The sequence below is a fragment of the Serratia sp. CoH_122_TC_1 genome, from assembly GCF_058191755.1.
This window is the reverse complement of record NZ_JBXWLA010000017.1, coordinates 56317-153279: the sequence shown is the minus strand read 5'-3', so window position 1 is coordinate 153279 and position 96963 is coordinate 56317. Positions and strand designations below refer to the sequence as shown.

Genomic DNA, 96963 nt, shown 5'->3' with positions numbered 1-96963 from the left:
AAGTTAGATGATGAAGCTCCAGACGCTGAATGTGAGTCGGTAAAGGATGTTAGCCCCCTCTACTCGCAAGAGTACGTATCCGCCCTGCTACACGACATCTCAACTCTGGAACAGGTTCTGCGGCACATCCACGGTGCAGCGCTCGACATAACCGTCCACAGAGCGGCAATAGCCAAAGCCGCTTAATACGCTACCAAGAAGGAGAATCGCAATGGATAAATTCAGCGAACCCAATGACAACCTAGCAGATGCGATGAATTCACTAAGAGGATGGAAGCAAATAGCCCACGCAGCAGAGAAGCGAATATCCGCCCTGCTGGCAGAGCTGGAAGCGTCAAAGCAGTACGCGAAAGAGCGTGATGCCGAGAATGAAAGTCTCGCGCTAACGGTAGGCCGGTTACGCGTTGAGCTACATAACGAGGGCGCTGCAAATGCCCACGCTTATGAACGCATTCGTGAACTGGAAAAGCGGCTGGCTACGCCGGTGCGGTTGCCGAACAAGAACGATGATGAATTTTGGTTCGATGGCGTGTTCCAGGTAGCGAAGTTTGACCGTGCAGTTGAACGAGCCATCAGCGCGGCAGGATTCAAGTTTGCGGGGGATGAGTAGCCATGGTCATGAATATGATGGATGGATTGAAATTCGTGAAGTACCCAGAGCATGCGGTTCTGGCTGACGGCACGCCATGCGTGTTTTGCAATACTCGCAAGCCAGATAGCCAAACAATTGGCGGCCCGGGTAGCGTGAGAATCTGTCGCGAGTGCGTGTCTCTATGCAATGACATTTTTGCAGATAGAGATAAAGATGCCCAGCAAAAGACTATCGCAGCCCTTGCTGAAATTGAGCAAAGCATGCCGGATGGATATCAGCCGCAAGAACTGATCTCGGCGATTTACCAGGCTGTCAATGATGGGAAGGTTAGCGGATTGGAGGTTGTTTCATGACACAGAAACTAATGACAGAAGAACTACGCCAAATCGTAGAAACTGACCACGTACAGTGCGGCGATGCTGCTGCAATGGCCCGCGAACTCCTGGTTAATCGGGAAGCGCAGCCAATAGTCAGCATCGGTGAGGACGAACTCAATGCTGCATTGCAACTGCATCGCCTGAAGGTCGAAGGACACAGCCAGCTTTCTGACGCGTTCAGAGCCGGGTTTAAATATGCTCGTCGTACCGCCCCGCCAGCGCCAGCAGTGCCGGATTGCTTCCTAGAACTGCTGAAACATGCCAGCGGCATGGCAATGGGTACTGACTGGAATAACGGCACAGCCGCCAAGCATCACCGCGAAAAGCTGCGCGAAGCGGTCAATGCCTGCCGCGCCGCAATGCTGGCTCAACCTGTAAGTCGCGGTTACAAGTTGGTGCCGGTTGAGCCGACACCAAAGCAGTGGGCTGCAGGCGTAAAGGCCATGGATGCCGGGATGGATAAGGTCACGCTCGTCTATAAAGCAATGCTGGCAACAGCACCGGAGGGCGACAATGAAAAGTGAAGACCAGCGCCGGGCCGACGCCAGAGACCGGAAGCGCGCACAGCGCCAGCGCGAAAGAGAAGCGGCGAGCAGCGTCGCTGCAAGCGGTCGGCACCGGATTACGTTCGAGGTTAGCGATCACATCTTCGAGCAGATCCAGGCCAACTGCGTGGCACGGCGTCCAGGCAAAGAGCCGTACAGCGTCGATGAATATTTCGAACTGCTGGCGGTGCAGGACATCAACCAGCTAAAGCGACAGCTTGCAGAACTGGCAAGCCACAAATGCCAGTGCGGTGAGTCGATGCCAGGCCCGGCGGGTGGGTGTTTCCGCAATGGCGAAGCGGCCTGCGGTCAAACGCAGATTTGGCGTGACCTGATGTTAAAGACGCTGTGACGTGTCACATGATAACGCGTGACGAGTCACAACAAGTCACACAGCACAACGCCCGCCGCTTGGCGGTTTTTCACTGCGTGTTATGATGTTACCAAGGAGGTAATTATTATGGCTAAAGACGGTAAACTTAACGCGCAGATGGAACGTTTCTGCCAAGAGTACATCAAGACCCCGAACAACCAGACGGCGGCGGCTGCCGCTGCCGGCTATAAGAATGCGGCCGTATCCGCATCGCGCAACATGGATAGCCCAAAGGTGCAGGAACGCATTGCAGAACTGATGCAGCACCGGAACAAACGTACCAAGATCGACGCCGACTACGTGCTTAAACGCCTGGTTGAAATCGACCAGATGGATGTGTTGGACATCCTGAAAGATGACGGCGGCCTGAAGCCGATAAGCGAATGGCCGAAGGTTTGGCGCACGACGTTAAGCGGGCTGGACATTTCCACGACCATCACCAATTTCGATGAAACCACGCTTGAGAACATACTGAAGAAGATCAAGTGGCCGAACAAAGTGAAGAACCTCGAGCTGATCGGTAAGCACGTCGATGTGCAGGCATTCAAAGAACGGATGGACGTCAACGTTAACGTGGCCCTGGCTGATCGCATGGCCAACGCCCGCCGGCGCGCATTGGAGAAAAACACCAAGTGAGTGACGACGAAGAACAGCTCGAGCAGCAACTGGTTGAGGATATCGCCAGCTTCACGCATGACCCGCACGGATACGCGCTATACGCTTTCCCTTGGGGCGAGGAAGGCACCGAGCTTCACGACTCTGCCGGGCCGCGACACTGGCAGGGCGAAGCATTCGATGAGATCGGCGCTCACCTTAAAAACCCGGAGACTCGGCACCAGCCGTTACTGATTTCCCGGGCATCTGGCCACGGCATCGGTAAATCTGCCTGGATCTCTATGCTGGTGAAGTGGGGCATGGATACCTGCGAAGACTGCAAGGTAGTAGTTACCGCCAACACCGAGAACCAATTACGCACCAAGACCTGGCCGGAGATCGCCAAGTGGCAGCGCTTATCCATCACCAAAGACTGGTTTAACTGCACGGCAACCGCTATCTATGCCAATGACCCAGCGCATGCCAAATCTTGGCGCGCCGACGCCGTTCCGTGGTCGGAGAACAACACCGAGGCATTCGCCGGGCTTCACAACAAAGGTAAGCGCATCATCCTGATTTTCGATGAGGCATCCAACATTGCCGATCTGGTGTGGGAAGTTGCCGAGGGCGCGCTGACCGATGAAGGGACAGAGATTATCTGGGTAGCGTTCGGGAACCCGACGCGCAACATGGGCCGGTTCCGCGAGTGTTTCCGCAAGTACCGGCACCGCTGGAAGGGTAAACAGATAGATAGCCGTACAGTGGAAGGCACCAACAAAGAGCAGATCGCCAAGTGGGAGCAGGACAACGGCGAGGATAGCGACTTCTTCAAGGTTCGCGTGCGTGGTGTTTTCCCTGATGCTTCAGAGACGCAGTTCATCCCAACGGGCCTGACCGATGCAGCACTGGCGCGGGTGGTTACCGAGCGCGACGTGGCCCATGCCCCGACCATCATCGGTGTTGACCCGGCATACTCCGGCACGGATGACGCAGTGATCTACATGCGGCGCGGGCTGCATGCGAAACTGCTCTGGCGCGGTAGCAAGACAACCGACGAGCTGATCATGGCCAAGCGAATTGCCGATTACGAGGACCAGTACCAGGCAGACGCGGTGCATATCGATTTCGGATATGGCACAGGCATCCACTCGATCGGTGCGGGGTGGGGGCGCTCATGGACTCTGGTGCCATTTGGTAGCGCCTCGAGTGATCCACAGATGCTGAATAAGCGCGGTGAGATGTACAACAATGCCAAGGCATGGCTTAAGCTCGGCGGCGCACTGGACGAACGCGAGACGGCGGAGGATTTATCAGCGGCTGAGTACAAGGTGAGGGTAGACGGGAAAATCGTGCTTGAAGAGAAGGCCGACATTAAGAAGCGGTTAGGGCGGTCACCCGGCTGCGGTGATGCCTTTGTGCTGACGTTCGCTTATCCAGTGACGAAACGCCAGCATGCTCTACCCGGTGAGAAGCGCGGGGCCGCCGTTACCGACTACGATCCGTATGCATAAAAAAGCCCGCGGATGCGGGCTGTTACTTCAATGCTTGGCATCATCTGATATCAATATCAGGAACAATTACTGAAGGCTTGAAGGTGACGCGGTAGAAATATTTGCTTGCCTTAACGCCGTCAATTTGTTCCATGAACCATGTAACGTTATCGCTAAGTCCGAGCATGTGCTTTTTGTACTGGTTCGGGCCAACCATGCAGATGACGCCAAGCGTTGTTGCTGTGCTGGTATTATCTTTCGAGCAAAGCCCCTCAATGGTAAGGACGTAGTCACCAGTTATGCCGTTATAAAAAACAAACCGGCGATTAACTTCGAAGTTGTCAGATGCTGTGCTCAGGTTCTTTGATACAACATCAGCATCGTTAACATCGCAGGCAGATAGCGCCAGAACTGCCAGCAGCATTAATAATTTTTTCATCACATCTACCTCACAGTTTAATTTTGTCGAATGCGGCACTGATGTTTTCGGCGATCGCTTCCAGGTCTTGTTTGCTTTCACAGGCGCCGCGGTCGATCAGTACGCTGCGCAAAGCATCAAGCTTGGCGTGGTATCGAGCCATAGCCTCTTGTTGCTTGTCGTGGTGGTCTGGGGTGAATTCGATTAATGCTTTAGTCATGGCGGGGCCTCGTTAAAAAAATGCCCGCGCAAGGCGGGCGAAGTGGTACACACAGCTTTAGGGTGTTAACGGTCTCAGCTATCGCGAAGCCACATCCACCAAGTACCGACATACTCCCCAGCAATAGGCACCTGTTTAAGTTCGGATGAAGCTTCGCGATAGATCATCGAGAGCACCGATACCAGTTTTATACTGTGTAAAGTGATAGAGGCTGGCTCGGCTTACGCTCTCAATGATTACCATAAAGGTAATTTGTTTTGATTATAACGTCAACAAAATAGTCAAAATAAGCATCATATGGTTTAATTGGTAATTATTTGGGAGGGTTACGCGCATGTGCATGAGTTCGCCAAAGGTTTCATCAGCTCCACAGGTACAGGCTGCGCCACAGTCGCAGGACGCCGCTGTCGTTGATGCCGCCGACAAGGACAAAGCTCGCCGCCGCGCCGCTGCCGGTCAGCAGTCCACGATCCTCACTGGTGCGCAAGGCGCAACCGGGCAGGCCAGCACCACCGGCAAAACTCTGTTGGGTGGCTAATCATGGCTGAACAGGAAACCCGCAAGCAGTTTCTGCAGAATCAGTTATCGCAGCTTATTACTGCGCGTTCGTCTTATGACTCGCACTGGAAAGAGCTGAGTGATTTCATCCTGCCTAACTGTGGGCGCTTCCTGACTACAGATGCCGGACGCAACAAACGCAACACCAAGGTTGTTGACCCTACCGGCGGCCTTGCTTCACGCACTCTCGAATCAGGCATGCTGTCCGGCATCACAAGCCCGACACGGCCATGGTTCTCACTGAACACGCCGAACAAACAGTTGATGGATAGCTGGCCGGTCAAGATGTGGCTTTCTCAGGTCGTTGAACTTATGAACGACGTGATGAACAAATCGAACTGGTACCAGTCGCTGACCGTTCTCTATCGCTACCTGGGCACGTTTGCCACTGGAGCGATTTCCATACTGGAAGATGACGAAGACGTGATCCGCACGCATGTGCTGCCGATCGGGAGTTACTACATCTCGAACAGCGACCGCCTGCAGGTTGATACCGTGTTCCGCAAGTTTTCCATGACCTGCCGCCAACTGGTGGCAAAGTTCGGTCTGGAGAATGTCAGCGATAGCGTTAAATCCGCATGGGATACCGGCGCATATGAAACGTGGTTTGAAGTGGTGCATGCAGTATTGCCGAACACCAACCGCGACACCGGGAAGCTGAATTCGAAGAACAAGCGATACAGCTCCGTTTACTACGAGCCGGGCGGTTCTGGCGACAAGTTGCTGAGTGAGTCCGGTTTCGATGAAATGCCAATCCTTGTGCCGCGCTGGGACATCAACGGTGAGGATGCTTACGGCTCATCCTGCCCTGGCATTCTGGCTTTGGGTGGTGTTAAGGCGCTGCAGCTTCAGCAGAAGCGCAAAGACCAGGCGATCGACAAGCTGGTTAACCCGCCGATGATGGCCCCAAGCTCGATGAAGAATGAGCGCCTTTCCCTGCTTCCAGGGGACGTCACATATTACAACGGTGCCGGAGATACCCAGGGATTTAAGCCTGTATACGAAATTAACCCACGCATTAGCGAATTACTGGAAAGCATTCAGGACGGGCGCCAGCTCACCAACGAATGCTACTTCGTTCCGCTGTTCAACATGTTCAGCAACATCAACACCCGCAGCATGCCGATCGAAGCCGTCAACGAGATGCGCGACGAGAAGATGCTGCAGATCGGGCCGGTACTCGACCGCCTGAATGATGAGCTGCTCGACCCTGCCATCGATCGAATCTTCAACATCATGAACCGTCGCGGCATGTTGCCGCCTCCGCCAGAAGAATTACAGGGCCAGCCGCTGCGCGTGGAATATACCAGCGTGATGGCTCAGGCCCAGAAAGCCGTTGGCATTGGTTCTATCGAGCGGTTCGTTGGCTTTATCGGGAATATGACCGCCGCCGGGTTCCAGCAGGCTGCTGACAAACTCGATGTAGATCAGGCGATCGATGAATACGGGGACATGCTTGGCGTGCCGACGACTATCACCAAATCTGATGAACAGGTACAGGCAGAACGTGAACAGCGTGCACAGCAGCAGCAGGCAGCGCAGAGCCTACAGATGGGATCTGGTGCCGCTGACATTGCGAAGACGCTAAGCCAGGCAGGAACCGGCGATCCTAACTTACTGACCAGCATTCAACAGGCCATGCAGCAAGGTCAAGGGGCGCAGCAATGATGACTCGCGAACAATTGCAGCAGCGCCACGCGGAAGACGTGAAGCAGGTGATGGGCACTGAAATTGGTCGCCGATTTATCTGGGGATTGTTGACTCAGGCTGGTGTCTTTCAAACCACGTTCCGCACTGACACGAATACCACGATGTTTCTGGAAGGCAATCGCAACGCGGGCCTGGCTTTATTCAATGACGTGTTCGGCAGTTGCCCGGACTTGTATTTAAAAATGGCCGCCGAGGCCGAGAAAGACAGAGAGGCTAATCATGGCAACACAACGCCAGAAAGTGATCCGGAATGACGGCGCCGTGCAAGTCGTTGAGGTTTTAAGTGGTGGCGGATCGTCCGTGGCATGGGATGACATCACTGGGAAGCCGAACACGTTCGCGCCGGTAGCTGCAACTGCATCGGTTGTTGGTGGTGTAAAGCAGGGGGCAGCAGTGGCTAATGCCGAAGCAGCACCTACCCAAGCAGAATATAACGCATTGCTGACAGCCCTGCGCAATGCCGGAATTATCGCAACGAGTTAAGAGGCGCACATGAATTTGCTCGAACGTTTAATACATCACCGCCTGTGCAGTGAAACGCCAGCCGACGGTGGTGAAGGTGGTGGCGGGACAACTCCAGCAGCTGCTGTTGGTACTCCGGCAGATGGGACTGCTTCTGGTGATGCTGCCAATGGTGATAATCCGGCTGGCGAAGAGAAGCTGGCCACCGAGAAAACAGCCGAAGAACTCGCAGCGGAAAAAGACGCGAAAGAGAAAGCCGATAAGGAAGCAGCGGAAAAAGCTGAAAAGGAAAAGAAACCTGCCGCGCCGGAGAAATACGAGTTCACTCCGCCAGAAGGCCAAGAGCTTGATGCCAATGCGCTATCTGTTTTCGAGCCGATCGCCAAAGAATTGGGCCTGACCCAAGAACAGGCGCAAAAGCTGGTCGACATCTACCCGCAGATCCAGCAGCAACAGGCCGAAGCCTGGAGCAAGCAGGTTGCCGAGTGGGGCGAGCAGGTCAAGGCCGACAAAGAGATTGGCGGCGACAAGTTCAACGCCAGCGTAGGACTGGCGCAGCGTGCTCTGGATCAGTTTGGCAACCCTGAGTTGCGTGAATACCTGAATGCGAGCGGGCTGGGGAATCACCCGGCACTGGTTCGCTTCTGTGCAAAAGTCGGCAAGTCGATGGCTGAAGACAGCTTCGTCGTGCCAAATCAAGGCGGTCAGCGTAGCGCGGCCGACATTCTATACGGCAATAAGGAGTAATACCGAATGGCTATTAAAGGCACTAACGCGCTGACGCTAGCTGACTGGGCAAAGCGCACCGATCCCGATGGTAAAGTACCAACCATCGTAGAGCTGCTTTCGCAGACAAACCCTGTCTTAACCGACATGCTGTTTGTTGAAGGCAACTTGCCTACTGGTCACCGCACAACTGTGCGCACTGGCCTGCCAGCAGCAACATGGCGCCTGTTGAACTACGGCGTGCCATCGAGCAAATCAACCACTGCCCAGGTAACTGACAGCACCGGCATGCTGGAAACATATGCTGAGATTGACAAGTCTCTGGCCGATCTGAATGGTAACTCTGCCGAGTTCCGTCTGTCAGAAGACAACGCCTTCCTGGAAGCGATGAACCAGGCAATGGCTGAAACCATCTTCTACGGCGACACTCGCGTAAGCCCACAGCGGTTCACCGGCTTATCGGCTCGTTATAACGACAAGTCTGCAAAGAACGCGCAGAACATCGTTGATGCAGGTGGCACCGGTTCGAACCTGACTTCTGTCTGGTTGGTGGTGTGGGGCAGCAATACCGTACACGGCATTTTCCCGAAGGGACAGAAGGCTGGATTGAGCCATAACGACCTTGGCGAGCAAACCCTGAAAGATGCCAATGGCGGCCAGTATCAAGGTTATCGTACCCACTACAAGTGGGATAACGGCCTGACCGTTCGTGACTGGCGTTATGCCGTGCGCATCGCCAACATCGACACAACCAAGCTTGGTGCAGACGACGGCCCTAACTTGGCCAAGCTAATGGTTCAGGCGCTTCATCGCATTCCTAACCTGCAGATGGGTAAAGCGGTGTTCTATATGAACCGAGATGCGGCTGAGTACCTGGACATCCAGGCGACTGAAAAATCCTCACTGGCGGTCACCGTGAAAGAAACCGAGGGTATCTTCTGGACCTCGTTCCGTGGCGTGCCAGTGCGTACCTGCGATGCTCTGCTGAGCACTGAATCACAGGTTTCTTAATCCCGGCTGAGCCGCCGGGTGCGGCTCTCCTTTCTCATTGATGGAGAGACAAAATGATCCTCGATTATCTCAATATGTTCTCGCAGGCGCAGGCTGTTACGGCAACCGCGCCGTCTACCGACGTTATCGACCTCGGCCCGTTATATGCCGGTAACGATGTTCGTGATATCGGTCCTGGCTACCCAGTGGAATTCTTCGCCCAAGTGGCAACCAATGGCGCGGCTGGCGGTTCGGCTACCGTGACAATCAGTCTGCAAACTTCAAAGACCAGCGATTTCGCCAGCGCTACCACGTTGCTACAAACCGGTGCGATTGCCGTTGCTGACCTTAAGGTGGGTTATCGCTACGTCGGTACTGTGCCGCACGGTGTGCAGCGCTACCTGCGCGTCAACTATACAGTTGCGTCTGGCCCGCTTACTGCTGGTGCTTTCACTGCTGGCCTGCTGCTGGATGCTGACGCACAACGCAGCTATGCAAGCGCCTTCCAAATCACCGTTTAATGGGGCGTGACATGTCACAAACGAAAATGTACCGCGTCACACGTAAGTCATTCATCAACGGCCACCTGCTGGAAGAGGGCGATACCATCGAATACGACGGCAAGGCTGGCGACAATCTTCAACTGATCGATGGCGAAGGCCACCTGCTGGAAGAGGGCGGTGGTGATGGTGGCGGTGACGACAGCACTAACCTGGAAAAGCTTCGTCAGCAGTATGAAGAGTTGTTCAACGAGAAACCACACTTCAACACCGGCGCGGCTAAGTTGCAGGCTGCTATCGATGAAAAGCGTAAAGAGTTAGGCGTTTAATCTCATAGGGGCTTCGGCCCCTCTATTCCCTGGAGTCCTCGCATGAAAACCGTAAACCTCAAAATCGGCACCGACACATACGAAAGCGAAGGTGGAAAGCCTGAAACGCGTGACGAATATCCGTGGGGGCTTCGCTTTACTCTGAACAACGACACGCTGGAAAAGCTGGGGATCCAACTTCCAAAGGTTGGCGAGATGCTTACGGTTGGTGGTATGGCAAAGGTTTTATCTGTCTCAACCCGTACTGAAGGCGATAAAGCCGAAAGCAGTGTTGATCTGCAGTTCACCGACATTGGCATTGAGCCAGCAGCCGCACCGCAGCGTTCTGCTGCCGATACTCTTTATGGCGAAGCAGGGGGCGAGTAATGGCATCCGTTATCCAGATCTGCAACGTTGCGCTTAGCCGACTTGGCAACAGCCGGGTGATCGCTAGCCTCACCGAAAAGAGCAAAGAAGCCGCTGCATGTAACCTTTTCTATGAGGATTGCCGGGATGCTGTGCTTGCTGATTTCCCATGGCGTTTTGCTACCAAGCGTGTTGCTCTTGCCGATCTGGGTATCGAACAACCTGATTGGCAGTACAGCTACCGCTACCCAACTGACTGCATGCGCATTGTCGCGATAGTCTCTCCGGACGGGGAGCGATTCGTTACGCCGGAACAACGCGTTCCGTATGAGGTTGGTTCTGATGAAAACGGTACTGGGCGCTTGATACTTACAGATCTGCCGAAAGCATGGCTGCGCTATGTATCAAAAGTGACCGACCCCAATATGTTTGACGCGGAATTCCGCGACGCGCTTGCCTGGCGCCTGGCCGCCGAAGTCAACATGCAGATCACTGGCGATGCAAACCTTGGCAACCGTGCCGAGCAGAAGTACCAGCTAACAATTTCTTCGGCTTCCACATTGAGCATGAATGAAACCCAGGAGCCGCCGGCGCCGTGGTCTGAGGTTTCCGACGCGAGGGCATCATAATGACAACCAGCCTCATCCAGCCATCCTTTGCCGGCGGCGAGGTATCGCCAAGCCTTTACGGCCGTGTTGACCTGGAGAAGTACCAGACATCGCTGCGCCGCTGCCGTAACTTCATCGTCCGCCAATATGGTGGCGTAGAGAATCGCCCTGGTACACGTTACGTGGCGCCAGCCAAATATCCCGATCGAAAGTGCCGGCTGATCCCGTTCCAGTTCAACACTGAGCAAACCTATGTGCTAGAAGTCGGTGACCACTATTTCCGCGTGTTCATGGATGGTGCTCAGGTTGTTTACTCATCTGGTGCCAGCGTTGGCCAACCGGTAGATGTGGCAACGCCATGGGCTGCTGGCGATATCGATCTGCTGAAGTACACGCAAAGCGCGGACGTGATGACGGTATGCCATCCCAATTACCCGCCGATGGAGATCCAACGATACGCACATGATGATTGGCGTACCGCAGCGGTGGTTACGGTCAGCGGCCCATTCGCCAACGTCAATATTGATGAGGCGATCACCGTCTACGCCAGCGCAACGAGCGGCACCGTAACGTTGACGGCCAGTGCTTCAATATTCAAAAGCTGGCACGTTGGCGGCCTGTTCTACATGGAGCAGAAAAACGTTGATACGGTAGGCCGATGGGTTACCGGTGAGCAAGTCGCCGTTGGAAATCTATGCCGCTACCAGGAGAATTATTATCGCTGTGTAGATGCAGGAGAGCGTAGCCATACCGGTCCTGTTGCTCCTTCTCATACCACGGGCGATAGTTGGGACGGCTGGGCAGTTGCCGGTTCTGATGCCTATGGTGTCAAGTGGCGCTATTTGCATTCTGGTCGCGGTATTTGCCGCATCACTGCCGTTAGTGGTGATGGTCTGACTGCTACCGCCGACGTGGTGATCCGCAAGGATGGCGATATTGAACTTCCCGGGCAGGTGGTTGGTGAATCCTCAGCAACATACAAATGGGCGCATTATGCCTGGAATGGTGATGCTGGCTACCCTGGTACCGTCGTTTATTTCCAGCAACGGCTGATGTTTGCCGGATCCCGCAGCCAGCCGCAAACAATATGGACTAGCCGCAGCGGTGACTATAAAGACTTTGGCACATCAAACCCAACCGTTGACGATGACGCGATCACCTACACCTACGCCGGGCGGCAACTTAATCAGATCCGCCACCTGATTGATGTAGGTTCACTCGTTGCCCTTACCAGCGGCGGGGAATACAAGGTAAACGGAAACCAGCAGGGCACGTTAACACCATCAGCCTTCCAATTTGCCAGCCAGGGACAGAACGGAGCCAGCCATGTACAGCCGATAGCTATCAGCAACGTCGCGCTATTCATCCAGCAGAAGGGCGGCGCAGTGCGCGATCTGGCTTACTCGTTCGACGTTGATGGCTTCCAAGGTTCTGACCTGACCATTCTTGCCAACCATTTCTTTACCGGATTCCAGATCACTGATTGGGCTTTCTCAATTACACCGATGTCTGTTGTCTGGTGTGTACGTAATGACGGATCGCTTCTCGGCCTCACATACATGCGGGATCAGCAGGTTGCAGCGTGGCACCTACACCCGGGTGCTGGCCGATATGAATCCCTATGCAGCATTGCCGAAGATACCGAGGATGCTCTCTATTGCGTCGTGGAGCGAACCATTAACGGGCAGCAGCGGCGTTACATCGAACGTATGCAAACCCGTCTATACACTGACATGGATGATGCCTTTTTCGTTGACTGTGGGCTGACATACGACGGCAGGAACCGCGATGCCAGTAAAACTATGAAGCTTACCGGGGGAACCGGGAACTGGCCATACGACGAAGAGATAACGCTTTCCGTGTCCGGCGCCAGTTACTTCACGTCCGGTGATGTTGGCAGCGAAATTCACATGCCGTATTTCGAAGACGACGAAAACAAAATCCTTAAGCTGCTGATCCGCGCCGTGGTGAGCGGCAACCAGGCGACCGTAACCAGCAACCGTGATGTTCCTGAGCAATTTCGTGGTGAGGCTGTCGGTAACTGGAGCATGGCGCGCATGACCTTTTCCGGGCTTGAGCATATCGAAGGGCAAGCGGTGAGCATCCTTTCCGACGCCAACGTTGAACCGCAGAAAGTTGTCACCGGCGGCAGCATAACCCTGGAGAAAGCTGGTGCCGTTGTGCATGCAGGCCTGCCGATCGCAGCGGTCATTGAAACACTCGACGTCAACCTGAACGGTAACGAAACCTTACTCGACAAGAAGAAGCTCTTCACAAGCGCCTCTCTGTTGGTCAACGAATCACGCGGCGTATTTGCGGCGACACCTGGTTGCAAGTTCTACGAGTACGCCCAGCGTGATGATGAATTTTATGATGAACCGGTCGATCCGAAGACGGGAACCATTGAATTACAATTGGATGCTAACTGGGGCAAGAATGGCCGACTGATTGTAGAACAGAACGATCCGCTGCCGATGACCATTCTGGCCGTTATCCCGCGAGTAACTGTAGGGGGCTTTTAGTGCGTAAGGTTGAAGTTGTCGAGGCCACATTGGAACACGTAGCGGCATTACTGCCGCACGTTAGACAGGCTGACGTGGACGAATTCGAAGCGATGAGCGGAAAGACACCGGCGCAGGTTCTGGAGTTGGCCCTGCGCACTTCGGCTTTTTCCTTCGCTGGTCTGATCAACGGCCAGGTGGTGACCATCTTTGGCGTGGCTCCGCGTTCCATTATCACCGGTTCCGGCGTTCCTTGGCTTGTTGGTTCTGATCTGCTGGAACGTTATCAGGCAACTTTCCTCCGACGGTGCCGGCCGGTGTTGCAGTTATTCCTGCAGCATTACCCGGTGCTGGAAAACTACGTTGATGCCCGCAACACTGCGGCTAAAAGTTGGCTGCACTGGATGGGATTCACCATCCATGAAGCGCAACCGGTCGGCCGTGCTGGCCTTCCATTCCACAGATTCGATATGAGACGAGGTGACCATGTGTGAGCCAACAACCATCGTTGCAGTTGGTGCCCTGGTAGTTGGTGCCATCAGTGCATACGGTCAGCAGCAGCAAGGTAAAAATGCCCAGAAAGTTGCTAATGCCAACGCTGACGCACAAGAGATAGCCGCCAAGGACGCGATAAATACCGGTAATGCTCAGGCTGACCAGCAACGGCAGCAGACGCGGCAACTGCAGGGCCAGCAGGCGGCGGCATTCGGTGCGGCCGGTACCGACATGACCAGCGGCAGCGCGCTTAATATCTTCGGTAATACTGCCCAGGGCGGGCAGCTCGACTCGCTGACGACAATCAACAACGCCGAACGGCAGGGGGCCGGGCTTAACTTCCAGGCAGGGGTTAGCCGCGCGCAGGGCCAGATGGATCGCAGTGCTGCTAACCTCGGGGCCACAACTACCATCCTGAACTCAGCATTAACGGCATATGGCTCCTACCAATCCTCGGGCGCGCTGAATAAGCCGGCTGCTTCAGGCGGTGGATCATCAAGCAATAACATGTTCAACAACGCCCGCGGCAGCCGTTACGGCTCCAACGCATACACATTCTAAGGGGGAGCGATGCCAACAGTACCGGTGTACCAGCGCCAGTCACAATCCGAGATGGCGCCAGTCAATACGCAAAACCTCCGCATCCCCCAGGGCAACGGATTAACAGCGTTGGCTGATGTTGGAGCTAATGCTCTTGGCGTTTACCAGCAGCAGCGAGAGCGCGAGGATCTGGCATTCGCTCAGAATGCACTGCTGCAGTTCAACCAGCAGGCCGATGACCTGATTAATAACCCGCAGACCGGTCTGATTACCAAGCAGGGCGCAAATGCCATTGGGCAGGGTGAGCAGGTAGCAGGGCAGCTTAGCCAGATGGCTGGATCGGCTTTCGACTCAATTCCAGACGGTCCCGTAAAAGAGAAATTCCGTAACCAATTCGCGGCCGCCGGGCAGCCGATCGCAAATCGTGCGCGGCAATATGAAGTTGGCCAGCGCCAGCAATTTGAAGTCGGTCAGCAGCAAGGGCTATTGGCGAACCTGCAAACACAGGCCGAAAACAGCTTCGATGATAACGAAGGGTTCGTTAACACCAACTTGCTGGCCAGAGAGCAAATCATGGCATTCGGTCAGGCTCACGGCCAAAGCCCGGAAGAGATCGAGGCCAATTGGGTTAACTTCCGTGAGAATTCAGCGAAGGCTGCCTTAAATGCTCAGCTTGCCGCTGGACGTTTCGATCAGTTTTTGGCGCGCAACGGGGAGCCGTCTGATGTTGGCGGAATGCCTCGAGTCACTGCACATGGTAATTCTTCTGCTGCGCGTGGGCTGCGAAATAATAACCCTGGAAACATCGAAGCCAGCTCTGAAAATCCATGGGAAGGGCAAGCCGGAAGTGACGGGCGATTTGCAAAATTTGAAACGCCCGAGCATGGGATCCGTGCGCTGGGAAAAAACCTGCTTTCTTACCAGAGACAGGGTTATGACACGGTATCCGAGATCGTTAATCGCTGGGCGCCGGCCTCTGATGGCAATGACACTGATTCCTATATCAAAGCTTTGTGTGGAGCACTGGGCATTGGAGCCAATGATCAGGTAGACATGAGCAACCCACGAACCCTGGCCGCGCTGTGCGCCGGTATCGTGAAGCATGAGAACGGAAGCCAGCCATATACTACTGAACAGCTTGGGGCTGGCGTTAGCGCAGCGCTAGGCCTATCCGCGCTGGAGTCATCGAAACGTCGCACCGGTAACGCAGCCTTTGATGCCGCCAGTCCGGCGACGCAGGGAACCTATCTCCGCCAGGCTCAGGCAATGCAGAACGAGCAGCGCGCGCTTTATGCCCAGCAACTTGGCACATCGTTGAAGGATGCATATTCAGCCTTTGATGAAGGCCTGCAGCCTGGTCAATTGCCAACGCAGGCAGATTTGATAAACGCCTACGGCCCGGCCAAAGGACTTCGCCAGTGGCAGGACCTGCAGGATCAACAGAGCTATGGCGGGGTAATTGGAGCAGCAAAAGATATGTCGCCAGCCGGCCGCCAAGACTTGCTCGAGCGCCTGCGCCCATCAGACCCTAATGCAGCTAACTTCGCAGCAAATCAGCAGCGATGGGACAAGATGCAGGCCAAGTTTAAGCAGCTCGATACGGAATGGGAAAAGAATCAAGGCAGCAGCAGATTTGAATCATCACTGCAGAACAACTTTCCACTGGACCCAAATGATAAAAACAACCAGGCGGCTGCTGACCATTATTTTGATCGTCAGGTCGCGCCTGGCTTCAATATCAACAACGCCGACAGCATGAACCAGGTCGCTGAGATAACCACAAAATCCGGCATGCTGCCAACACAGATCAAGACGATGCTCACTGCAGGGGCTACATCCCGCGATCCTGCCGTCGTTGTCCCAATGGCCAAGATGTACGGGCATATTTTCGATAACAATCCGGCGGCGGCCACTGGTGTTGATAAGGGGGCCATGGCGTTCTATTCGAAAGTTTACGCCTATGACCGTGCTGGTGTGCCTGCCGAGAAAGCTGTTGATATGGCCTACAACCAGGTCTATCAGCAGGACGATCGCTTGAAGCAGATGATTAGCCAACAGGTCAGGGATAAAGACTACATCAAGGCCAGATCCACCGCAGCGCAGGACAATATCAATAGCCTTTCGCCGTCGTGGACAAGATTCGGATCGCCAAACATCACCAGTTCAGGCCAGGCGAACCAGTTGTACCAGCGGGACTACCAGACCATTTACGATGCTAACTTTGCCCAGACCGGCGGAGATGCTGATCAGGCTAAGGCCATGACCAATGCCATGATTAAAAAGGTATGGGCGGTATCGACCATTAACGGGAAAGAAGAGGTGATGAAATATGCGCCGGAAGCAGTGTATGGCGTTACAAACGGTTCTGGTAACTGGATCCAAGGCCAATGGGAAGAAGAAAAACGGGCATTGAAATGGGCATCGTTCGGCGGAGCGCGCGATGATACAGATTTGGTATTGGTGCCGGACGCGGTGACACCGCGAGATCAGAGCTATAGCGTTATGCTCCGCCAGAAAAATGCTGAAGGTTACGACGATGTTCGCCCATATTACGGCGAAAATGGCATGCCTCTGCGATTTAAGCCTGAGCAACAAACGTCGCCAATGTACAAGCAAACAATGGGAGTTCAGCAACAGAGAGTCGAAGCAGCGCGCGCGGCGCGACTGGAAGAACAGCAGCCAGCATTTACCAATCAACAGGGTTATGTTCCACCTGATCTAACTAAACCATTTGGCACCGGCATTGCTAACCAGTTGCCGAGCAATATCACAGCAGGGGGCCAATAATGCCAACGTATGAAATGAAACCTGATGATCTGCTTTCTGCTGATGTCCAGACCATTCCACAGCCTGATGATAGTTCGGCATATCTTGAAACACCGTCATTACTTTCGGCAATCAATCCATTCACCGACAACCAGCAGGTGCAGCGCGGACGTGACGCGGCTTTCCGGTTGGATAACTCCCTTGGTAGCTTCATCGCAACTGCGCCATTTAGCCAGTTTGACAAAGTTGATGGGTATAACCCTTTCGACAACGACGCAGCAGACCTAAAGGGATATGAGGATTATGCTGATTCATTTATTGATGCTGGTTCCCCTGATGAGATGCGAGCTATAAAGAGCCGTATCGATCGACAGATGCAAGACCGGCAATACCTTGCGGAGACCGGCGGGGCTGGAACAATCTCCAGCTTGGCTATGGGCCTTATTGATCCGATAAACCTGGCATCAATGTTTGTCCCTGCCGGTGCCGTAGTGCGCGGTGGTGAGGTTGCAGCTACTGCTGGCAGATTTGCCCTGGCCAATGCCGTTGGCGGTGTAGCGTCAGAGGCAGCACTGAGCGCCACTCAGGAAACCCGCACATTGGAAGAGAGCGCGGCAAACGTGGCCGTTGACGCGATGGTCGGCGGCATCCTTGGAGCCGGTGCCCAGTTACTTGCCGGTGCCGGGCAACGCGCCGCAGTATCTGAAGCGGTGGCCAGTAATCTGCGAGGCAATGACTCGCCACAAAGCATCGGTGCAGCTCAGGTTTTCAACACAACACTGGATCAGGAGCAGTTGGCTGGTCTTGGTTTGATTAACAAAACCCTGAGCGTTAACCCAGGCGGCCGCCTGGCGCAGTCACCATCGCGTGCGTCTCGAGCCATTAACCAACAATTGGCAGAAAACAACTATTACTTTGCCAAGAACGACGAAGGGCTGGCCACATTCACCGCGGCGGAAACCAAGATAAAGCAATACGATGCAATGCTCTACAAACAGATGGAGTCCACTAAAGACGCCTACCAGGCTTACAGCAAGAGCATTCGTTCTGCAGGTGGGCAGCGGATGAATTTCGTTGATTTCAATGAAGCTGTTGGAATGGCAATGCGCCGCGGGGATCAGAGTGAAATTCCAGAAGTGGCTCAGGCAGCAGCGCAGATCCGCCCGATGTTTGAGGCGACCAAAGTCCGCATGCAAGAACTCGGCATTTTGCCGGAAGACGTTGACGTTTCTACAGCGCAAAGCTACCTACCACGCATTTACAAATTCGATAAAATTTTGTCTGACCGCACAGAGTTCCGTGGGCGCATTGCTAATTGGATCCAGGGTATCAGCAGCAAAGGTGCCGATGCGGCTGGCACACGGATAGAGAAAATTGACTCCGGTCTTACTGCTGCGGCAGAAGCACAACCACGCGCCAAGGTGCTTGCCGACGAGATCGCAGCGGCGGAGTCATGGTCTGGACGTAAAACTGAACTCATGGATGAGGTGGGTAACCGGACTAAACTTGTTGGCCAAGAGCAGGACTTAACCGCCAGGCTTGAAAAGCAACAGTCTCAACTGGCCACGGCCAAAAATCAGAAGCTGATCACCCGTCTTAATAAAGAGGTATCCGACCTGCGCACCAAGCTGGATGATGTCGCCAGGGCTAAGGAAGAACTGCCAACCCTGCAGCGTCATCTGGATCTGTTGGATAACCCGCGTAAGCATCGCTCAGAACTGCGCAAGTTGCAGAAGAAGGCCAACTCCACGACCAGACTTAACGCAAGCCGTGAGCGTGCACTGAAGGCGATGGAGCCACTTTCCAGAGAAGAGGCAGAGGATGCCGCTGATGAGATCGTCAATAAGATAATTGGCGCACCTTCCGGCCTGGTACCGGCTCAGCTTTTGCCTGAAAAAATAATTGGCCGAGCAGGCTTCACGAAAAGCCGTAGCCTGCTTATCCCAGACGAACGAATTGAGGACTTTCTGGAATCTGATATCAACCATGTAATGGAGAGTTATCTGCGCCAAGTCGGGCCGGAAATCGAGCTAACCGCGCAATTTGGCAGCAAGGATATGGGCGAGCAAATCCGCCAGGTTTCAGAGGAGTACACACAATTAATCAAGGATGCCAAGACACCGAAGGAACGTGGAAGGCTTGAGAAGCAGCGTGATGCTGATCTGCGAGACATAGAGGCAATGCGAGATAGGCTGATCGGCACGTATGGAGCACCGAAAGACCCGCGCAGTTTCTTTGTCCGTGCTGGACGTGTAGCGCGAAATATCAACTTCCTACGCCTGCTTGGCGGCATGACCATTTCGGCGGCTACTGACTTGATGCGCCCGGTGATGCAGCATGGACTCAGTAAATCGCTGCGTCCAATGGGCGCAATGCTCCGCAACATGTCAGCCGTGAAAGTGGCCACAAAAGACCTGCGAGAAATGGCGGTTGGCCTTGATTACGTGCTGTCTACCAGGACAAAGGCTATTGCCGACCTGACCGATCCATACAGCCGACGCTCGGCTTTTGAGCGCGGGCTTAACTGGGGAACGCAGAAGTTCGGCAATTGGACGCTGATGAACCAGTGGAACAGCGCTCTTAAGTCGTGGTCAGGGCTGATTGTGCAGTCGCGCATCCTGGACAATGCACAACTGCTGGCAGCCGGGAAAGAAGTGCCACAGAAGGAGATCAGAAAGCTGGCGCAAATCGGCATCGATCAGAGCATGTTGCGGCGCATCAGCGATCAGTTTTCCAAGCATGGCGAAGATATGGATGGGCTTTTGACTGGCCACAGCCACCTATGGGACGACCGTGCGGTGCGTGAGGCTTTCCAGTCAGCAGTGCTGAAAGACGTTGACTCAACCGTAGTGACACCAGGTGTCGGCGATACCCCGTTGATGATGAGTAATGAAGTCGGCAAGATGATCCTGCAGTTCAAGACCTTTATTTTTGCGCAGCATAACCGGGTGGTCGCCTCCGGAATCCAGCAGGGTGATGCATCGTTCTACCTTGGGGCGATGGGCACGATAGCGCTCGGCGCAATGGTCTACGTCATGAAGCAAAAACTTAGCGGCCGCGATATCGACTACAGCCCTAACAACCTGGTGAAAGAGGGTATCGACCGCGCTGGCATGATTGGCTGGCTGTCAGAACCACTGAACGCTGTGGAGAATATCAGCGGCGGCCGGTTCGGACTTGGCGCCATGTTCGGTGCTCCGCCGGTGTCACGCTTCCAGAGCCGTAACGCCATCGGTGCCCTGATGGGCCCAACGTTTGATATGGCTGGAGATGGGGCGGTGATCGCAAATGGTGTGCTTAACGGAGAATTTGACGACAAGCAAACACATGCGGTCAGGAAGTTGCTACCATATCAGAACCTGTTTTATATCTCCCCGCTGCTTAATCGGGTGGAAGAACAACTTAAATAGAACAGTCTTTTTCTGAAACGGTGAAAGAGAATAATGGAACTTCAGTAGCCGCTTCAAAATGATAGTTTAAGGTTGTTTTCCTTTGTCTGAAAGTATCAAAAAATAAATTTCCATCACCAAAAGGTGCACAGTATGTGTTCACTATGCTTCTCTTGGTATGCGTTATGATTCCTTGGTCAGGGATCATTGATTCGCCTTTTGGCTTGTTTGTGTCTACTGCTCCAATTTTTACCATGATAGTTATATCTTTATCGGTTGCCTCTAAAAAGGTGACTCTTACGCTCCTGTTAACCTGCTCAGGGGCACCAACAATAATCGGCTTCAAGTTGTTGGCCATTTCTCCATCCAGAGGGATACTAACCGGTATATCATCAGCTATTGAACAAAATGACGGTAAAAGTAACGCTGCGGCGAATATTGTTGATTTCATTTTTAATAATCCATTAGCGAAATAAATGGGGACTACATGCAAGCGATAGGTTTTATTATCTACATGTGCATTGGCATTGTCCAATTAGCAGCAGTTATGGCAGGGCTTGAGTCATGGTGGGGGCTTAGCGGATTCTTCTCGTTTATTCTTGCAGCGATCATAGCCTACATCCCTGTTCTTGGCACGGTGGTTGGCATGGCCGGTGCGATGAAAGCATGGCATTGGGAGTGGTGGCAGGCTGGCGGGTTATTCTTCGGTGCGCTTATCTTGACCTTCGCCTTGGGCGGCATTGCAGGCTTGGCCGAATGGTTCAGTAACAGAAAACGGGCATGAACAAATAACCCCACCAAGCCCCGATCAGCACCCAACAAAAAGCCCGCCTAGCGGGCTTATGTCTTTGTTAGTTATTGTTCCAGCTGGTGTGTAATAAATTTCGAATGGGTTCTAATTTCTTCCTTCATTTTTTCATTTTGTGTGACGTAGTTCACCAAAGCATTCAGTTCCAGCATAGCGCCGCCGATCTCTGAGCCGTCTGCATCCAGCTCTTTAAGCAGCCTTTCCAGTAGTGAAGCCTTAGCTAATCCCGCGATCCCTTCGCGCGTGTTGATGTTTTTCTCCAGCATCCTGCTGGCCGGGTAGCTGTACTTCTTCATCGCGTGTTGCACCTCGCTCAGCTCGTAACTACTGTATAAATAACCATATATAAAAATGATTAGTTTAGCAATATGCGCAATGTAATTACCATTTAGGTAACAAAATTTATAATAACACACAATTAAATTCATGTATGGATTGTCAGCCGCTAGAATGCTCTTTAAGTGAGCAAATGGGGCAAATGAAATGACCGTATCAACTGAGATAAGCCGAGAGGAATACACCGGCAACGGGGTGACGACAGACTTCGACTACCGCTTTCGTGTGTTCTCTGCGGATGAATTGGTTGTATCTGTCGCTGACACAACAGAAAACATCAGTACGCTGGTGCTCAACACCGACTATACGGTGACCGGGTCCGGCAGCCGGACCGGCGGGAAGGTGAAGTTGGTCAACCCGCTGGCGAACGCTTGGCGTATCAGCATCGAGCGCGACCTACCGGTAACTCAGGAAACGGATGTTCGCAACCAGGGTAACTTTTTCCCAGAGGTCCATGAGGATGCATGGGACAAGTTGACCATGCTGATCCAGCAGGCGATTGGTGGCCTTGGCCTTGCGCTGCGTAAACCTAACTGGCTGGCAAAGTATTACGATGCTAAAGGCAATCGTATCGCTAATCTTGGCACCCCAATTAATCCTCAGGATGCAACAACAAAAGGCTATGTTGACTCTGCCGTGGCAGGGTCAACATCGCATACCGATGATCTGTTCAAACGCACGCTGAGAGTTCCAGAGGCATCGGTTAATGTGATGGCTTCAGTCGCCGGAAGGCGCAATAAGGTTTTGGCGTTCGATAACACAGGTAATCCAATAGCGGTATTGCCCGGTAGTGGAACCGCAACCGAAGTGATGATCGAGCTGGCGCAGCCAGATGGTGCAAAATATATCGGGCGTTGCCCTGACGTTGCCACATTGCGTACGATTGAACCATCCGTAGTTAATCAGCGTATTGATCTAGTCCGTTATGGCGTTGGTTACGCTGGCGGCGGCAGTGATATCTATTACGACCCTAACGACACAACCACACCTGACGACGGTGTTATGACATTCGTCACCCCTGGTGGAGCGCGCTGGAAACGCCCTAATACAGGTGAAATTCCGCTCGAATGGGCTGGCTATAGTCCATCATCTAGCAACGCATCATCTGCGCTGCAGAAAATTATTAACCTGATTGTATCGATTGCTGTTAACACAAGCAGTTTTGCAGACCTGCCAATGATTGTTATTAAAAAGGGCAGGTACACAATGCGAGAAACAATAAAGCATGCACCGTTCATCACAATTAAAAGCCGTGGAAACGTTACTTTTAGTTTTGCAGGTGGTGATATTATTGGTTTTAACGTAACCAACGTATGGGACGGACTGAAAAATAATGATGTTTCATTCAACGCATCTTCCGGAGCTTACTTCTTAGATGGCAGCGGCGGGATGATAAGTATCATCGGAATTGGTTCTGCCTCAAGTAATCAGGCTGGTGTTCAACTCGGGAATACTGCAACCGGATACCCAAACTTCCGCGAAGCTAAAATACGTAACATTTTTGTTACTGGGTTTATTTCTGGCACTCGCTGGCGGTCGGTAGATACATACCTTTGCACCATATATGACAGCCGATTTGAACGCAACCGACATGGTCTTCTTGTTGATGACACAACAGCTCGCAATAGCGGAGAGAAATCAACTTTTATAAAGTGTGTATTTGGTGATAGCTCAAACAATGCCATAAACCACAACGCTAGTGGCATGTCTTTTGATTTTGTCAGTTGCAGCTTTGATTTTACTCCTGATCACATCTTGGCGTTTAAGCCGTCGGGAGCATACTCAGATTTGACGTTTATCGGCGGTCACATAGAAGCATTTGGCGGTGCACTTGTACGTCAAGATGCACAGATTGCAGGGGCTGGTCCAAACAGAGTTTTGTTCAATGGAACAACAATTTTACCCCGCAAGAATGTTCCGGGTTACAACGCATTGCGCCAGATATTCAGTGCTGACTCACCTGTTTACGTTAACATGACTGATCATCATTTAATATTTGAAAAAACAAACAATGCTTATTACGGTGCGCTGGTGTCAAGTGGTGACGGTAATTCAACAAACAACGTAAGGCTAAAAACCCGGTCGCATACTGATAAGCCGGAGTATCTGACAACGTATAGCGCTGCGATAAATAATTGGATATTGCTAGGCGCATCAGGAACTGACATTACGGCCACGGGTGATAACAGCGTTGGGCTTACATTCATAATTAGGAATGGCGCCGCAACTGTAAAATATATGGATGTTGACTCCAATGGTGAAATCTCGCTGGAAATATCAACCGCCAATACCGCTACTGAGATTGATATTAATTTTAACGGCCCTCAGTCGATCACGCGGAGAGACACGTTTTATGCGATGTGCTCTGTTAGACCAGGAGGGATAACGGGTGCTCTCAATGTTTCTGGTATTTTGCGAAACATGGCTCAGCGCACTCTCAATGCATCGGGAACTGCATTAGTTGAGAACCTGATAAATATTAGTGCCGACACCAGCATTAACATGCTTCCGTATTTCAATGCCCCAGGAATGCCAAACCCTGGGACTTTTCAATTCATTTCTACACCGCCGCTTTCATGTAAGTCAGATCGCAAGGCGGATTACTGCTACCCAGGGCTGCGAGTATCTGGGTTTGTCGGAGTAATACACGTGAAGCTACCGGCGTGGTGGCTTAAGTCTGCATAGGAGTGGGTATGAAAACAACAGTAATGGTATACGGAGAGCAGGGGCAAGAGCTGGCTAGCTATGGGATGGATGATGAGCGGTTTGACGAAATGAATGCTGCGCAGATCGTTAATGAGTCGCTTAAAAATGCCGCAATGCATGCGCAGTCCAGCGTTGATGATGGCGCTACGGGTTAATTAAACCGCGTCAGCGGGGTAGGACTATGAAAATGGAAAAAATTACTACCGGTTTATCTTATGGTGCCTCAGGCGGTGGCGCCGCTTTCTGGTTCACTCGTTTACTTGACGGCTATACACCAGAACAGTGGGCTGCAATCGGAGTGCTGGGCGGCCTATGTTTTGCGTTCCTAACCTGGCTGATGAACCTTTATTTCAAAATCCGTGAAGATCGTCGAAAGGAAAGAATGGGGAGACTTGTAGATGAGCAAGCTGAATAAAGCAGGTGCCGCCGGTGCAGTCTGTTCGGTGATGGTGATCATCGGCTTGGTACTGTCGAGCGGAGAGGTGAAAACCAGCCAGGCCGGTCTTGAGTTAATCGGAAACGCAGAGGGCTGTCGTCGTGATCCGTATAAATGCCCGGCTGATGTGTGGACTGATGGCGTTGGCAATACACACGGCGTTAACCCGGGCGTGCGAAAAACTGATCAGCAGATCGCCGCGGATTGGAAAAAGAACATCATCGCTGCTGAGCAATGTGTTGTGCGCAATGCAGCAGGCGATAAGCTGCGGCAGGGGGCCTTTGATGCGGCTGTCAGCCTGACGTTTCGTGTTGGTTGTGGTGCCGCCCAGAAATCAACGCTTTTCATGTTGTCGCGCCAGGGGAAAGTAGATGAGGCATGTGAACAGTACCCGCGCTGGGTTTATGCTGCTGGCAAAGTTTTACCCGGACTGGTGACGAGAGCAGGCAAGGAGCGCGCACTATGCCTGGAAAAATGATTGCCTACATTGTGGTGATTCTGCTGGCGCTGGCGGCAATTGTCAGTGCTGGCGCCTGGCTGGCTGGCCGTCATTACCAGCCGACGATTGACCGGCTCAACGATACGCTGACGAAGTGCAAGGATACCGGGCGACAGCAGGAAGCAGTTATCACCAGCCAGAATGCTGGCATTGAGGCACTGCGTAGCGCAGATGCCGAGAGAGCAGCTAAGGTTAAAGCAGAGCAGGAGAAAGCACGTCGCGATGCGCAGGACGATTACGGAAAGGCTAACACCGTTCTGTCGGAACGCACCACTGGTGAAGTATGCGCGGCAGCATCCGCTGCTTTTGACGACGAACTGCGACGGGAGCGTGCAAAGTGAATAAGCTGATCGTTATCGCTTCGCTGGCTATGGCCGGTTGCACCACTGCGCCGCCAGCACCGTCTTACGTTGAGGTCAAAGTCCCGGTGGCGGTACCGTGCAGAACTGCTGACATTGCGCGCCCGGCGTTCGCTGTTGACCAGTTGCCGATCGGTGCTACTATCGACGTCCAGATGCGAGCGCTACGCGCCGAGCGTCACCAGCGGATAGGTTATGAAAGAGAGCTGAACGCCGCTAACGAAGCGTGCAAAAACTGAGCTTCTTTTTCTGGTGACGGTATAAAAGACGGTATCTGATTCCGCTATCTACGATAACACCATATAAAATCAGTTGGTTACATTCACTGTAAATAATTGAGTGGGAATGATTTAACGTCTGGCAATAGCCTGCACGTAAAAGCAATAAAGTACCTCTAAGCCCGCGTAACTGCGGGCTTTTTTGTTTTTGTGTCTGGCACTTTCTGGCAGCTGTTAGCAACGGGAAGCACGGTTTTTTCAATGGGATTTTTGATGGTACTCTCTGGTTTTGAATTCAGATTTGAAAAAGTACCATGTGATAAATCTCGGTTGAGTTATGGTATTTGTTTTTTATAAATCGATTAAAAACATATAGTTAAATGACTTTTCTGAATTTTTTACAACATGGTATTTTTTGATAAAGGAAAACAATAAACCATGTTAACTGACACCAGGCTGCGTCACCTTAAACCGAAGGAGAAGCTCTATAAAGTTAATGACCGTGATGGTCTGTATGTTGCGGTCACTCCGGCTGGAACGATCTCATTTCGTTATAACTATTCAATAAACGGAAGACAGGAGACCGTTACTTTTGGCCGCTATGGTGTGGGAGGGATCACGCTTGCAGAAGCGCGTGAACGGCTCAATGAAGCTAAAAAAATGGTTGCCGGTGGAAGATCGCCAGCGAGGGAAAAAGCCAGAGATAAAGCGCGTATCAAAGATGCGGAGACTTTTGGTGCATGGGCTGATAAATGGTTACGCGGCTATCAAATGGCTGAATCGACGCGTGATATGCGGCGTTCGGTATATCAAAGGGAGTTGAAGTCAAAATTTGCGCAGCAGAAATTGACCGAGATTACACATGAAGACTTACGCGCATTAACCGATAACATTGTCGAGAGAGGGGCACCGGCGACAGCTGTGTACACCAGAGAGATTGTATTGCAAGTCTATCGCTGGGCTATTGAGCGCGGTCAGAAGGTTGAGAATCCCGCTGATCTGGTACGGCCTGCAAGCATAGCGAAATTTGAGCCGCGTGACAGGGCATTGACGCCAGTTGAAATTGGTCTGATGTATCGGTACATGGAACGGGTAGGAACGACGCCATCAATCAGAGCAGCGGTTAAACTTTTGCTGTTAACGATGGTACGTAAAAGTGAGCTTACTAACGCAACCTGGAACGAGATCAATTTTAGTGAGGCATTATGGACGATACCAAAGGAGAGGATGAAACGACGTAATCCACATTTGGTTTTTCTTTCCAGACAGGCTATGGATATTATGATTGCTCTCAAAACCTTTGCCGGTAGCTCTGATTTTATCCTTCCTTCGCGCTACGATTCCGATGCGCCAATGAGTAGCGCTACTTTAAACCGGGTTTTAACACTGACGTATCGACTGGCACAGAAAGAAGGGGAGTTGTTGCCTAAGTTTGGTCCCCATGACTTACGGCGAACAGCTAGTACCTTGCTGCATGAGGCCGGGTACAATACCGACTGGATTGAGAAGTGCCTTGCGCATGAACAGAAAGGGGTTCGAGCTGTTTATAACAAGGCTGAGTATCGCGAGCAGAGGTCAGAGATGCTGCAAGATTTGGCGAATATGATTGATGAATGGGTTCGTAAGTGATTGAGAATAAATAAGTTTCACTATCCCCGCTTGTTATCATATTGGTAGAGGATTTTAGCCGCTAAAATTTGGAGACATATGTGGATCTAAATGCCATCGACATGATACTGGCAAGTAAGCCAGTATCTATTGTGCAGTGGAAGGGCAACTTTAAACGCCCTTGGCTTAGACTTACTTACATGAAAACGAATGCCTTTTACTGTCGTAGATAAGTAAGGTGATTAGCCATTACATAACCATGAAATTTATCCACCCTCTATCATTATTAACCATCCTCTGTAATTCACTGATGAGGTAATATAACTGGTGTCCATTTTTCATAACCGTTCAACAGTTGCTTTGCAATAACAGTCAATGGCAGAAATTCTAATGGATTTTTTATAAAAGAATTGGGTGATATTATTTAGTTTCTTTAACAGAAAGTTAGCAAAGGGCTTTGAAACCCACTGCTGTTTTTATATTGAGATGTTAATTCAATAATTCCAATCTTGTAATATATAATATTTTTTTGTTTATGCCTATTTATTTCAAGTGAGCGGTACTTGCGCTGCATGTAACATTGATATTGACGGAAAATTCCGCTTGACTTACAATGAAAAACCGAACGGAAAACAAGGTCCTTATATGCATAAGTTTAAAGATATTAATTTCGAGTATACGGATGCTCAGGAAGAACGTTTACATGCCCCTAACTTAATTAATGAAGCGTTTGTTGATATAAACAAAATCACTGATTCAATATTTAAACCAAATAAATATATTGTCTATGGGCCTAAAGGTGCTGGTAAGTCAGCTTTAGCATCGAAATTGATGTTTATTGCTCAAGAACAGTGGGAGTTCTTTTGCGAAATTGATGATCTTGAGGAATTCGAATTCTCGTTATTAAAAAGAACCTCTGGAGTTGGCGGAGAAAAAATAGGTGGGGTTGTAATTGTCTGGAAACTACTTCTTTATATAAGGGTTTTATCTCTATATGGCGAGGATGAATTAATATCAGATTCCAGTAGTAATTTAAATGGCCTAATCACTGATTTAAAAAAGTACGGTTTTCTTTCAACTCAAAGCCTCGTGGAAGTTGTTCAAGAAACATCAAGGAAAGGACTTTACGCAAAGTTCTCGAATCTTTTTGGTGCATTAGGATTACAAGGCAATATCGATAGGGCAAGTGAACAAAAGGTAAAAGATCCGGCAGGATTAGTAAATGCAATTGAAAAAGCATTGGTTGAGTTAGGAGAAGTAAAGAATAAACATTATCTTATTATTGATGGTTTAGATTATCTATTAAGAAATGGAAAGGATTATTCGCAATACTTAGTTGACTTAGTCGCTGCTGTTCGACAAGTTAATAATTTTTTCTCAAGTATGAGAAACGATAGTAAGGTGGTGATATTATTTAGGGATGAGATTTTGGATATTTTACCTGACCCTAATCTAACGAAGCGCACAACTGATAATGGTATAGCATTAAATTGGTATGATAAAGAGGGGAAACAGTTTGATAGTTATTTGTTGAAAGTAATTGAAAATAGGGCGAAACTTGCTGGGTATACTGAGGGGATAAAGGAGCTCTGGAAAATGTGGTTCCCGGATAAAATAGGGAAAAAAGATAGTATACTATTCATTTTAGATAACTCCAGATATCTACCCCGAGACCTTATAAGTTTTTTCAGAAGTCTACAAAGTCTTGAAAAATCTCCTCCTTTTAGTGTGCAAGATATATATTCTGCTACTAGTTCATACTCCGAGTGGTTTGTATCGGAACTTAGCGACGCATTAGTCGGTTTAGTCAGTGAAGAAATTAGAAAATCTATTCCAGAAATATTATCTGATATTGGTCCAAGATTTACTGCGAATGAATTTCATGAAGCATTAAAAGAGTACGATGTATCCATGGAAACAGCAGACAGCATACTTGATGTTTTATTCAACACATCGTGGATAGGGAATGTATGGGATAAATTTGGTTCTCCAAGATATGCATGGAGACATAGAAGAGAAAAGGCAGTAATGAATCCCAAAAAAGGGTGCTTAGTACATAATGGTCTTTTAAAATCCCTCAATCTAACATAAATATTATCCTGATTCTTATTGTGCCCGTATAATGCGGGCCTTTTTTGTCTTTATTGGGAAAACCATAATAACTTTCACTTCACTTTGTAACTAATAAATGTATATATTATTATGCAGTATATAATTATTTTATTGTTGGGCAGATTTTTAACTTTAAAAAATCACATTTTATACATTGTTAAATTAGGGTGTTTGGAGTGATGTTTTTTGTAAGATATTTAATGGTTAATAAAGTGAAAAAATTTAATTTATTAACTTACCTATTAAAATAGCTTAATCTTAGCGACATTTTATGAAGGGGGGAATCCTAATACTAATTGTTTCTATATTAGAATGTTGAATTCTTTGTGCACAGATGCTAAGGCTTTGGATACGGCCTGCTTTGTCATAGTTGTCCGATAGTTTTCTTTTAAAATTTTTGCGATTGCATACTGATTAAAGCCATAGCGTTTTAATACGACTATCATCTTCTTAGTATCAGAAAGTTTAGAATCAACCATTCTCCGTGCAATATTTCTAAGATCGCCTACATCTGCTGAGGTTATAGTTTTACCCTGCATCCACTCATAAAAATAGTCGTCAACTAATCCATCTGTTGAGTTTGCATTAGCTTTATTTGGTTTAGCGCATTGCCGTCTCAGTCTTATTAGTTCTTTATTAAACTGTTCTGAAGAACGCTTTCCTTGTCTGTACTTGGGATTCCATTGGCCATCGGTCAGTCTAGGTCTATGGTTCGAGCAGTATCGATGGCTAAGGACCAATTTTTCATGATCGGTAAATTCAATATCGCTAGCAGCATATTCTGATATTTCACTAATAAAATGAGAGTATTCAGTCTGGTTACCGCAGAACTCGCAAAAACCGAGCTTACGCTGAGAATTTATAGTCAACCCTCTTGCCGGTGAGGATTTCTTCGGCCGCTTAGATGCACACTCACTAACTAATTCAATAAGAGACTCAATCGTAGCAATAAGGCATTTATCAAGAGAAGTTTGACGATCTAAAGTCAGGCTGAAATTACGTAAAAGAAGTCTTTGTGCCTGTGCTACGACATTAAAACCCACTTTTTTGGTTAGTTCAGTAAATCCTATATCTGAGCCAGAAATGTAATCCTTATGGCTTAGTGGTAGGGAATTTATAAAAGCCGCTAGTGCAGGGTCAATCACTTCCTGTACCAGACGCAGTATTGGATACCTCCGTGAAGCTATGGAATACGGAGAGCCGCGTTCTAAAAATATTTTGATTGCTGTTGCGACTGCAGGGTCACAGCCTTCCCAGGTAGTAATTTTCATGTCAACCATTTTAGCCAATGAATAGGTTTTAGCAAGTGGTAATGCTTGGCATTGTATAGGCCTGATTGGAAACTGGAGGAAGGTAAATGCAAACAAAGGCAAATAGCACGCTTATTAATAGAAAAACACTTCTGAAAATGATCCCATTGTCAGCGCGGACTATTTATAACCTTGAGCAACGAGGCGAATTTCCTCGCCGTATAGCGCTAACCAGCCGAAATGTTGCATGGCAACTGTCTGAAGTAGAACAGTGGATTGCGGATCGTAAATCAGCAATGTTTAAAGCGGCTAGACCCGGTATTGTTTTAGGTAGGTAACTGTAATGTCATTGAACATAATGGAAGCGTTTGAGGCTAAACCACAACCAATTGATTACGTTTTGCCTAATCTTGCTGCTGGTACTGTCGGAGCGATTGTCTCTCCGGGAGGTGTTGGAAAGTCAATGCTGGCATTACAACTTGCCGTGCAGATTACTTGTAGCGTAGACCTTTTAAACTTTGGTGAATATCCAACCGGGTTAGTGGCCTATCTGCCAGTGGAGGACTCGGCAACTATCATTCACCATCGTTTATATGCTTTGGGAAAATATCTAACAGCGCATCAGCAGCAGCTTGTAGCTGATAAGTTACTAGTAGAACCTTTGGTAGGTAAGTGTCCAAATATTTTCTTGCCAGGTTGGAGCAACTTGATCAATGAAATTTCAAAAGGTAGGCGGCTAATAATCCTGGATACTCTTCGCCGTTTCCACCAGGAAGATGAGAATAATAGCGGAGCAATGTCCAAAGTCATTGGAAAGCTAGAAGGTATTGCTGCTGATACTGGGTGTTCGATTATATTTCTACACCATTCAAACAAAGGTGCTGCCACGATGGGAATTGGTGATATACAACAGGCAAGCAGGGGTAGTAGTGTCCTGGTTGATAATATACGGTGGCAATCTTATCTGGCGGGTATGACCGCCTTAGAAGCGAAGACCTACGGTATTGCTGATGGCATTCGAGGTCAATTTGTTAGATTTGGAATCAATAAAGCAAATTATGGTGAACGTGCCCCAGATCGTTGGTTACAGAGACATGAGGGGGGAGTATTAAGAATAACAGCGCTCAGCTCGAAGAATAATAAAAATCTTACTAAAGAAAGAACATCGGCCTGGAGTGGTGCTGACAATGACAACTGGTAATAAAGTGGCGCCCACAAGTACAGCATGGCAAGCCAGGGTAGTTCTGTATCAGCCAAGCCAGCGTCCTCAAGATCTAAAGGGAAAGTGGATGGAGACCAGTTTCGGACGTTGTCGTGTTACCGGTCGGCTCGGACAGCGTCATGCCGATATCGTGGAGGCAATATTATATGTTGCCGAGAAACGTCGTGAAATTTCTGATGGTGGAATCGAATTATTAGTAGATCCAGCGAAAGTACGCCGAACGCTATCCGATGCACAATATAGCTATGGTCGCATACAAAAATTGCTTATAGATCTCCGCATTGCAACAGTTGAAATTATAACGCCAGAGCTGGAGAGAAGTGGCGACTGTATAATTGGAGGGCTAATCGATCATGTAGTGCCATCACCTATGACTCGGCCTGATCCCTTGACCGGGGGAAAACGTCGTTTATGGCGTGTCCGTCTGGGGGTTGCACTCGCAATGTTGTTGAAAAGGGATTTGCATTTTTATTATCCCCCTGGCCCCATCGCTCGATTACAACATGGTATTAGCCAGGCTGTTGCTCGTCACGTCTTAACTCATAAGCATAATCCTTCAGGAGGCTGGTATATGGATAAGTTGATAATGGCAGTTTGTGGTGAAGGGACGAGTAATATGACTTTGCGTAATTATCGTCGACGATTGAAAGAAGATGCCGGGCAATTGCTTGAAATTGGCATTGAGATAAAAAGTGCCAAGATAAAACGTGTCACAACGGCCCGATAGTGTGCTACAGCGGCCCGATAACGTGTTATAGCGGCCCGATAGCGTGTCACAGCGGCCCGATTTTTTAACTATTCAGCAGTATTTATAGGATCATTCAGTATCTTCAGGCTTTTAAATCGCCAGCCTGAGCAGGCAGGCGCTTTCAAATCTAGAATCGGCCAAAGGCCGATGGTTGGACGCCAGAAGAGGAGATTACCTACGCACTTGTTATATAGACACTTGAGGTAGGTTTTCATGACATATGAGGTACACCCTTAGCCTTATGCATTGGGGGGAGATTTTAGCCGCTAAAATCTGCGGAGTACTTGCTGAGATATGGTAATTAAACTAGTTCATGTAAAAATAAAAGACTTCTTACAATATATCGAAACATGAATAAATTTGGCGGGTGCCAATATATAACTATTAAAGGTGATTTTTAAACGGGAGAAATATAGTTTCCTTGCAAAAAACACATTTGCTGCAGATTTTTATTCGAGTAATCCTGCATTAATACGTTAAGAAAACACATCCAGTACACAGAAATACACAGCGCGTGCATAGATATACAACGGTAACAGTGGGGCAGGACATGTGAAGTAGGCCCACCGCTTACGCGATGTTCCCCTTCACTTCCCTTTATTCGCAGCCGGGGACTGCTCAAAGGGAATCCTGCTCTGCGAGGCTGATCGGCTATCGCCGATACGGAGAGTCATATGACTGTTGCCCAGTCGCAGCTTTCAATACGTCAGTGACTGTTAACAGTGAGAGTGTTCAATATGAATAACCAGTTAATATTGAGGTGGAATATGAAGTTATTGGTACAGATGTTTACATCATTGAGAGGGATTTTAGCCGCTAAAAAAACGGTGCCCATTTTCCTTTCCGTATCGTTGATAGCTCTGGCGGCTAAAGCCGGGATTCCGGTTATTGATGGTACTAACGTGGTTCAAACGACAATCAGCGCAGTCAATAACGTTCAGGCCGTAGCAAAACAAATTCAGCAGTATCAGACACAGCTCCAGCAGTATGAAAATATGCTGCGAAATACTGCTGCGCCTGCAGCATATATCTGGGATCAGGCCAATTCTACGATCAATAAATTACTGCAGGCGCAGGATACACTGAACTATTACAAGAACCAGACAGGTAGTCTTGATTCGTACCTCAAGCGCTATCAGGATATTAATTACTATCGTTCATCAGCTTGCTTCAACAGCAATATTTCATGTACTGCCGATGATATAAAAGCGCTGCGGAGTGCTGATAAGGACAGTTCGGAGGCACGTAAAAAGGCTAATGATGCGGTCTTTAAAGCTCTCGACCAGCAACAAGAATCATTGCAATCTGACGCTGACAACCTTGTAGACCTGCAAAGCCAGGCGAGTGGGGCTACGGGGCAAATGAAAGCAATCCAGGCTGGTAATCAGCTTGCCAGCGCGCAGGCTAACCAGCTCCTGCAGATACGCTCACTTCTGGTAGCCCAACAGAATGCCGCAATGACACTGGCTCAAGTACAGGCAGATAAAGAAGCTCAACAGACAGTAGCTGATGAGAAAGTATTGGCTGGGGATAATAAACCAAGCCCTAAGCGAGTTTGGTGAGGAGACAGAATGAATAATAAATTTTTGATGTCATTTGTTGTAATCATCTCGTTGATTTTATGTTCTTGTGAAAGAAAAGATAAGGAGTGTTTATTGTTGCCAGAAAATAATCCTGATGGATTCAAATACGATAATTGTGCTCTTCGTGGCAATAATAGTCCAAGTCCTAAGCGAGATTGGTAATTATGAAAACTGTAAGCAAACTTACATTTTTAGGTGTAATGTTTTTCTTTTCTATGAATGCCTACGCAGGCCAACTGGATAGCAGTGGTTTACTTGATGCTTTATTAGATAAGTATCAGCAAGTTGCCAGTACATGGACGACAGTATTTGGTAATTATGCAAATTGGCTATTTTGGGGGCTGGTATTAATAAGTATGGTTTGGACGTTTGGTTTAATCGCCATGAAAGGAGGAGGATTGCAAGATTTGCTTGCGGAAATAATAAGATTTTTCACCGTGACTGGTTTTTTCTATTATCTTTTAAATCATGGTCCTGCGATATCTAAAGCTATAATTGATTCTATGAGGGAGCTTGCCGCAAATGCATTAGGAACCAGCGCAGGAATTTCGCCTTCAAGTATAGTTGATATGGCATTTTTGATATTAACGAAGATAAGTTCTGCAGCATCGATCTGGTCACCAATGATATCCACGATAATGATTTCTGTCGCGATAATCGTTTTGGTTGTAATGTCTCTTATCGCCATAAATATGTTGATAATGTTGGTTTCTGCGTGGGTATTATGTTATGCAGGAATCATATTGCTTGGGTTCGGCGGTTCGAAGTGGACTTCTGATATTACAATTAATTATTTACGTACTGTTTTATCAATCGGTATTCAGCTGTTCACAATGACATTAATTATCGGCATTGGACAGTCATTTATAGATCAATACTTTTCTGTTATTAAAGATGATGTTCCTGATCTTAATAGCCTTATCGTTTTGCTTCTGGCGTCAATCATCCTATTAGTATTAACTAATAAGTTGCCACTTTTGTTATCAGGTGTTGTCGGAGGGGCGTCTTTACAAGGGATTGGTGGGTTTGGGGCGGGTATGATCACCGGCGCTGCCGCTACTGCCATCAGCGGTGCTGGGGCAATGGCAATGGAGGCATCAGCTCAAGTCAGCGGTGGAGCCTCTGCATTAAAAGCAGCGTTCGAGTCTGCGCAAGCTGCCATGGCCGAAGAGTCGGGTTCCGGTGGATTAATTGGTGGTGGTGAAGATACCGGTTCTTTAGACTCGTCGGGAGAGCAACCATCCGGTAAAGGTAGCTCCAGTGGGGGAAGCGAAGGTTTTGCTGCATCCTTCTCGCGAGCTGGCCGCATGGCAAGCCATATGGGAAGCAGTATGGCTAGCGGGGCTGCTGAGTACCAGACAATGAAGCGAAGTGGCAAATCTTCTCGCGTCCAACAGACTATTGGAGGGGAGTTGGCGACTCAGATACGTAAACAAACAGCTACTCGTCAGGATAACCGCGAACATGATGATTTTGCCGGAGATAGCTTATCCGGCAAAAATAAATCTTGAATCACGCGCGTCAGTTAACGAGGTAGCGTGAACTGACGCTTTCACTGAGCGAACTTTACTCCTGCAACTCAAAGGAAAAACCATGTCCAGGACTCCCTATTCACGGTTACGCATCGAGGGCTTCCGCAAAGCAGAGGCTTCCCTGAGACTTGAAGGAATGGACCCCAGAGGTACGCCGCTCTATGAGTCCATTAAAGCACGTATTATTTCAGGTGAGCTGACGTATGAGCAGGGGCGTTCAGAGATTCTTGCATACTACACAAAAGCAGATACCGCCGGGCCTGCGACAGTGGGAGAAATGCTGGCAGAGGAATTTTTAAAACCACTGAACATGTCTCATGATGAACTGGCGGAAGCGATGGGTATCTGCAAGCAGTATATTGACGATATTATCTGCGGTTTGCGTCGTCTTACGGATGATGATGCTCGCGTTCTTGCTGACATATTTGGAACTGATGAGGACTTCTGGTGCAATCTGCAGGTGCTACAAGATCGCCCAGAGCAACGGCGTAAATAATCAACGGGGAGCAGGTCAGCCCCTCAAGTGTCATGAAATTCGACCCTTTTGCTAAGCCTTTCCTCAGAGTAAAGTTCTCGTTAGAAACTGGCAGTGTCTCAAAATCCATCCACAAAACGGTGGTTTTCCGAACGTAGTAAAAAATGACATCCGAGACTATCCGAACCCTAATTGTCGCGTTAACATTCTCGTCAAGTCTTCAACGCCCCGGTTGTGTCAATGAAACAGTAAATTGGCTACGCACGGTCGACGTGCCACCGCGCTGATCGTCTCGCCACCCGAAATGCTCTTGGCCACAATCGACGCCTTCACGACATTCAGGCCAGTGCCGTCGGCGAAAATATGCTCACTCGCACTCCCGCTTAATCTCTCTTATGATGTGAATTGGAGATTAATTAGGGGGTGGGATGTTGGACGTCGACAAAAAACGCGAAGCAACAGCTTCAATTAGGGGCTATTTCTACCAGCTCGATGCATCGTTACTCGAAATCCTGAACGCGGGCCTAAACGAGAGCATTGTCATCGAGGGCATTGAAGACTTCGACCGCTACACCGATGAAGGCGTCATTTACGGCCAGGTAAAATACTACGCGGAGCAGAACCTGACAGACTCGGTACTGCGTGATCCTCTGCATAAGCTCTTTGTTCATTTCCATGGGCTCGAAGAAGCACAGCGGGCAGGCCGAAAATACCTGCTGTACGGGCACTTTTCGGAAGTTAAGATCGATATTGGTGAGCTTTCCGTCGAGCGCTTTAAATCGGTGATGGAATACCGAAAGGAAGTGAAGACTGCTGACGGTACAAAATCCTACGAAAAGAAGTCGTTGCTCGACGGCATGGCCGCGCCAGATGGGCTAATTGAGGTGTTCTGCAAGAGCTTCAGCATACAAATCTCGACGGAATTTTCTGAACATCGCAATCTCGTCATTGAGGCAATACGGAAAAACCAAAACGTCTCCAGGTTTGAGGCCGAAGGTTTTCACTATCCAATGGCCTTCGACTACATCGCCACACTCGCCACAAAAAAAGATCACAACGACCGCAAGGCCACCCGTCTTGATCTGCAGGAACTGCTCAAAGGCACTCAAGCTATACATAATCGTTGGCTTCTTCGGGAGAAGGATGCAAGCGAGTACGCGAAGCATATGAAACGCCTGTACTTCTCGCTCACGAACGGCGCAGGAATCGTCCGTGCTTTCATCATTGAATGCAATGCTGCAACCGACGGTTCGGTTGTCTACGACCAACTCAAAGCAATCGGCAACAACTGGAGTTCGGCTAAGCAGCGCCGCATCCAGAATTCCGAGCGCTACGCGCCATTCATTCTGTTACGCGGCGCGGATGAAAAACTCATCGTGCAAGTGAAGAACATGCTTTTCGATACTGGAACAGTTTTCGTAGATGGTTTCCCATATCGCGGATCGCCATTCCGCATCGATCACGTTCATAGCCAGCAGACCCAAGAGCACCAAATCGAAATTCGTTTTGTTGACGACGTTGACCAGTTGCTGGAGGTCCTCGATGGGGTGGGGCGGAAGTTATGCCATATATACGACTTCTTCCTTGAATGCCCTATAACCATGGTGCTGCCTGATCCAAAGAGTCGGATGTATTCGATTCCCGTCAGTAGTATCTCCACAATCACGAAAATTATCTAAGGACGAACAATGACTGAAAAAATCGCCAATGCTGAGGTTGTCGCCGTTTACCCCAACAAAGTCAGAGTAGCTGTCGATGATCTTTTGAACTTCCAGGCGGCTGGAGAGTCTCTTCGTGTTGGGTCCTTTCTCAAGGTGTCGGACAACGACAACGTTTCTCTCATCTGCATCATCGAAAGCTTTTCAATCGAGATGAAAGAGGTGAAAGGTGACGGCAGCAGTGACTACAAGCGCGTTTATATGATTGATGCGTATCCTCTTGGGACCCTTAAAGACGGAAAGTTCAATCGCGGCGGTGACGAACTCGCCATTCCACCAAAGAAGGTCGTCCCGGCGACGAAAGCGGAAATCGCAGCCATCTATGCAGACAGCTATGCTGCTGAAGACCGCTTTTGCTTTTCGTCATTGACCAGGCAACGTGATATCGTTGTTCCTGTTCATGGCGACCGGTTTTTCAACAAACATATTGCTGTTGTCGGTGCTTCGGGATCAGGAAAATCGTCGAGTGTGTCGTCGGTTCTGCAAAGGGCTATATCAGCCAAAACAGGCGAATACCAGGGCCTCAACAACTCCCATATCCTGATATTTGATCTTCATTCCGAATATGCCGCAGCGTTTCCGAAAGCAAATGTCATTACCGTCGATGATCTCGTCCTGCCATATTGGTTGCTAAACGAAGACGAGATGGAGGACATGTTTCTGGAGTCAGGTGACAATAACAATTACAATCAGGAGGCATTGCTGCGGCAGATTGTTACTATCGCAAAAAAGATCAGTAATCCTGATGTAGAGAAGGTCAATTTTGACAGTCCACTTCCATACGAGATCAATCATGTAGCGAATGCGTTCAGAAATCTCACCAGAGAGACAAAGAACGCTGACAATTCTTTGCTGATCAAGTTCAAGGACAACACGGAAATCGAATTCCCTGACGTCGATGCCCAGATCGAACACTATTGCATGGAATTGCGCGATTTCGCGACGACAAAACGTAGTGAGATTAATAAAGGGCCGTATGCCGACGGGACAATCGACAAGTTCGAACGACGAGTCAGATCAAAAATCGCGAACACACGCCTAGGGTTTATTTTCGGTGAAAAGGCTAAGAACGCTTCTTTGGAGGATGTTCTTAGACAGTTCACTGGCTACAACGCGGGAGGTGAGTCGAATGTCACCATCATCGACCTTAGCGGCATCCCTTTTGAACTGCTCAGCATCACCGTTTCGCTCATCTCACGTCTAATGTTCGATTTTTGCTACTATGCCCGGCGCGTTGAAAGCAAAACCGAACAGCCTTTCCTGATGGTCTATGAGGAAGCGCACAAATATGCGCCGAAGAGCGGTCTTTCCCGCTATAAGGCTTCACTGGCTGCTATCGAACGCATAGCCAAAGAAGGCCGAAAATACGGCATCAGCCTACTGATTTCTAGCCAGCGACCGTCTGAAATTTCAGAAACTATTTTTTCGCAATGCTCCAACTTCCTGGCGATGCGTCTTACTAATCCTGATGATCAAAGCTATGTCCGCCGACTACTGCCTGATACGCTTGGCAATTTGACCGAGGGAATGCCCGCGCTAGAGCAGGGGGAGGCGCTTCTGATCGGGGACGCCGTCATCATGCCGTGTGTCGTGTATGTTGAGAAATGCGACCCCGAACCCTCGTCCAGTGACGTGAAATATCTCACGCTCTGGAAAGCGGAGTGGAAGAAGATCAACTTCAAAAAGCGTGCCGATAACTGGCGAGGGTGACGGGTGCTGATCAAGGATCACAGGTCCAGATTGTCGATATGGATAAATGATTCGAACCGAATGAAACCGGGCTGCCCCGGGGTTCCGTGAACCCCAAACCCGCCAGACCGCCGCCGGCTCCGGATGTGACGTTTCGCCCGAAGATCGGTGAGTGGCAGCTTTCCCGCACTCATAGATCAAGACCTGCCGCTCCCCATATGATCGCGAACGGCGGGTTTGTCCCCAAGGTCGGGCCATATTTACAACTCCTGCCTTTAGTCGTGGCGAGTCGTTGTTGGATGGCAATAGGGAGCGTCTCTAGGTCGTTAGCTCGAAGTATGGTATCAACCATGGCATTATTGATTTATGGTTTTATAACATATTGATAAATATTAATTTTATGAGGCTAAAAACAATCGAGTGGGAATAATTCGGTCGCTGGCTTAGGCTGGCACTGAATAATAAAAAATACACTTAAGCCCGCGTAACTGCGGGCTTTTTTTCATCTGGCATTTTTTGGCAATCTTTTACATCACCAATAATCCCTTTTTATGGCTGGTGGATTGTATTTCCTGAACCTGATGTCATGCGCTTAGCTTGATAACCTGATCGATTTTGAATAGTCGTCCGCAATGACCGCATCATAAGGCCTCCGTATTAAACTCCTCTCTTTCAATTTTTTAAAGGGCAGGTCGTTATCCAATAAACCCAGTTCATAAATATATTTGTCGGCATACCCGCTGACTAACACCTTCCAGTTAAATTTTATACTGGGGGACACTGACGCGGCGTGATGTAAAATATTGGTGGTACAGTTATTATTAAAGGTATTGTAAAATTCAGGTTTCAGGCTCAGTTTCTCGATGCGCCCTAAATAGTTTATAAAAAGAGCCTGTGCCGTTTCTGCAGGGATCTTGACAGAATAAAGATAAACCCGCTCTTTTCTCACGTCCGTTCTGACACCAATCAAATCTCTTTCGTCTGCAAGAACATAAGTGAGCGTGTAGTGCTTGAAAAAACCTCGCCATGTGGAATAGATTTGATTGATTCTGCGCCGTGTTTCGATAGATATAGCCAAATGGCGACCATCTTTAAAACCAAAACTGAGAAAAAGATGGGCAATACTATCGCCGGACCAATAAGACGAAATAACATCAACTGACGTCAGTTCATCTATAGTGAATTCATCATCATACCATGACGGCAGATAGTCATCTTTTGTCCCGTTGTATCTGAAATTTCTGATGTTGCGCAGAAATACCTTACCGCCGCTACGCCACTCAACCTGAGGTAATTTTGCATACTCGAGAATGCAATCGAGCTCATTGCTTGGTGTTGCTGATGTCAATCCGGGTAAAATTGGCATAAGTGTTATTCACCTTTGTTATTTAAGAGCTCGGGGCGGTCGTCGATGGGCATACTCTTTCCATGAATTTTTTCCTCACGCCATTGTTTACGTAAAGCAAACATTTTTCTCACCACGCGTTTTATGGTGGCTATCCAACCCGCACGACGAGGGTCTGCCAGCATGCTTAATGCACGTGCATAATCCAATGTGAGTCCTGGCGTCCAGGCCATTGTTTTGGCCCGCTTGCGAATTTGTACTGCCACCCACAATTCGGGAGTGGTGAGGACTTTACTAAGGACCCACCAATGCCCTCGCTTGCCCCAGATCCTACCTATCACGCCTTCAAGTGCGGCCTCAAGCCCCCGTGAAACGCTGCTTGAGCAGTTTCGATGTGTGAGGTTATAAGTCGCATCTCGCTGATAAGCATCCCAGAATATTTGCAAACTCTGAGCATCGTAGTTTCTGATCCTCACTTTTATGGTTGAGTGGCACCATTTATTCGCTTCAGTGGCATAGTCAGATTGAAAAACGCCGGGCACATCATTGTCGGTGGTCGCACGCAGCAGCCGGCTAAATTGATCCGGTGAACGGTCAAGATCTTCGGCGGGATACAGGCTGATATACACGCCTTCTGGTGATTCCAGGGCCGCGTGACCGGTTGAAATTACGCCATTTCTGTCAACAGCAGCAATATAGCGATCAATAACAGGATGAGGAACGACGGTACTCTTTGATGTTCCTGCAGGCGTCCAAACATGGACCGTGAGAGCCGGTTCACCATCTGCTGGTGGGCCATCCCACCATTCAACCAGTTGCGGATGGGTATCTACGCTACTCGCTTTGTCTGCTGCGGCGTCATCTCGGAAAGCAGGATTTGCTCGCATCTTTTTGACTCGCATCGCCAGTAATATGATATTCCAGCCACCAAAGATCAGCCCTAATCCCAAACAATAAGAGATGGCACCGACATAATGTGAGGGATAAGGTTGATAGAAGAAAATGGCGATAAGGACTTCGATGATACCGCCCGTTACGACCAGCTTCCATTTTCTAAAACGGATCACAGAAGCCGTGGTTATCTGTAATAATCCATCGGCCAAAAACAAGGTGCCAAAAATCATCGATAAAATAAAATGACCATGATCATTATATTGTCCGATGAGCACTAATGTTGCAGCCAAAGAAAATGCACCGCCTTTTACATAGCGTAAAGTACGCTGACCGCCGATCCCGGTGTGCGCGACCCCTAAGGTTGCCAGCCCTTCAATTAGCAACATTAAGGCAAATGGCTGTAAAGGAAAAAAGATGACATTATCCAAAGCGTCAATGAAAATGCATAGCCCGGCGATTACCCCCAGGCAGCCAGAAATCAACAGTCCTTTCCAGCGAGCACGTAAATAGTCAACGCCAAGTAAAATCATTACCAACTGAACCATAGTTTTCCCCGTCTAAACCATGTGTTATTTTTCAACGCGCAAGCCCATCTGAACATGGTTCGAACAGATATTTATGCGAGTGTTAAAAATAAAATCGTATTTCTTAATTGCTATTTTTCTTCTCTAAAAATCACATTGTTACTATTCGGTACATACTCAGTATTGATACGTTTGGATAAATTTTCCACACCGCACCTCATCGAATCCGAAGTGATGTTCCATGCGGTGGGGTGCCCTTAAAACAGAGCCTGCTTATTATTATAAAAGCCAGGTAAAGCTCGGTTGCCCGCATGCCATGGTTTCATCGAAAAGGGTTTGAGTTATGGTGTGATAGGGCATTGCTTTCTTGAGCATTTTCACGCTATTGATAATTGAGTGGGGATAATGTGGTTGCTGGCTTGCACTGGCTCCAAATAAAAAACACATCCACGCTAATGCATAGATATTTTTGTGGTATGAATTTGTGTAAGTTCACAGCGCATGTAAACCACAGCACTTTATATCTCTGTACCAGTGACGAGCTCGACGGAGGTTCCATGACGGCATTGCCAATACAAATATCATTACCTGGCGAGCTACACGCGTTTTTAAGGCCGCTGCGATCGGATGATGCGCATGCGTGGTCAGCCTATTTGAGTGAGCCTGGTGTCACTGAACATACGAGCTGGGGCGATGTCGGCCCGACCAGCCTGGATACGCTCATTTCGGACTATACCGAAGGCAAGAATGCACTTCGTTGGGCCATCGTGGATGCGAATGACAGTTTGCTCGGTACTTTGGGTTTGAACAACATCACCCGAGAACATGGTCGCGCTGAAATTGCCTACGATCTTGACCCTCGCCACTGTGGCCGGGGTTTAGCAACGGCGGCGGCGCGTGCCGTTATTGATTGGGCACACATGGCATTGGGCCTTCAGCGTGTGCAGGCTACCGTGCTTGATAGCAATCTATTATCGATCGCCGTCCTGGAGCGAGTGGGGATGCAACGCGAGGGATTAATGAGACAGTACCGTCGCGTGCGTGGGCAGGGCCGAGATTATTGGATGTACGCGGCTATTCATCGCGGGGAAAAATGAGGCGGCTGGCCTCAGTTTTCAGCCTGTTGGCTTTGCTCATCATACTTGCGCTGGCAGTCCTGAATCGCGTCTATATTCCCCAGCGTCCAATTGAACAGTATCGAGAACGGCCCTTGTAACGATTCACCGAGCGGCGTCAGTGAGTATTCGACGCCGAGCACCCGCCCATCCAACACCTTGCGCGTCACCATACCGTTGCGTTCCAACTTGCGCAGCGTCTGGGTCAGTACACGCTGGGTGACGCCATCCAGACGGCGCTTGATAGCGTTGAAACGCCGTGGTTCACGCAACACTTCCAGCACCATCATTGACCACTTGTCTGCGATCTGATCGAGAATAATTCGGCTTGGGCAATCGGCCCTGTAGATAGGATCGGTCTCTTTCATCGGTATCCTCCAGTATCCCTGGGATGGTTAAAGTGCGTAATTGACCCTAGGTATGCAAAGTATACCATGCGGTGAAGAGCACCAAAACGCGGTGCTCATTTCTCTCAAACGATAAAGGAAATTGACATGGCGGATACCGATTTTGACCGACTGAGTATTTCCCATAACGGTGGCGTGTCGACGGTTACGATCGACAATCCTCCGGTAAACGTTCTTGATGTGTCTCTGATGTCGGAAATCAGTCGCTTTCTGGTTTCTGTGCGAAATGATCCTGATGTGAAAGTGCTGGTTTTTCAGAGCGCGAATCCAGAGTTCTTCATTGCTCATGTCGATATGACCTTAATTGATGAGCCGAATGCCTTCGACGAGCTGGCGCGTAACGCGCCGGAAGGGCTAAACCCATTCCAGGCGTTCGGGGAGCTGTTGCGCAGCCAGCCGCAGGTCACGATCGTTAAACTGGCTGGGTTGGCGCGTGGCGGCGGTGCCGAATTTGTTGCGGCGGCCGATATGGCCTTTGCCGCTGAAGGGCGTGCAGGCCTTGCCCAGTGCGAAGCCTTGATGGGTATCACACCTGGCGGCGGTGCGACGCAGTACCTGACCAGTCGAATGACGCGCGGCCGCGCGCTTGAAGTGATCCTGGGTGCCGATCTTATTGATGCAGTGACCGCAGAACGCTACGGCTGGGTTAATCGTGCATTGCCCGCCGCCGAACTCGATGATTTCGTCACTCGGCTAGCGCGTAATATCGCGGCCTTGCCAGAAGGGGTTATCGCAGCGGCCAAGCAGGCGATGCCCGCGCCAGACTTGCGGGAGGGTTTTCATCGTGAACACGATGCCTGGGCGGGATTGTTTGCACGCCCAGCAGCGGAAAGGCTTATTCGCGGTGGGCTACAAGCGGGGGCCCAAACGCCGGACGGTGAGCGTAACCTTGAGGAGCTGCTGCGTAATCTTGGTGTTGCACGGGTCTGAACATCAGCCCCGTGCAGACAGGGCGTTTCGGCATGGGGCGTTTACGTAAAGCGTCGCTAGCAAGATACCCACTGGGTTAACAGTGCGTACAGTTTGGCAGGCTCCAGCGGCTTTCTTAATACCAGGTAACCTTCCTGCTCGGCTTCTTGCAGAATAGGGGAGTTGAACTCCCCACTGACCATCGCACCGCTGATATTCGGCAAACGTTCAAACAGCGCTTTCAGTATGTCGAAGCCGCTCTCACCAGAGCGGAGCCGCTGATCGCACAGCACGGCGAAGGGCCTGAAGCCTTCATCAACGATAGCGAAAGCCTCTTCGGCGGAAGCGGCGCAGCGCACGGTTATACCCCATGTGCTCATCAAGCTCGACCAGGCGGAGGTGACCAGCGGATCATCGTCCACGACCAGACAGGCGCCGGACAGGGGGGCATAGCGGGCAGGTGTGACGGTGTTTGAGTATGTGTTGGTGCTTTCTTGTCGTGGGTGTTCGCCGGTGTAGAGGGCAAAACGCATCCAGAAACGGGATCCTTTACCTTCAACGGAGTGCATGCCGTACTTCACCTTCATCAATTTTGCGCAGCGCGCCACTACCGCCAACCCCAACCCATGGCCGGCACTGTCGATTTTCCACGCCAGTTCGGGGCGATAATAGGGGGAGAATATTTTGCCTTTTTCTTCGTCGGCAATGCCAACACCGGTATCCCAAACCTCGATTAAACATTCCCCACCATGAGGGCGGATGGCTATCAGAACTCCCCCTTTTTGTGTGTAACGCAAGGCATTTTGTATCAGGTTAATCAGGGATTGTCGGATAAGTAATTGATCGCCCATGACGAGAACTCTTCGCTTTGGCCGCCATGTTCGCAATGATAGCGTCCGGCTGTTTGCTTCTTCACGAAATAGGGTAATGACGGAATCAAGCAGCGTTCCAATATCCACATGGGTGGTCGCTGTGCTGACGTTTCCGGATTCAATCTTGCTGAGGTCGAGTAAAGAATTAAACATGAGATGCACCGACCGCACGCTTTGTTGTAAATCCAGGAGTTGAGGGATAAGTGTGGTATCGCGATTTTTATGAATAATGGCTTCGATCAGAAAACCCATGGCATGCACCGGTTGGCGTAAATCATGGCTGGCAGTAGTAAGAAATTGATTCTTATCCAGCAATGCCTGTTCCGCTTCTTCTTTGGCCTGCCTAAATTGCTCCGCAAGACGGGAACTGCGCTCTTCAAGACGGGCCTGCTGGATAAAGAATTTATGAGAGCTAAGTGCATGACGGTAAATGGCGAATCCATAAAGCAAATTGAGCATCAGCACAATGAGCATGACATCGTTTAAACGCCAGATAATGCCAATATTAAGCATTCCCCAACAGGAGAAGAAGAAAAGTGTAAAGGTGCTAATTATTGGTGTAAGGTGCGTCGCATTTGCTGCGACGATTGCCGCGATACTGATGTTTAATAATAAGAAAAAATCAAAATTATTTATTTGTGGGGTAATTAAATATAATGATGAAATACCCAGCCCATGCACGAAGGCGACTTTATTAATATGGGGTAACCAGCGATTGAGAATAACCTCTGCATCTTTTTTCTTTGATTCATGTTGATAGCTGCGGTGCCAAAACCTAATGGCTAATGCGCAGAGAAAATACAACAGGATCCAGATGATGATGGGCCACAGGTTTTCCCTCAGCAAATAAATCCAGATCGCAAAAGGGATGCCAACAAAAGGCACCGCAGTAAAGCTAAAGACTAACCGTATAAACGTGTTGTCTAGCAGGCGAATTTGCGCGCGTGGAGAGATTCCATCATCTTGTAAAGATTGAAGTAGCTTCATGCTATTGGCCCGGTCTGCCATGCAGCAAGGTAATGGCTTCCACCCGGCTGCTAACGCCTATTTTCTTTAAAATGTTACCGATGTGTTCCTTGACCGTGGGTTCTGAAATAGAAAGCTCTGAGGCTATTCTTTTATTGGGGAAACCACGCATCATCATGGTTAATACATCCACTTGTCGTGGGGTTAAGTTGAATTTTTGTAGATGGTTTTGTGTGCTGTTTAGGCTGTTGTCATTATCAAGAGGGAACCACGGTTGATTATTCATAAGCGCGGTGACCGCGCTCGCAAATAATTCTGGCGTTTCATTTTTAAGCACGAAACCATGGCCGCCGGCATCACGGACTTTTTGCCATATTTCATTGTTCTCATCACCGCTGACTACCAGCAAACGCACGTTAGGGTAGAGCTGTTTGATCTCTTTGAGTAATTTTAAAGCCGTACCATCGGATAGCCAAAAGTCGATAACGATTAAGCCTGGGGCGCCATGTTCAAGAATGTGGCGATAACAGTGACCTTCGTTGGTCGCCACATGAACATGCTTAAATCGACAATGCGTATTAAGGAAATTGGCGATACCACTCGCCACCAAAGGATGGTCATCAACGACCAGTGCATAACCCTGCCCCAAAGCAATCTCCTTTCGCATAAACATATCAGAGGGGTTCTGATAATTTTTTATTATTGACCCTCCCTACTTTAGGAGGGTTTTTTCGTTTAGGAAAGAGAAATATATTATTCGGGGACTTTGATAAGACAAAACATAGAACCATTCAGCATTTGGATCTGTTTGGTTGAAAAGGATAATTTATGAGAAAACCACTTATTGCTTTGGCCGTTACTTTTCTGGTAGCCGGGTGTTCAACATTGAAAACCGATCAGGCAATACCGCTACTGCAGGCCGAAACGGCTAAAATGCTGGGCCTGGGATCGTCGGATGAAATTACCGTAACCAATGTTAATGGTGGCCAACCCGATGCATTGGGCGGACAAAAACTTTCTTACCGCGCGACCACGGAAAAAGGGCGTATTTTCGATTGCTCATCGCTGATGATGCCGGGAATCTTAGGCTCTGCGCCTTCGCTAAGCGCGCCGACCTGTACCCCGGTGGTCACACATAAATAACCCTTCTTAAGGCGCGGATTGGGGCAATCCAATAAGTTTGGTATCGATGTGTTAGCGCTGGGGGGCAATAAGCTGGCGCATCGATACCAATCAATCTGTGTTCGCGTATCGCGTTTCATATCTCCTCTAATACATTGAGTTTTTCATATAAATAATAACGTTGATGGCATCAAAGTAATGAGCCGGAGAGAATACATGAAAGATAAAATATCGTACCCTTTAGCGGTAAGAAAACCGCTTTCCAAGCTTTACCTCGCACTCTTTTCCGCACCATTGATATTGATCGGGCCTGTTGATATTGCACGTGCCGACGATGCTGTTTTTGATGGTGAATCCAAAGTGACAGAATCTTTAGCCTACACCGGGAATGTTTACGTCGGCCGCAATCAAAGTGCGAACCTGCTGATCGATAACGGCAAAATCAACGCCTATAACATCAATATTGGCACCCGTTCTGACGGCAAAATTTATGACAGCGTGGTAACGGTCAGGGGGCCTGATGCGGTACTGAGCGCCGTTAACGATCAATCCGTTTTGCGCGGCAGCCTGAATTTGGGTCTGGGGACATTACGGGTTGAAGATGGTGCACTCGCCAGTGCGAAAGAAATTATTGTCGGCACCACGGGCGGTTATGACAGCCATTTGAATGTTAAAGGTGCCGGCTCCAGGGTCATTAGCGACAGGCTTGGCATTGGTTTTGGTCAGGGCGCGCGATCCACCCTATTGATTGAAGACGGCGGGGTGGTAACAACAACCGCTGCAGCCAGGATCGACAGCGGTTTTATACCCGGCGAAGCTGACAAACTGAACCCTAAAGCCACGGTGACGGGCAATAACTCCCAGTGGAACATTACCCAAACGCTTACGGCTAACGGTGATGTGGACGTGCTAAACGGTGGAGTGGTCAACGTTGGCAGCGCAGAGATTGCCGGTGTTTCAGGTTCACGCAAAACCGCCGAGTTGTATATCGCTGGCGAGGGCTCGCGCTTTACCAGCGGCAGCAGCGTCAACGTGGGGGATTATGGCAACGCTGTGCTGTCGGTGGTAGACGGCGGCGTATTTTCCGCTGGCGCTAACGAGTTGCGGCTGGGGGATACCGGCTCCGGCTCGAACCGTGGCGCGTTAATCATCGGCAGCCGCGGCAATATGGATACCGGTACCGGATTGACCGATCCCACGATAGGTGCGGCGGGTGGTGCGGGCACCGTTGACACACAGACGACGATCAACCTGCGGGGTGGGCTGTTCGGCAGCTATGTGTACTTTAACCATACCTCCGACAACTACGATTTCCGCAACAAGATGGTTGGCGAAGGCGAGGTCATCAATACTGCCGGGCAAACGACGTTGAGCGGCGATCTTACCGGGCTCAAGGCCAATGTGGGCGCCCGGGGCGGAAAAATCATCATCGCCAGCGATATCAATACGCTGAAAGAAGACAACATTTTTGATATTCAAACGCTTAGCGCCGAAAATGGCGGCACGCTGATCCTCAATGCGACAGCCGGTTCCGATGTTAACAACGGTCAAGGTTACAGCAGTGCGGCCTCGATAAAAGCCGGCGGTACGCTGGGAGGCAACGGTACTCTGGGCCAAACGGAAATTCTGTCTGGCGGCCATATTTCGCCCGGTGACGGCAACATCGGCACCTTGACGCTGCAACGCTATCTGAACTTCATCGGTGAGTCCTTCTACGACGTCGATATTGCTGGCGACGGCAGCAGTGACAAATTGGTGGTCGCCGGGAAGACCACCATCAGTGATCAAGCCAAAGTTCAGGTGACTGCGCTGGATCCACAAACCAGCTATCAGACGGGCCAAAGCTACCGCATTTTAACGTCGCAAGGCGGAATTGACGGTCAGTTTGCTGAAGCTATCTCAAAATCTGCTTTCCTCGACGTTGCGCTTCATCACAGCGCCAACGCCGTGGATCTGACCATCGCGCAAAAGGGCGGCGGCGAGAACCCGGGCGGTGAAAACCCAGGCGGTGAGAATCCGGGGGGCGAGAACCCTGGCGGTGAAAATCCGGGCGGTGAGAATCCAGGCGGTGAGAATCCAGGTGGCGAAAATCCGGGGGGTGAAAACCCGAGCGAACCAGGTATTTTCCAGACGGTCGCGCAAACCCATAATCAGTGGAATACCGCGGGTGCACTTTCGTCATTGACACAAAGTGGCCCTTCACTGGCGCTGTATAATTCCGTGTTGTTATTGAGTGCACCGGAAGCGCGCGAGGCGTTCAATCAGTTGTCTGGCGAAGTGTATCCATCCATGCAGTCCAATTTGATCGCAGGCAGCACCATGCTGTTCAATGTGCTGAATCAACGCATGCTACGCGTGTTTGATAATGATCCGTTGCCTGTGCCGTCGCTGGCGATGACGCTGGTTCGGCCGGCTCAAGCTGAAAATAATGGTGTATGGGGGCAGACGTTTGGCTCATGGGCAAGAAACAGCGGAAATGAGAACGTCGGAAAACTCGATGGCAACACCAGTGGTTTCCTGCTGGGCGCGGATCATAAATTAGCCGATCACAGCGTTCGCGTTGGGGGATATTTTGGTTATAGCCGCGGTGATTACAAGATTGACAGCCGTCGTTCCAAGTCTGACAGCGATAATTACCACCTCGGCCTTTACGCCGCAGGGCAGCAGGATGCCTTCTCGCTACGTGGTGCTCTGGGCTACACCTGGCACCGTCTGGAAAATGAACGCAACGTTAACTTTGGCAATTACTCGGATCGGCTCAAGGCTGACTATGATGCAGACTCACTGCTGGCGTTTACCGAAGCGGGTTACCGTTTTGGACAATCGGATGCGAATATTGAGCCCTTCGTCAATCTGAGCTATATCCGCCTGCATACCGATAATTTCCAGGAAAAGGGCGGGGCTGCAGCACTTAGTGTACGTAATGACACGATGAATACCTTCTACTCAACGTTGGGTGTGCGCGGCTTCACCGAGCTGCCGAAGAACGTCAGCTTATACGGTTCATTAGGCTGGCAGCATGCCTACGGTGATAAATCCACGTCTTCACGTATGGCCTTTGCCGGCAGCGACGCATTTATCACCCAAGGCACTGCGGTTGATGACAACCTGATGGTGGCGGACGTCGGGGTGAGTGTGAAACTGACGCGTTCCACCACCTTGGATCTCGGTTATCAGGGGCAATACGGCGCTGATACCCAGGTGAATGCGGTCAATGCCAATATCAGATGGTCATTCTGATTTTCTGAAAAGTGAGGTATTGGTTAAAGCGGAATATCGTTGGGCAACAGACCCTCGTTGCCTGGCGATATCTCGGCGTTCTGGGGCTGGCCGTGGTCTTCGGACGTGGAGTGCTCTAGCAATTTGAATAAGGTGGTTCGCTCATCATGGGTTAAATCCCGCCACGCGCCCAGCGGCAGTCCTGTCAGATCAATATTCATGATGCGCACGCGCTCAAGTTTAGTGACCTCATAACCAAAATATTTGCACATGCGGCGGATCTGGCGGTTAAGCCCTTGTACCAATGTGATGCGGAATACCTGTTCGGTCTCTTTCTCCACCCGGCATTCTTTTGTCACTTTGCCCAGTACGGGCACACCTGCGCTCATGCCTTGAATAAATGCGTCGGTCAGCGGTTTGTCGACGGTAACCAGATACTCTTTTTCGTGATTGTTGCCGGCACGGAGGATTTTATTGACCAGCTCACCGTTATTGGTCAGGAAAATTAGCCCCTGAGAAGCCTTGTCCAGGCGGCCGACAGGAAAGGTACGTTGACGGTGGTTAACAAAATCGCCGATGTTATCTCGCTCATGCTTTCCCATGCTGGTGAGGATACCAACAGGTTTATTCAGTGCGATCAGCACCAAATCATCAGCATCACGAGGTTCTATCTGCTGCCCGTTCACCTTCACGCTATCCCCGAGAAACACCTGCGCACCTACGTCAGCCCGTTTGTCGTTGATGAAGACATTGCCCTGTTTGATATGACGATCGGCTTGGCGACGGGAACAGATGCCGCTGTCGCTAATGTACTTGTTAAGGCGAATGGATGAGTGAGTCAGCATAGTTACCCCGTAAAACGCGGACTATACCTTACCCGGGGTGTATTGCGAAGGCTACGCCAGTTCATCAACCTTCACCACACGCGTATTCAGCGGCGTCAGCGTTTGCCCGTCACTGCCCGTCGGCGTCATGCGCGGTATCGTTAACCCACTGTCGTTTTCTACCAGCGTTGACCTTGCTTCTCCCTCTTTAAACAGATAATCCTCACCCCACTGGCGCAATCCGACGATCACCGGGAACAGAGCTTGTCCCTTATCTGTGAGGAGATATTCCTGATAGGCGCTGCCATCCGAAGCAGGCGCAATTTCCAGAATGCCGTGCGCCACCAGCGTGCGTAGACGGGTGGAGAGAATATTCTTCGCCATCCCCAATCCCTTCTGAAACTCACTGAAGCGACGCACGCCGTCGAAGGCGTCGCGCACGATCAGCAGCGACCACCAATCGCCAATCACATCCAGCGTGCGCGCGACCGGGCACTGCGCATCTTCCATACTTTTACGTTTCACAGCGTTCAACTCCTGCAGCAAGATCTGGTTGCATTATAAAACCTCTGTGCGTAAAGTTCATTGGGTTTAATAATGAAACCACTTTGGGGTGAAGGATGAGTGATAAAGCACTGGATCCGGTCTGTACGTCACAGGGGGAAGTGCTGGGCCGGCTTCCTGCGTCGTTGGTGTTGTTGCTGGCGGGAGCCAGTGCCTTCAGCGTGGCAAACGTGTATTACGCTCAGCCTTTGCTGGACGCCATTGCCCACGATTTTACTATCAGCTTGGCCTCGGTTGGCATGGTGATCACCGCAACCCAGTTGGGGTGTGCGCTGGCATTATTGCTGGTGGTGCCATTGGGGGATCGGATTAATCGCCACCGGCTGTTGGCGGTTCAACAACTGCTGTTGATTGCTGCCCTGTGCGTGGTCGGCTGGGCGGACAACAGCCTGTTACTGCTGAGTGGCATGTTGCTGGTGGGGCTGTTTGGCACCGCGATGACGCAGGGGCTTATCGCTTTTGCCGCGACATTGGCAGCGCCGCATGAGCGAGGGCGGGTGGTGGGGGCTGCACAGGGAGGGGTGGTATTGGGCTTGTTGCTGGCGCGAACGCTTTCTGGCGCACTGGCGGATATGGGGGGCTGGCGAGCCGTCTATTTCTTCTCCGCTGCGGTAACCTTGGTTCTGCTGCCGGTGCTGGCGCGTTTGTTACCTGCGCCACGCACACCGCCGTCGACGCTCAGTTATCCGGCGTTGTTGCGTTCAATGCTGACGTTGTTATGGGGTGATCGCACGTTGCAGATCCGGGGTATGCTGGCGCTGCTGATGTTTGCGGCATTCAGTATTTTCTGGAGTGCGCTGGTACTGCCACTCAGTCAGGCCCCGTTTAACTTTTCGCATTCGGCGATCGGAGCCTTTGGTCTGGTGGGGGCGGTGGGTGCGTTGGCGGCGGTGCGTGCCGGGCATCTGGCCGATCGCGGTTTGGGGCAGGTGGCGAGCGGTGTCTGCCTGTTACTGTTGGTGGCGGCTTGGGTTCCCCTGAGCATGTTGAGTTACGGTTTGGGCTGGCTGATTATGGGTATTGTGTTGCTCGATCTGGCGGGTCAAGCCATTCACGTACTGAATCAGAGCCTGATTTTCAATGCACATCCGCAGGCCCACAGCCGATTGGTCGGTTGCTACATGCTGTTCTACGCCGTGGGGAGTGGGCTGGGGGCCTTCGCCAGCACGCATGCTTACGCTTGGGCGGGGTGGAGTGGTGTGTGTTGGCTCGGTGCGGGCGTTAGCCTGGTCGCCTTGCTGTTCTGGTGGCTGACATTACGCGGCATGCCGGCCTCAGGCGCGGTGGTAGAGCAATAACAGTTGGGAAATCAGTGCGTCGCACAGTAATTGCAATTGCGGCGCGCCGATGGTTATCCCACTCATTTCCCCCTCTTTCTCCTTAGATTTTGTCTGGTGCACCACACAAACCCAACCGCATGCATTAGCAAAACCGATTTAGCAATATAGCGGCACGGCCACTCATCAGCCGCAGCGGTCACATTTTACCGCGCCCATCGCTCCTGCCGCCGTCGTTCCCGGCATGGGGGAGCTTACTTGCTAAGAGGAAATCATTATGACAAACCTAAATTACAAACCGACCATTTGGACCCGCGCAGAGGCGCTGAAAGTCAACGAAAACGATCCGACCACCACGCAACCCTTGGTGAGCGCCGATTTTCCGGTCATGAGTGACAGCGTGTTCATCTGGGACACCATGCCGCTGCGCACCCTGGAGGGCACCGTGGTTTCCGTCAACGGCTGGTCAGTAATTTTGACGCTGACCGCCGATCGCCATCCTTATGACCCGCAGTATATTGATGGCAACGGCAATTACGACATCAAGCGCGACTGGGAAGATCGCCACGGCCGTGCGCGCATGTGCTACTGGTATTCTCGTACGGGTAAAGACTGGATCTTCGGCGGCCGGGTGATGGCGGAAGGGGTTTCACCGACGACGCGTGAATGGGCGGGTACTCCTATCCTGTTGAATAACGAAGGCGATATCGATCTGTATTACACCTGCGTGACGCCGGGTGCCACCATTGCCAAAGTGCGCGGCCGCATTGTGACGTCGGATGACGGCGTGCAACTGCAGGATTTCAACGAGGTGAAATCGCTGTTCGAGGCCGACGGGGTGTATTACCAGACCGAAGCGCAGAATCCCTACTGGAACTTCCGCGACCCCAGCCCGTTTATCGATCCGCAGGACGGCAAACTGTATATGGTGTTCGAGGGTAACGTAGCCGGCGATCGCGGTTCGCATGTGGTTGGCCCGCAAGAGCTGGGGCTGGTGCCGCCGGGCCATGAAGAGGTAGGCGGCGCACGTTTCCAGGTGGGCTGTATCGGCCTGGCGGTGGCGAAGGATAATCGCGGTGAAGAGTGGGAGATTTTGCCGCCGCTGGTTACGGCTGTGGGCGTCAACGATCAGACCGAACGCCCGCACTATGTGTTCCAGGACGGCAAATATTACCTGTTCACCATCAGCCATAAATTCACCTATGCCGAAGGGTTGACCGGGCCGGATGGGGTGTACGGTTTCGTCAGCGATAGTCTGACCGGGCCTTACACGCCGATGAACGCCTCAGGCCTGGTGCTGGGTAACCCGCCGGAACAGCCTTTCCAGACGTATTCGCATTGCGTGATGCCAAATGGTTTGGTGACGTCGTTCATCGACAGCGTGCCAACCAGCGGCCAGGATTACCGTATCGGCGGGACGGAAGCGCCAACGGTGCGGATTGTGCTGGAAGGCGACCGTTCCTTTGTGCGCGAGGTGTACGATTACGGTTATATCCCGGCGATGCAGGATATCGTTTTGCAAGGGTAATCGGCGGTTTGTAGCCTGAGCCGTTTTAGAGGCCTGACGATGTCAGGCCTTTTCAGGTTTGGCGCACAGCGGATGACGCTATTTTTTAGGCGAGTGCAGCAGGTAGTAGTCTTCCGCGCCGTCGTTGCCGGTGGTTATCTTTTGCCAGCCGTGTTTATGATAAAACGCCAACGCCTTTTCGTTCTTCACCAGACATTTCAATGAACCGGTGGCAGTAAATGTCTGTTCTGCCGCCTGCAGTAAGGCACTGCCTACGCCAAGGGGCGGCAGGTGAGGATCAACATACAGATTATGGATAAAATTATCTTGGCGATAAATCGATACAAATCCCAGTAGCGTCCCCTGATCCTCCGCTACCCAGATATCCTCACCCAACGTCGAACGATCGAAATCCTCTAGTCGGTAATCGTCGGTATCGCGCCACGGAAACGCCGCTTTGCGTGATGCCAAATACAGCGTGCGCAGGAAGGGGCGGTCGGCTTCTTGGTAGGGTCTGATCTGCATGGCATCTCCTTTTTATTTTTTTGACACTATAGCGCAATTGACCTCACCGTCAGCAACCCCAATAATGGCTGTCTTGACTCGGGGTGCCTCTAGGGGCTGAGATTTTACCCGTATTACCTGATCTGGATTATGCCAGCGTAGGGAAGTCTCGGTGCCCCAACCGGTACCCGCCTTCTTGAACGCCGGTTGGGAGGAATATGTTCGCTCGACCTGATGCTTTACCCGGCGCCCGTGCCGCGGCCTGTTTGACCCAATTTAAGCACCAACCCCCATTGATTCACTGCCTGACCAACGAAGTGGTGCAGGAGCTGACGGCTAACGTGTTGCTGGCGCTCGGCGCTTCCCCTGCGATGGTGGTGGAACCGACAGAGGCAGCGCAGTTCAGCCTGCTGGCGAATGCTTTGCTGATTAACATCGGTACTCTCAATGCCTCACGTGCCGAATCCATGCTGGCGGCGGTGGAGGCCGCCAATACGGCGGGAACGCCATGGACGCTGGATCCGGTGGCGGTTGGTGGGTTGGTGTACCGTACTGCCTTTGCCCATTGCCTGTTAGGTAAAAAACCGGCGGCGATCCGCGGTAATGCTTCCGAAATCATGGCGCTGAGCGGTCTGCAGACAAGTGGGCGCGGCGTAGACAGCACGGACGATTCGCTGGCGGCTTTACCCGCCGCGCGTGAGCTGGCACGGAGCAGTGGCGCTGTCGTGGCGGTAACCGGGGTCGTGGATTATGTCACCGACGGCCAGCGTGAGTGGGCCGTCGCAGGGGGGGACGCACTGATGACGCGGGTCGTGGGAACCGGCTGTGCCTTATCGGCCGTAGTGGCGGCATTTTGCAGCCTGCCGGGCGATCGGCTGGACAACGTCGCGACTGCCTGCCGGGTGATGTCGCTGTGTGGTGAACGTGCCACGCGCGATGCCGCAGGGCCGGGCAGTTTCACCCCTGCGTTCCTCGACGCGTTGTATCAACTGCGTCCGGAGGATCTGCAATGAAACGAATTAACGCATTGACTATCGCGGGTACCGATCCGAGCGGCGGTGCAGGTATCCAGGCTGACCTGAAAGCCTTCTCTGCGCTGGGTGCCTACGGGGCCTCCGTTATTACCGCACTGGTGGCGCAAAATACCCGCGGGGTGCAGTCGGTTTACAATATTGACCCTGCTTTTGTCGCCGCTCAGCTTGATTCCGTGTTCAGCGATGTGCGTATCGACAGCACCAAAATCGGTATGCTGGCTAACACTGACATTGTGCAGGCGGTGGCGGAGCGTTTGCGTCATTACCAACCGGCATTTGTGGTGCTGGATACCGTGATGTTGGCGAAAAGTGGTGATCCCCTGTTGGCGCCAGAGGCCGTGGACTCTATTCGTCGCGAACTGTTGCCGTTGGTGTCGATTATTACGCCGAACCTGCCGGAAGCTGCGGCTTTGCTGGAATGTGCGCCGGCGGAGAATGAACGGCAAATGCGTGAGCAAGGCCAGGCGCTGCTGGCAATGGGCTGTCGGGCGGTGCTGATGAAGGGCGGTCATCTGAGTGAAAGTGAGAGCCCGGACTGGTTGTTTAGTGATGGGCAGGAACTGCGTTTCACTGCGCCACGTGTGGCGACCCGTCATACGCACGGTACCGGTTGTACACTTTCCGCCGCGTTAGCCGCATTGCGCCCGCGCCATGATGATTGGGCCAGCACGGTGGCGTCGGCCAAAGATTATCTACAAAAAGCGTTGCAGCAAGCCGACACCCTGGAAGTGGGGCAGGGTATCGGACCGGTGCATCATTTTCACGCCTGGTGGTGAGTCAACTTTTTGCCGTCACTGTGGTCTGACTAGATTCAGGCCCGGTTTTGGCCGGGTGCAGACGAATTTTATTAAAGGAGAAGGCCATGACAGGACAAAACGCACTTCGCGGTGCCATCTTCGGCGTGTTACTCAGCTTCAGCGTGGGCAGCGTTGCCCAACAAATTGTCACTACCTCCGATGTGATCCAGCTGCCGGGCTACCAGACAAGTTGGCAGAACATGGTGAAAGGCCAGGCCCGTTTACCGGGGTGGGCGCGTAAGGGAATGGGGACATCAACCCCGGCGCAAAGCCTGAGTTGGAAGGGCCAAAATTATTTGGTGGGCAATCTGTGCAAACCCCACGACTGTGCCAACAATTTTATGATGGTGGCGTTTAAAGAAGACAAGTCACAGGCATGGGCGGTGCGCGTCGAAGTGGCGAACAAACCGGAAGCGGTTGATCATCCGAAGAAATACGCTAAATACCAATGGTTGGGCAAGCCGGACGAGGACATGAAGGCGCTGTTGAAACAACAGTTCGAGAATAATCCAGACTGGAAATAATCAGTATTCGGCTGAATGCTGACGCATTTGGCCGTTTTTTTGCGATGAATATAGAACATTAAAATTAAACCCATATAAAACAATGTCAAAATAGGATAAATGTTATTTCATAATGATTTTATTATTTGGTTATATCTGTTTTGTATTATTTTGTTGTGCGTAATTATATTTATCTCCTTAGTATTTAATGGGTTGTGAGTTTTATTTTCTTTCTTAAATAATAACCACTTTTATTTTGTGTTTTTATTTTATTTAGTGTCTATGATCTTGTTTGGCGAATTTATTTTCACCGGAAAAATAGGCATTGCAGCTTTTTGCAATGGTGTCTGGAGATAAATATGTAAGCGGAGCATTATGATCATGGAAACAAATCACATTACTCTTTCTGAAGATGAAAAAGCGTCATTATACTTGTTGGATCAGGCGATGGGGTTCACCGTGCAGGCCGCATTGCGGGTCGCGACGGAGCTGAACGTGGCCGACGCTCTGATTGATACGCCCAAAACGTCCCGGGAGCTGGCGAGTCAGCTGACGGTGGATCAGGACTTATTGCATCGCGTTATGCGCACGCTGGTATCTCGCAATATTTTTACCGTTTCTAACGACGGCCATTTCGCGCTAAATTCGGTGGCGCAATGCCTGCGCTCCGATGCCAGGGATTCTTTGCGTGCTGCAGTCATCATGCTTACTGATGACACATTCTGGCTGCCTTTGGGCAAGTTGACGGGAACTGTTCGGGGTGACCCGGTGTTCAAACAGCTGTTCGGAATGTCTTTTTATGAATATTGGTCGAGGGAAAATATTCCCGCGTCGGAAAATGATTTTCATGCCGGAATGTCGTCCATGTCATCGGTGGAAAATAAATTCCTGGTGCGAAATTATCATTTCCCAGAAAATGCGACGGTGGTGGATATTGCGGGGGGATTGGGCGGATTGCTGCTGAGCGTATTGCGTGCTAACCCGACGCTCAAAGGTATCCTTTTCGATCAGCCGCAGATCTTGCCGAGAAATCGGCTCGGTGAACTCGGGGACGATTCCCGTTGGGAAACCTGTGCCGGCAGCTTCTTCGAGTCGTGTCCGACGGCGGACTTTTATTTATTGAAATACATCACCATGGACTGGCCGGACGAACCGGCCAGCCGGATATTACGCAGCTGCCGCAATGCTATGCATCCTGATTCGACACTGTTGATCATGGAACCGGTGATCCCAGAAGGTCATGATTGGGACAGTGCCAGAGAGATCGATCTGCTGCTCATGGGGAGTTTTGACGGCGGGAAAGCGCGTACCGAAGAAGAACTGAGGGCATTGCTGGCCACTGCCGATCTGAAGCTGAACCGGATAATCAACACCGGTTGTTATGTCTCGATCGTTGAGGCAGTGCCCAGCTAAGTCAACGCTGAGGATAGAAAGAAACCCGCAAACAATGCGGGTTTCTGTCCTTTTCGTCAGCCGATGCCCGCCTGATGCAGGTCGTGCAGGTTGATCGCGCCCACCAGTACGCCGTCCAAATTGACCACCGGGGCAGCGCTGATATGCTGTTCGTGTAACGCCTCAAGCGCTTCTCCGGCGCGCCACTGTTCTGGCAAGCGGTAGCCGGGGCGGGTAATTGCCGGGCTTAACGCATCCTGCAGGCTATTCCCTTTCACCAGCCAGCGACGCAGGTCACCATCGGTAAAGACGCCGACCACTTTCTGCTGTGCGTTACACACGGGCACCAAGCCCAGCCCGGTGCGGCTCAGTTCAAGCATCGCTTCCATGACGTTGGCATTTTCACTGACCTGAGGCAGGCGATCGCCTGTGCGCATCAGGTGATGTACCCGATTCAGTAAACGTGCGCCCAGACTGCCGCCAGGATGTGAGCGGGCAAAATCTTCGGCATTGAAACCGCGTTGACGCATCAGCGCCATGGCCAATGCATCACCCATCATCAGCGTATTGACTGCGCTGGAGGTCGGTGCCAGCCCCATTGGGCAAGCTTCACGTTCAACGCTGATATCCAGCACGCAGGCCGCTGCCTGTGCTAACGGTGACTCTTTACCGCCTGTGATGGCGATCACCGGGATAGTATTTTCCGCCAGTAGCGGCAGGATAAGATCCAGCTCTTTGGCTCGGCCTGAATAAGAGATAAAGATCACCACGTCATCGGCACCGATCATTCCGAGATCGCCGTGCAGCGCTTCCGCCGGGTGTACGAAGAACGACGGTGTGCCGGTACTGGCCAGAGAGGCGGCGATTTTTTTGCCGATGTGACCGGACTTGCCAATGCCGGAAACCACGGCCTTGCCACGGCAGTTCAGCAGCAGTTCGCAGGCGCGGACGAAATTATCGTCCAGCCGTTCCAGCAGACGTTGTGCTTCTGTCAGCTCAATTTCCAGTGTTTCACGGGCAAAGGCCAGAAGGGCCGAGGCGTTACTCATCAGAATCTCCTACCAGAATGATATTGATACCTTTCGCTTGTAGTGCGGCGAGATAATCCGGGTTGATGTTTTTATCCGTAATCAGCGTGTCTACGGCGGCCAGGTCGCAGACCACGTTCGGGCTTTTACGGCCGAATTTCGACGAGTCTACCAGAAGAATAATGCGGCTGGCGGCCTCGCACATCGCTTTACTGACGTTATGCACCTCATTAAAGGTGGTAACGCCTGCGTTGAGGTCTACACCATCTGCGCCGATAAACAGTTTGTCGAAGCTGAACTGTTGGAAAGCGGATTCTGCCAGGCTGCCGTGGAATGAGGCCGATTTTTTGCGATAGGTACCGCCGGGCATCAGGATAGTCTGGTCGTTGTCCAGCTCCACGAGCGCATTGACGATATGCAAGCTGTTGGTCATCACGGTGATGTTATTGAACTGCGCCAGATGCGGCACCATTTGCAGCACGGTACTGCCGGCGTCGAAAATCAGTGAATCGCCGTCGTTGATAAGCCCAATGGCGGCGTAGGCGATCTGGCGTTTCTTTTCGGTATTGATATGGGTTTTACGGTCGATCGGTTGATCGCCATCGTCACGGCTGAGGACGACACCGCCATACGTACGGATCACTTCACCTTCGTCCTCCAGCAGAGTGAGGTCTTTACGAATGGTGGTGCCCGTGGTGGCGAAGTGTGCTGCCAGGGCATCCACTGCCGTTTTGCCATGCCGCTGCAGATATTCAAGGATAGCGGCCTGCCGCTGCTTTGGTTTCATAGCCTGTCCTGTTCACAAGAGTTGAGCATTTCCCTTCAATGAATAATTCAATATGAAAGGTAATGTCTTTTAATGTGAAAATATCATGATTTAGGGGCAATCGCTAACGATAGTGCAGTCTGGCATGCGCGATCCTCGGGGAAGATCACATCCGGGATAAGGTCTCTCTGATGAAGCCCGTGCAGACGGGCGAGCTGTCGCGGTTGCGCAAAAATGGTCAGGCCACGCATGAGCATGCTGCCGCAGACCCGCTGCTCGGTATCGAAAGCCAGTGCCAAGACTACCCGTGGCCGAAAGCGCCCGCCAGAACGCCCGACACCGACGGTGCCCAGCTGGCATAGGCCGTCGAAGGCGCGGTTAAAACGTTGAAGTTGCCACCAGCCGAAAGCAATGTGCAGTAGCCAGGCCAGCACGGCAAAAATAATGAATGCCTGGGTCATGTCGTCTCCTGTTTGGTTTCCCTCTCCCGAAGGAGAGGGAGGGATAATCCGATCAGAACATCACCTGACCGCCGGTAATATTGATTGACTGGCCCGTGCAGTAAGACGCCTTATCACTGGCATAGAACAGCAGGGTATTCAGGACATCCTGATAGTCGCAGCCGCGTTTCAGTGGCACTTTATCGGTGTAATACTTTTCAACCTGATCGGGTGCGATCCCCAGTTTCTGTGCGTACTGCGGCAGCAGCGACTGGAACATCGGCGACTTCAGCAGATTGCCGAGCATCAGCGAATGGACGGTAATGCCGTACTCCGCCAGATCAAGCGCCAGTGATTGGGTCAGCCCGACGCCGCCAAACTTGGCAGCGCTGTAGCCTGAATTGTGCTTGCTGCCGACCTTGCCGGATTTGGAGTTGATCTGAATGATGCGCCCGGCAATGCCGTCGCGGATCATCAGGCGGGAAAACTCGCGGGCGCAAAGAAAATAGCCCACCAGATTCACTTGCAGCGAGCGGTCGAAATCCCCCAACGGAAAATCGGTGATTGGTGCCGCCTTGGCGATCCCCGCGCTGTACACCAGCAGGTTGGTCTGTCCAAATGCACCATCCACTGCCGCTGCCAGTTTCATCACGCTTTGTTCATCGGTGGCATCGGCCTGAAAGCCCTGCGCACAGCCTGCGCCGTATTGATCGTTAATCTGCTGCGCCACGTTTTGGGCGTTCCCCGCGTTTAAATCGGCCACCGCCACGCGGTAACCCGCCTGCGCCAGTCCCAGGCACAAGAATGCGCCTAATGTTTGGCCACCGCCAATCACTACTGCTACTTCAGACATGGTCTACTCCTTATGCGATAAATTTCAGCGTACTGCCTATCGGAATATCAATCGGCGTGGTGCCGGAAACATGGATCGAGCCGGGAAATTCGGCCTGGGTTTCCCCGTCAAAACGCACGGTAAGGTGGCCCAGTTCACGCAAATTCTGGTTAGCGACGCTGCCGACGGCTGTGATCGGGTAGCGTTGATCCGCCAACTCCATCCATCCACCCGCGAGCAGTTCACCGAGGGTATTGCCGTGCTGGTGGATAAAACAAAACTCTTCGATGTCTGCCGGTGCTCCTTCACGAAAGGTGATCAGCATGTCATCACACAGCGCATCGCGGGCAGAGCCGCCAATCTGGGTGATGGTGGTTTGAAAAATGGTGTTCATAACTAGCCCCTGGCGGTAAATGTTATTGATAGATGAAGGCCGAGGCGGCCCAGGCGATCAGCACGGTGGGCGCACCGGTCAGGAAACGCCCGACCAATACCGAAGGCACACCGACCCGCACCGTGTCCTGTTTGGCTTCTGCCAGCGACAGGCCCACGGGAATAAAGTCGCAGGCAGCTTGCGCATTGATCGCGAACAGGGCGGGCAGTGCCAGCTGCGGCGGGATATGGCCCAGGCCAATCTGTACCCCGACCAGCACACCGATTACCTGAGCGATCACCGCGCCGGGGCCCAGGAAGGGGGACAGCAGCGGGAAGGAGCAAATCAGCGCCAGCGTCACCAGGCCAATAGGGCTGTTGGCTAACGGTGTCAGACCGTGGGCGATAAAATCCCCAAGACCGGACGCCATGATGATGCCGATTAGCGCCGAGACGAACGCCATAAACGGCAGAATGGTTTTCAGGACGGTGTCGATGGTGTCGCGACCCGCCTGGAAAAACACGGCCACCACAGATCCCATGCCCATGCCGACTTTTGCCAAGAGGCCGTCACTCTGCTCGGTGATTTTTTTACTGGTGTCGTAATCCCGTCCCCTTGACTGAGTGGCGGAAGCGGCTTGCACCGCATCTGTTTCCGACGCTACCCGGCTGATGTTGTTATCGCGCACCCCAGAAACGTAGATGTCCTCGAGAATAAACTTTGCCAGTGGGCCGGATTGTCCGGTGGCGTGGATATTGACCGTCGGAATACGGCGTTTAGGGTACAGGCCACAGCGTAGGGTACCGCCGCAGTCAATCACCATCACACCAATCTCGTCCGCCGGCGGTTCACCTTCCTTGAAGCCGTCGACGGCGGGCCAGCCAGTCAGTTCGCTAAGCCGGTCGACGATCGACGGGCGGGTGCCCGCAGTGATGTACACCACTTTTTTGCCCGGCTCGATCGGCAACTGTAATGGGCCGCCCCAGCCGCTGGCGCCTTTCTCAATACGGATATAAGCACTCATGCTGCACTCCACGGGTTAAAGTTGCACCTGACGATCCAGGCGGATGCCCATCTTGCGTTCAAACAGGCTGGTGGTGAGATCGGTTACCCAACCGCGGAAGAAGTTGGTAAACAGCCCGACCAAAAAATAGCTCACAGCCAGTGGCCCCAGCGGCAGACCGAGGGTGGTCAGCCCGCTGGCGATGCCGAGATAAACGAACAGTTCGCCGGGATTGATATGCGGGAACAGGCCATTCATGGAGTGGCAGCTGTAAGATGCTGCTGCGTAGTAACTGGGTTTATATTTCTCGGGCATAAAACGGCCGAGGCTGAGGGTCATTGGGTTACAAAAAACAAAGGTGCCGAGCAGCGGCAGCAGCAGATAACGTGAAACCGGGTTTCCCGCGCAGCGCTGCGCCAAGCGTTCAATACGTTCCTGGCCAACAAATTTAATCAGCGCGTTCATAATGACCAACAAGCTGATTAACAAAGGTAAAATGCCAGTCACCATGCCGACAAACACCTCACCGCCTTTCTGAAACAGGCCGATAAACCATTCGGCACCCTGAGTGATTAGCTCAATCATTATTGTTCTCCTGTGATGGAAGGTATGGCCTGGAGCAAAACGGCAGCTCTGTCGCCATGGTCCTTACACTAATCACTTCACGGATTCATTTGTTTTAAATAGATCACATTTTGAAAGATAAATATTTTATTGTGAAAGTTAATTATGAAAGAAAAATAACATCGAAGCACGGTGGCCGTGAGGCGGGAAAGGGGAATCAGCAGATAAAAGACATGAAAAAGCCCGGCGTACCGGGCTGGAGAGAACTCTACTTACTGTCGCCGTGATCAGGCGATGGTCACTTTCTTGTCCAGATAGGTGTCCTGAACGGCATTGATCAACGCCACACCTTCTTTCATCGATTTCTTGAACGCTTTACGCCCCAGGATCAGGCCCATGCCGCCGGCACGTTTGTTGATAACGGCAGTACGCACCGATTCCTGAAGGTCGTTTTCACCGGCAGCGCCGCCGGAGTTAATCAGCCCGGCGCGGCCCATATAGCAGTTGGCCAACTGGTAACGCACCAGATCGATCGGGTGGTCAGTGGTCAGCTTGCTGTAGACGCGGTCATCGGTATAACCAAATTTCACCGCGCGGTAGCCGCCGTTATTTTCCGCCATTTTCTGCTTAACGATATCGGCGCCAATGGTGGCGGCAATATGGTTGGCCTGACCGGTAAGATCGGCGCTGGAATGATAATCCACCCCGTCTTTATTGAATGCCGGGTTACGCAGATAGGCCCACAGCACGGTGACCATACCCAGCTCATGAGCACGCTCAAAGGCGCTAGAAATTTCCTCAATCTGGCGGCGTGACTGTTCAGAACCAAAGTAAATGGTGGCCCCGACCGCGACGGCACCCATGTTGAAAGCCTGCTCGACGCTGGCATACAGCGTCTGGTCGTATTGGGTTGGGTAGCTCAGGGTTTCGTTATGGTTCAGTTTGACCAGGAACGGAATTTTGTGCGCATAGCGGCGTGACACGGACGCCAGCACGCCGTAAGTGGAGGCGACGCAGTTACAACCGGCCTCAATGGCCAGTTCGACGATATTTTTCGGATCGAAGTACAACGGGTTGGCAGCAAACGACGCGCCGGCAGAATGCTCAATGCCCTGATCGACCGGCAAAATTGACAGGTAGCCGGTGCCAGCTAAACGACCGTGATTAAGCAGGCTTTGCATGGAACGCAAAACGGTGTTGGGACGGTTGTTATCGATCATTATCCGGTCAACAAAGTCGGCGCCCGGTAGGTAGAGATTCTCAGCAGGGATGGTAGTACAGCGGTGTTGCAACAGGTCTTCCGCTTCCTTTCCTAACAACTGTGCAATATCAGTCATGATTAACTCCCGATTAGCTTCTTCATAACACCGGTAGGGCAAGGTATCTGACCACCGGCGCAGTAAAAAGCGGTGATTGAAGCTGATAGAACGATATTAATGAAATCCTGACAGCAAGGAGAAACAATAGATGCGATTGAGAGGAAATGCCATTTGCATGGCCAAATACGTGGGGGCGATCGCCCCCTTGACGGCCAGGCCGCTGATTATTCTGCGTCGAACCACTCGGTATTTTGCAGGGCGATAGGGGTGATTGAGTAAATCATTTCTTGTAGATGCTCGTGGATGGCACGCTCGGCGGCGTCTGCATCCTGCGCCTTCAGCGCGGCAAAAATACGGTAGTGCTGTTGGATTAGGCTCTCCGGTGGTGAGACCTCACTCAGGCTGAGAAAACGCACTCGGTCCATGGTGGCCTTGATGGTTTCGATGGTCTCCCAGGCCAACGGGCAGTCCGCGAACTGGGTCAACAGTTGGTGAAATTCATCGTCCAACGTCAGAAACTCACGCGTCTGCTGGTTTTGTGCCGCCAGCTCCTGACGATGCAAGTTATGCTCCAGCGTCATCAGTTGTTCCGGTGTGATCCGTTCCGCCGCACGCCGCACGATCGCGCATTCCACCGCCTGACGGATAAAGCGCCCGTCGGCCACCCGCTTGGCAGAAATCTTCATCACAAACGTCCCGCGTTGCGGCAGGATCTGCACCAATCCAGCCTCTGCCAATTTGATAAAGGCTTCGCGCACCGGTTGGCGAGAAACACTAAAGCGGGTAGAAATCTCTTTCTCGGACAACAGTGTACCGGGGGGAATGGTGCAATCGACGATATCCTTGCGCAGGAAACGGTAGACTTGCTGATTGACCGGGAGATTATTGGTGAGGCTGTAGGATTCAGACATGGTGACAACGCATTACCAAGCTTGAGTGTGAATGCCACCATACTAGCAGATTATCCGCTGGCTGCGGACGGATAAATCCTTCCGCAGCTTGACGAACAAAGCCATTTTACGCTGTCGGTGAGGAACAGCCGAGCGGCAATCCCGCCACGCAAGCCTTGGCACCTTGTGTCAGCAGTTGCCGATAGGCATCGGTCACCGCCCCGACAAAACGCGGATCATCGGGCAGATCATGGCCGAAGACGGTATCAAGTTGCAGTAAGGCCAGCACCCGTTCAGGGCCTTCGCGACTGTTGCTGACCACATTGGCGAGGCGTTCCCGTAATGGATCGCTTATCTCGATGGCCTGACCTTGCTCATCCTGACCGCCGACGTATCGCATCCAACCGGCAACGCCTAACGCCAGGCAGTCAACGTTGCCGTCGCGTGCCAGATGCCAGCGAATGGCGTCCAGCAAGCGCTGCGGCAGTTTTTGGGTACCGTCCATGGCGATCTGCCAGGTTCGGTGTTTCAGTGCGGTGTTGCGGTAACGCGCCAGCAGCGACTCAGCGTACTGCGCCAGATCCACGCCGCAGACTTGCAGCGTCGGGGCCTGTTCCGCCAGCATCAGATGGCGCGCCGCACGCTCGAAATAGGCATCCTGCATACTGTCGCTGATGTGGGTATAGCCTGCCAAATAGCCCAAATAAGCGAGGAACGAGTGGCTGCCGTTGAGCATCCGCAGCTTCATTTCTTCGTAGGGCAGCACGTCGTTCACCAACTCGGCACCGGCTTTTTCCCACTGGGGGCGGCCCTGTGGGAAGTTATCTTCGATCACCCATTGGCGGAACGGCTCGCAGGTGACACCGAGCAGATCGGCGACGCCACCCAGCAATGCCTCCGTGTGTTGCTGGGTTTCTGCCGTGACCGCCGGGACAATGCGGTCGACCATCGTTGAGGGAAACGCGACATGCTGTGCGATCCACGCTGCTTGGCCATTGTCTTGCCGTTGCGCCAGCTGCGTTAATACGTTGCGAGTAATCTGGCCGTTGGCGGGCATATTGTCGCAGGACATCACGGCAAACGCAGGCAACCCACGTTCCCGGCGCAGACGCAGTGCGGCCAGGATCAATCCCGGCGCGGAACGTGGTTGCTGTGGATGAACAATATCATGCTGAATATCCGGGTGTTCTGACAGCAACTGGCCGCTGGCGGGGTGATAACAATAGCCTTTCTCGCTGATTGTTAATGAAACGATGGCCACTTCCGGTTGTGCCATGGCGTCTAACACGGCGTCCAATCCGTCGACCTGCAGGTGCAGAGCCTGCCTGACAACGCCAATCACTTGACCGTGCCAATCGGTATCGTTCATTTCGGCAACCGTATACAGCAAATCCTGCCGCTGTAGATCGGCGATTTTTTGCCTGCCGTTGTGCATGCTGATCACGCAGTAACCCCAGTCGCTGGCGTGATCGTTAGCCAGTTGTTCGGCATACACAGCCTGATGCGCGCGGAAAAATGCGCCAAAGCCAATGTGCACGATGCGTGGTTTAAGCCGTTCTCGATCGTAATCCGGCAGGGCAATTGCCGCCGGCAGTGTGCTGTTAGGGGAAAGTATCATGCTGGAATTCCTGACAGAGGGACAGGGCGGCGATGGCCGCCCGATTGCATTAGGATTTTGAGATTTGCGGTTGCGCGGTATTGCGCGGTGCTTTGATCACCAACAAGACCAGTACCGCACCGAGCGCCGCCACGCCGCCTGCCAGCATAAAGGCGCTGTCGAATTTGCCGGTGTTTTGCACAATATAGCCGGTAACTATCGGGCCGATAATGCCGGAAACGCTACCGACCAGGTGGATGAAGCCGCTGGCACCCCCGACGCGGGATTTATGCACAACGTCTTGAATGATTGCCCAGTAAATAGCGCCGGTGATGTACAGGAAGAAGATCGACACTGACATCAGCATTACCGCCGGGACCACACTGCTGACGGTACCAGCCAGTGCTACGCAGATAGCTGCCGCCAGCAAGCTGGTGACCAACACAATCTTGCGCGACAGCAGCAGCTTGCCGGTAATATTGAAAATCTTGTCAGAGATATACCCGCCGAGCGCCAACCCGACAAAACCGACAATCCACGGAATCATGGTGGTGAGGCTCATTTCCTTGATGTTCAGGTTATGCGCCTGCACCAAATAGGACGGAAACCAGCTCAGGAAGAAGAACAGGATATAGTTGTAGCAGAAGAAGGCGAATGCAGTGACCAGGATAATCGGTTGTTTCAGGTAGTAGCCCAGGCCGTGTGCGGCATGGCTCAGTTCTTCCTCTGCACTGTGAGTCTCTTCTTTCATTTGGTTAATCAGGGCGAGTTCTTCATCGCTGACGCGTTTACTTTTCGCCGGGTTATCTGCCACCACAAAGAACCACACCAGCATCCAGACAATGCCGATCGAGCAGATAATCATAAACGCGGGTCGCCAACCGAACGCCAGCGCCAGATAACCGACGATCGGCCCCGCGACGGCACCGCCCAAAGGGGAACCGGCGCTGAGCAGGCCCATTGCGGTCGCCGCCTGTTTTTTTGGGAACCAGCCGTTGATCATTTTATTGGCGGAGGCGCAGATCGGCCCTTCGGCCATGCCGAACAGCACGCGCAGGATCAGCATGGAATAGAAGCCGGTGGCTAACGCCGTCATGCCGCAGAAGATTGACCACAGGCCAACGGCGATGCCGAGAACCAACGTTGGGCCGAATTTGTCTACTGCCAGCCCGCCGATAAAGTTAAAGATGGCGTAACCGAAGAAGAAGCTGCCAAAGATGATGCCGAACTGTTCGGCATTCAGCATCAGATCTTTCTCGATCATTGGCACGGTAATCGACAGCGCGACGCGGTCGAGGTAGTTGATCATGTAAACCATAAACAGCAGGAATACGATGGTCCAACGCAGATTCTTAAACATGAAAGCACTCCACTTGATGTTGTTTTAATCGCGATGCTTTGTTGTCTGCAAGGGCGGTATCACCGCCCGATGCCCCGGTGAAAAAACTAACTAAATTGCAGTAACACTTTGCAGCAGGTGCGCTGGTCTTGTTCGAACATCAACATTGCCTGCTCGACGTCTTCGGCGGGTACGCAATGGGTGATTAATTTCTGTGGGTTGATTTTCCCGCTGGCCATCCAATCGATGACCTGCGGGAAGCGTGCACTGTTTAGGCGTGAGGAGAAAATCGACAGCTCTTTACTGGTGATGCTTTGTTGGGTCAGGGTACAGGCGTCACCGGAGAACCCCATAATACCGATACGCGCTGCCGGTGAAGCAAGATGAATGGCCTCCTGCAAAATGCTCGGGTGGCAGGCTGCGTCAACAATCAACGTCGGACGGATACCGCGTTGTTCCAGTTCTGCAGACAGCGATGCTTCGGCGTTATTGAATGTCCAGTCGGCCCCGTTCTCCTGTGCCATCATCAGGCGTTCAGGAATACGATCGGTGACGATCACGTGCTTCACGCCATAGACGCCTTTCAGCGTTTGGATCACCGTTAACCCCATCGGCCCGGCCCCGTAGATCAACGCAATATCGTCGGCGTTGGGTTGCAGGTGGGCAGTAATATTGGCGGCAATGGTGAAGGGTTCTATCATGGCGGCGTGACGGTCGCTGATGTTATCTGCAATAGGGTAGGCATTGCGCGCCGGGGCACAGGCATAATCGCTGAACCCGCCGTCCCGATGTACGCCGATCACCTGTAGTTCGGTACAAACGTTGGGGCGACCGATAGAACACGGGTAGCAATGACCACAGCTGACGACCGGATCGACGGAAACGCGTTCGCCAAGGCGTTGTGGATCAACCTCGCTACCGACCTGGTCAATCACGCCAAAAAATTCATGACCGATCACGCGCGGATAGCGGGCGAACGGGTTGTGACCATGATAAATATGTACATCAGAACCACAAATACCGGCAAATTTAACCTTTACGCGCACTTCATCGGCGGCGGGCTGCGGCAAGGGGCGCTGTTGGATAGTCAGCCGACCGGGCTGTTCAATAACCACGCTGTGCATGGTGCGTCCTCCTGTTACCAATTCCATAAGGTGCCATCCTCCAGGCGTGCGACCGGCAGATAAGCGGGCTCGTAGGGATAACGGGCAGCCCGTTTTTCATCGAACTCAATGCCCAGGCCCGGTTTGTTGCCGGGGTGCATATAACCGTCGTTGAAACTCCAGTTATGTGGGAAGACCTCGAGCATTTGCTCGGAATAACCCATGTATTCCTGAACGCCGAAGTTCGGTACCCACAGATCAAAGTGCAGCGCCGCCGCCATGCAGATGGGCGACAGATCGGAGGGGCCGTGTGAGCCGGTACGCACTTGATACAGCGAAGCAAAATCGGCAATGCGGCGCATGCCGGTGATCCCGCCAGCATGGGTGAGGGTGGTACGGATATAATCGATCAGTTGTTCTTCAATCAGTTGCTTGCAGTCCCAGATGCTGTTGAACACTTCGCCGACGGCGATGGGTGTGACGGTGTGCTGGCGGATCAGGCGGAAGCATTCCTGGTTTTCCGCAGGCGTTGGATCCTCCATCCAGAACAGCCGGTACTGCTCAATGCTTTTACCAAAGCGCGCAGCCTCAATGGGCGTTAGCCGGTGGTGCATGTCGTGCAGCAAATGCTCATCGAAGCCGAACCGGTTGCGCACGGCGTCGAACAGCTTGGGGGTGAAGTCGAGGTACTTTTCCGTTGACCACAACTGCTCTTCCGGCCAGTTGCCCTTGGTGGCCGGCTCATACGCCAACCCCTTGCCCTTGGCCATGCCATAAGTGGTTTTCATGCCCGGTACGCCGCACTGCGCGCGGATGGCCTTAAAGCCCAATTCTTTATGCTTGGCGTAGTCATCGAGGACTTCGTCGATGGAATGACCGGTGGTATGGCAGTAAACCATCACACCGGTGCGTGATGCGCCGCCCAATAACTGATACAGCGGCATGTTGGCGGCCTTACCCTTGATGTCCCACAAGGCCATGTCTACGGCGGAGATGGCAGACATGGTGACGGGGCCGCGCCGCCAGTAGGCGCCTTTGTAGAAGAATTGCCAGATGTCTTCGATCTGGTGTGCGTCTCGCCCGATCAATTGTGGGCAGACGTGATCTTTCAGATAGGACGCAACCGGCAGTTCACGGCCATTAAGCGTTGCGTCGCCGATACCGGTAATTCCGTCGTCAGTGGTGATCTTTAGCGTGACAAAATTCCTGCCTGGGCAGGTCACAAATACCTCTGCGTTAATGATCTTCATAACGGCTAATCCTCTTCCCAAGGGTGATTCGAATGGGCAAAAAATACGCCATGAACTAACTACCATACAAGTATGATTTAAAGGATTTGCCGGAGAAGATCACATTTCATCGCAGAATAAAGTGCAGAGGACAGGGGGATGTTAAGGGGGGCGGCACAGAGGCTGTGCCAGCCTACCTGGGGCGCTCAACGTTCTGCTGGGCGCCGCTGGCAGCGATTAACGTGAAGACGTCTGTCCGAGTAGTTCGCAATTAGGGGGCAGGCGGCACTCGATGGCATTGGGCAGGACTTCAATGCGGAAGCGGGTTCCCTTCAGCGGTTCTCCGTCGAGATTAAACGTCATCTCATGGGGGGCACTGATTTCCAACCAGGGTAACGCGGCGCCGATAACGTTTTTGTTTTCTTCACCGTTAAACAGGCTAGCCACCAATGCCGGCAATAACTCGTCCGCGATCAGTAGGCGTAGTTGCAGCAATCCGTCGTTGATAAGGGCATCTGGGCACAATTGCTGTCCACCTCCGGCCTGTTTGCCGTTACCGATGCCAATCACCAACGCGTCACCGGCCCAATGGAAATCCGGCCCACGGATTTCGCAGCGATCGGCCTTGAGCGTATCCATGCGCAACAGGCCGTGGATAAAGTAGGAAACACCGCCCAGCACCGCCTTTAGCTTTTCTGGCGTCTCGGTAGTGATTCGGGTACCGAAGCCGCCCGTCGCCATATTGATAAAATAGCGTTTATCATTCACCTTCGCCAAATCGATAGGGACGGCGCGGCCTTTCATCGCCAACCGTAGCGCCTGTTCCGGCATCGGTGGGATATTGCAGGCCATGGCGAAGTCGTTGGCCGTGCCCAGAGGCACAATACCCAGCGCGGGCCGTTTATCTGCGGGTAAGGCGGTCAGCGCGGCGGCAACTTCGTTGATCGTGCCATCACCCCCGCCGGCAATCAGCGTGGCTACCCCCAGTTGGCAGGCTTCCTGTGCATAACGCGCGGCGTCCCCATATTCCCAGGTAACGCGAACATGCAGTGTCAGGCCTTCATCCCGCAGCGTTTGTACTGCAATACGGAGCTCTTCGTTGCCGGCGCTTTTACCATTAATGATAAGAAGCGCGGGTGCTGATGGATGCATTCCTGATATCTCCCGGCTAAAAACAGATAGTGATCAACGATAAACTACCTATCGGCGGCAGACCATAAGAATATTCAGTTAATTCGGATGAATAACCATTACACAGTGGTTATCTCTGAATGATTGGCTTAATTTGAGATATATGTCGTAGCCGTGTTAACGATTTTAGTTAATGAATTAACTTATCGCTGTAGCATTATTTTTATATCGAAATAGTCGTGAGCGTTATTAAAGACAGAGGTGGCATGTAATTGAAATATCATGGATATATTTCTATAGATATTTCTTTTCTACCAAAGAAAAAGCCAGTCCAAGGGAGATTGGACCGGCTAAGGAGGTGGTTCCTAGTATTGCTATGCAAATATTTTTCGTTCTTAGTTTTAAGCAGCCTGATGGTAACCAAGCTGCGAACTAATTGATGTGATCCAATTCTAATATTTGCTAAAAAACGCCATTAAAGCCGCGTAATCTGCATTTTATGCCGCAGGACTATTGGTATCCGGCAAATTTCTGATCAGCAGCGCGTAATTGAGATCGATATCTTGTGGGATCGGCAAATAAACGATATGCCCATTGCCAGGCGCCACGTCGATCGCCTCGCCTTTCTTATTTTGCATGCTCTCCAGGCTAAACAGGACGTTACCGCCGGGGGTCATCATTTCTACGCTATCACCGAGCAGGAACTTGTTTTTCACATCGACTTCAGCCCAACCGTCACGGCGCACGCCGGTAAATTCACCGACAAACTGCTGACGTTCAGACAATGAAGAGCCGTAATCGTAATTTTGCTGCGCGTCATGCACGTGGCGACGCAGGAAACCTTCGGTGTAACCGCGATGCGCCAGGCCTTCCAGCGTGGTGAGCAATGTGGCATCGAACGGTTTGCCGGCAACCGCGTCGTCGATAGCGCGGCGGTAGACTTGTGCAGTGCGGGCGCAGTAGTAGAAGGATTTGGTGCGGCCTTCGATTTTAAGCGAATGTACGCCGAGCTGTGTCAGACGTTCCACGTGCTGAATGGCACGCAGATCTTTCGAGTTCATGATGTAAGTGCCGTGTTCATCCTCGAAGGCGCTCATATACTCGCCCGGTTTTTGGGCTTCTGAGAGCATGAACACTTTGTCGGTTGGCGCACCGATACCCAATGTTGGTTCAACGGTTTGTACCGGGATAGGCTCATGGATATGCACGATATTACCGGTATCGTCTTCTTTGCCTTCTTCCGCTTTGTACTGCCAGCGACAGGCGTTGGTGCATGTGCCCTGATTCGGATCGCGTTTGTTGATATAACCGGACAACAGGCAGCGGCCGGAGTAGGCCATGCACAGGGCGCCATGAACGAAAATCTCCAGCTCCATGTCTGGCACTTGAGTGCGGATCTCGGCGATCTCTTCGAGCGACAGTTCACGCGACAAGATCACCCGCGTCAGCCCCATTTGCTGCCAGAATTTCACCGTTGCCCAGTTCACCGCATTTGCCTGCACAGACAGGTGAATATCCATGTGCGGGAAGGCCTCACGCACCATCATGATCAGGCCGGGATCGGACATGATCAGCGCGTCGGGGCCCATGTCGATCACAGGTTTAAGATCGCGCAAGAAGGTTTTCAGTTTGGCATTGTGCGGAGCGATATTCACGACCACGTAGAATTTCTTACCCAGTGCGTGGGCTTCGTTAATGCCCTGCGCCAGGTTCTCGTGATTGAATTCGTTGTTGCGCACCCGCAGGCTGTAACGTGGCTGGCCGGCATACACCGCGTCAGCACCATAGGCAAAGGCGTAACGCATGTTTTTCAGCGTGCCGGCCGGGGAGAGGAGTTCCGGAGTAAACATAATGAGTCTCGGTCTGATTTCAGGTCAGTATACCTCTGTCTTTATAACCGCAGCGCTGTTGGCGGTATTCGTTCATCCTGGTCACTGGGTTTACCAAGCGCCTGGAGACGCACGAATTTGCCGCCTGGCTGCGGTAGGAAAGCCAGTGGGTATAACGCGCCCCAAATGGCGCAGTAAAAGCGGGGAATTGTAGCGGTAGCGCGGCAAGAAATCAGCAGGTAACCGGATTTATTACAGGGAGATTGATCCTGGTCATAAGAAAAACGCGCGATGGCGGCCATCGCGCGCCGCACAGATGCTGTTATGCGCTTACATCGCGCACGTCGGTGCTCGGGCCATTCTTGATCACCGACTGAATACCGTTTTTTGCCGCAGTTTCAGAGCTGTACATTTCGCTGACGCCGATTACCTGATGGTTTTTGGCTTTCAGGACAAAGTAAGGCTGATTGCTGGTGCTGTGTTTCAGTTCATATTGCGCTTCGTGAGGTGAATTGGTTTGCACAGAGGCAATGCCATTTTCCGCCGAGGCTTTGCTGGCGTACATCTCACTGGCCAAAATGATTTCGCCATTACTGGCTTTCAGGTTGAAGTGGTACTGTCCATTCTTTGCTTTTTTCAGCTCATAGTGACCGATTGCCATGGTTCCTCTCCTGTGGGTTCCGATAAGTGATGTAAGTGTAGCCAATAGCGTGAAACTGAGCGGCTAACAAACCTCATCTGAGAAGCGTAGCGCAAAAAATACGCAATTTTTTTGCGCTGGCGTTGAGTTTCAATCAGCGAATCGTGCTGTAGCACAGGAAGCTAACGGAGGATTGTGATGGCACAAGGCGGCGTGGCTTATCGCCGCACACGCACAGAGCCGCGGTGCGACGTGAGTGACTCACTACCGGGCATTCGGCATGGTGCCGGGGTTGGCGGTAGAGGACCGGACGTCCGGCCGGTTAAAGTCCATTTACCAGCCGACAGGCCTCGGCTTCCCAGCGGTATCCCACACCGTATACCGAACGGATGAAGGATTTTTCTCCGTCGATCAGCTCCAGCTTACGCCGCAGGTTTTTGATATGGCTGTCGATGGTGCGATCGGTTACTACCCGGTAGTCGTCATACAGGTTGTTCAACAGCTGTTCGCGTGAGAATACGTTACCCGGCTGGCTGGCGAGGGTTTTCAGCAGACGAAATTCTGCGGGCGTGAGATCCAGCATATGGTTCTGATAGCTGGCCTGAAAACGCGGTTCATCGATGTGAAGCTGCGTTTCTTCCTGCGAATTATCCAGCGGGCGATGGCAGCGGCGCAGGATGGTTTTTACTCGAGCGACCACTTCACGCGGGCTGTAAGGCTTGCAGATATAATCGTCTGCACCGATCTCCAGCCCCAGCAAGCGATCGATCTCCTCAATCTTCGCCGTCACCATCACAACCGGGACATCGGTAAAGCGGCGCAGTTCGCGGCAAACCGTCAACCCATCGGCCCCCGGTAGCATCAGATCCAACAGGATCAGTGCAGGGCTATGCTCATGTACCGCAGGCACCACCTCGCTGCCGTTGGTCAGCCAATGCGTGGCGTACCCTGCAGCCTGCAGATAATCCACCAACAGCTGACCGAGTTTGGGTTCATCTTCAACAATCATAATCTGCAACGGTTGATTCTGGGTTTCCATCATGACGCCTTATTCATTAACGGGGTGGCAAATTCTACTGTAATCCGCACGCCGCCTAAAGGCGAGTGCTGTGCGTGGATCGTCCCGTTGTGCGCTTCCACAATATTTTGACAGATCGACAGCCCCAGACCCGAGCCGCCGCTGGCGCGATTGCGCGAACCTTCGGTGCGGTAGAAACGTTCAAAAATACGCGCCAACTGTTCGTCAGTGACGCCAGGTGCACTGTCTTGCCAGTAAACACGCAAGCAGTCTGGCGATTGTTCAGCGCCGATTTCCAACTTACCGCCCGCGTCGGTGTACCGCAGGCTGTTTTCCAGCAGGTTATTAAATAGCTGGTTGAGGCGATCGGGATCGCCAAACAGCGGTGCCTGTTCAGGCAGCAGAGTCACAATCTCCAGCCCCTTGGCACGAAACCGCTCGCGGAAACTGGCAACCGCAATTTGCAGTAGATGCACGCAGTCGACCGGGGATTTACGGTAGGCGAGTGCGCCCAGATCGGATAACGACAGCTGATGCAGATCGTCCACCAGCTTGGTCAGAGTAGAGACTTCTGCCTGCAACGAATTGAGTGAAGCGGGGGTGGGTTGGCGCACGCCGTCCTGTAACGCTTCCAGTTCGCCGCGCAATACCGCCAACGGGGTGCGCAACTCGTGCGAGACGTCAGCCATAACGGCGCGCCGCATCTGTTCGTTTTTTTCCAGAGAGGTGGCAAGCTGGTTAAAGTCCTGTGCCAGCCGCCCTAACTCATCCTGGCTGCTGACCGCCACACGGGTGCTGAAATCCCCCGCGGCCAGCCGATGAGTACCGGCAACCAACCGTTTGACCGGGGCCAGCAACCCGCGCGACATTAGCCAGGTAACGGCCGCCGCTAACAGTGTGGAAAGGGCGACTATCATCCAACTGGTGCGCCTTTGCTGTTGATCGAAATTAATGTCGGTGTTGCGCGTTAGCCTCTCTATTGGGGTGGTGATCACCCAACCGACAATTTCATTGTTGTAACGAATCGGATGGCGCGGGCCTTCTTTCGGCACCGGGCCTGAATGGCCCACCAGGCGGTTAAACTGGCTGTCTACCACCCAGAACTGGGTGCGCCACCCCTTGGGCGGCAAGTTGTGGCTGCTGTCGCTGTTTTGTTCGAACGAGCGCATGATCTGGTAAATCACCTGATCGTTATTGCGCAGAAAAACCCAGTTGCCGTGGCGACTGTATTGTTCTTCCAGCGCTTCACTCAGCATGTTGATACGTTGTTCGTTGCTGTTCTTGATGTAGTCGATAAAGCCGCGTTCAAAGCTGACACGAACGCCCCAATGCATGGTGATTAACACCAGCATGCAGGTGGCGAAAATGGCCATGAACAGCTTGCCGGTAATGCCTAGTTTCATTATTGCAACCTCGTGGTGCCGGTCCCCGGCTCTTTGGTCAGCGTACGGTTGGGCGCGGTATCAGCCGGGACGCGGGCGAAGGCCAGTGCGGGCAGGGCAATGATCAATGCCATGCAGCAGTAGCTGTAAATAAATGCGCTGTGAATTGCCGGGCTGTCGGTGACCACCTGATGATGGGCAAAGCTGCCAATAAGAATACCGGCGAGGCTGACGCCGAGGCTCATCGACAGTTGCATCACCATCGAAAGCAGGCTGTTCCCACTGCTGGCCAGCCTGTCCGGCAGGTCCTTGAGCGTGAGGGTGTTCATTGCCGAGAAGCGCAGTGAATTGACCATTCCCTGGAAGAACAGCACCACGGGCAAAAGCCAGATCCAGCCGATCATCGCCACCAACGGGAAACTGAGGCTGACCAGCGCCAGCATCAGCGTGGCGGCCACCAGCACATTGCGGTACCCAAAACGGTTAACGACCCGTACCACGATCCGCTTCATTCCCATACTGCCGATGATCATCGGGATCATCATCAATCCGGCGTGGAACGGGGAAAACCCCATGCCAACTTGCATAAATAGCGGGGTCATAAACGGCAACATACCGCTGCCGATACGGCCCAGCAGGCTTGCCGTCAGCCCCACCTTGTAGGTCTGCGTTTTGAACAGCCTGAGTGAGAATAACGCGCGACTGTTGCCGTGCGCATGCCACCAATAGCCGGCCAATGCCGCCACACCGGCTGCAACCAGGCCTGAGATAGCGGTCGCCGACAGCCCCATCCCTTTGTGTCCATCAAGCGCCAGGGTCAGCGTCGCCATGCCGATCGCCAGCATGATAAAACCGCTGATGTCAAAGCGCCGCGTCTGCATACGGTAGTTAGGCATTAACAATAGCGTGGCGATGGCCCCGGCAATGCCGACTGGAATATTGATCAGGAAAATCCAGTGCCAACTGGCGTACTGGACGAGAAATCCACCCAGTGCCGGCCCCATCAGTGGGCCGATTTGGCCGGGTAGGGTGACGAAGGTCATCGCTGCCATGTACTGTTCGCGCGGGACGATTTTCATCACCGTCAACCGGCCAACCGGCACCATCATCGCCCCGCCAATCCCCTGAATGACCCGCGAGGCGATCAGCTCATTGAGGGTTTCAGAACGGGCACACAGGATGGAACCCAGCGTGAACAGGACGATGGCGCTGAAAAATACCCGCTGCACCCCAACCCGGTCCGCCAGCCAGCCGCTGGCGGGCAGCATCACCGCTACCGTCAACACATAGGAAACGATCACGGACTGCATGCGCAGCGGATTCTCCCCCAGGCTGACGGCCATCGACGGCAGGGCGGTATTGACGATGGTGGTGTCCAGCGTCTGCATGAAGAAGCCGAACGCCACAATCCAGAGTTGCCACTGTACTGAGGCGGTATGTTTTATGAGCATCAGGCAACCATTATTGAGGCAGCGGAACCAATTTCTTGCCGCGACGTAACTTCATCTGCAATCGGTCAAAATACAGATAGACCACCGGCGTGGTGTACAGCGTCAACAGTTGGCTCATCACCAGCCCACCGGCGATGGTGATCCCCAGCGGTTGGCGCAATTCAGCACCGTCACCGCTGGTTAGCACCAGCGGCAGAGCGCCGAACAACGCGGCCAATGTGGTCATCATGATCGGTCTGAAACGCAGTAGACATGCCTGGAAAATGGCATCACGTGCGCTGATACCGCCGTTGCGCTGCGCATCAAGAGCGAAGTCGACCATCATGATGGCGTTTTTCTTCACAATGCCGATCAACAGCATGATGCCAATCAATGCTATCAGGCTGAACGGCGCCCCGAAAAGCTCCAGCGCCAGCAATGCACCCACGCCTGCGGAGGGCAGGGTGGACAAGATAGTCAGCGGATGAATATAACTTTCATAGAGAATACCGAGCACGATATATACCGTGGCTATCGCCGCCAGGATCAGGATCACCTGGGATTTCAGCGTCTCCTGGAAGACCTGCGCCGTTCCGGCAAAGGCGCCGCGTACGGTCGAGGGAACGCCGAGCGCAGTCATGGCACGGGTTACGGCATCGGTAGCATCCCCCAGACTGTAACCGAGCGGCAGGTTAAACGAAATGGTCGAGGCGGCAGAAAGCCCCTGATGGTTTACGGCCAAAGGCGCATTGGCCGGCTGCCAGTGGGCAAAGTAGGACAAGGGGATCGCTTTGCCTTCACTGTTGATAATGAACATTTTATCCAGAGAGCTGACGTCTTGCGTATAGGCCGGAGCCACCTCCATGACCACCTTGTACTGATTGAGCGGTTGGTAAATGGTGGATATCTGGCGCTGGCCAAAAGCGTTGTCGAGCAGGTTATTGGCGTCGGAAACCGAGATACCCAGCCGCGCCATGGTGTCACGGTCATAAATCAGGTCCATTTCCGAGCCTTTATCCTGTTGATCCGAGTTGACGTCTGCCAGTTCGGGCAACGCGGCCAGGGCGGTACGGATTTTAGGCTCCCAGGTGCGCAGGGCGCTCAAATCGTCAGAAAGTAGGGTGTACTGATAGCTGGCATTGGCCTGTCTGCCGCCCACGCGAATATCCTGAACGGCCATGAGGAACAGGCTGGCACCCGGTTCCTTCGCCAATTTTGCGCGCAAGCGGGCAATCACCTGTTGAGCGCTTTCCTTGCGTTCGGACAGCGGTTTCAGGGAGATAAACATTGAACCGCTGTTGGTGCGCGAACCGCCGGTAAAGCCTGTGACGTTATCCACGGCGGGGTCATCACGCACAATGGTCATAAAATCTTGCAGCTTCACGCGCATCGATTGGAACGAGATACTCTGGTCAGCCTGAATTGATCCCATCAGGCGACCGGTATCCTGCTCCGGGAAAAAGGTTTTTGGGATGCTGATGTACAACCAAACATTCAGTGCCACGGTGGCCAACAGTACAACCAGCACCCAACGCGAATGATTGAGCACCCAGTTCAGCGAACGCCCGTAGCCTTGTTGCAGCTTCAACAACAGTTTGCCAAAACCCCGAACCCGCCGCTGCGAGTGTGCCGGTTGCTGGCGCAGCAAATAGGCGCACATCATTGGCGTCAGGGTCAAAGATATCAGTAATGACAGGCCGATCGACACTGACAAGGTGACGGCAAATTCGCGGAACAGACGGCCAGGCAGACCGTCCATCAAGAGCAGCGGAATAAACACCGCCACCAGCGACATACTCATCGAGAGCACGGTAAAACCGACTTCACGGATCCCTTGCAGAGCGGCCTGGAGCGGTTTCATACCGGCTTCGACGTGGCGCGAGATATTCTCCAGGACCACGATGGCGTCGTCCACCACAAAGCCCGTCGCGATCGTGAGCGCCATCAGTGACAGATTGTTCAGGCTAAAGCCGCACAGGTACATGGCGGCGAAGGTACCAATCAGTGAAACCGGTACGGCGACTGCCGGGATCAACGTGGCGCGCCCGGAGCGCAGGAAGGCAAAAACGACCAGGATCACTAACGCAATGGCGATCACCAGCGATTGTTCCACCTCGGCCAGTGAGGCACGAATGGTCGGAGAACGGTCCTGGGCAATGTTCAATTTGATCGACGCGGGGATGCTCTCCCTCAGGTTTGGCAGTTCCGCGCGGATACGATCGACGGTATCAATAATGTTGGCATCGGGCGAACGGCTTACCACCAGCAGAATGGCCGGTTGGGCATTGGTCATGCCGGCGTTGCGGACGTCCTGGACCGAATCAATGACGTCAGCGACGTCGCTGAGGCGTACGGCTGAACCGTTGTTGTAATGCACGATCAGCGGCTTGTAGCCTTCTGCCTTCTTGATTTGATCGTTGCTTTGTATCTGCCAGCGTTTGTCCTGGCTTTCCGCCGACCCCAGCGGCGTACGCAGGTTGGCGTTGCTGATAGCCTGGCGCACACTGTCCAGTGATACGCCCTGGTTAAACAGCGCGGACGGATTTAACTCGACGCGCACTGCCGGTAAGGAGCTCCCGCCCACGGTGACATCGCCTACGCCATCGGTCTGCGAGATTTTTTGCGCCAATTGGGTGGACGCGAAGTCATAAAGTTGCCCCTGGTTGTAAGTATCGGACGTCAGCGTCAGGATCATGATCGGCGCGTCGGAGGGGTTCATCTGGCGATAGGTGGGGCGGCTTGGCATGCCGGAGGGCAGCAGGCTTTGTGCCGCGTTGATCGCCGCCTGCACGTCACGCGCAGCGCCATTGATATCACGGTTAAGATCAAACTGCAGGATAATGCGGGTGCTGCCCAGTGAGCTCATGGAGGTCATTTCATTGACCCCGGCGATGCGGCCGAGTGCGCGCTCCAATGGCGTGGCGACAGAGGTCGCCATGGTTTCTGGATCGGCGCCCGGCAGAGTGGCAGTGATAGAGATCACCGGGTAGTCTACCTGCGGCAAAGGGGCGACCGGCAACAGGCTAAACCCCAGCGCCCCGGCTAACGCAATCGCCAGCGTCAGCAGGGTCGTCGCGACCGGCCTAAAGATAAACAGCGAGAAGAATTTCACGGTGTCTCCTGCGATTCTTCTTTGACGTGAGTATTGCGCGCCAGTTTGTCAAACAGCAGGTAAATCACCGGGGTGGTAAATAACGTCAGTATCTGGCTCATGATCAGGCCGCCCACCATACAGATGCCGAGCGGGCGGCGCAGCTCTGCGCCCACACCGGTACTGAGCATCAGCGGAAGTGCCCCTAGCAACGCGGCTAGCGTGGTCATTAAAATCGGCCTAAAGCGCAGCAGACAAGCCTGATAGATCGCATCATACGGCGTCATGCCCTGTTCACGCTCGGCGGCGAGCGCGAAGTCGATCATCATGATGGCGTTTTTCTTCACGATACCGATCAGCAAGATGATGCCGATAATGGCGATCACGTCCAGCTCGCTGCCGGCCATCATCAAGGCTAGCAGCGCACCGACCCCGGCGGTTGGCAGCGTGGAGAGGATAGTGACCGGGTGGATAAAGCTCTCATACAGCACGCCCAGTACGATATACATTGCCACCACGGCGGCCAGGATAAGCCACAGCGTATTGCCGAGTGCGGCCTGAAACGCCAGCGTTGCCCCTTGGAATTTGGTGGTGATGTCTTTCGGCATGTTGAGGTTTTTCTCAACCTGGGTAATGGCATTGACCGCTTGCTCAAGTGAATACCCCTCCGCTACGTTGAACGACACCGTGGTGGCTGGGAATTGGTCAAGATGGTTGATGGATAACGGCCCGTTGCGCTGTTCGATTTTAGCAATCGTGTTCAGCGGCACGATGGTGCCGTTACTGCTGGTCAGGCGGATATCGTTCAAAGCAGCCAGGCCCGGTGTAGCCTGCACGTCATGCACCAGCACCACGCGATACTGGTTCGCCTGAGTGTAGATGGTGGAGATTAACCGCTGGCCAAAGGCGTTATACAGCGCGCTGTCCACGTCGCTCATTTGGACACCCAGCCGAGAGGCTGAGTCGCGGTCGACGTTGATATAGGCTTCCAACCCCTGATCTTGCCAGTCGCTGCTGACGTCTTGCAATGCCGGGGTTTGTCGCAGTTCATCGACCAACTGTGGCACCCATTGGCTGAGCTGCTCCAGCGACATGGCTTGCAGGGTAAACTGGTACTGGGTACGGCTGACCTGCGTATCGATGGTCAAATCTTGCACGGGTTGCAGATACAAATTCAGGCCGGGTAGCTTAGCGGCCTGTTGCTGCATCCTGTTGATGATTTCTTGCAGGCTGCCGCTGCGTTCGCTCAGAGGTTTGAGGTTGATTTGCAGACGGCCGCTGTTAAGGGCGGCATTGGTGCCATCCACGCCGATAAACGAGGTGAGGCTTTCCACTGCCGGATCTTGCAGCAGTTGGGCGGCCACCTGTTGTTGCAGTTCTGCCATTTTACTGAAGGATACCGACTGCGGTGCTTCCAGCGTGCCCTGTATCAAACCGTTATCCTGAATGGGGAAAAACCCTTTCGGAATAAACAGATACAGCAGCACCGTGAGCGCCATGGTACTCAGTGCCACGCCGAGCGTTAACCACTGGTGATCAAGCACTTTTTTCAGCCAAACGCCGTAGCCGGCAATCACGCGCTCGAAGAAACGCTCAGAAGCAGCAGAAAAACGGTTCTGCTTGCGCAGCGATTCATGGCTCAGCATGCGTGCGCACATCATTGGCGTCAGCGTCAGGGAAATAAAGGCCGAAATCAAAATCGCAACGGCCAGCGTGACGGCAAACTCACGGAACAAGCGGCCGACAATATCCCCCATAAACAGCAGCGGGATCAGCACCGCCACCAGTGAGAAGGTCAATGAAATAATGGTGAAGCCGATTTCACCGGCACCTTTTAACGCGGCATCGAGCGGTTTCTCGCCTTTTTCGATATAGCGAGAGATGTTTTCGATCACCACAATCGCGTCATCGACCACAAACCCGGTGGCAATAGTCAGTGCCATTAACGTCAGGTTGTTGATCGAAAAGCCGAGAAAGTACATGACGGCAAAGGTGCCGATCAGTGACAGCGGCACCGCAACGCTCGGAATTAGGGTGGCAGGCACGTTACGCAGGAAGATGTAAATGACCATCACCACCAGGGCGACAGCCAGTAGCAGCTCAAATTGCACGTCGCTGACGGAGGCACGAATAGTGGTAGTACGGTCCGTTAGCACCTTGACGTCGACTGACTTTGGTAGGCTTTTGATCAGCGTGGGCAACATCTCACGGATGCTGTCGGCGGTGGTAATGACGTTGACCCCTGGCTGGCGCTGGATGTTTAGCACGATCGCCGGCTGCTTGTTGGCCCAGGCGGCCAGCCGGGTATTTTCGGCACCCTGTTCAACGGTCGCAATATCCTGCAACCGAATCGGTGCACCATTTTTATAAGCGACAATCAGCTGACGATATTCATCGGCTGACTTCATCTGATCGTTGGCGGACAGCGTGACTGAACGCGCCGGGCCGTCCAGGCTCCCCTTAGCCGAGTTGACGTTGGCACCGGTAATGGCCGTGCGAACCGTTTCGCTGTCCAGTCCATTGGCGGCCATGGCGGGGGCATTGAGTTTAACGCGTACGGCAGGCCGTTGACCGCCGGACAGCGTCACCAACCCAACGCCGGTCACCTGGGATATTTTCTGTGCGACCCGGGTTTCCACCATATCCTCCACCTGGGTCATCGGCATGGCGGTTGAGGTCACGGCCAGCGTCAAAATAGGCGGATCGGCAGGGTTAACCTTGCTGTAAATGGGGGGGTAGGGCAGGTCGGTCGGCAGCAGGTTCGTGGCAGAGTTAATCGCTGCCTGCACTTCCTGTTCGGCGACATCTAACGACAGTGCCAATTGGAATTGCAGCGTGATCACCGATGCGCCGCCGGAGTTCTGCGACAGCATTTGTTTAAGCCCGGACATTTGGCCGAACTGGCGTTCCAGCGGGGCGGTAATTGCCGATGTCACGACATCTGGACTGGCGCCGGGGTATAACGTCACCACTTGAATGGTGGGGTAATCTACTTCAGGCAAGGCAGATACTGGCAGTGAGCGATAACCGATAATCCCCGCCAGCAAGATAGCCACCATCAACAGCGTGGTGGCTACTGGGCGCAAGATAAATAGGCGGGATGGACCACCACCGGGGTTCGGTGTCATCACCTGCATCAGGATTTCTCCCGCTTGGTATGCGGTTTGGCACTGCTGTCAGCCGTTTTGGTCTGCGGTGTGACCACTTCCACTTTCATGCCTTCAATCAATTGGTCAATACCGTCGGTCACTACCCGTTGTCCGGCGTTGAGCCCGCTGGCGATAACCACATTTTGGTTGTCTTCAATACCCAGGGTCACGAGATGCTTACTGACCTTATTTTCTGCATCCATGGTCCAGACGAAGTTACCTTCGTTGCCCATTTGCACGGCGGCGGTAGGCACCACGACCGCGTCCTGCAATGTTGCGACTTTCAGGCGCGCATTCACAAACTGGTTAGGGAACAGCGCATCGTCTTCGTTGGCGTATTGCGCTTTCAATTTAATCGTACCGGTGGTGGTGTCGATCTGGTTATCAAGGCTGAGCAGGCTGCCCTGCGCCAACAGGGCTTTATTGGTGCGGCCCCAGGCATCCACGCTCACCGGGCCGGCCTTCTGCGCCTTGACGATATCGCTGATATTGCCTTCCGGCAGGGTGAACACCACGTCGATCGGATGGGTTTGCGTGATCACTACAATGGCAGTGGTGCCGCTGGTGATGTAATTCCCCATATCCACCTGCTTCAACCCGACGCGCCCTGAGATAGGGGCAATGATCTTACTGTACGTCAACTGCAGCTGCGCGCTGTCGACGGCGCCTTGGTCTGCCTTAATGGCCCCTTCCGTTTGCTGGACCAACGACACTTGGGTATCCAGCTCTTGGCGTGAAATCAGATTGGTTTTGACCAGCTGCTGGTAGCGTGCCAGATCGCGTCGCGCGTTAGCGAGCGTGGCCTGATCTTTTGCCAATTGGCCTTGTGCCTGAGTTAACAGAACCTGGTAAGGGCGAGGATCGATCACGGCCAGCAAGTCCCCGGCTTTTACCTGTTGCCCTTCGGTGAAATGCAATGACATCAATTGTCCGTCAACCCGACTGGTTACGGTGACAGTATTGGCGGCAGTGACCGTGCCCAGACCGATCAGGTAGCGGGGAACGGTCTGCTGGGTAGCCGTCGCGGCCTGTACCGGTGATATAGAGCCACCACGTCGGCCACCTGCGTGGCTTGCACCCGCTGGATTCGCACCGGTGCGACGTGCACTCGGCGCCGTCTCTGCGGCTGGCTGCGCTGCGCTGAAGTGACGCCAAATCAATACGGCGGCAATAGCCACGATGATGACCACCAGCAGGCGCAGTATCAGTGAACGACGAGGGTTTTTTGCATTCATGGTGGCGAAAATCTCTCCAAAGGGCAGGTGCGTGGGCACGCATTGCCAAAAAAATACACTCCTTACAGAATACTAGTTTAGCGAGGAAAGACGGCATAAAAATGAAGGAAATATGGAGGAACCGTCAGCATTGTCCGAATAAGTTGTAGATTTGATCGTGCTATGTTTATAAGCGATGGCATCCGGCTTATAGCGAATAGGTTTTAGCGAACTTTCTGCCTTCACGCTAATAATTAACCTGCAAATCATTAACTCCATGGAGCATGCAATGAGTCATAAAGAACTGGGCCGTTCAGGCATCAAAGTACCAGCATTGACCTTCGGCGGTAACGTGTTTGGCTGGACGGCGGATCGTGAAACCTCATTCAGCCTGTTAGATGCGTTGGTGGAAAATCAGCTCAATTTTATCGATACCGCGGATGTGTATTCGAGCTGGGCGCCGGGCAATGTGGGTGGGGAATCGGAAACCACGATTGGCGAATGGTTGAAAAAGAGCGGCAAGCGCGACCAGGTGATTATCGCCACCAAAGTAGGCAAACCGATGGGCGAGGGTAAACAGGGGCTGTCGCCACGTTATATTCAGCAAGCGGTGGAGGATTCCCTGCGCCGTCTGCAGACCGACTATATCGATCTGTATCAGTCCCATGATGACGATCGGGATACGCCGCTTGCGGAAACGTTGGCGGCGTTTGATGCATTAATCAAGGCCGGCAAAGTGCGGGCAATAGGGGCGTCTAACTACCAGGCCGATCGTCTGGAAGAAGCCCTCAATATCAGTAAGCAGGAAGGGCTGGCGCGTTACGAAACCCTGCAACCGGAATATAACCTGTATGCGCGGGCGGGCTATGAGCAGGGATTGGAGGCCGTTGCGCAGCGTCATGGGTTGGGCGTGATTAACTTCTTCTCGCTGGCCAGCGGTTTTCTGACGGGGAAATACCGCAGTGAACACGATATCGGCAAAAGTCAGCGTGGCGACAGAGTGATCGCGCAGTACCTTAATCCGCGGGGCTTTAGCATTCTGGCAGGCTTGGATCAGGTGGCGAAGAAGCACCACACCACGCCGGCACAGGTTTCACTGGCCTGGCTGATCGCGCGGCCCAGCATTACTGCACCTATCGTCAGCGCCACGTCCTTAAAACAGTTGGATGAGCTGGTTAGCGCCACCCGGCTTCGGCTGGATGCGGATGATATCAGCACCTTGAATGAAGCCAGCGCCTGGTAATTGAGATTAACCGCGGGCGGTATCGATCAACTGAAGCAGCTGCGTCAGGCAGGCTTCAATTGTACATCCTGCGGTATCAATAGAGGCCACTGGCATGTTCCAAGGGATGTAATCGTGGTTACTGACATCCTGCCAGTTGGGCAATCGTAGCCCGGCAATGTCGCCGCCTCGGGTTTCGATCCTTCGGCGGTGCTCCGCACTGTCTGAACAGAACACTTCAATATCAATACAGGTTCTGCCAGTCCGGAGCGCAACCTGATGCCAGGCTTCACGGGTGACAGGCAGTGGGTTAACCGAATCGGCGATCACGGTGTGGCCCAGACGCAGGTTATCCTCAGCGACACCATAGGCGGCAAAATAGCCTGATGGGCCTACGTCACTGGCTAAGGCACCGCTGTCACGGATTGCCTGTTCCAGGGTGTCGATTCGCAGATGAATTGCCGATAATGCACCTGCCAGCGCCCGTGCCAGCGTAGTTTTGCCGCTGCCCGGCAGCCCGGAAAAAACGATCAGCATTGTTGCTCCCGCCATAATTGTTGCCCCAGCCGATACAGTACATGTTTTTGCAGCGGATGGCCTTGGGGTAGCCGTGGATGAAGGAAGCTTTCACCCTCGGACGTCATGCCGATGCGTTCCATCACCTGGCGCGACGGTTGGTTAGCGTCGGCGGTAAAGGACACCACTTCTGCCAGATTCAGGTGTTCGAAGGCATAGTGCAATGCGGTCTCGGCCGCTTCACTGGCGTAGCCTTTGCCCCAGTGTGCTGCAGCCAACCGCCAGCCAATTTCTACGCAGGGCGAACAGGGGAGATCATCAGCAGGAATAGCCAACCCAACAAAGCCGATAAAAGGTGCTCCGCCTTTCACTTCCAGTGCCCATAAGCCCCAACCATGCTGTTGCATGAACAGGCGGATCTTGTCGGCGAGTGCGTCACTTTGCGCGGAACTGAGCGGGGCGGGGAAATAACGCATGACCTGAGGATCGGCATTAAGGGCAGCGAAGGCGGGCAGATCATCGTCACGCCAGGCACGCAACCGCAGCCTGTCAGTTTCCAGGGGAAATATTTCACACATCGACTTTCCTCCAGTAACCAAGCATTCCTTGGTTTCATGGTAGGGGCGCTGCATGCTACGCCCTATCACATAATCAATGGGTTAAATCGGATCGAACAGGTTCGACCCTTACCTGTTTAGCCTTTTTGCGGTTTTGTCTGCCGTCTGGAGCGCGGTATATACCGCGCCCTCAGGCCATTAACGGAACAGCGTTTGCGCCCAGCGCGCCAACCCGGCAGTTACCGAGCCGAAGTCGTTGCCACCGACAATAGGGATGCCCGGCAACTGTTGTTCCAGCGCGGCACGCAGCAAGGGTGAACGCGCGCTACCGCCGGTGAGATAAATCACCTGTGGTGCGGTTTGGCTGCTCGCCAGAGCGGCACTGACCTGTTCCTGAATACGTAACAGGGGTTGCGAAATAGCGTCGGCAAGCTGATCCTGGTTGATGGTTTCCACCAAGTCAGGCTGGACGAACGCCAATGGCGCGCTGATGCTTTGCTGCGCCGACAGGGCGATTTTACTCTCTTCCGCCGCGCGTACCAACCGGTAGCTCAGACGCTGCTGGTGCACTTTCAGCAAACGTTTGACCTTTTCCGGTTCGGCGGCATCACGGATCAAATCACGCAGCATGCGACCGTTGGCGACGCTGTAAAAGTCGTTTTGTGCCGGCACGTCGTTGGTGGCGACCGCGTTCCAATAAGGCAGCGCGGGCAGCGCGATACCCTTGCCGGTTTCGCCACCCATGCCGAACAGCGGCATCAGCTGTTTGAACGCCAACATGATGTCCAGGTCGTTACCGCCGACACGGCACCCGCTGTGCCCCAGCAGGCTTTGCTGGCGATCGGCACGGTCGCGCCATTGTGGCCCCATCAGCAGTACCGAGCAGTCGGTCGTACCGCCACCGATGTCTACCACCAGCACGGTTTTCTCTTCGTTCAGCGTCGCTTCGAAGTCCAGTCCCGCCGCTACAGGTTCAAACTGGAATTCAATGTCCTTGAAACCGGCGCGCTCGGCAGCACGGTGCAAAATACCCTGCGCCTGCTGGTTAGCGTCTTCACCCCCAATCCCCTGGAAGTTGATCGGACGACCGATCACCGCCTGGCTGATGCTGTCTTGCAGCACGTTTTCCGCCTGACGTTTGATGTGGAACATCATGGCGCAAACCAGATCTTCAAACAGCGCAATCTGCTGTGGCTTCAGGCCGTTAGCACCGAGGAAGGATTTCGGCGAGCGAACAAAATACACCTCTTCCGGATCTTCGGCGTAGTGCGCCAGTGCCTGCAGGCCAAATAGCACGCTGTCGTTACCGACGGGAATGTCTTCTTCGCGGTTGTAGCTAATGGCCCGGCGCAGCAGTTGCTGATTCTCTTCGCTGCCGGTCGGTACCTGCCAGTGGCGGTGCAAGCATTCGCTCACGGCTTCACGCGTCGGTGCACAAAGCATCGACGGCAGGTAAGGTTCGTTGTTTTCCAACGTCAGTAGCTCGGGGCCGTTATCACGCATCACTGCGACAGAACAGTTGGCTGTTCCGTAATCGAATCCAATAAACATGTCTTTTCTCAATCCCCATGCCAATGAAGGGGGGCGACTTTACCCGAGACTTGGCTCCTGGGCAACGTGTGGGCGCTTAACTGACGAAAAATTTAGCGGCGACCAGAATGGCATGCTTAACTTAATGTCCGAATTCCGCACGTCAGCGCACCAGCCGAGTCGCATAATGAACAAAAAACTGACCCCGAGCGTTGCCATGAAAAACCAACAACAGGCGCTGTACGACGCACTGAGCGCGCGCGATCGCAAATTCGACGGCCGCTTTTTCGTCGGTGTTTCCTCGACCGGCATTTATTGTCGGCCGGTGTGCAGTGCCCGTACGCCGAAAATCGAAAACTGCACTTTTTACCCCAGCGCCGCGGCGGCGGAACTGGCGGGGTTCCGCCCCTGTCTGAAATGCCGGCCGGAGCTGGCACCGGGGTTGGCGCTGATCGATCTTGGCAATCGCTATGCGCAGGTGGCGGTGCAGTTGATTGAACAAGGGTACCTGTCAGAACACAGTTGCGAGCAGCTGGCCGCGCGGCTGGGGATATCTGATCGTCATTTGCGGCGTATCTTCGCCGATCAGTTTGGGGCATCGCCGATTGATTACGCCCAGTCGCACCGGTTGTTGCAGGCCAAACGCCTGCTGGCGGATACCGACATGCCATTGAGTGACGTCGCATTTGCGGCCGGTTTTGGCAGCCTGCGGCGTTTTAATGAGCTGTTCAAGGCACGCTACCGGCTTATTCCATCGGCGCTGCGCAGCAGCAGCGACCGCAATGCGCCCACCGTTGCCAGCGGGCTGGTGTTTCATCTGGGCTACCGACCGCCCTATGACTGGCAGCGCATGTTGGGTTTTTTGCATGCGCGTGCGGTGAGCGGTGTCGAACGGGTTGAGGGGCAGCAGTATCTGCGAGCGATAGCCATTACCCAAGGGGGCGTCGAGTATTGCGGCTGGGTGAGCGTCCAGCCGGATGAAACGCGCAACCGGGTACGAGTAGAGATTGCAGCCTCATTAAGCCGGGTGACCACGGAAGTGCTGCGCCGGATCCGTCAACTGTTTGATCTGGACGCCGCACCGGATTTGATTGCCCATGCCTTGGGCGCATTGGCTGCCGATGCGCCAGGGTTGCGGCTGCCCGGTTGCGTGAACAGTTTTGAACAGGCGGTCCGTGCCGTCTTGGGGCAGTTGGTGAGCGTCAAGATGGCCGCGACTTTTGCCGAGCGGATGGCTGAGCAGTGGGGGACGCCGCTGGAACAACCCTATGGCGGCATTACACATCTGTTCCCCAATGCTGAGCAGGTCGCGCAGTTACACCCTGAGGCGTTGCGTCCGCTGGGGGTGCAGTTGAAACGCGCAGCGGCAATCATTGCGATTGCGCGTGCGGTAACCGAAGGGCGGCTCCAGTTGGATAACGTGTTGGATATTGAGCAAGGTATTAAGGCGCTGACCGCCTTGCCGGGGATTGGCAGTTGGACGGCCAGTTATATCGCGATGCGTGCCTGGTCCTGGCCAGACGTGTTTTTGGCGGGGGATTATTTGATCAAGCAACGCTTCCCTGACCTGACGCCGCGCCAAATTGAAAAATATGCCGAACGCTGGCGGCCGTGGCGTTCTTACGCCACGCTCCATTTGTGGCATAACGACGCATGGGTACCGCTGGCGGATGTCGACAATTAGCGCGGTGGCGTTATCCTTCGTTGTCGATACGAGCCAGTAGGCTTTCTATCCCTTCACGCATCAGGAATGCCAGCACCTTCTCGCGTTCGGTTTCGCTCAGGTGATAGTAATACTGCACCCATACTGCCAGTGGCTCTTGGCGTTCAACTTGATATTCTGCGGGTTCTTCCTGCAACATCAACAGCTTGCGCGGGCCAATAGGCAGGCTGTTGATATGGTATTCCACCGCTTTCCCCTGGATGCCTTTACGGCGGCGGCTGATCCAACCTTCGCGCCGCGCCATCAAATTGATTCCCTGTGGTGAAGAGGGCAGTCCTGCTATGCCTGTCAGCTCCCTGGCGGCAAACCACTCGTTTTTCATAGCCATTATCCCTGAGCAATTACGTGCAAAGATGGTTCCTGGAAATTAACGGGCGTGCTGATTTCCGTATCAAAGTGATTGTACGAAGGATTAACTTTCACCCGTTAGTTATACCACTAACATCTGATTGGCTAAGCAAAAACGTGCTGGGGGCGTGCGGCACAGGATGCCGCAACGCAAAAGAACACAGGAGAGCGCTGCGCTGAGGCGGTTACCTTATGCCGAAATAACCGCCGCTGAGCAGCTCGGTAAGGGGTTGTTCCCGCGCCACGGCGTCACCGTCTGCCAGGTCGACGCCCAGAGCCTGCAACGTATGCAAGGTTATCTGCTGGTGTGCTGGGCCTGCCAGTGTCTGGGCATGTACACGGTGGGCTGCACCGTTAAGCATGGAAACCATCAGTTCATCCATCTGGTTGCAGTGAACCTGGGTGATAAAGCGCTCATCAATGCGGATATAGTCAATCCGACGACCATGCAGTTCGTCGAAGGCGTTGAGGCTGTGGCCGAAGCCGCTGACGATCAGCTTGCAGCCCAGCCGTTGTAATTGGTGGATAAACGGCCTGCAAATGTCATCGTGTTCCAGCACCGCCGCCTCATCGACCACCAGCAGCAAAGCCTGTGGTTGTAATGGAGAGGTATTTAACCGGGTGATCAGGTGTTGTCGGAACCCGGCGTCGAGCAGGCTGTCTGTCGAGAGTGGGAGCGCGATTGTCAGGCCTTTCGCCCCGATCTCTGCGGCGTGGCGCTCGAGAACCTGCCGGCTGACCCAGTCATCGACGTCCGGCAGCAGGCCATAAAGCTGTGCCGCAGCGAGAAACGCCTCTCCGTTCAACGGGCGTGGATCCAGCGGCATGACCTGCAGTTTTAACTGATAGAAACACACTGCCAGTGGGGTTTTCGGCGGTGCCACGGCCTTAACACTGAGCATCAACTGCCCGTCGGCAATAATGCTCATCACTTCCTGTCTCGTCAGCAGCTCATGCTGGCGTTCCAGCATCTGTTTTTGCCGTGCCTCATACAGATAGACCTGCCCGCGGCCGCGATGTTTGGCGGTATAACAGGCAATGTCCGCCTGCGCCAACAGCTCGCCGCTTTTACCACTGCCGCTCTCTATACGGGTGATGCCAGCGCTGGCACCTACGTGATAAACCTTTCCTTCCCAATAGAACGGGTGCTGGCTGATGTTGTTAACCAGCTGCTGCATCAGGGATTTTGCCTGCTCGCTGGCACAATCAAACAGGATTAGCCCAAACTCATCCCCCCCGAGCCTTGCCAGGCAGTCGCTGTCACGCACGTGGCGTTGCATCAGTTGGGCAATATCCCTCAGCAATGCATCGCCTGCCGCATGCCCGGCGCTGTCATTGACGGCCTTGAAACGATCGAGATCGAGGAACACCAGCGCATGCTGCCGCTGTTTTTCACCGGAGCCCAGGATGGCGGCTTTCAGGCGCTTCTCAAAACTGGTGCGATTGGGCAGGCTGGTGAGGGCGTCATGGGCGGCGCTGTAACTCAGCTTACGCATCAACTCGCGTGAAGCCGTGACATCTTGCAACACCATCACAGCCCCCATCACGCCACCCCCGAGGGTTTTCAGCGGCGATACCGATTGTTGAATATCAAAGTGACGGCCGTCGCGACTGTGCAGCACCAGGGCATAATCCGCCGAAAGCTGACGATTTTCCTGAAGGCAGCACTGGACCGGGTTTTCCACTTCCATGCCATCTTTGCCGTTAGTCATGCGTACGACTCCCGCAATCGGCATGCCAACAGCCAGACTCAGCGGCCAGCCGCACATCTGTTCGGCCACCGGATTCATGAAGGTGATATGCATGGCATCGTCAGTTGAAATCACCCCTTCGCCAATGGCATCCAGCGTGATGTGCAGACGTTCTTTCTCTTGGTGCAGCGCTTCGGTCAGATTGCGGACTTCCGTCATATCAATGTTCGTGCCGATCATGCGCAGCGGGCGGCCTTGTGCATCCAGAATGACGTTGCCCTGGCCGCGGATATGGCGGATTTTCCCTTGGCGGGAAAGCAGCCGGAATTCGAGGATAAAAGGACGCGGTTGGTCCAGCAAAGAGGCCATTTCACGGTCGGTTCGCTCGCGATCTTCCGGCAGCAGGAGGGTGCGCCACAGTGAAAGCGTAGGCGTCTGCTCTGGACTGAGGTCATAGAGTTCAAACATGCGCTTGTCCCAGGTGTGTTCCTCACCGTCCATGACCCATTCCCAAACGCCAATCCCCCCCACCTGATTGGCCAGCGTGATGCGCTCAACCAACCGATGATTCTCTGCGGCGGTGCGTTTCAGTTCGCTGATGTCTTCCACCTGAGAAATAAAATACAGCGGTAGGCCTTCGGCATCGCGCACCATTGAGACGGCCAGCAGAGCCCAGACGTGTTCGCCATCGCTGCGAATATAGCGTTTTTCCAGGGTGTAGCTGCTGATATGGCCTTCGAGCAGATCCTGTAACTGCAGCAGGTCGGCATTCAAATCATCCGGGTGAGTGATCTCCTGAAACGTCAAGCGCCGCAGAGCTTCCGGGGTGTAGCCCAGCAGGTTGCACAGTGCTTGATTGACCTGTAGCCATTTCCCTTGCGGAGAGACCAGCGCCATACCGATAGCGGAGTATTCCAGCGCATTACGAAAGCGGGCTTCGCTCTCGACGATATGCTGTTTTTCTACCCGGAAGGCGTGCATGACCATCGCCATGGCGTGTGCGGGGATCAAAATCAACAGAATCGGTAAGTAGATTTCGATGTCACTGAGCGGTTCGGCGGGAACATTAAAATGCAGCAGCCCAAGTGAAATCATCACGGTGATCATCAATGTGGTACAAAAGCAGGTCACAAAGGCTTCCAGGCGTGGCAGTGCGATCGCCGCCCACAGCAGAGGAAGAATGACAAAGGTAAACGGGAAAGGCAGATAGGTCAGCGCGAGATAGCAAAAAATCAGCGCCATCATGAGCGTCAGCAGCAAGGAGAACAGGTTTAACTGCTCCAGCATGCGCCGGCGATAGACCAATCCAATCGGTGCCAGTGACAGGACGCCAATGGCTTCCGAAATAAACCAGGTATTGAAGGGCTGCCAGAAGGATTGCTCCGGGGCAGGGGCCCACCAGGCGGCCAGCAAGGCGCTAAATAGCGGGGTGAAAATGACCGCACAGACCACGAACTTTAGCCAACTGGCCAGATTATTCAGGGGATCGTCAGACAACAGCATACGGCGCAGCAGCAGGGTACTGACGGAGGCTTCCAGCAGGTTGATCAGTGCAAGCTTTACCGGCACCCAGCTAAATCCGTACAGGATAACGCTGGCGCTTATGATACCCAGCCCACAGGCCAGCAAGGGTAATCCCCATTGGCGCGGCGAATGGCGATACAACAGGGTAATGATGGCAGCCGTAGGGAACCACAGCGGCGTAAAATGGCTGGATTCGTTCGACAACGTCAGACACAACAAGGCCAACATAAAAACGGCTACGGCTGCCAGCAAAGTCTGCGTCAACAGCACGCTTTTGCGCGTAGTGAGATGATTCGGTGCGCTGATATCCATAGACAACCTTAACGCTGGCATCTGTCACTGAACTACGTCATGACGCGGATGGGATGAGAAGTTTATTGCCAAAGGGTAGTACAGCACAGCAAGAAAACATACTGAATCAAACGGCTTTAGTGAGCGAGCGCAAAAGCCGGCGTTGCCGCCGGCTCGACAGCGTCAGAGCAGGAACAACGTGGCCAGACCGAGGAAGATAAAGAAGCCGCCGGTATCGGTTAATGCCGTGATCAGTACGCTGGAACCGACAGCGGGATCTCGGCCCATTTTTAGCATGGTCATTGGGATCACCACCCCCATCAGCGCCGCCACCAATAGGTTGAGGATCATGGCTAACGTCATGACGCCACCCATAGCCCAGTCGCCATAGAGCAGCCAGGTGACTATCCCCATAATGCCGCCCCATACGACGCCGTTAATGATGGCGACGCCAAGCTCCCTGAGCATCAGGCGAGAAATATTGCCAACTTCGATCTGGTGTAGCGCAAGTGCGCGGACAATCATGGTAATGGTTTGGTTACCGGTATTGCCGCCGATACCCGCAACGATGGGCATCAACGCCGCCAATGCC

93 protein-coding genes and 1 riboswitch (1 of these 94 only partly in view) are annotated in these 96963 nt (G+C 52.6%); of the genes, 52 read left to right on the top strand and 41 right to left on the bottom strand.

Features of this window, described 5'->3' with window-relative positions; translation table 11 throughout:
• The 7 genes from AC2FC2_RS20840 to AC2FC2_RS20810 form a co-directional block, all read left to right on the top strand.
• A partial coding sequence (locus AC2FC2_RS20840) for a hypothetical protein (protein ID WP_490659849.1) occupies positions 1-186 on the top strand: 186 nt, incomplete at its 5' end.
• 25 nt (positions 187-211) lie between these two features.
• Positions 212-610, top strand: a complete 399-nt coding sequence (locus tag AC2FC2_RS20835) for an ead/Ea22-like family protein (RefSeq protein ID WP_490659848.1) — start codon at positions 212-214, stop codon at positions 608-610.
• A 2-nt stretch (positions 611-612) separates the two neighbouring features.
• Positions 613-945, top strand: coding sequence for a ClpX C4-type zinc finger protein (locus AC2FC2_RS20830; protein WP_490659847.1), 333 nt, complete (start codon positions 613-615; stop codon positions 943-945).
• Entirely contained in the window at positions 942-1493 is a 552-nt protein-coding gene (locus tag AC2FC2_RS20825; RefSeq protein WP_490659846.1) for a hypothetical protein, read from the top strand. The genes AC2FC2_RS20830 and AC2FC2_RS20825 overlap by 4 nt, the downstream gene beginning before the upstream one ends.
• Positions 1483-1866: a hypothetical protein gene (locus AC2FC2_RS20820; protein WP_174574604.1), complete on the top strand. Its 384-nt coding sequence runs from the start codon at positions 1483-1485 to the stop codon at positions 1864-1866. Before AC2FC2_RS20825 ends, AC2FC2_RS20820 begins: the two co-directional genes overlap by 11 nt.
• A gap of 108 nt (positions 1867-1974) precedes the next feature.
• Positions 1975-2523, top strand: coding sequence for a terminase small subunit (locus tag AC2FC2_RS20815; protein ID WP_490659845.1), 549 nt, complete (start codon positions 1975-1977; stop codon positions 2521-2523).
• Complete coding sequence (locus AC2FC2_RS20810) at positions 2520-3992, top strand: terminase (RefSeq protein WP_207979830.1); 1473 nt, start codon at positions 2520-2522, stop codon at positions 3990-3992. The genes AC2FC2_RS20815 and AC2FC2_RS20810 overlap by 4 nt, the downstream gene beginning before the upstream one ends.
• Before the next feature lie 40 nt (positions 3993-4032).
• Here AC2FC2_RS20810 and AC2FC2_RS20805 read toward each other — a convergent pair whose 3' ends face one another.
• Together AC2FC2_RS20805 and AC2FC2_RS20800 are read right to left on the bottom strand one after the other, a co-directional pair.
• A complete protein-coding gene (locus tag AC2FC2_RS20805; protein WP_490659844.1) occupies positions 4033-4410 on the bottom strand; it encodes a beta-sandwich lipoprotein in 378 nt (125 codons plus the stop codon).
• Between the two features lie 10 nt (positions 4411-4420).
• Positions 4421-4609 carry a hypothetical protein gene (locus tag AC2FC2_RS20800; protein WP_490659843.1) on the bottom strand — a complete coding sequence of 63 codons (189 nt, stop codon included), beginning with the start codon at positions 4607-4609 and terminating at the stop codon, positions 4421-4423.
• A 334-nt stretch (positions 4610-4943) separates the two neighbouring features.
• On the opposite strand from AC2FC2_RS20800, the gene AC2FC2_RS20795 reads away from it, so the two are divergent.
• From AC2FC2_RS20795 to AC2FC2_RS20725, 15 genes are read left to right on the top strand one after another with little or no spacing between them, the layout of a single operon-like run.
• The gene (locus AC2FC2_RS20795; RefSeq protein ID WP_129941407.1) at positions 4944-5147 is read left to right on the top strand and encodes a hypothetical protein; all 204 of its coding nucleotides are present in this window, start codon (positions 4944-4946) and stop codon (positions 5145-5147) included.
• Positions 5148-5149: 2 nt separating this feature from the next.
• On the top strand, positions 5150-6835 hold the full coding sequence (locus AC2FC2_RS20790) for a portal protein (RefSeq protein ID WP_490659842.1): 1686 nt from the start codon (positions 5150-5152) through the stop codon (positions 6833-6835).
• Entirely contained in the window at positions 6832-7131 is a 300-nt protein-coding gene (locus AC2FC2_RS20785) for a Bbp19 family protein (protein WP_490659841.1), read from the top strand. Before AC2FC2_RS20790 ends, AC2FC2_RS20785 begins: the two co-directional genes overlap by 4 nt.
• Positions 7097-7360, top strand: coding sequence for a head fiber protein (locus AC2FC2_RS20780; RefSeq protein ID WP_490659840.1), 264 nt, complete (start codon positions 7097-7099; stop codon positions 7358-7360). Before AC2FC2_RS20785 ends, AC2FC2_RS20780 begins: the two co-directional genes overlap by 35 nt.
• A 9-nt stretch (positions 7361-7369) precedes the next feature.
• Positions 7370-8086, top strand: coding sequence for a peptidase (locus AC2FC2_RS20775; RefSeq protein WP_490659839.1), 717 nt, complete (start codon positions 7370-7372; stop codon positions 8084-8086).
• A 6-nt stretch (positions 8087-8092) separates the two neighbouring features.
• Entirely contained in the window at positions 8093-9076 is a 984-nt protein-coding gene (locus tag AC2FC2_RS20770; RefSeq protein ID WP_414618612.1) for a major capsid protein, read from the top strand.
• 53 nt (positions 9077-9129) lie between these two features.
• Positions 9130-9576, top strand: coding sequence for a Bbp16 family capsid cement protein (locus AC2FC2_RS20765; protein WP_490659838.1), 447 nt, complete (start codon positions 9130-9132; stop codon positions 9574-9576).
• Positions 9577-9587: 11 nt separating this feature from the next.
• Positions 9588-9884 carry a hypothetical protein gene (locus AC2FC2_RS20760; protein ID WP_490659837.1) on the top strand — a complete coding sequence of 99 codons (297 nt, stop codon included), beginning with the start codon at positions 9588-9590 and terminating at the stop codon, positions 9882-9884.
• A gap of 42 nt (positions 9885-9926) precedes the next feature.
• The gene (gp10, locus tag AC2FC2_RS20755; protein WP_409325124.1) at positions 9927-10250 is read left to right on the top strand and encodes a capsid staple protein; all 324 of its coding nucleotides are present in this window, start codon (positions 9927-9929) and stop codon (positions 10248-10250) included.
• Positions 10250-10858 carry a phage connector family protein gene (locus tag AC2FC2_RS20750; protein WP_490659836.1) on the top strand — a complete coding sequence of 203 codons (609 nt, stop codon included), beginning with the start codon at positions 10250-10252 and terminating at the stop codon, positions 10856-10858. Before gp10 ends, AC2FC2_RS20750 begins: the two co-directional genes overlap by 1 nt.
• Positions 10858-13359, top strand: coding sequence for a phage tail protein (locus tag AC2FC2_RS20745; protein WP_490659835.1), 2502 nt, complete (start codon positions 10858-10860; stop codon positions 13357-13359). Before AC2FC2_RS20750 ends, AC2FC2_RS20745 begins: the two co-directional genes overlap by 1 nt.
• Entirely contained in the window at positions 13359-13832 is a 474-nt protein-coding gene (locus tag AC2FC2_RS20740) for a hypothetical protein (RefSeq protein WP_490659834.1), read from the top strand. Before AC2FC2_RS20745 ends, AC2FC2_RS20740 begins: the two co-directional genes overlap by 1 nt.
• Complete coding sequence (locus AC2FC2_RS20735; RefSeq protein WP_259281584.1) at positions 13825-14394, top strand: hypothetical protein; 570 nt, start codon at positions 13825-13827, stop codon at positions 14392-14394. The genes AC2FC2_RS20740 and AC2FC2_RS20735 overlap by 8 nt, the downstream gene beginning before the upstream one ends.
• Positions 14395-14403: 9 nt before the next feature.
• Positions 14404-17160 carry a hypothetical protein gene (locus AC2FC2_RS20730; RefSeq protein WP_490659833.1) on the top strand — a complete coding sequence of 919 codons (2757 nt, stop codon included), beginning with the start codon at positions 14404-14406 and terminating at the stop codon, positions 17158-17160.
• Positions 17160-20549 carry a hypothetical protein gene (locus AC2FC2_RS20725; RefSeq protein ID WP_490659832.1) on the top strand — a complete coding sequence of 1130 codons (3390 nt, stop codon included), beginning with the start codon at positions 17160-17162 and terminating at the stop codon, positions 20547-20549. Before AC2FC2_RS20730 ends, AC2FC2_RS20725 begins: the two co-directional genes overlap by 1 nt.
• Here the strand turns inward: AC2FC2_RS20725 and AC2FC2_RS20720 are convergent.
• Entirely contained in the window at positions 20542-20979 is a 438-nt protein-coding gene (locus AC2FC2_RS20720; protein ID WP_490659831.1) for a hypothetical protein, read from the bottom strand. The genes AC2FC2_RS20725 and AC2FC2_RS20720 overlap by 8 nt on opposite strands.
• A 36-nt stretch (positions 20980-21015) precedes the next feature.
• On the opposite strand from AC2FC2_RS20720, the gene AC2FC2_RS20715 reads away from it, so the two are divergent.
• A complete protein-coding gene (locus AC2FC2_RS20715) occupies positions 21016-21312 on the top strand; it encodes a hypothetical protein (RefSeq protein WP_490659830.1) in 297 nt (98 codons plus the stop codon).
• 71 nt (positions 21313-21383) lie between these two features.
• On the opposite strand, the gene AC2FC2_RS20710 is transcribed toward AC2FC2_RS20715, so the two are convergent.
• A complete protein-coding gene (locus AC2FC2_RS20710) occupies positions 21384-21632 on the bottom strand; it encodes a hypothetical protein (RefSeq protein ID WP_490659829.1) in 249 nt (82 codons plus the stop codon).
• Between the two features lie 187 nt (positions 21633-21819).
• On the opposite strand from AC2FC2_RS20710, the gene AC2FC2_RS20705 reads away from it, so the two are divergent.
• The 8 genes from AC2FC2_RS20705 (at position 21820) to AC2FC2_RS20670 (ending at position 29589) form a co-directional block, all read left to right on the top strand.
• Positions 21820-24357: a putative phage tail protein gene (locus AC2FC2_RS20705; protein ID WP_490659828.1), complete on the top strand. Its 2538-nt coding sequence runs from the start codon at positions 21820-21822 to the stop codon at positions 24355-24357.
• 8 nt (positions 24358-24365) lie between these two features.
• Positions 24366-24533 carry a hypothetical protein gene (locus AC2FC2_RS20700; protein WP_490659827.1) on the top strand — a complete coding sequence of 56 codons (168 nt, stop codon included), beginning with the start codon at positions 24366-24368 and terminating at the stop codon, positions 24531-24533.
• A gap of 26 nt (positions 24534-24559) precedes the next feature.
• Complete coding sequence (locus AC2FC2_RS20695; protein WP_149573044.1) at positions 24560-24793, top strand: class II holin family protein; 234 nt, start codon at positions 24560-24562, stop codon at positions 24791-24793.
• Positions 24777-25292 carry a lysozyme gene (locus tag AC2FC2_RS20690; RefSeq protein WP_490659826.1) on the top strand — a complete coding sequence of 172 codons (516 nt, stop codon included), beginning with the start codon at positions 24777-24779 and terminating at the stop codon, positions 25290-25292. The genes AC2FC2_RS20695 and AC2FC2_RS20690 overlap by 17 nt, the downstream gene beginning before the upstream one ends.
• Complete coding sequence (locus tag AC2FC2_RS20685; RefSeq protein ID WP_490659825.1) at positions 25277-25654, top strand: hypothetical protein; 378 nt, start codon at positions 25277-25279, stop codon at positions 25652-25654. The genes AC2FC2_RS20690 and AC2FC2_RS20685 overlap by 16 nt, the downstream gene beginning before the upstream one ends.
• The gene (locus tag AC2FC2_RS20680) at positions 25651-25911 is read left to right on the top strand and encodes a hypothetical protein (RefSeq protein WP_490659824.1); all 261 of its coding nucleotides are present in this window, start codon (positions 25651-25653) and stop codon (positions 25909-25911) included. Before AC2FC2_RS20685 ends, AC2FC2_RS20680 begins: the two co-directional genes overlap by 4 nt.
• A 417-nt stretch (positions 25912-26328) precedes the next feature.
• Positions 26329-27519 carry a tyrosine-type recombinase/integrase gene (locus AC2FC2_RS20675; protein ID WP_490659823.1) on the top strand — a complete coding sequence of 397 codons (1191 nt, stop codon included), beginning with the start codon at positions 26329-26331 and terminating at the stop codon, positions 27517-27519.
• A 582-nt stretch (positions 27520-28101) separates the two neighbouring features.
• Positions 28102-29589 carry a P-loop ATPase, Sll1717 family gene (locus AC2FC2_RS20670; RefSeq protein ID WP_490659822.1) on the top strand — a complete coding sequence of 496 codons (1488 nt, stop codon included), beginning with the start codon at positions 28102-28104 and terminating at the stop codon, positions 29587-29589.
• A gap of 323 nt (positions 29590-29912) precedes the next feature.
• On the opposite strand, the gene AC2FC2_RS20665 is transcribed toward AC2FC2_RS20670, so the two are convergent.
• Positions 29913-30881: a LuxR family transcriptional regulator gene (locus tag AC2FC2_RS20665; RefSeq protein WP_490659821.1), complete on the bottom strand. Its 969-nt coding sequence runs from the start codon at positions 30879-30881 to the stop codon at positions 29913-29915.
• Between the two features lie 86 nt (positions 30882-30967).
• On the opposite strand from AC2FC2_RS20665, the gene AC2FC2_RS20660 reads away from it, so the two are divergent.
• The 9 genes from AC2FC2_RS20660 (at position 30968) to herA (ending at position 39848) form a co-directional block, all read left to right on the top strand.
• Positions 30968-31198, top strand: coding sequence for a helix-turn-helix transcriptional regulator (locus AC2FC2_RS20660; protein WP_050927029.1), 231 nt, complete (start codon positions 30968-30970; stop codon positions 31196-31198).
• 5 nt (positions 31199-31203) lie between these two features.
• Entirely contained in the window at positions 31204-32061 is an 858-nt protein-coding gene (locus AC2FC2_RS20655; protein WP_490659820.1) for a helicase RepA family protein, read from the top strand.
• Positions 32048-32809 (top strand): ABC transporter ATPase, encoded by a 762-nt coding sequence (locus tag AC2FC2_RS20650; RefSeq protein WP_490659819.1) that lies wholly within the window; start codon positions 32048-32050, stop codon positions 32807-32809. The genes AC2FC2_RS20655 and AC2FC2_RS20650 overlap by 14 nt, the downstream gene beginning before the upstream one ends.
• Positions 32810-33597: 788 nt before the next feature.
• Complete coding sequence (gene trbJ, locus AC2FC2_RS20645) at positions 33598-34392, top strand: P-type conjugative transfer protein TrbJ (protein WP_490659818.1); 795 nt, start codon at positions 33598-33600, stop codon at positions 34390-34392.
• Positions 34393-34401: 9 nt separating this feature from the next.
• Positions 34402-34575, top strand: coding sequence for a hypothetical protein (locus AC2FC2_RS20640; protein ID WP_490659817.1), 174 nt, complete (start codon positions 34402-34404; stop codon positions 34573-34575).
• A gap of 2 nt (positions 34576-34577) precedes the next feature.
• Positions 34578-35924: a P-type conjugative transfer protein TrbL gene (gene trbL, locus AC2FC2_RS20635; protein ID WP_490659816.1), complete on the top strand. Its 1347-nt coding sequence runs from the start codon at positions 34578-34580 to the stop codon at positions 35922-35924.
• Positions 35925-36006: 82 nt separating this feature from the next.
• Positions 36007-36441: a HigA family addiction module antitoxin gene (locus AC2FC2_RS20630; protein ID WP_490659815.1), complete on the top strand. Its 435-nt coding sequence runs from the start codon at positions 36007-36009 to the stop codon at positions 36439-36441.
• 407 nt (positions 36442-36848) lie between these two features.
• Complete coding sequence (locus tag AC2FC2_RS20625) at positions 36849-38099, top strand: DUF4297 family anti-phage-associated protein (protein WP_490659814.1); 1251 nt, start codon at positions 36849-36851, stop codon at positions 38097-38099.
• 9 nt (positions 38100-38108) lie between these two features.
• Complete coding sequence (herA, locus tag AC2FC2_RS20620) at positions 38109-39848, top strand: anti-phage-associated helicase HerA (protein ID WP_490659813.1); 1740 nt, start codon at positions 38109-38111, stop codon at positions 39846-39848.
• Positions 39849-40419: 571 nt separating this feature from the next.
• Here the strand turns inward: herA and AC2FC2_RS20615 are convergent.
• Positions 40420-41193: an Lnb N-terminal periplasmic domain-containing protein gene (locus AC2FC2_RS20615; RefSeq protein WP_265556687.1), complete on the bottom strand. Its 774-nt coding sequence runs from the start codon at positions 41191-41193 to the stop codon at positions 40420-40422.
• A gap of 5 nt (positions 41194-41198) precedes the next feature.
• A complete protein-coding gene (locus AC2FC2_RS20610; RefSeq protein ID WP_490659812.1) occupies positions 41199-42611 on the bottom strand; it encodes an HdeD family acid-resistance protein in 1413 nt (470 codons plus the stop codon).
• Positions 42612-43147: 536 nt separating this feature from the next.
• Between AC2FC2_RS20610 and AC2FC2_RS20605 the strand changes: the two genes are divergently transcribed.
• A complete protein-coding gene (locus AC2FC2_RS20605; protein ID WP_490659811.1) occupies positions 43148-43687 on the top strand; it encodes a GNAT family N-acetyltransferase in 540 nt (179 codons plus the stop codon).
• Between the two features lie 11 nt (positions 43688-43698).
• Here AC2FC2_RS20605 and AC2FC2_RS20600 read toward each other — a convergent pair whose 3' ends face one another.
• Positions 43699-44073 carry a winged helix-turn-helix transcriptional regulator gene (locus AC2FC2_RS20600; protein ID WP_209638309.1) on the bottom strand — a complete coding sequence of 125 codons (375 nt, stop codon included), beginning with the start codon at positions 44071-44073 and terminating at the stop codon, positions 43699-43701.
• A 126-nt stretch (positions 44074-44199) separates the two neighbouring features.
• Between AC2FC2_RS20600 and AC2FC2_RS20595 the strand changes: the two genes are divergently transcribed.
• Positions 44200-45042 (top strand): enoyl-CoA hydratase/isomerase family protein, encoded by an 843-nt coding sequence (locus AC2FC2_RS20595; protein WP_490659810.1) that lies wholly within the window; start codon positions 44200-44202, stop codon positions 45040-45042.
• Between the two features lie 56 nt (positions 45043-45098).
• Here the strand turns inward: AC2FC2_RS20595 and AC2FC2_RS20590 are convergent, their stop codons facing one another.
• Both AC2FC2_RS20590 and AC2FC2_RS20585 read right to left on the bottom strand, forming a co-directional pair.
• Complete coding sequence (locus AC2FC2_RS20590) at positions 45099-46880, bottom strand: hybrid sensor histidine kinase/response regulator (protein WP_490659809.1); 1782 nt, start codon at positions 46878-46880, stop codon at positions 45099-45101.
• A 1-nt stretch (position 46881) separates the two neighbouring features.
• On the bottom strand, positions 46882-47508 hold the full coding sequence (locus AC2FC2_RS20585) for a LuxR C-terminal-related transcriptional regulator (RefSeq protein WP_490659853.1): 627 nt from the start codon (positions 47506-47508) through the stop codon (positions 46882-46884).
• 179 nt (positions 47509-47687) lie between these two features.
• Between AC2FC2_RS20585 and AC2FC2_RS20580 the strand changes: the two genes are divergently transcribed.
• Both AC2FC2_RS20580 and AC2FC2_RS20575 read left to right on the top strand, forming a co-directional pair.
• The gene (locus AC2FC2_RS20580) at positions 47688-48002 is read left to right on the top strand and encodes a putative periplasmic lipoprotein (protein ID WP_404760736.1); all 315 of its coding nucleotides are present in this window, start codon (positions 47688-47690) and stop codon (positions 48000-48002) included.
• Positions 48003-48197: 195 nt separating this feature from the next.
• A complete protein-coding gene (locus AC2FC2_RS20575) occupies positions 48198-51221 on the top strand; it encodes an autotransporter outer membrane beta-barrel domain-containing protein (RefSeq protein WP_490659808.1) in 3024 nt (1007 codons plus the stop codon).
• 23 nt (positions 51222-51244) lie between these two features.
• Here AC2FC2_RS20575 and rluF read toward each other — a convergent pair whose 3' ends face one another.
• The gene (rluF, locus tag AC2FC2_RS20570) at positions 51245-52045 is read right to left on the bottom strand and encodes a 23S rRNA pseudouridine(2604) synthase RluF (protein ID WP_490659807.1); all 801 of its coding nucleotides are present in this window, start codon (positions 52043-52045) and stop codon (positions 51245-51247) included.
• A gap of 51 nt (positions 52046-52096) precedes the next feature.
• Positions 52097-52549, bottom strand: coding sequence for a winged helix-turn-helix transcriptional regulator (locus tag AC2FC2_RS20565; RefSeq protein WP_490659806.1), 453 nt, complete (start codon positions 52547-52549; stop codon positions 52097-52099).
• 95 nt (positions 52550-52644) lie between these two features.
• Between AC2FC2_RS20565 and AC2FC2_RS20560 the strand changes: the two genes are divergently transcribed.
• Both AC2FC2_RS20560 and AC2FC2_RS20555 read left to right on the top strand, forming a co-directional pair.
• Positions 52645-53886: an MFS transporter gene (locus tag AC2FC2_RS20560; RefSeq protein ID WP_490659805.1), complete on the top strand. Its 1242-nt coding sequence runs from the start codon at positions 52645-52647 to the stop codon at positions 53884-53886.
• Between the two features lie 256 nt (positions 53887-54142).
• Entirely contained in the window at positions 54143-55393 is a 1251-nt protein-coding gene (locus tag AC2FC2_RS20555; protein WP_490659804.1) for a glycoside hydrolase family 68 protein, read from the top strand.
• Positions 55394-55471: 78 nt separating this feature from the next.
• Here the strand turns inward: AC2FC2_RS20555 and AC2FC2_RS20550 are convergent, their stop codons facing one another.
• On the bottom strand, positions 55472-55897 hold the full coding sequence (locus AC2FC2_RS20550; protein WP_209638292.1) for a GNAT family N-acetyltransferase: 426 nt from the start codon (positions 55895-55897) through the stop codon (positions 55472-55474).
• 69 nt (positions 55898-55966) lie between these two features.
• Positions 55967-56058: riboswitch (TPP riboswitch) on the top strand.
• A 36-nt stretch (positions 56059-56094) separates the two neighbouring features.
• Here AC2FC2_RS20550 and thiM point away from each other — a divergent pair.
• The 4 genes from thiM to AC2FC2_RS20530 all read left to right on the top strand — a co-directional run bounded on the left by thiM (position 56095) and on the right by AC2FC2_RS20530 (position 59623).
• A complete protein-coding gene (gene thiM, locus AC2FC2_RS20545; protein WP_209638271.1) occupies positions 56095-56889 on the top strand; it encodes a hydroxyethylthiazole kinase in 795 nt (264 codons plus the stop codon).
• A complete protein-coding gene (thiD, locus tag AC2FC2_RS20540) occupies positions 56886-57686 on the top strand; it encodes a bifunctional hydroxymethylpyrimidine kinase/phosphomethylpyrimidine kinase (protein WP_490308257.1) in 801 nt (266 codons plus the stop codon). The genes thiM and thiD overlap by 4 nt, the downstream gene beginning before the upstream one ends.
• A gap of 86 nt (positions 57687-57772) precedes the next feature.
• Entirely contained in the window at positions 57773-58231 is a 459-nt protein-coding gene (locus AC2FC2_RS20535; RefSeq protein WP_490659803.1) for an inhibitor of vertebrate lysozyme family protein, read from the top strand.
• Between the two features lie 360 nt (positions 58232-58591).
• On the top strand, positions 58592-59623 hold the full coding sequence (locus tag AC2FC2_RS20530) for a methyltransferase (protein ID WP_490659802.1): 1032 nt from the start codon (positions 58592-58594) through the stop codon (positions 59621-59623).
• 56 nt (positions 59624-59679) lie between these two features.
• Here the strand turns inward: AC2FC2_RS20530 and gutQ are convergent, their stop codons facing one another.
• The 22 genes from gutQ to AC2FC2_RS20420 form a co-directional block, all read right to left on the bottom strand.
• Positions 59680-60651, bottom strand: coding sequence for an arabinose-5-phosphate isomerase GutQ (gene gutQ / locus AC2FC2_RS20525; protein ID WP_209638264.1), 972 nt, complete (start codon positions 60649-60651; stop codon positions 59680-59682).
• Positions 60644-61417 carry a glucitol operon DNA-binding transcriptional repressor SrlR gene (srlR, locus tag AC2FC2_RS20520; RefSeq protein ID WP_209638262.1) on the bottom strand — a complete coding sequence of 258 codons (774 nt, stop codon included), beginning with the start codon at positions 61415-61417 and terminating at the stop codon, positions 60644-60646. Before srlR ends, gutQ begins: the two co-directional genes overlap by 8 nt.
• 83 nt (positions 61418-61500) lie before the next feature.
• Positions 61501-61857 (bottom strand): transcriptional regulator GutM, encoded by a 357-nt coding sequence (gutM, locus tag AC2FC2_RS20515; RefSeq protein ID WP_490659801.1) that lies wholly within the window; start codon positions 61855-61857, stop codon positions 61501-61503.
• A gap of 52 nt (positions 61858-61909) precedes the next feature.
• Complete coding sequence (srlD, locus tag AC2FC2_RS20510; RefSeq protein ID WP_404760745.1) at positions 61910-62689, bottom strand: sorbitol-6-phosphate dehydrogenase; 780 nt, start codon at positions 62687-62689, stop codon at positions 61910-61912.
• Positions 62690-62699: 10 nt separating this feature from the next.
• Positions 62700-63062 (bottom strand): PTS glucitol/sorbitol transporter subunit IIA, encoded by a 363-nt coding sequence (gene srlB / locus AC2FC2_RS20505; RefSeq protein WP_209638258.1) that lies wholly within the window; start codon positions 63060-63062, stop codon positions 62700-62702.
• A gap of 22 nt (positions 63063-63084) precedes the next feature.
• Positions 63085-64065: a PTS glucitol/sorbitol transporter subunit IIB gene (srlE, locus tag AC2FC2_RS20500; RefSeq protein ID WP_490659800.1), complete on the bottom strand. Its 981-nt coding sequence runs from the start codon at positions 64063-64065 to the stop codon at positions 63085-63087.
• A gap of 15 nt (positions 64066-64080) precedes the next feature.
• Positions 64081-64629, bottom strand: coding sequence for a PTS glucitol/sorbitol transporter subunit IIC (srlA, locus tag AC2FC2_RS20495; protein ID WP_209638254.1), 549 nt, complete (start codon positions 64627-64629; stop codon positions 64081-64083).
• 266 nt (positions 64630-64895) lie between these two features.
• Positions 64896-65945, bottom strand: coding sequence for a class I fructose-bisphosphate aldolase (gene fbaB / locus AC2FC2_RS20490; protein ID WP_012146277.1), 1050 nt, complete (start codon positions 65943-65945; stop codon positions 64896-64898).
• Positions 65946-66151: 206 nt separating this feature from the next.
• Positions 66152-66838 carry a GntR family transcriptional regulator gene (locus AC2FC2_RS20485; RefSeq protein ID WP_209638250.1) on the bottom strand — a complete coding sequence of 229 codons (687 nt, stop codon included), beginning with the start codon at positions 66836-66838 and terminating at the stop codon, positions 66152-66154.
• A 106-nt stretch (positions 66839-66944) separates the two neighbouring features.
• On the bottom strand, positions 66945-68435 hold the full coding sequence (locus tag AC2FC2_RS20480; RefSeq protein WP_490659799.1) for a mannitol dehydrogenase family protein: 1491 nt from the start codon (positions 68433-68435) through the stop codon (positions 66945-66947).
• Between the two features lie 49 nt (positions 68436-68484).
• Positions 68485-69774 carry an MFS transporter gene (locus AC2FC2_RS20475; protein WP_265555391.1) on the bottom strand — a complete coding sequence of 430 codons (1290 nt, stop codon included), beginning with the start codon at positions 69772-69774 and terminating at the stop codon, positions 68485-68487.
• Positions 69775-69860: 86 nt separating this feature from the next.
• Positions 69861-70877, bottom strand: a complete 1017-nt coding sequence (locus tag AC2FC2_RS20470) for a Zn-dependent oxidoreductase (RefSeq protein ID WP_490659852.1) — start codon at positions 70875-70877, stop codon at positions 69861-69863.
• A gap of 14 nt (positions 70878-70891) precedes the next feature.
• A complete protein-coding gene (manD, locus tag AC2FC2_RS20465; RefSeq protein WP_209638245.1) occupies positions 70892-72106 on the bottom strand; it encodes a D-mannonate dehydratase ManD in 1215 nt (404 codons plus the stop codon).
• A 216-nt stretch (positions 72107-72322) separates the two neighbouring features.
• Entirely contained in the window at positions 72323-73237 is a 915-nt protein-coding gene (gene yegS / locus AC2FC2_RS20460) for a lipid kinase YegS (RefSeq protein ID WP_209638244.1), read from the bottom strand.
• 476 nt (positions 73238-73713) lie between these two features.
• Positions 73714-75066, bottom strand: a complete 1353-nt coding sequence (trhP, locus tag AC2FC2_RS20455; RefSeq protein WP_490659798.1) for a prephenate-dependent tRNA uridine(34) hydroxylase TrhP — start codon at positions 75064-75066, stop codon at positions 73714-73716.
• A 301-nt stretch (positions 75067-75367) separates the two neighbouring features.
• Positions 75368-75706: a YegP family protein gene (locus AC2FC2_RS20450; RefSeq protein WP_209638242.1), complete on the bottom strand. Its 339-nt coding sequence runs from the start codon at positions 75704-75706 to the stop codon at positions 75368-75370.
• Positions 75707-76007: 301 nt separating this feature from the next.
• Complete coding sequence (gene baeR / locus AC2FC2_RS20445; protein ID WP_209638241.1) at positions 76008-76724, bottom strand: envelope stress response regulator BaeR; 717 nt, start codon at positions 76722-76724, stop codon at positions 76008-76010.
• Positions 76724-78106, bottom strand: coding sequence for an envelope stress sensor histidine kinase BaeS (gene baeS / locus AC2FC2_RS20440; protein ID WP_265555396.1), 1383 nt, complete (start codon positions 78104-78106; stop codon positions 76724-76726). The genes baeR and baeS overlap by 1 nt, the downstream gene beginning before the upstream one ends.
• Positions 78106-79536, bottom strand: coding sequence for an MFS transporter (locus AC2FC2_RS20435; protein WP_265555397.1), 1431 nt, complete (start codon positions 79534-79536; stop codon positions 78106-78108). Before AC2FC2_RS20435 ends, baeS begins: the two co-directional genes overlap by 1 nt.
• Before the next feature lie 10 nt (positions 79537-79546).
• Positions 79547-82627, bottom strand: coding sequence for a multidrug efflux RND transporter permease subunit MdtC (mdtC, locus tag AC2FC2_RS20430; RefSeq protein ID WP_265555399.1), 3081 nt, complete (start codon positions 82625-82627; stop codon positions 79547-79549).
• The gene (locus tag AC2FC2_RS20425) at positions 82624-85743 is read right to left on the bottom strand and encodes an MdtB/MuxB family multidrug efflux RND transporter permease subunit (protein WP_404760749.1); all 3120 of its coding nucleotides are present in this window, start codon (positions 85741-85743) and stop codon (positions 82624-82626) included. Before AC2FC2_RS20425 ends, mdtC begins: the two co-directional genes overlap by 4 nt.
• Positions 85743-86990, bottom strand: a complete 1248-nt coding sequence (locus AC2FC2_RS20420; protein WP_490659797.1) for an MdtA/MuxA family multidrug efflux RND transporter periplasmic adaptor subunit — start codon at positions 86988-86990, stop codon at positions 85743-85745. The genes AC2FC2_RS20425 and AC2FC2_RS20420 overlap by 1 nt, the downstream gene beginning before the upstream one ends.
• Positions 86991-87258: 268 nt before the next feature.
• On the opposite strand from AC2FC2_RS20420, the gene AC2FC2_RS20415 reads away from it, so the two are divergent.
• Positions 87259-88212: an aldo/keto reductase gene (locus tag AC2FC2_RS20415; protein ID WP_209638235.1), complete on the top strand. Its 954-nt coding sequence runs from the start codon at positions 87259-87261 to the stop codon at positions 88210-88212.
• 6 nt (positions 88213-88218) lie between these two features.
• Here the strand turns inward: AC2FC2_RS20415 and AC2FC2_RS20410 are convergent, their stop codons facing one another.
• The 3 genes from AC2FC2_RS20410 to yegD form a co-directional block, all read right to left on the bottom strand.
• Positions 88219-88728, bottom strand: coding sequence for a P-loop nucleotide/nucleoside kinase family protein (locus AC2FC2_RS20410; protein ID WP_209638234.1), 510 nt, complete (start codon positions 88726-88728; stop codon positions 88219-88221).
• Positions 88722-89285 carry a GNAT family N-acetyltransferase gene (locus AC2FC2_RS20405; protein ID WP_490659796.1) on the bottom strand — a complete coding sequence of 188 codons (564 nt, stop codon included), beginning with the start codon at positions 89283-89285 and terminating at the stop codon, positions 88722-88724. Before AC2FC2_RS20405 ends, AC2FC2_RS20410 begins: the two co-directional genes overlap by 7 nt.
• A 177-nt stretch (positions 89286-89462) precedes the next feature.
• Positions 89463-90815 (bottom strand): molecular chaperone, encoded by a 1353-nt coding sequence (gene yegD / locus AC2FC2_RS20400; protein ID WP_209638232.1) that lies wholly within the window; start codon positions 90813-90815, stop codon positions 89463-89465.
• 166 nt (positions 90816-90981) lie between these two features.
• Here yegD and alkA point away from each other — a divergent pair, with 166 nt between their 5' ends.
• A complete protein-coding gene (gene alkA, locus AC2FC2_RS20395) occupies positions 90982-92478 on the top strand; it encodes a DNA-3-methyladenine glycosylase 2 (protein WP_490659795.1) in 1497 nt (498 codons plus the stop codon).
• A gap of 10 nt (positions 92479-92488) precedes the next feature.
• Here alkA and AC2FC2_RS20390 read toward each other — a convergent pair whose 3' ends face one another.
• The 3 genes from AC2FC2_RS20390 to mgtE all read right to left on the bottom strand — a co-directional run.
• Complete coding sequence (locus AC2FC2_RS20390) at positions 92489-92839, bottom strand: DNA-binding protein (protein ID WP_209638230.1); 351 nt, start codon at positions 92837-92839, stop codon at positions 92489-92491.
• A gap of 211 nt (positions 92840-93050) precedes the next feature.
• Positions 93051-96392, bottom strand: coding sequence for a diguanylate cyclase (locus tag AC2FC2_RS20385; protein WP_490659794.1), 3342 nt, complete (start codon positions 96390-96392; stop codon positions 93051-93053).
• Between the two features lie 162 nt (positions 96393-96554).
• Positions 96555-96963 carry the end of a magnesium transporter gene (mgtE, locus tag AC2FC2_RS20380; protein WP_209638226.1) on the bottom strand. The gene runs 1025 nt beyond the window's last position, so 409 of the gene's 1434 nt are visible here — the last part of the coding sequence; its start codon lies beyond the right edge, outside the window — the gene reads right to left on this strand; the stop codon is at positions 96555-96557.

Excerpts from the sequence above, each read along its gene's own strand:
- AC2FC2_RS20835 (WP_490659848.1), top strand. The coding sequence starts at position 212 with ATGGATAAATTCAGCGAACCCAATGACAACCTAGCAGATGCGATGAAT.
- AC2FC2_RS20830 (WP_490659847.1), top strand. The coding sequence starts at position 613 with ATGGTCATGAATATGATGGATGGATTGAAATTCGTGAAGTACCCAGAG.
- AC2FC2_RS20825 (WP_490659846.1), top strand. The coding sequence starts at position 942 with ATGACACAGAAACTAATGACAGAAGAACTACGCCAAATCGTAGAAACT.
- AC2FC2_RS20820 (WP_174574604.1), top strand. The coding sequence starts at position 1,483 with ATGAAAAGTGAAGACCAGCGCCGGGCCGACGCCAGAGACCGGAAGCGC.
- AC2FC2_RS20815 (WP_490659845.1), top strand. The coding sequence starts at position 1,975 with ATGGCTAAAGACGGTAAACTTAACGCGCAGATGGAACGTTTCTGCCAA.
- AC2FC2_RS20805 (WP_490659844.1), bottom strand. The coding sequence starts at position 4,410 with ATGAAAAAATTATTAATGCTGCTGGCAGTTCTGGCGCTATCTGCCTGC.
- AC2FC2_RS20800 (WP_490659843.1), bottom strand. The coding sequence starts at position 4,609 with ATGACTAAAGCATTAATCGAATTCACCCCAGACCACCACGACAAGCAA.
- AC2FC2_RS20795 (WP_129941407.1), top strand. The coding sequence starts at position 4,944 with ATGTGCATGAGTTCGCCAAAGGTTTCATCAGCTCCACAGGTACAGGCT.
- AC2FC2_RS20790 (WP_490659842.1), top strand. The coding sequence starts at position 5,150 with ATGGCTGAACAGGAAACCCGCAAGCAGTTTCTGCAGAATCAGTTATCG.
- AC2FC2_RS20785 (WP_490659841.1), top strand. The coding sequence starts at position 6,832 with ATGATGACTCGCGAACAATTGCAGCAGCGCCACGCGGAAGACGTGAAG.
- AC2FC2_RS20780 (WP_490659840.1), top strand. The coding sequence starts at position 7,097 with ATGGCAACACAACGCCAGAAAGTGATCCGGAATGACGGCGCCGTGCAA.
- AC2FC2_RS20775 (WP_490659839.1), top strand. The coding sequence starts at position 7,370 with ATGAATTTGCTCGAACGTTTAATACATCACCGCCTGTGCAGTGAAACG.
- AC2FC2_RS20770 (WP_414618612.1), top strand. The coding sequence starts at position 8,093 with ATGGCTATTAAAGGCACTAACGCGCTGACGCTAGCTGACTGGGCAAAG.
- AC2FC2_RS20765 (WP_490659838.1), top strand. The coding sequence starts at position 9,130 with ATGATCCTCGATTATCTCAATATGTTCTCGCAGGCGCAGGCTGTTACG.
- AC2FC2_RS20760 (WP_490659837.1), top strand. The coding sequence starts at position 9,588 with ATGTCACAAACGAAAATGTACCGCGTCACACGTAAGTCATTCATCAAC.
- gp10 (WP_409325124.1), top strand. The coding sequence starts at position 9,927 with ATGAAAACCGTAAACCTCAAAATCGGCACCGACACATACGAAAGCGAA.
- AC2FC2_RS20750 (WP_490659836.1), top strand. The coding sequence starts at position 10,250 with ATGGCATCCGTTATCCAGATCTGCAACGTTGCGCTTAGCCGACTTGGC.
- AC2FC2_RS20745 (WP_490659835.1), top strand. The coding sequence starts at position 10,858 with ATGACAACCAGCCTCATCCAGCCATCCTTTGCCGGCGGCGAGGTATCG.
- AC2FC2_RS20735 (WP_259281584.1), top strand. The coding sequence starts at position 13,825 with ATGTGTGAGCCAACAACCATCGTTGCAGTTGGTGCCCTGGTAGTTGGT.
- AC2FC2_RS20730 (WP_490659833.1), top strand. The coding sequence starts at position 14,404 with ATGCCAACAGTACCGGTGTACCAGCGCCAGTCACAATCCGAGATGGCG.
- AC2FC2_RS20725 (WP_490659832.1), top strand. The coding sequence starts at position 17,160 with ATGCCAACGTATGAAATGAAACCTGATGATCTGCTTTCTGCTGATGTC.
- AC2FC2_RS20720 (WP_490659831.1), bottom strand. The coding sequence starts at position 20,979 with ATGAAATCAACAATATTCGCCGCAGCGTTACTTTTACCGTCATTTTGT.
- AC2FC2_RS20715 (WP_490659830.1), top strand. The coding sequence starts at position 21,016 with ATGCAAGCGATAGGTTTTATTATCTACATGTGCATTGGCATTGTCCAA.
- AC2FC2_RS20710 (WP_490659829.1), bottom strand. The coding sequence starts at position 21,632 with ATGAAGAAGTACAGCTACCCGGCCAGCAGGATGCTGGAGAAAAACATC.
- AC2FC2_RS20705 (WP_490659828.1), top strand. The coding sequence starts at position 21,820 with ATGACCGTATCAACTGAGATAAGCCGAGAGGAATACACCGGCAACGGG.
- AC2FC2_RS20700 (WP_490659827.1), top strand. The coding sequence starts at position 24,366 with ATGAAAACAACAGTAATGGTATACGGAGAGCAGGGGCAAGAGCTGGCT.
- AC2FC2_RS20695 (WP_149573044.1), top strand. The coding sequence starts at position 24,560 with ATGAAAATGGAAAAAATTACTACCGGTTTATCTTATGGTGCCTCAGGC.
- AC2FC2_RS20690 (WP_490659826.1), top strand. The coding sequence starts at position 24,777 with ATGAGCAAGCTGAATAAAGCAGGTGCCGCCGGTGCAGTCTGTTCGGTG.
- AC2FC2_RS20685 (WP_490659825.1), top strand. The coding sequence starts at position 25,277 with ATGCCTGGAAAAATGATTGCCTACATTGTGGTGATTCTGCTGGCGCTG.
- AC2FC2_RS20675 (WP_490659823.1), top strand. The coding sequence starts at position 26,329 with ATGTTAACTGACACCAGGCTGCGTCACCTTAAACCGAAGGAGAAGCTC.
- AC2FC2_RS20665 (WP_490659821.1), bottom strand. The coding sequence starts at position 30,881 with ATGAAAATTACTACCTGGGAAGGCTGTGACCCTGCAGTCGCAACAGCA.
- AC2FC2_RS20660 (WP_050927029.1), top strand. The coding sequence starts at position 30,968 with ATGCAAACAAAGGCAAATAGCACGCTTATTAATAGAAAAACACTTCTG.
- AC2FC2_RS20655 (WP_490659820.1), top strand. The coding sequence starts at position 31,204 with ATGTCATTGAACATAATGGAAGCGTTTGAGGCTAAACCACAACCAATT.
- AC2FC2_RS20650 (WP_490659819.1), top strand. The coding sequence starts at position 32,048 with ATGACAACTGGTAATAAAGTGGCGCCCACAAGTACAGCATGGCAAGCC.
- trbJ (WP_490659818.1), top strand. The coding sequence starts at position 33,598 with ATGAAGTTATTGGTACAGATGTTTACATCATTGAGAGGGATTTTAGCC.
- AC2FC2_RS20640 (WP_490659817.1), top strand. The coding sequence starts at position 34,402 with ATGAATAATAAATTTTTGATGTCATTTGTTGTAATCATCTCGTTGATT.
- trbL (WP_490659816.1), top strand. The coding sequence starts at position 34,578 with ATGAAAACTGTAAGCAAACTTACATTTTTAGGTGTAATGTTTTTCTTT.
- AC2FC2_RS20630 (WP_490659815.1), top strand. The coding sequence starts at position 36,007 with ATGTCCAGGACTCCCTATTCACGGTTACGCATCGAGGGCTTCCGCAAA.
- AC2FC2_RS20625 (WP_490659814.1), top strand. The coding sequence starts at position 36,849 with ATGTTGGACGTCGACAAAAAACGCGAAGCAACAGCTTCAATTAGGGGC.
- herA (WP_490659813.1), top strand. The coding sequence starts at position 38,109 with ATGACTGAAAAAATCGCCAATGCTGAGGTTGTCGCCGTTTACCCCAAC.
- AC2FC2_RS20615 (WP_265556687.1), bottom strand. The coding sequence starts at position 41,193 with ATGCCAATTTTACCCGGATTGACATCAGCAACACCAAGCAATGAGCTC.
- AC2FC2_RS20610 (WP_490659812.1), bottom strand. The coding sequence starts at position 42,611 with ATGGTTCAGTTGGTAATGATTTTACTTGGCGTTGACTATTTACGTGCT.
- AC2FC2_RS20605 (WP_490659811.1), top strand. The coding sequence starts at position 43,148 with ATGACGGCATTGCCAATACAAATATCATTACCTGGCGAGCTACACGCG.
- AC2FC2_RS20600 (WP_209638309.1), bottom strand. The coding sequence starts at position 44,073 with ATGAAAGAGACCGATCCTATCTACAGGGCCGATTGCCCAAGCCGAATT.
- AC2FC2_RS20595 (WP_490659810.1), top strand. The coding sequence starts at position 44,200 with ATGGCGGATACCGATTTTGACCGACTGAGTATTTCCCATAACGGTGGC.
- AC2FC2_RS20590 (WP_490659809.1), bottom strand. The coding sequence starts at position 46,880 with ATGAAGCTACTTCAATCTTTACAAGATGATGGAATCTCTCCACGCGCG.
- AC2FC2_RS20580 (WP_404760736.1), top strand. The coding sequence starts at position 47,688 with ATGAGAAAACCACTTATTGCTTTGGCCGTTACTTTTCTGGTAGCCGGG.
- AC2FC2_RS20575 (WP_490659808.1), top strand. The coding sequence starts at position 48,198 with ATGAAAGATAAAATATCGTACCCTTTAGCGGTAAGAAAACCGCTTTCC.
- rluF (WP_490659807.1), bottom strand. The coding sequence starts at position 52,045 with ATGCTGACTCACTCATCCATTCGCCTTAACAAGTACATTAGCGACAGC.
- AC2FC2_RS20560 (WP_490659805.1), top strand. The coding sequence starts at position 52,645 with ATGAGTGATAAAGCACTGGATCCGGTCTGTACGTCACAGGGGGAAGTG.
- AC2FC2_RS20555 (WP_490659804.1), top strand. The coding sequence starts at position 54,143 with ATGACAAACCTAAATTACAAACCGACCATTTGGACCCGCGCAGAGGCG.
- AC2FC2_RS20550 (WP_209638292.1), bottom strand. The coding sequence starts at position 55,897 with ATGCAGATCAGACCCTACCAAGAAGCCGACCGCCCCTTCCTGCGCACG.
- thiM (WP_209638271.1), top strand. The coding sequence starts at position 56,095 with ATGTTCGCTCGACCTGATGCTTTACCCGGCGCCCGTGCCGCGGCCTGT.
- thiD (WP_490308257.1), top strand. The coding sequence starts at position 56,886 with ATGAAACGAATTAACGCATTGACTATCGCGGGTACCGATCCGAGCGGC.
- AC2FC2_RS20535 (WP_490659803.1), top strand. The coding sequence starts at position 57,773 with ATGACAGGACAAAACGCACTTCGCGGTGCCATCTTCGGCGTGTTACTC.
- AC2FC2_RS20530 (WP_490659802.1), top strand. The coding sequence starts at position 58,592 with ATGGAAACAAATCACATTACTCTTTCTGAAGATGAAAAAGCGTCATTA.
- gutQ (WP_209638264.1), bottom strand. The coding sequence starts at position 60,651 with ATGAGTAACGCCTCGGCCCTTCTGGCCTTTGCCCGTGAAACACTGGAA.
- srlR (WP_209638262.1), bottom strand. The coding sequence starts at position 61,417 with ATGAAACCAAAGCAGCGGCAGGCCGCTATCCTTGAATATCTGCAGCGG.
- gutM (WP_490659801.1), bottom strand. The coding sequence starts at position 61,857 with ATGACCCAGGCATTCATTATTTTTGCCGTGCTGGCCTGGCTACTGCAC.
- srlD (WP_404760745.1), bottom strand. The coding sequence starts at position 62,689 with ATGTCTGAAGTAGCAGTAGTGATTGGCGGTGGCCAAACATTAGGCGCA.
- srlB (WP_209638258.1), bottom strand. The coding sequence starts at position 63,062 with ATGAACACCATTTTTCAAACCACCATCACCCAGATTGGCGGCTCTGCC.
- srlE (WP_490659800.1), bottom strand. The coding sequence starts at position 64,065 with ATGAGTGCTTATATCCGTATTGAGAAAGGCGCCAGCGGCTGGGGCGGC.
- srlA (WP_209638254.1), bottom strand. The coding sequence starts at position 64,629 with ATGATTGAGCTAATCACTCAGGGTGCCGAATGGTTTATCGGCCTGTTT.
- fbaB (WP_012146277.1), bottom strand. The coding sequence starts at position 65,945 with ATGACTGATATTGCACAGTTGTTAGGAAAGGAAGCGGAAGACCTGTTG.
- AC2FC2_RS20485 (WP_209638250.1), bottom strand. The coding sequence starts at position 66,838 with ATGTCTGAATCCTACAGCCTCACCAATAATCTCCCGGTCAATCAGCAA.
- AC2FC2_RS20480 (WP_490659799.1), bottom strand. The coding sequence starts at position 68,435 with ATGATACTTTCCCCTAACAGCACACTGCCGGCGGCAATTGCCCTGCCG.
- AC2FC2_RS20475 (WP_265555391.1), bottom strand. The coding sequence starts at position 69,774 with ATGTTTAAGAATCTGCGTTGGACCATCGTATTCCTGCTGTTTATGGTT.
- AC2FC2_RS20470 (WP_490659852.1), bottom strand. The coding sequence starts at position 70,877 with ATGCACAGCGTGGTTATTGAACAGCCCGGTCGGCTGACTATCCAACAG.
- manD (WP_209638245.1), bottom strand. The coding sequence starts at position 72,106 with ATGAAGATCATTAACGCAGAGGTATTTGTGACCTGCCCAGGCAGGAAT.
- yegS (WP_209638244.1), bottom strand. The coding sequence starts at position 73,237 with ATGCATCCATCAGCACCCGCGCTTCTTATCATTAATGGTAAAAGCGCC.
- trhP (WP_490659798.1), bottom strand. The coding sequence starts at position 75,066 with ATGTTTACTCCGGAACTCCTCTCCCCGGCCGGCACGCTGAAAAACATG.
- AC2FC2_RS20450 (WP_209638242.1), bottom strand. The coding sequence starts at position 75,706 with ATGGCAATCGGTCACTATGAGCTGAAAAAAGCAAAGAATGGACAGTAC.
- baeR (WP_209638241.1), bottom strand. The coding sequence starts at position 76,724 with ATGGAAACCCAGAATCAACCGTTGCAGATTATGATTGTTGAAGATGAA.
- baeS (WP_265555396.1), bottom strand. The coding sequence starts at position 78,106 with ATGAAACTAGGCATTACCGGCAAGCTGTTCATGGCCATTTTCGCCACC.
- AC2FC2_RS20435 (WP_265555397.1), bottom strand. The coding sequence starts at position 79,536 with ATGCTCATAAAACATACCGCCTCAGTACAGTGGCAACTCTGGATTGTG.
- AC2FC2_RS20425 (WP_404760749.1), bottom strand. The coding sequence starts at position 85,743 with ATGCAGGTGATGACACCGAACCCCGGTGGTGGTCCATCCCGCCTATTT.
- AC2FC2_RS20420 (WP_490659797.1), bottom strand. The coding sequence starts at position 86,990 with ATGAATGCAAAAAACCCTCGTCGTTCACTGATACTGCGCCTGCTGGTG.
- AC2FC2_RS20415 (WP_209638235.1), top strand. The coding sequence starts at position 87,259 with ATGAGTCATAAAGAACTGGGCCGTTCAGGCATCAAAGTACCAGCATTG.
- AC2FC2_RS20410 (WP_209638234.1), bottom strand. The coding sequence starts at position 88,728 with ATGCTGATCGTTTTTTCCGGGCTGCCGGGCAGCGGCAAAACTACGCTG.
- AC2FC2_RS20405 (WP_490659796.1), bottom strand. The coding sequence starts at position 89,285 with ATGTGTGAAATATTTCCCCTGGAAACTGACAGGCTGCGGTTGCGTGCC.
- yegD (WP_209638232.1), bottom strand. The coding sequence starts at position 90,815 with ATGTTTATTGGATTCGATTACGGAACAGCCAACTGTTCTGTCGCAGTG.
- alkA (WP_490659795.1), top strand. The coding sequence starts at position 90,982 with ATGAACAAAAAACTGACCCCGAGCGTTGCCATGAAAAACCAACAACAG.
- AC2FC2_RS20390 (WP_209638230.1), bottom strand. The coding sequence starts at position 92,839 with ATGAAAAACGAGTGGTTTGCCGCCAGGGAGCTGACAGGCATAGCAGGA.
- AC2FC2_RS20385 (WP_490659794.1), bottom strand. The coding sequence starts at position 96,392 with ATGGATATCAGCGCACCGAATCATCTCACTACGCGCAAAAGCGTGCTG.